General features: G+C 62.0%; 55 protein-coding genes and 3 pseudogenes (2 of these 58 running past the window's edge). 38 read left to right on the forward strand and 20 right to left on the reverse strand.

The window, feature by feature from the left end:
• The 7 genes from SA190iCDA_RS06110 to SA190iCDA_RS06140 form a co-directional block, all read left to right on the forward strand.
• Positions 1 to 42,144, forward strand: partial view of an Ig-like domain-containing protein gene (locus tag SA190iCDA_RS06110; RefSeq protein WP_070884421.1) — the 3' portion only. It extends 570 nt beyond the left edge of the window; only the last 42,144 of its 42,714 coding nucleotides appear in the window; the start codon falls outside the window, past its left edge; its stop codon occupies positions 42,142 to 42,144.
• Positions 42,145 to 42,236: 92 nt separating this feature from the next.
• The gene (locus tag SA190iCDA_RS06115) at positions 42,237 to 43,121 is read left to right on the forward strand and encodes a peptidylprolyl isomerase (RefSeq protein ID WP_070884420.1); all 885 of its coding nucleotides are present in this window, start codon (positions 42,237 to 42,239) and stop codon (positions 43,119 to 43,121) included.
• Positions 43,108 to 43,974 (forward strand): peptidylprolyl isomerase, encoded by an 867-nt coding sequence (locus tag SA190iCDA_RS06120; protein WP_139159443.1) that lies wholly within the window; start codon positions 43,108 to 43,110, stop codon positions 43,972 to 43,974. The genes SA190iCDA_RS06115 and SA190iCDA_RS06120 overlap by 14 nt, the downstream gene beginning before the upstream one ends.
• 83 nt (positions 43,975 to 44,057) lie before the next feature.
• Positions 44,058 to 51,494, forward strand: a complete 7,437-nt coding sequence (locus tag SA190iCDA_RS06125; protein ID WP_205881588.1) for a thrombospondin type 3 repeat-containing protein — start codon at positions 44,058 to 44,060, stop codon at positions 51,492 to 51,494.
• A 24-nt stretch (positions 51,495 to 51,518) separates the two neighbouring features.
• A complete protein-coding gene (locus tag SA190iCDA_RS06130; protein WP_070884417.1) occupies positions 51,519 to 57,809 on the forward strand; it encodes an Ig-like domain-containing protein in 6,291 nt (2,096 codons plus the stop codon).
• Between the two features lie 2 nt (positions 57,810 to 57,811).
• Positions 57,812 to 58,813: a hypothetical protein gene (locus SA190iCDA_RS06135; protein ID WP_070884416.1), complete on the forward strand. Its 1,002-nt coding sequence runs from the start codon at positions 57,812 to 57,814 to the stop codon at positions 58,811 to 58,813.
• Between the two features lie 15 nt (positions 58,814 to 58,828).
• Positions 58,829 to 59,263, forward strand: a complete 435-nt coding sequence (locus SA190iCDA_RS06140; protein WP_070884415.1) for a hypothetical protein — start codon at positions 58,829 to 58,831, stop codon at positions 59,261 to 59,263.
• Here SA190iCDA_RS06140 and lepB read toward each other — a convergent pair.
• On the reverse strand, positions 59,260 to 59,952 hold the full coding sequence (gene lepB, locus SA190iCDA_RS06145; RefSeq protein ID WP_083329715.1) for a signal peptidase I: 693 nt from the start codon (positions 59,950 to 59,952) through the stop codon (positions 59,260 to 59,262). The two genes, SA190iCDA_RS06140 and lepB, sit on opposite strands and share 4 nt — an antisense overlap.
• 433 nt (positions 59,953 to 60,385) lie before the next feature.
• Between lepB and SA190iCDA_RS06150 the strand changes: the two genes are divergently transcribed.
• On the forward strand, positions 60,386 to 61,096 hold the full coding sequence (locus SA190iCDA_RS06150) for a transposase (RefSeq protein WP_070884413.1): 711 nt from the start codon (positions 60,386 to 60,388) through the stop codon (positions 61,094 to 61,096).
• Between the two features lie 97 nt (positions 61,097 to 61,193).
• Positions 61,194 to 62,543 (forward strand): hypothetical protein, encoded by a 1,350-nt coding sequence (locus SA190iCDA_RS06155; RefSeq protein WP_139159441.1) that lies wholly within the window; start codon positions 61,194 to 61,196, stop codon positions 62,541 to 62,543.
• A gap of 22 nt (positions 62,544 to 62,565) precedes the next feature.
• On the opposite strand, the gene SA190iCDA_RS06160 is transcribed toward SA190iCDA_RS06155, so the two are convergent.
• A complete protein-coding gene (locus tag SA190iCDA_RS06160) occupies positions 62,566 to 63,258 on the reverse strand; it encodes a S26 family signal peptidase (RefSeq protein WP_083329714.1) in 693 nt (230 codons plus the stop codon).
• Positions 63,259 to 63,492: 234 nt separating this feature from the next.
• Here SA190iCDA_RS06160 and SA190iCDA_RS06165 point away from each other — a divergent pair.
• From SA190iCDA_RS06165 to SA190iCDA_RS06245, 18 genes and pseudogenes are all read left to right on the forward strand, one after another.
• Positions 63,493 to 63,927, forward strand: a pseudogene (locus tag SA190iCDA_RS06165) (ATPase, T2SS/T4P/T4SS family); the annotation flags it as partial.
• Positions 63,928 to 64,122: 195 nt separating this feature from the next.
• Entirely contained in the window at positions 64,123 to 65,613 is a 1,491-nt protein-coding gene (locus SA190iCDA_RS06170) for a DUF6531 domain-containing protein (protein WP_083329713.1), read from the forward strand.
• Positions 65,614 to 65,631: 18 nt separating this feature from the next.
• Complete coding sequence (locus tag SA190iCDA_RS06175; RefSeq protein ID WP_070884409.1) at positions 65,632 to 68,316, forward strand: RHS repeat domain-containing protein; 2,685 nt, start codon at positions 65,632 to 65,634, stop codon at positions 68,314 to 68,316.
• The gene (locus SA190iCDA_RS06180) at positions 68,307 to 68,633 is read left to right on the forward strand and encodes a hypothetical protein (RefSeq protein WP_205881587.1); all 327 of its coding nucleotides are present in this window, start codon (positions 68,307 to 68,309) and stop codon (positions 68,631 to 68,633) included. The genes SA190iCDA_RS06175 and SA190iCDA_RS06180 overlap by 10 nt, the downstream gene beginning before the upstream one ends.
• Positions 68,634 to 68,795: 162 nt before the next feature.
• Complete coding sequence (locus SA190iCDA_RS06185) at positions 68,796 to 69,455, forward strand: RHS repeat-associated core domain-containing protein (protein ID WP_083329712.1); 660 nt, start codon at positions 68,796 to 68,798, stop codon at positions 69,453 to 69,455.
• A gap of 165 nt (positions 69,456 to 69,620) precedes the next feature.
• Entirely contained in the window at positions 69,621 to 70,127 is a 507-nt protein-coding gene (locus tag SA190iCDA_RS06190) for a hypothetical protein (protein WP_139159439.1), read from the forward strand.
• Between the two features lie 184 nt (positions 70,128 to 70,311).
• Positions 70,312 to 70,548: an ankyrin repeat domain-containing protein gene (locus SA190iCDA_RS23345; protein WP_419203896.1), complete on the forward strand. Its 237-nt coding sequence runs from the start codon at positions 70,312 to 70,314 to the stop codon at positions 70,546 to 70,548.
• Between the two features lie 192 nt (positions 70,549 to 70,740).
• Positions 70,741 to 72,258: a type II secretion system ATPase GspE gene (gene gspE, locus SA190iCDA_RS06195; RefSeq protein WP_070884408.1), complete on the forward strand. Its 1,518-nt coding sequence runs from the start codon at positions 70,741 to 70,743 to the stop codon at positions 72,256 to 72,258.
• Positions 72,258 to 73,475, forward strand: a complete 1,218-nt coding sequence (gene gspF, locus SA190iCDA_RS06200; protein WP_070884407.1) for a type II secretion system inner membrane protein GspF — start codon at positions 72,258 to 72,260, stop codon at positions 73,473 to 73,475. Before gspE ends, gspF begins: the two co-directional genes overlap by 1 nt.
• Positions 73,476 to 73,523: 48 nt before the next feature.
• On the forward strand, positions 73,524 to 73,910 hold the full coding sequence (gspG, locus tag SA190iCDA_RS06205) for a type II secretion system major pseudopilin GspG (protein ID WP_070884678.1): 387 nt from the start codon (positions 73,524 to 73,526) through the stop codon (positions 73,908 to 73,910).
• A gap of 6 nt (positions 73,911 to 73,916) precedes the next feature.
• A complete protein-coding gene (gene gspH, locus SA190iCDA_RS06210; protein WP_070884406.1) occupies positions 73,917 to 74,468 on the forward strand; it encodes a type II secretion system minor pseudopilin GspH in 552 nt (183 codons plus the stop codon).
• Positions 74,465 to 74,854, forward strand: a complete 390-nt coding sequence (gene gspI / locus SA190iCDA_RS06215; protein WP_070884405.1) for a type II secretion system minor pseudopilin GspI — start codon at positions 74,465 to 74,467, stop codon at positions 74,852 to 74,854. The genes gspH and gspI overlap by 4 nt, the downstream gene beginning before the upstream one ends.
• Positions 74,854 to 75,612, forward strand: a complete 759-nt coding sequence (gspJ, locus tag SA190iCDA_RS06220; RefSeq protein ID WP_070884404.1) for a type II secretion system minor pseudopilin GspJ — start codon at positions 74,854 to 74,856, stop codon at positions 75,610 to 75,612. Before gspI ends, gspJ begins: the two co-directional genes overlap by 1 nt.
• The gene (gene gspK / locus SA190iCDA_RS06225) at positions 75,609 to 76,583 is read left to right on the forward strand and encodes a type II secretion system minor pseudopilin GspK (RefSeq protein ID WP_070884403.1); all 975 of its coding nucleotides are present in this window, start codon (positions 75,609 to 75,611) and stop codon (positions 76,581 to 76,583) included. Before gspJ ends, gspK begins: the two co-directional genes overlap by 4 nt.
• 2 nt (positions 76,584 to 76,585) lie before the next feature.
• Entirely contained in the window at positions 76,586 to 77,692 is a 1,107-nt protein-coding gene (gspL, locus tag SA190iCDA_RS06230) for a type II secretion system protein GspL (RefSeq protein ID WP_070884402.1), read from the forward strand.
• Entirely contained in the window at positions 77,689 to 78,207 is a 519-nt protein-coding gene (locus SA190iCDA_RS06235) for a type II secretion system protein M (RefSeq protein ID WP_070884401.1), read from the forward strand. Before gspL ends, SA190iCDA_RS06235 begins: the two co-directional genes overlap by 4 nt.
• A gap of 365 nt (positions 78,208 to 78,572) precedes the next feature.
• Positions 78,573 to 78,839, forward strand: a pseudogene (locus SA190iCDA_RS06240) (nuclease-related domain-containing protein); the annotation flags it as partial.
• Between the two features lie 125 nt (positions 78,840 to 78,964).
• Positions 78,965 to 80,158, forward strand: a complete 1,194-nt coding sequence (locus SA190iCDA_RS06245; protein WP_070884400.1) for an IS4 family transposase — start codon at positions 78,965 to 78,967, stop codon at positions 80,156 to 80,158.
• Positions 80,159 to 80,234: 76 nt separating this feature from the next.
• On the opposite strand, the pseudogene SA190iCDA_RS06250 reads toward SA190iCDA_RS06245, so the two are convergent.
• The 6 genes and pseudogenes from SA190iCDA_RS06250 to SA190iCDA_RS06275 all read right to left on the reverse strand — a co-directional run.
• Positions 80,235 to 80,357, reverse strand: a pseudogene (locus SA190iCDA_RS06250) (N-acetyltransferase family protein); the annotation flags it as partial.
• A 10-nt stretch (positions 80,358 to 80,367) separates the two neighbouring features.
• On the reverse strand, positions 80,368 to 81,069 hold the full coding sequence (arsH, locus tag SA190iCDA_RS06255) for an arsenical resistance protein ArsH (protein WP_070884399.1): 702 nt from the start codon (positions 81,067 to 81,069) through the stop codon (positions 80,368 to 80,370).
• 11 nt (positions 81,070 to 81,080) lie between these two features.
• Positions 81,081 to 81,551, reverse strand: coding sequence for an arsenate reductase ArsC (locus SA190iCDA_RS06260; protein ID WP_070884398.1), 471 nt, complete (start codon positions 81,549 to 81,551; stop codon positions 81,081 to 81,083).
• Between the two features lie 27 nt (positions 81,552 to 81,578).
• Entirely contained in the window at positions 81,579 to 82,862 is a 1,284-nt protein-coding gene (locus SA190iCDA_RS06265; RefSeq protein ID WP_070884397.1) for an arsenic transporter, read from the reverse strand.
• 21 nt (positions 82,863 to 82,883) lie between these two features.
• The gene (locus SA190iCDA_RS06270; RefSeq protein ID WP_070884396.1) at positions 82,884 to 83,228 is read right to left on the reverse strand and encodes a metalloregulator ArsR/SmtB family transcription factor; all 345 of its coding nucleotides are present in this window, start codon (positions 83,226 to 83,228) and stop codon (positions 82,884 to 82,886) included.
• Between the two features lie 419 nt (positions 83,229 to 83,647).
• Complete coding sequence (locus SA190iCDA_RS06275; RefSeq protein ID WP_070884395.1) at positions 83,648 to 83,908, reverse strand: helix-turn-helix domain-containing protein; 261 nt, start codon at positions 83,906 to 83,908, stop codon at positions 83,648 to 83,650.
• A 193-nt stretch (positions 83,909 to 84,101) separates the two neighbouring features.
• Here SA190iCDA_RS06275 and SA190iCDA_RS06280 point away from each other — a divergent pair, with 193 nt between their 5' ends.
• The 4 genes from SA190iCDA_RS06280 (at position 84,102) to SA190iCDA_RS06295 (ending at position 88,060) form a co-directional block, all read left to right on the forward strand.
• The gene (locus tag SA190iCDA_RS06280) at positions 84,102 to 84,629 is read left to right on the forward strand and encodes a Bro-N domain-containing protein (protein WP_236101066.1); all 528 of its coding nucleotides are present in this window, start codon (positions 84,102 to 84,104) and stop codon (positions 84,627 to 84,629) included.
• A 246-nt stretch (positions 84,630 to 84,875) separates the two neighbouring features.
• Positions 84,876 to 86,159, forward strand: a complete 1,284-nt coding sequence (gene egtB, locus SA190iCDA_RS06285; protein WP_070884393.1) for an ergothioneine biosynthesis protein EgtB — start codon at positions 84,876 to 84,878, stop codon at positions 86,157 to 86,159.
• A 2-nt stretch (positions 86,160 to 86,161) separates the two neighbouring features.
• On the forward strand, positions 86,162 to 87,124 hold the full coding sequence (egtD, locus tag SA190iCDA_RS06290) for an L-histidine N(alpha)-methyltransferase (protein WP_070884392.1): 963 nt from the start codon (positions 86,162 to 86,164) through the stop codon (positions 87,122 to 87,124).
• Between the two features lie 282 nt (positions 87,125 to 87,406).
• Complete coding sequence (locus tag SA190iCDA_RS06295) at positions 87,407 to 88,060, forward strand: LuxR C-terminal-related transcriptional regulator (RefSeq protein WP_070884391.1); 654 nt, start codon at positions 87,407 to 87,409, stop codon at positions 88,058 to 88,060.
• Here SA190iCDA_RS06295 and SA190iCDA_RS06300 read toward each other — a convergent pair.
• On the reverse strand, positions 88,057 to 89,688 hold the full coding sequence (locus SA190iCDA_RS06300) for a hybrid sensor histidine kinase/response regulator (RefSeq protein ID WP_070884390.1): 1,632 nt from the start codon (positions 89,686 to 89,688) through the stop codon (positions 88,057 to 88,059). The genes SA190iCDA_RS06295 and SA190iCDA_RS06300 overlap by 4 nt on opposite strands.
• 454 nt (positions 89,689 to 90,142) lie before the next feature.
• Between SA190iCDA_RS06300 and SA190iCDA_RS06305 the strand changes: the two genes are divergently transcribed.
• On the forward strand, positions 90,143 to 90,526 hold the full coding sequence (locus SA190iCDA_RS06305) for a hypothetical protein (protein ID WP_070884389.1): 384 nt from the start codon (positions 90,143 to 90,145) through the stop codon (positions 90,524 to 90,526).
• A gap of 167 nt (positions 90,527 to 90,693) precedes the next feature.
• Here the strand turns inward: SA190iCDA_RS06305 and glyA are convergent, their stop codons facing one another.
• The gene (gene glyA, locus SA190iCDA_RS06310) at positions 90,694 to 91,947 is read right to left on the reverse strand and encodes a serine hydroxymethyltransferase (protein WP_070884388.1); all 1,254 of its coding nucleotides are present in this window, start codon (positions 91,945 to 91,947) and stop codon (positions 90,694 to 90,696) included.
• A 125-nt stretch (positions 91,948 to 92,072) separates the two neighbouring features.
• Positions 92,073 to 96,239 (reverse strand): EAL domain-containing protein, encoded by a 4,167-nt coding sequence (locus SA190iCDA_RS06315; protein WP_170833908.1) that lies wholly within the window; start codon positions 96,237 to 96,239, stop codon positions 92,073 to 92,075.
• Positions 96,240 to 96,631: 392 nt separating this feature from the next.
• Between SA190iCDA_RS06315 and ettA the strand changes: the two genes are divergently transcribed.
• Positions 96,632 to 98,296 carry an energy-dependent translational throttle protein EttA gene (ettA, locus tag SA190iCDA_RS06320; protein ID WP_070884387.1) on the forward strand — a complete coding sequence of 555 codons (1,665 nt, stop codon included), beginning with the start codon at positions 96,632 to 96,634 and terminating at the stop codon, positions 98,294 to 98,296.
• A 275-nt stretch (positions 98,297 to 98,571) separates the two neighbouring features.
• Here the strand turns inward: ettA and rtcA are convergent, their stop codons facing one another.
• The 4 genes from rtcA to SA190iCDA_RS06340 form a co-directional block, all read right to left on the reverse strand.
• Positions 98,572 to 99,597: an RNA 3'-terminal phosphate cyclase gene (gene rtcA, locus SA190iCDA_RS06325; RefSeq protein WP_070884386.1), complete on the reverse strand. Its 1,026-nt coding sequence runs from the start codon at positions 99,595 to 99,597 to the stop codon at positions 98,572 to 98,574.
• A gap of 134 nt (positions 99,598 to 99,731) precedes the next feature.
• A complete protein-coding gene (locus SA190iCDA_RS06330) occupies positions 99,732 to 100,520 on the reverse strand; it encodes a nucleotidyltransferase domain-containing protein (protein WP_070884385.1) in 789 nt (262 codons plus the stop codon).
• 15 nt (positions 100,521 to 100,535) lie between these two features.
• On the reverse strand, positions 100,536 to 101,114 hold the full coding sequence (locus tag SA190iCDA_RS06335; protein ID WP_070884384.1) for a hypothetical protein: 579 nt from the start codon (positions 101,112 to 101,114) through the stop codon (positions 100,536 to 100,538).
• 9 nt (positions 101,115 to 101,123) lie between these two features.
• On the reverse strand, positions 101,124 to 102,350 hold the full coding sequence (locus SA190iCDA_RS06340; protein ID WP_070884676.1) for an RtcB family protein: 1,227 nt from the start codon (positions 102,348 to 102,350) through the stop codon (positions 101,124 to 101,126).
• Positions 102,351 to 102,849: 499 nt separating this feature from the next.
• On the opposite strand from SA190iCDA_RS06340, the gene SA190iCDA_RS06345 reads away from it, so the two are divergent.
• The 5 genes from SA190iCDA_RS06345 (at position 102,850) to SA190iCDA_RS06365 (ending at position 109,986) form a co-directional block, all read left to right on the forward strand.
• Positions 102,850 to 103,443, forward strand: a complete 594-nt coding sequence (locus SA190iCDA_RS06345) for a YiiX family permuted papain-like enzyme (protein ID WP_070884383.1) — start codon at positions 102,850 to 102,852, stop codon at positions 103,441 to 103,443.
• Between the two features lie 2 nt (positions 103,444 to 103,445).
• Positions 103,446 to 105,044: an RNA repair transcriptional activator RtcR gene (gene rtcR / locus SA190iCDA_RS06350; protein WP_070884382.1), complete on the forward strand. Its 1,599-nt coding sequence runs from the start codon at positions 103,446 to 103,448 to the stop codon at positions 105,042 to 105,044.
• A gap of 195 nt (positions 105,045 to 105,239) precedes the next feature.
• Positions 105,240 to 106,574 (forward strand): NADP-specific glutamate dehydrogenase, encoded by a 1,335-nt coding sequence (gene gdhA, locus SA190iCDA_RS06355; RefSeq protein WP_070884381.1) that lies wholly within the window; start codon positions 105,240 to 105,242, stop codon positions 106,572 to 106,574.
• A 186-nt stretch (positions 106,575 to 106,760) separates the two neighbouring features.
• Positions 106,761 to 107,225 carry a hypothetical protein gene (locus tag SA190iCDA_RS06360; RefSeq protein WP_139159438.1) on the forward strand — a complete coding sequence of 155 codons (465 nt, stop codon included), beginning with the start codon at positions 106,761 to 106,763 and terminating at the stop codon, positions 107,223 to 107,225.
• 241 nt (positions 107,226 to 107,466) lie between these two features.
• Positions 107,467 to 109,986 (forward strand): sulfite reductase flavoprotein subunit alpha, encoded by a 2,520-nt coding sequence (locus SA190iCDA_RS06365; RefSeq protein WP_070884379.1) that lies wholly within the window; start codon positions 107,467 to 107,469, stop codon positions 109,984 to 109,986.
• Positions 109,987 to 110,241: 255 nt separating this feature from the next.
• Here the strand turns inward: SA190iCDA_RS06365 and SA190iCDA_RS06370 are convergent, their stop codons facing one another.
• From SA190iCDA_RS06370 to SA190iCDA_RS06390, 5 genes are all read right to left on the reverse strand, one after another.
• The gene (locus SA190iCDA_RS06370) at positions 110,242 to 111,210 is read right to left on the reverse strand and encodes a peptide ABC transporter ATP-binding protein (protein ID WP_070884378.1); all 969 of its coding nucleotides are present in this window, start codon (positions 111,208 to 111,210) and stop codon (positions 110,242 to 110,244) included.
• Positions 111,210 to 112,184 carry an ABC transporter ATP-binding protein gene (locus SA190iCDA_RS06375; protein WP_070884377.1) on the reverse strand — a complete coding sequence of 325 codons (975 nt, stop codon included), beginning with the start codon at positions 112,182 to 112,184 and terminating at the stop codon, positions 111,210 to 111,212. The genes SA190iCDA_RS06370 and SA190iCDA_RS06375 overlap by 1 nt, the downstream gene beginning before the upstream one ends.
• Positions 112,185 to 112,247: 63 nt before the next feature.
• Positions 112,248 to 113,156 (reverse strand): ABC transporter permease subunit, encoded by a 909-nt coding sequence (locus SA190iCDA_RS06380; protein ID WP_070884376.1) that lies wholly within the window; start codon positions 113,154 to 113,156, stop codon positions 112,248 to 112,250.
• Between the two features lie 399 nt (positions 113,157 to 113,555).
• The gene (locus SA190iCDA_RS06385; protein WP_070884374.1) at positions 113,556 to 114,566 is read right to left on the reverse strand and encodes an ABC transporter permease subunit; all 1,011 of its coding nucleotides are present in this window, start codon (positions 114,564 to 114,566) and stop codon (positions 113,556 to 113,558) included.
• Positions 114,567 to 114,635: 69 nt separating this feature from the next.
• Positions 114,636 to 115,343, reverse strand: the end of a protein-coding gene (locus SA190iCDA_RS06390) for an ABC transporter substrate-binding protein (RefSeq protein WP_070884373.1). 888 nt of this gene lie beyond the right edge of the window; 708 of the gene's 1,596 nt are visible here — the last part of the coding sequence; the start codon falls outside the window, past its right edge; its stop codon occupies positions 114,636 to 114,638.

Genomic DNA, 115,343 nt, shown 5'->3' on the forward strand with positions numbered 1-115,343 from the left:
CTGGATCAGCCGCTGTCTGCCGACGAAGTGGCGCGCAACGCCCTGGTGATGGTGCAGGCTGTAGCGGTGGACGCTTCGGGTAACCAGAACAGCTACTCCGATATCCGCTTTATTGGCGACAACGTCGACGAAGCCGCCCGCTCCATCAGTGTGCATCCCGACCGCTTGCTGTTCAGCGATGCCTTGCAGTCAGCGCGGCTGGTGCCTGAAGTGGACTTCGAGTTCCGTGGTGTCACGCCCCTGGCAGGCCTGGGAACGGGTGTAAGTTATCGTTCCGGGGATACCAGCAAGGTCTGGGTCAGCGCCGAAGGCGTGGTTTACCCTCTCGCAGAGACCGCTGGTCAGGCGGTTCCCGTATATGTGAGCTACCCGGGGCTGGCGGAAATCAGCCTGCCGGTAAACGTGGACTTCACCCGCAAACTGGTCAGCCTGCGTTATGAAGGCCAAGCGGCCGGTCAGCCACTGGTGCTGCCACGCCTGAACGGCTTCCAGAGCCTGCCGAATCTGATCGCGGTGTTCGATGACGGCAGCGAAGCGCCGCTGGCCGACAGCCTGGCCGTCGAGCTGACCCTGCCCACCGGCAGCGATGGCGTGCTGGAGCGCAATGCCCAGGGCCAGTTGTTGGCCCGCGCGCAGATCCCCGCCAGCAGCCCGCTGACCCTGCAGGCCCGTCTGCAGCGTTACCCGGAAATTGGTGTCGAGCTGCCGGTGGCCGCTGAAGACGCCGCGCCCACCGTTGAACTGCAACCCGAAGCCACGATTGCCGTGGGGGCCGTGCTTGAACTGAACGCCACTGCCAGCGATGACGTGGCAGTGAAGAGCGTCGAATTCTGGCTGGACGACAACCTGGTCGGTCGCCGCCTGAGCCCGCCCTATGCCCTTAGTCTGCCCATCGAACAGGAGCTGGAAGGTCGCACCCTGCGACTGCGTGCGGTGGCCTTCGACGGTACCGGCAAAAGTCAAAGCACCGCCGAGCGCCCGGTAAAGGTGGTGGCCAAAGCCAGTCCGCAAGTACCGGCTTTTGTCTTCGAAACTCCGGTTGATGCCCAGCGCGTGATCGAGAACAGCCCGCTGCGTGCGGTGATCGCGGTCAACCTCGGTACCCTGCCGGACATCGAGTACCAGAGCGGCATCAGCCTGGTGGAATACTTCTTTGATGGTCGCAAAGTGGGTGAAACCTCGTTCCCGGCCTTCGAGCAGCGACCGCAGCAGGCCGATCCGAAAAAGATCGATATGGTCGAGATCTGGCAGGCGACCTTGCAGGTGCCGGAGATTTCCGTACGGGAAACCAGCATCGGTCTGTCCGCCCGCGTACATGCCGCCAATGGCGGCGTTACCGACGCCCCGGCCCGTCTGCTACGCATTCTGGAAAACCAGAAGCCGATTGCACGCATCACTCAGCCCGCCGCCGGCAGCATCGCCACGGTCGGCCAGACCATGGCCGTCACCGTCGAGGCGTCCGACGACACCCTGGACGCCGGCACCGATATCTTTCTGCAAGTGAACGGCACCGAAGTCGGCTCCTACCGCCACGTTGTGGATAACTTCGACGGCAACGCCTTTGGCCTGCGCAGCACCAGCCATACCTTCCAGTTGCCGATCAAGGCCGAGTGGCTGGGCCGAACCCTGGAGCTGCGTGCCCAGGCGGTCGATCTGCACCAGCAGAGCAACCTGTCCGAGCCGCTGCTGCTGCCGGTCAAGGGTGACCAGGCGCCAACGGTGTCGATGAGCTACCCGGTGGAGGGCGCCCATCTGGTGTCCGGCCAGCCCGTGGAATTCCGCGCCAACGCCACCGACGACCTGGGCTTGCGCCAGGTCGACTTCTATGTGAACGACAAGCTTATCGGCAGCGACCTGCGCGCGCCGTTCAGCGTGGTGTATCAGGCCCCGCCCGGCGTGGAGAGCGAAACCCCGCTGGTGCTGCACGCCATCGCCACCGACAGCGCCACCCAGACCGCGCGCAGCCCGTCGGTGAACGTCACCCTGGGCAAAGATGAAGACGATCCGGTGCTCAACCTGGCCTCGCCGGCCATCAGCGTCAGCGACGCCGGGCAGGACCTGGCGCCCGTCGTGGAAAACAGCACCTTTGTGCTCAAGTTCACCGGCTACGACAACGTGGGCGTCGAGCGCCTTGAGCTCTACGGTGTGGTCAAGGAGGCCGGCGTTGGCTATCGCCTGACCGGCAACCTTAATGACCGCCTGAGCAGCGTCGATGGCGACCTCACCGTGCAACAGATTCCTGGCGCGCTGAAAGCCTATTCAGCGATCAAGGTGGTCTCCGCGCCAACGTTCAAGCGCCTGGATGGCGTGCGCTACGACCGCTACCCGATCCGCGCCGTGGCCACCGATGGCACCGGCAACGACAGCGAACTGCAAGTGCTGATCGGCGTGGGTGCCGACAGCAAGCCGGAAGTGCGCGCCCTCAGCCCGACCCAGGGCAGCCTGTACAGTCAGGACACCCTGAATGTCGACGTGGTGGCCCGCGACGACCGCGCCGTGCATGCCCTGGAAGCCAGCCTGTGGGCCGAAGGCGGTAGCACCCCGCTGTGGCAGAAACGCGTCGACCAGGCCGCCGGCCTGACCCCCGGCCCGGAAACCGTCAACCGCCTGAGCATCGACCTCAAGCCGCTGAAACTGGCCAACCAGGAACGCCAGCTGCGCCTGAAAGTCGTGGCCGTGGATGACGTCGGCCAGCCCAGCGACAGCAAGGAGCTGGCGGTCAAGGTATTGGCCGATACCCTGGGGCCGCGCCTGGCGGTGACCTCGCCGATCCAGGGCGCGCCGTTGTACGCCGGCAACAAGGTGACGGTGAAACTGCGTGGCGTCGACGACACCAAGTTGGTCAGCCTGGCCGTTCTCAGCGCCGGCAAGACCCTGCACAGCCGCACCCTGACAACCGAGCAGCAAGCCGCCAGCTTTGACGACCAGTTCGAATTCACCGTGCCGAGCGAAGGCGAAGAAGTGGTGCTCGAGCTGCGCGGCGAAGACCAGTACGGCAACGCCGCCGCGCCTACCCTGTGGCGCTTCCCGCTGAGCAAAGACCTGCCACCGGTGGTCAGCGTGCGTGCTCCGGCGCCGGGTGCGCGGCTGTACGAAGGTGAAGCCTTTACCGCTCAGGTACTGGCCACCGACGACCGCAAGGTGACCAAGCTGGAGTTCTACCAGCGCACTGGCGGTCAGACCCAGGTGCTCAAGACCATTTCCGGGGCGGACCTGGACAAAGCTGCCGGCGGCTATATCGGCGCCGCCCTGCGTGTACCGAACAAAGCCGCCGCCGACACCGCCATGGGTGTGCGCGCCACCGACAGTGCCGGGCAGACCACTGAAGCACCGTTCGATCTGGAAATCATCGACGACACCGAAGCGCCCACCCTGCAACTTAACAAGCCAGCCGGTGATTTCAGCCTGGAGCCAGGGGCCAGTTTCGAACTGCAAGGCAGCGCGGGCGACAACCAGTGGGTGGACGCCATCGACGCGGTGTTTATCGACCCGCAGACCAAAGAAGAACACGCCGTGGCCTGGACTCTGTTCAGCCGCATGGATCGGGTGGAAACCGTCAAGGTGCCGAACCCCGGCACCCTGGGTGCGGTGCTGGTCGGCCAGCGTTTCTATGCCGACTTCGAAGCCCGTCTGCGCCTGGCCCCGGAACTCACCCGCCGCTATTCCGGCAAGGTGCTGCAACTGGTGCTGCGCGCCCGTGACCGTGGCGTCAACGAAACCCGCTCGCCGCTCATCAATGTCACCGTACTGGCAGACGACAAAGGCCCGCAGATCAATATTCAGCAACCGCTCGAGCGCCTGTTCGACCGGCAGAAAACCCAGCTGCAAGTCAACCTCAAGGACGACACCGCCGTCGCCTCCTATGAAGTACGCCTGCTCGATGACAATGGCCGCAACGAAGTGCTGGCCCAGGCCACCGGCCTGAGCGAGGCCGAAGTCAATGTGCCGGACAGCGGCGTGAAAGAAATCGATATCGAGCGCTACCGTCCGCAAGCCGAGCCGATTGCCCTGACCCTCACCGTCAAGGCCACCGACCTGCTGGGCAACGAGAGCCTGCAAACCCGGCGCATCCTGATCCAGAGCGACCAGCCGCCGAAGTTGGCCTGGCGCGACGCTTCGCCATCGGCCCAGCAGGAACGCGGCCAGCCGTTGCGCGGCAGCCTGCAAGTGACCGATGACTACAGCGATGGCAGCGTCAATGGTACGGTTGAACACCTGCTGGTGTTCAGCTCCCTGCGAGATTTGGACAGCGCTCGCCAGGCCAAAGGCCTGGCCCTGAAAAAAGACAACCGCAACATCCCGCAGTTGGCCTTCGACTACCCCGAAGCAAGCAACTGGCAAGGCGCGCTGCTGTATAACGAAAAACCCTTCCTCAGCGTCAGCAATGGCCGTATGACCCTGCAGGGTGGCGAAGAGTCCAAAGCACCGCGCAGCCTGAAAGTGGGCGAGCAGACAGGCAGCTGGGAAGTGGAAACCTATTCGCGCAACCTCTGCCAGGTGCGCCCGGCCACCCGTGAAGTGCAGGCCGTCAATGGTCTGCTCGACCTGCAGGCGCTGACCACCGACGATACCACCCGCCTGGTACTGCGCCCACGCAGCGGTGCGCCGGCCTTTATTCGTGAGCTGCAATTCACCCTGCAGGAATCGGCTGCCGCTGACGTCACCGCCGCCAGCGGTGCGCGCATGCCAGGCCGCTACGCCCTTAGCCTGCTGCTGCAAGACGGCACCGGCAGCGCGGCGCAAACCGCCTTCCTGCAACTGGCGCGCAGCGGCAGCCAGGGTCAGACCGAGCAGAGCTTCGCCACCCTGATGCCGCTACCGGTGGAAGCCCAGGGCACCAGCGTGACCCTGATTGGTTTTGCCACCGACCGTTTCTCCCACGAGCGCGGCGAACAGACCCTGAGCGTACTGCTGCAACAGCCGTTGAGCCTCGACGAACAGGCGCCTAGCGCGCGCCTGGTCAGCCCGGTTGCTGGCACCGTGGCCATTCCGATGCAGCAGCTGGACCTGAAACTCGGCTTCAGCGACGACAGCCTGGCGCTGAAAAGCCTGCGCCTGCTGGAAAACCGCAGCCGCACCGTCCATGACCTGGGCGTGAGCTATGGCCAGACAAGCTGGCAAGTGCCGTACAGCGTGCCGAAGGGCTTCACCAGCGGTGAGCTGGAGCTGACCCTGATCGCCGAAGACTTCAGTGGCCGCAGCAGCGAACACAGCCTGATCTATCCGCTGCAAGCCAACGAAAAACCGCAGCTGACCTTTGCCGGCTTCAACACCTACTGGGTCAACGGCCACTACGAAAAAGCCCTGACCGACCCGGCGCGCATCAACTACGGCGAGTTCTGGGTGCGCATCAACGAACGCTTCCGCCTCGACACCACCCTGCGGGACGACGCCGGCCTGGCCGCCTACCGCATCGTGCGGTTGAAACGCGATGGCAGCGTGGCGGCGGTGGTCTACGAGCGCAGCTTCCAGGTCAACTGCCCGACGGCGCCGCCGCTGTTGGCCGACGACAAGACCGAAGTCCTGTTCGACCAGACCGAACCGACCGAATACCGTCTGGAACTCACCGACACCTACGGCAACCTGGCCGAGCGCACCTTCCTGGTCCACCCGCTGACCAACGTGGTGCCCGAAGTACGCATTACCGCTCCGGCTGAAGACCAGGAAATCGTTGCCGGCACCTTCCGCATCCGCGTTGGCCTGGTGGCCGCCGATGACCGTCTGCTCACTGATTCGCGCCTGAAAGTATTCGCCAACGGCGTACCGCTGCCGGTGATGGGCTCGGCGGCAGGCGCAGCCGGTGGCGAGCTGGTGGTAGACGCCGCGTTTGCCAGCATTCACGACAGCCTGCACGCCAACTACGACGCCAGCATCGCCGATGACTTTGGCCGCCGTAACAGCCCGTACGCGCTGCAACGCACCTTTGTGCTGGAAGTGCCCCAGGGCCTTATCCGTCACAACGAAACCCTGAAACTCACCGCGCAGATCGAAGACTCCGATGGCGCCGTCGGCCTGTTCGACCGGCAGATCAAGGTGATGGCTGACCAGATCAAGCCCGAGCCGCTGATCAAGCGTCCGGTGGCTGGTTTTGGCGCGCCTGAGGACAGCGATTTCACCGTGGCCTTCCAGGCCTACGACAACGTCAAGGTCAATCGCCTGACCCTGTCGCGCGCCTATGGCGTGCTGAAAAACGACGGCACCTACGTCAAGCAGAACTTCACCCTGGTACGCAGCATCGACGGCATTCCGGCTGACGACTACGAGCCGGTCACCACGCTGAATATCGACACCCCCGAATACAACCAGCTGATGCACGTCGACCGCCTGTTCACCATCTTGCAGGGCTTTGGCCTGGCCAGCAGCGATGTGAAACGGGTGGATGTGCTGCTCAAGGTCGAAGCCTTCGATGCTGCCAACAGCCAGGCCTACGAAGTGGGCTACCCGGTGCATCCGGATCAGCGGCCAACCCTGGACGTGGCCGAGCCGGCGCCGGGTGCCAAGGTCGTGGAAGGCAACCCGCTGTACGTCAACGTTAAGGCGTTCGACGACGTGGGCATCGAGTACGTCAATATCATCGCCACCTACGGCAATGGTCAGACCCCGTATATCCAGCGCCTGCGCACCTCGCCGTACAACTTCATGGTGCCGGTGCCGGCCTTCGATACCGCCAATCCGGACGCCAACCGCATCCACCTGGCCATCGAGGCGGTGGACACCTATGGCGTAGCGCACAACGATCTCGACGCCCACCGCGCCGAAGAAAGCCTGGACGTGGAAATCATCCGCGACCAACTGCCGAGCGTGGTGATCGCCACGCCAAAAGACGGCGCCGAAAGCACCGAAGGCCAGTTGCTGCTGGTGGAGGTCAACGCTGTCGATGACGTCGGCGTGGACCGCGTGGTGCTGAATATCGCCGGCTATAAAGGTGGCGACCGCAGCCTTACCGATATGGTCTTCCCCTACGAATTCCTGGTGGAAGTGCCCTATGGCCAGGCCGGCACCGACCTCAGCCTGACTGCCAGCACCCTGGAACGCCGTGCCGACGGTAAAGGCCGCAGCGTCAGCACCGCGCAGCCAGTGAAAGTGCGCGTGATCAAAGACACCAAGGCGCCGCAGCTGACGGTGAAACTGCCGTTGGCCACTGGCGCCAGCGTGGCGGAAAAACGCAACCTGCCGTACCAGCTGGAAGCGACCGACAACGTTCGCGTCGGCTCGGTCAGCCTCGGCCTGTACGCCGACCGTAACGGCGACGGCACCTTTGCCGACAACGAGCGCGTGGCCGACCGCCTGCTGCTCAGCGGCCCCTACATCGGCAACCTGCCGGTGGGCAGTATCGCCGACTACCTGGGCCGCACCACCGACCTGCCCGAATCGCTGCCCTTGCAGCTGCGCGTTACCGCCCGCGACCCGAGCGGCAACGAAGCCAAGGAAAACATCGGCGTCAATCTGCTGCGCAACCAGCCGCCGGAAGTGAATGCCATCAAGCTCCTGGATGCGCGCGGTTTTGCCATGGGCGATGTCACCGAGCTCACCGAAGGCCGCGGCATCGTGGTGCAAGTGCAAGCCAGCGACGCCGAAGTGGGCGTGGACGCTGCTGCGCTCTATTACTCCATTGGCGCTGCCGGTGCCGAGCCGAAATTCCAGGCCCTGGGCGAAGATTCCGCCGCGCCGTACCAGTTCCACTTCAAGGTTCCGACTGGCCGCGTTGACCAGGTGCTGCGCCTGCGCGCCAAGGCCCGTGACCTAGACGGCTACGAGTCGGGCTTCGTCGATCTGCCGGGCAGCATCAAGATCAAGGCCGACAAGGCGCCGAACGCGCGCATCGTCAAGCCGGACAACGACAACGCGGTGGTGATCGACGGCGAAGACGTCGAAGTGTTTGTCGAAGCCTTCGACGACCTCGGTCCGGAAGGCATCGACCACGTGACCTTCTATGTCAACGGTGTGCCGGTCACCAGCACCGAACAGAGCTACGGTCAGCAGATCGGCAGCCATGCCCAGGACCACGTGTACCGCGCGCTGATCGCCGCCCCCGCCGGGGTCAACGGCTTCACCGTGCAGGCCATCGCCTATGACGTGCTTGGCCAGGCTGGCGAGTCGCAGATCGTGCGGGTCGGCAAGCTGGAAGACACCGTGGTACCGCGCCTGGGCGTGCTCTACCCGATTGATAAAGACGTGCTGACCATGGGCGAAAGCCTGCGCGCGGTGGCGTCCATCGAAGACATGGGCGGCGCCATCTCGGAAGTCAGCATGCTGTGGAGCCGCGAGTACCAGACCGAGGCCGGCGAATGGAAAGTCGCCGACCAGTACCCGCTGAAACTGTTCCGCGATGACACACGCGCCAACGGCGACACCACGCCGGTCAGCGACCCGGACAAGCATTACTTCATCTATTGGGCCGACTTCAGCCAAGGCGATGTGCTGCGCCGCACCGGCCTGCGCAACGAGCGCCTGCATGTGCTGACCAAAGTGGTTACGCCCAACCACACCGTCACCCGCGACACCTACCACGAAATGGGCTGGCCGATCAGCGAGCGGCGCTTTATCGCCCCGCAGAGCGGCGACCTGGTATCGGCGAAGAAGGTGAATTACACCGCCGTCGACCAATACCGCGCCCTGGACCGCGCCGGCGCGATGGTCGCGGCCTGGTCGACCATCGACCCGCTGCGCATCGAACAAGGCCTGGGCCTGCTGAGCAAAACCGAAGCCCTGGCCGGTAACGCCCCGGCGCGCACCGGTATCTTCATCATGGATGCCGTGGACGAAGCGCAGAGCAACGGCAGCGGTGATTTCTTCGCCTATTCGCCACTGCTCAACGGCGCGGCGGAAATCTTCAACGGCAGCATCGGTGAGTTGGTCACCGACGAGAACATCGTACTGGCCGGCAAGTCCGGCATGACCGGCGGCAACTGCCAGTCAGACCTGGGCAACTGCAATTTCGTCGACCAGCTGACCAGCGAAATCAAGAAAGACTGGCACGGCGGCGACACCCCGAGCGAAGGCACCGGCGCCCTGTACCTGGACAACAACGCCGGCGAGCTGCTGCTGTTCGGCCAGAAGAACGGTGACGGCCAGTTCGGCCTGCCGTACCTGCTGCTGGGCCGCGTCGATATGCCGTACCCGGATGTGTATGGCCTGACCCGCAGCGGCAACCTGGCCCTGGTGGCCAACGGTAACGGAGGCGTGCAGGTGATCGACGTCACCAACATGACCGCGCCGTACCACGTCGGCTATATCAAGCCCAACGGTTCCGCCCGCGACGTCAAGGTGCGCGGCCATTACGCCTATATCGCCGCCTCGGAAGAGGGCGTGGTGGTGGCCGACCTCAGCACCCCGGCCATGCCGATCGTGGCCAAGCTCGACACCCTTGGCGTGGCCAACCGCCTGAACCTGGTGGGCAACCAACTGTATGTCACCGACATGGCCGGCAGCGGCGAGAGCGCCCGCCTGAGCCGTATCGATATCAGCGAGCCGGACCAGCCGCGCGTGGTGCAGGTGGTGGAAATCGCCCCGCATCGCCCGGACCAGACCCCGGATGGCCTGTATGACGTGCATGTGTCGGGCAACCTGGCCTATGTCACCGAACTGCTCTCCGACCAGGAAGACAAACCCTCGCAAAGCCTGGTGCAGATCATCGACCTGGCCCGCGTTGGCCAGAGCGGTGTGGACGCCACCGTACCGGTGATGGTGCAGCGCAATGCCACTCTGGATAACTTCGGCGTGCGCGGCGTTACCCTGGCCCGTGGCGCCATCCAGGTGGCGGCTGGCAAAGGCGGTATCGGCCGTATCGACCTGCCGGCGCTGACCGTGCTGCAACACAGCCCGCAAGTGGGCGAGACCGATATCAGCACCCAGCTGCCGCAGGTGCTGATCGAGCTGTCCGCCGTGCTGCCAGGCGACACCAACCTCAGCGACTACGTGCAGGTGCTGGAAGGCGATGCGCAGATCGGCCGGGATGTCACCGCGCAGTTCGACCTGTCCTTCGCCCCGCGTGGCACCGACACCACCAAACGCCGTATCCAGCTGGTGCGCAAAGACGGCCAGAACCTGCTGCCGCGCCAGCGCTACTACGTGCGGATCAAGCAGGGCGTGAAACCGGTTACCGGCCAGCCGCTGGCCTCCGATTACGTGTTCACCTTCAGCACGGCCTCGGCTGATGCGCAGTACCCGGACATCATCAGCATCTGTACCCGTGAAAGCGCCGACCGCCATGGCTGCGTCAACGTCGGGGATGTGCGCGGCGGTACGCAGGTGGTGGTGCGCGGCAGCAACTTCGGCGAACAGCCACGCCTTTCCGTGGGCGGCGAGCCGCTGGTGGTGGAAAACCGTGTGGTGGATGCCGACACCGGCATCGTCACGATCTACGCCAAGACCGTACCTAACTACCCAGGCCCGGCCTCGGTCACCGTCACCACCGCTGCCGGCCTGAGCGACACCGTGCTTGGCGGCTTTGTATTCGTCGATGAACTGTCGATTTCCCACCTGACCCCAGCCGTGGTGCGCGTGGCGCAGACCGGCAAGAACGATCGCGTCGATCTGGTGGGCAAGGGTTTCCACGCCGGCATGACCCTCACCGCCTACAAGAGCGGCGAGCCGGGCACCGCCAAGACCTTCAAGGTCGGCTCCGATGACCTGCGCCTTTACAGCGCCGAGCGCATGAGCCTGTTGGTGCCGGACCTGCGTGACGACGAAGGCGGCGGTTATCGCGGCTTTATCGATATCGAGCTGGCTGACGACCTCGGTCGCCACTACGTGCAACGCAATGCCCTGTTCTATGGCCGCCTGCAACTGGACCGCAGTCTGGAAAGCGAGCCGCCGATGACCATGGAGGAAATCGACGCACGGCTGAAAACCCTCGCCGACGGCCAACTGACCAACTACGTGCCGGACCCACTGAAGCTGCCGCCGGGCAATATCGTCGATCTGGCCGCCGACAGCGAACTGCACATGCTCTATGTGCTTGGCCGTGGCGAACTGAAAGGCCCGGCGCCGGGCAACCTGCTCAACCTCGAGCAGTTGCAGCACTACTACGCGCCGGGCTGGATCAGCCTGGTCAAATACGACCCGGCGAAGATCGCCGAGGCCGCGCCGCGTCATGCCCTGGGGTATTACAACCTGCCGCAGGACCTGCAACCCAGCGCCATGGCCCTGGCCGACAAGCAGCTGTACGTTACCGCCCGTGGCTACGACTTCCCGTACCTGGACACCGAATACGAAGGCCGCAGCGTGCTGCTGGTGTACGACCGCGAAACCCGTGACCCGGACGTGCTCACCGAGCAGCCGCCCGGCAAGGACCGCGACATTCGCTACAGCCTGCCGCTGCCCAACGGCACCGTGGCCGAGAAAGTCGTCGCCCACCAGGGCCTGCTGTTGATCAACGCCGGCAAAGAAGGCGTGGTGGTGGTCAGCATCGCCGACCCGCTGCGCCCGAGCGTGGTGCGGCGCCTCACCTCCGCCACGGTTGATGGTCGTACCCTGGCGCTGACCAACGTTACCGATATCAGCGTGATCGGCGATGCTCTGCACGTGGTCAACAGCGGCAACCGGGTGATCTTCGACCTGAGCAAACCGTCGCTGCCGCAACTGGGCGATTCGCGCGTCACCGGCCTGACCGGCATCACCGCCGATGGCAGCCAGTTTGTTACCGGCAACGGCCTGAACCTGTACGACGCCAGCCGTCCGGCCTTTATCCGCGAGCAGGGCCGTTACCTCTCCGGTGGCTTCAGCGTGCCGGGCGAAAGCGTGGGCATCCGCGCCCAGGTCAGTACCGCTTTCAACCTGACCCAGACCGGCAGCGACAAGGCCGATTGCGAGAAAGGCTCTATCGGCTACCTGGGCTTCTACGACTTCAGCCGCGCCGACAACATCAGCCTGCTCGACGCCCTCGGCCTGCCGTACTGCATCCGCCTGCCTGCCGCCGGGCTGCTGATGAAACCGTACCGGGTCAATCCGTCGACGCTCACCGACCAGGGCATCGCCGCGTTCGCCACCTACACCGCGCCGGGCGGCGAGGTGATTTCCAACCTCGGCCTGGTCGATCTGCTGACCCAGGAACTGGTGCGCTCCATCCCGGCCGATGGCGCCGACGGTGTGCCGCTGGACAGCCCGCTGACCCTGCAATTCACCCGACCGCTGAACGCTATGGATGACGAGCAGCTGCGTCAGTTCCTGGTGTTGCAACACGACGCCCAGAACAACCAGCCGGCCAGCGAACTGCCGTACACCTTGCAGCGCAGCACCGACGGGCGCGTGCTCAGCGTGCAGCCGGCGCAAGGCCTGCAAGCCAACCACAGCTATCGCCTGATCCTCAAAGGCGACCTGGCCAGCCGCCGCAGCCGTGGCTTGCTGGAACACGCCATTCGCTTGCGTGCCGGTGTGGCCGGTGGCGCCCAGGTACAGATCGTCAGCACCGCGCCTGGCATGCTCGATGTCGGCGGCGGTGAGTTGGATGTGGTGCTGCGTGGCGCCAGTGGCCAGGTGCAGTTCAGCGTTTCCGGCCAGGCCGCCAACGGTTCGCTGGCCGAAACCCTGGCAGACGGCACCGCTCGCTACCGCGTGCAGGCGCCGTCCAGCCTGCCGGGCGCCGCCAGCCTGCAAGTGGTCAGCGGCAACGGCAGCAAGGCGTCGAAAGTGGGTGCGGTGCAGTTTGTTGAACCGCTGCTGCTGCGCTCGCTGACCCCCGCTCTGGGCTCGCTCAACGGCGGTACCAAGGTGCAGATCAAAGGCCAGGGCTTCCGCAGCGAAACCGGCGCCATGAGCGTTCATTTCGGCGATATGCCGGTCACCCAGTACAAGGTGCTGGACGCCGAAACCCTGGAAGTGGTGACGCCGGCCGGCCCAATTGGCACCGTCGATGTGCGCGTGCAGCTGACCAACGGCCAGCAGGGCACCCTGACCCAGGCCTTCACCTATCAACAGCCGCCGCAATCGCAGATCCGCGATGACGGCGGGCGCATCTACGACATGGCGCTCGACCCGTCCGGCAGCCTGCTGTTCTCGGCGCAAGGTACCAGCGGTGTGCTGGTGTACGACATCAACGCCGGCAACTACACCGCCGACCCGCAGAAGCCGCTGAACCCGGATGACCTGCTGCGCCTGATCGACCGCAATGGCGACAAGTCCGACGACCGCATCATTTCCCGTATTGCCCTGCCGTCGGACTTCATCGCCGTAGGCGTGGAGCCGTTCTTCGAGCGCGGCAGCGACCGTGTGTACATCACTGCGGTGCACCTGGACGGCGCCGGCAATCCGGATGCCGCGCGCCTGTACACCGTGGCCTTCGATGAGCTGGACCCGGCCAAGACCACCATTATCGGTAGCCTGGAATTGCCTGGCACCTCGGTGCGCGGCCTGCGTGTGCGCAACGCCCGTGTCTTGCTGGCCATGGGTGAAGAAGGTCTGGGCATCGTCGACTCCTTCCTGCCAAACAAGACCTACCTGGTGCAAAGTCTGGCCGCCGCGCCGAAGCTGCCCATGCTGGATATCGCCACCCAGACCGGTATCGGCACGCAGGCAGGGGACGGCACCGCCGCCGGCCTGATCGTCGCCGTGGGTGGCACCTTTGATTACCGCAGCAACCGTCTGCTGACCAAGGAAGCCATCGGTAGCGGCGGCTTGCAGGTGTACAGCCAGACCGCCAATGCCGGCCTGAAACGCCTTGGCCAGCTCGACCTGCCAGGTACCCGCGTGTCGCTGCAGGGCCGCTACGCCTACGTGGCGGCTGGCGCCAGCGGTGTGGCGGTGGTTGATTTGCTCGACCCGAGCGCACCGACCGTGGTCGCGCGGATCAACGACATCGGCTACGTCTACGACCTCGACTTCAACGGCAACACCCTCTATGTCGCCCGTGGCGAAAAGGGTGTGCTGATGGTCGATGTAACCAACCCGCTGAAACCGGTGGCTGGGCGCAGCATGACCTCCAGCGGCAGCGTGGAAAGCGTGGTAGCGGGCGATTACTCGGCGCATTCGGGCGGCGTGGATGCCAAGGGCAGCCTGTTGCAAGTGGTGCCGGACGTGGTGCTGAAGCTGCACGCGGTGGACCCGGCCAACGGCATCCTCGATCGTCAGGTGGATGGCAGCGTGCAAGTGATGGCGCGCTTTAACAAAGCCATCGACCTGTACCCGGCCAACAGCGCCATGTTCCAGTTGCTCAACAGCCAGGGCCAGGCTTTGCCGGCCACCGTGCAGATCGTCAACAACGACGCCAAGCTGGTGCTGCCGACCAGCAGCGTAGACCGCCTCACCGTGGGCGAGCGCCTGACGCTGGTGGCCAAGGCCGGCCTCGCCTCGGTGAAACCGATTACCGCCAGCGACACCGTGGTATTGCAGCGCCTGGCTCAGGATCAGCGCGTGCCGCTGACCTACCGTGGCGCGCGCAACGATGCGTTGTCCATTGAAGCCGTGACGCCGCGTCGCGTGGCGCAGAACACCGTCAGCCTGGTGACCGTCAGCGCCCTGGGTATTCCGGCCAACCTGGCGCAGGTGCGCCTGTATGCCGGTGACCGCGCGCTGTCCATCGAGGGCGTTACCCGCGATAACGACGCTTCCCCGGCAGTGCTGAAAGTCAGCGTGCCGGCCTTGCCAGCTGCGGGCCAATACAACCTCACCCTGCAAGTGCAGCGTGACGGCATCTGGCAGCAGACCGTGCTCGAAGGCGCCCTGCTGGTGGATGCACCGATCCGCTTCGACGCCCTGGTACCGCTGTGGGGCCCGGTGGCCGGCGATACCGTGGTGACCATTACCGGTGACGGCTTCGAGCCGGGCAACACCGTGATGGATGGCCTCAAGGTGCGCTTCGGCGGCCTGCCGGTCGGCCGTATCGAGGTGTTAGCCAGCAACCGCATGCGCGTGACCTCGCCCCGTGGCGCGCCGGGCAAAGTCGATGTGCTGGGTGAAGACCGTTACGGCAACCAAGCCAGCCTGACCGGCGACCGTGGTTTCGGCTACGGCCTGCGCAAACAGTCGGAACTGCATCCCTCGCTGCTGTACCCTAGCGATGTGTGGATTGACCAGCAGACCGGCGTGGCCATCACCAACGGCGGCCATATGGTCAACGGCTATGGCAAGCAGACCTTGGCCAGCGGCGGCTGGTTGCCGGAGCTGTACCGCGCTGCCTCGTTCTCGGTGCAGGACGCCAGCAAACCGGTACTGGTCGGCGGCGCCTCGTCGCTGCCAAGCGACAACCTGCGCCTGAGCCTGAAACAACAGGCCGCCGCGATTTCCAAGCGCATGGGTGGGCTCAACCCGGTTGAACCCACCGAGGAAGAACAGGAACTGCTCGACCGCCAGGCCGCGCAGGATTTCAAAGTAGGCTTCGACTCGCTGCGCATCAGTCCTACCATGGAGTGGGAACAGAACACCTGGCGTAAGCGCCTGTACGTGGCCAGCGGCGCTGGCGGCGTGGCGCGCCTGAACCTCGACGAACAGAACGGCCTGCAAACCATCCAGGAAGAAGACCTGTCCGCGCCGATCAGCCGGGTGGTCAAGCAGGGCCCCGGCCTGATAGCGGCCTCGGTGGAAGTCACCGTCGATCCGCCGAATAGTGACCAGTGCACCTTCCTGATCGGCGAGGCCGCCCCGGCGGAGCTGTTCGCCCTCAACTACCAGAACGGCGAAGACCCGGTACGTGTCACCCCGCCAAGCGGCCTGCAGGGCGGCGCGCTGCTGCAACTTAACGACGGCTGGCTGTTCAGCGGCGGCAAGGTGCGTGGCGCCAAGTGGGCCAACTGCCCGGGCTGGGACGAATCCCTGGGCGTGCCGGTGGATGGCAAGGCCGGTGAAATCCGCGCCCTCAACCTGTTCGACCCGGCGCAAACGCGCAGCTACAGCTTTGTTGCCAACCCGCAGGATATGGTCGCCTATGGCCGTTATCTGGTGGCAGCAGTCGGCAGCCGTGGTGTGGAAATCATCAACCGCGACGAACCCGAAGAGCGCACGCTGCTCAGCCTCGACCAGAAGCTGCAAGCCACGGCGGGCCGTGGTGTGCGCCTGCGGATGGCCGGCAACCTGCTGTTTGTGGCGGCCGACAGCGGCGTGGTGGTGGTCGATCTGCGCGAACCGCTGCAACCCCGGGTGATCTCGGCGGGTAACCAGGAGCGAATCGAAGCGCTGGACCTGTTCAATAACCGTCTGGTGGCCGGCTCCGGTACCAACGGCATGACCCTGCTGGAACTGCCCGGCGCGCTGGTGCTGGACGCCAGCGTCAAACAAGGCGGCGTACTGCCAGCCGGCGAGCAGGCACTGCAACTGACCTTCAATGAGCCGGTGACGCTGGAGTCCCTGCGCGCTGCCGGTGCCCTGAGCCTGGTGGATATCAGCAATGGCGAGCAGGCCCTGGCCGTGCCGACCATCGAACACTTGAACGGCGACGGCCAGTCGGCCAGCCGCGTGGTGCTGCGCTTCACCCCGACGCCCGGCGCGCAACTGCGTCTGCGTGTGCAGCAGGCGCGCAACCTGCGCGGTGCAGGGCTGTGGGCGCCTTACCAGGTGGACTTCAAGGTGGCGCCAAGCGGTGCCAGCCAACCGGCGATCCAGTACCTGGAAAACGCCAGCTTCCACCGTGGCGCGCAAGACCGCGTAGTGATTCACGGCAGCGGCTTCAGCAGCAGCGTGAAGGGCTACGTCAACCAATACCCGGTGGAGCTGCAATGGGTCAGCGCCACACGCCTGGAAATCGCCCCGAACGCCCTCGACCTGCTGCCGCTGAGCCCTGGCCAATGGCACCTACGCCTGGATGACGGCGGCCTGCGCAGTGATTACCTGGGTGCCTTTATGGTCGGCGCCGAGCAAGCGCTGAACCAAGTCAAGTTCACCGTCAGCCCGGATTCTGCCAGCAAGAAAGGCGGCGCCAAGGTCACCATCGATGCCAGCCACGATGTGCTGATGCCGGGCACCAAGGTAATGTTGCGCGCCCGCCATGGCGACACCGAGATCTACACCGGTCGCAGCCCGATTGTCGAAGATGCCGGCAATATCAGCATCGATCTGCACGACAACGTGGAAAATCAACGCCAGTTCAGTTTTGTGCTGCCGGGCGTGATCGAGCCGGATATCTACGACGTTTACCTGCGCGTGCCAAGCGGCGCCGCTACCCGTGAAGTCAAAGTGGGCGCGCTGTCCTACACCCTGCCGCAGGGCCTGGGCATCATCCTGCCGAACTATCCGCCGATGCAGATCGGTGCCGCGCAGGTTGTCGGTGACCGCCTGTTCGTCGGGGTGAAAGCCGGCGTGCAGCCGACGTCCAGCAACCGCTACCTGATGACGGCCGGCCTGGAAATCTACGATATCGGCCTGTGGGAACGGCCCATCCGCCTGTCGCAACTGCGCCTGACCGAACCGGTGCTGGGCCTGGAAGTACTCGACAGCCTGGTGTACCTGGCCAACGACCGCGACGGCGTGCGCGTGGTGGATGTCAATGACCTCGGCAAGCCGCTGCTGGTATCCAGCCTGAGCCTGCCAAACCACCGTGCCGTCGACCTGGCCGTGGAAACCGAGCGTGGCGCCCTGGCGGTAGCCGCCGCCAACGACCTGGGTACCGGCTATATCCGCTTCCTGCCGATTGGCCGCAACGAGCTGGGCGCCCAGGCGCCGCTGCCAAGCATCGCCTTCGACGGCAGCCTGAAGCCGGACCTGCTGGGTGCGCCGGTGGATGTGCAGTGGCTCAATGGCGAGCTGTATGTCCTGTTCCTGCGCGACAAGCAGCTGTACCTGGCCAGCTTCAAAGATTTCGGTACGCAACTGGACTACCGCGTACAGGCCATCGAGCGCGGCACCGTCAAGGCCTCGTCGGTCGCCGAGGCCCTCGGCAAGATCACCCTGCAAGTGCAGCAAGGCCTGATCAGCGTCGGTACCGGTGACACCTACCTACTGCTGGAAGCCGATGCCCAGGGCCAGTTCCAGACCATCTACTGGCAACAGAAAAATGCCAGCGGCGAACTGCTCAGCGTGGGCGGGCAGATCATGCAGGGCAACGGCAAAGGCGTGCAGATCAACACCTCGCCGTACCTCGCCGTGGCCTCCAGCACCCCAGGCAATGGCGCCGTGCTGGGCAGCAACGAAGGCGTGACCATTGCCTTCAACAACCTGATCAATACCGACCCGGCGCACCTGGCGCAGGCGATCCGCGTAGTGGGCGAGGGTGGCCAGGCATTGCCGGCGGCTGCGTTCGAAATGACCGGCATCAACACCCTGCGCGGCGGCCAGCTGGACCTGCGCTTCAAGGGCGACTACCAGGGCCCGCTGCGCATCGAAGTGACCACCGCGCTTACCGACCTGGCCGGCCATGCCCTGCGTCAGGCCTTTGTGCTGCAACTGGAACGCCGCACCGGCATTCGTCCGCTGGTCAGCCAGGTACAACGCGTGGTGGGTGATGTCGCCGGTCTGCATTACTTCCATGCCGCCGGTGGCGAAATCGCCGCCATCAAAGGCAGCGGATTCGGTGTGGCGCCTGAGCAACTGGCGGTCTGGCTGGGTGAAACCCGCCTGCAGGCCCAGCAGATCCAGAGCGTTACCGACAGCGAGCTGCGTGTGGCGGTGCCCGATCTGCAACTCGGCAATGTCAGCGCCAGCCTGGCGGTGAAAGTGCAGCGCCTGGATCAGAACCTCGCCTACCTGCGTCAGGGTGCCATGACCGTGCTGCCGCAGATCGAGATCGACGATCTGCAGCCGCAAACCGGCCCGCCACAAGGTGGCAACCTGGTAACCCTGTATGGCCGTGGCTTCAACCACTATATGCAGGTGCGTTTCGCCGGTGCCTTGGCCGGCGACCTGAAGATTCTCAGCAGTAACCGCGCCGAAGTGCGCGCCCCGTCCGGCACCTTTGGCAAAGCCCAGGTGGCCGTGACCAGCCAACTGTTCGACGGCGAGCAAAGCCCGTCGCCAGTGGACTACTTCTACACCGGCATCCCCACCGGCTCGGTCAACCTGCCGGGCGATATGGCCAGCCCGGTATCGGCGATTGCCCGCCTTGATGACGGCAGCAGTCAACTGCTCTACGCGGTAACCGGCGGCAGCTTCGACAAGGTCGACAGCCAAGGCCGCGTGGCCCGCGTTTCCAGCAGCGCCGCTCGCCTGCTGGTGGCCGATATCAGCGACCCGGTGCACCCGGTCATCGTTAACCGCGACTTCGCAGGCGTGACCAAGCCGTACCACTACGAAGCGCCAAACGGCCTGGGCAGCACCGGCTTTGTCGACCTGGCGATCAACGATCACCAACTGTTCGCCGTTGGCGGCAAGAAACTGCTGCACTTCGACCTAACCCTGCCGGCCGAACCGAACAAGCTCAACGAACTGGACCTGGCGGACGACGTTACCGCCCTGGCCACCCGCGATGACCTCCTGTATCTGGCCAGCAAAGAAGGCGTGCGCCAGTACCGCATCAGCAGCGAACTGAAACTGGTCGACCTCGGCCTGATCAGCGCCAGCCAACTGGGCGGCACGCCAGGACGCCTGCGCTTGTCCGGCTCCAGCCTGTGGCTGACCCTGCCAGCGCAGCGCCAGCTGGTGGAAGTGGAACTGGCCAGCGGCGAATTCCGCGTGCTGCGCCGCGTGGCTGCTCGCGACCAGGCCGGCAACCCGTTCACCCCTGAAGACCTCTTGGTATCGAGCGGCGGCCTGCTGGTGTCCAGCGGCGAAAACGCCACCGTGCAGCGCTTTGTGTTCGACACCGATAGCAACGCCACGCCGGTCGCCGACCTGAAACTGACCTACCTGGTCAGCCGCGGCAGCCTGTTCGCCGGTCAACTGCAACTGGCCGGCCAGACCCTGTACGTGGCCGGTGGCCAGGGCGATGTGCAGCTGTTCGATATTTCCCCATGGCTCAATGGCCGCATCCAGGAAAGCATCGGCCTGCGCGACTATTTCAGCGTGGTCGGCAACGTCAACAGCCTGTCCCTGGGCAGCCAGGCCCTGTATGCCGGCAGCGCCTTCGTCTATATCGACGGCACCCCGGCGGAGAACCCGCTGCCAAGCCTGGAGGCCGGCAGCTACCTGGGCGGCAGCCTCAATACCCTGGCCTACCAGAACCTGACCATCCTCAGCCAGCAGCCGCAACCGTCGGGCCGCTTGCCGAAAGATGCCGGTATCGAAGTGCAATTCAACCGCCTGCTGGACAACGCCCAACTGCGCGATTCCGGCAGCCAGCTGGTGCAGCTGCTGCTCGACGGCACGCCAGTGGCCAGCCAGGTGGCGCAGGTCGGCGTGGGCCGCCTGGTGCTGCGTCCGGTTGCTTCCTTGCAGAGCGGCAAGCTGTATCAGGTCAGCCTCAGCGGCGCCCTGCGCGACCAGCAAGGCAAGACCCTGGGCAACGACTACCGCTTCGGCTTTATCAGCGACGATGCCCTGCAGCCGGAGCTGGACAGCATTTCCCCGCGTCAGGCCAGCTGGCGTGGCGGCACCGAGATCACCCTGCGTGGCCATGACTTCGGCACCAATGCCGTGATCGAAGTGGGCGGCCAGCGTGTGGCGGCCGGCGATGTGCTGTACCGCGATGACAATCAGATCCGTTTCCGTCTGCCGGGCCTGCTGGCCAACCCGAGCAGCAACCGTCCGGTGGGTGTGCGGGTGCAACAGGGCAACCTGGAGCTGTTCCGCGCCGCCGCCATTACCTATGTGGCCGACCCGCGTATCGACCAGGCCGGCCTGTACGACCGCCTGAGCGGCACGCTGGCGGCGCAGAGCAAACGCTTTATCTTCAACGCCGGCGAAATCATTGGCCTGCAAGGCCGTGGCTTCGGCGAAGCCACCGTGGTGCGCGTCAATGGCCGGCAGATTGCCGATGTGCGCCTGGAACGCAGCGATCTGCTCAGCTTCAGCGTGCCGCAGGACCACCTCGGCCCGCTGCTGGTGGAAGTCAGCAACCTCGGTTTTGTCGGCGACCTGGCCAGCGACGCGAGCCTGCGCATCGAACTGCCGGTGCACAAACAACTGGATGGCGTCAGCCTGTACCGCCGTGCCGGCGACCTGCTGCTCACCGCTACGGGCCGTGATGTCCAGCTGTCCAGCCTGCGCGATGGCAGCACGCCGCAACTGTTGGCCAAGTGGCAAGCCAGCGGCAGCCTGCGCGATATCGCCCTGAGCGACAGCTATGCCGCGCTGCTCACCGACACGGCGCAGGTGCAGGTGCTCGACCTCGCCAACCTGTACGCCCCGCAAGCGTTGCCGGCGTTGAGCAATAGCCGTCAGATCGCCTTTGACAAGGTGCGTCTGGCCGGCGATGTGCTGCTGCTCAAGGCCGGTACCCGCGTGTTCCAGGGCCAGGTACAAGGGCCGGAACTGCGCGAACTGACTCTGGATAACCCGGCCGGCCTGGTGGATATCGCCCTGGATAGCCGTGGCGCCTACCTGCTGTTTGGCGACCGCCTGGAAGTACGCAATGCCCGCGACGGCAGCCAGGTGCTCGGTACGCACAACCATGGCCTGAGCGGCGCCAAGCGCCTGTGGCTGGACGGCACCCGCGTGTACCTGCAAGGCAGCGATACCCTGCAACTGGTGCAACGCGCCGCGCTGTTGCGTGGCCGTGGCGAGCCGGTGCTGGGCGAATTCGACCTGCCGAGCCGGATCAGCCAACTGACTGCCCAGGGTGAACTGCTGGCCTGGCTGGATGCTGGCCGCCTGCAAGTGTTCGATCTCGACCTGGATGCCCAGCGTCAACTCAGCGCCCGTGAAGTGGCCAGCCTGGCCGTGGGCACCAGCGAAGTGGGCAGCCTGGCGCAGCTGGAACTGCACGGCGACCTGCTGGAATGGCGCAATGGCAACAGCTACCTGAATGCCACGATCCCGCTGAACAACATCTGGGCGCTGAACCCCGACACCCTGGCGGCAGCGGATGAGCCAGTGGGCCTGCGCTTTATCGGTGCCGACTACGCCTGGCGCGAAGCGCAACTGGCAGTCAGCGGCCTGGCGGGTGACACCGTGGCCACCAGCACGCAGGTACTGGGCCACGAACTGCGCGCCATCAGCCAGCAACAAGCGGCCTACCAGCCGGCTGGCCTGTATCGCCTGCAAGTCAGCCAGGCGCCGCTGGATTGGCTCAAAGGCGCCGAAGTGCACCTGGACCTGCCATGGCTGGTGGATGCGGTGGACTTCTTCGGCGCCGACCTGGTCCGCCTGGACGCCCTGCAACCAAACCGCAGCGCGACCGGCGTGGCACGCACCTATGTATTGCGTGGCCGTCAGCTGAACCTGATCGACGAGCTGCAAGTGGGCGAGCGCGTACTGGGCCGCGAACAACTGCACGTGAACACTGCCGGCGATCAGTTGAGCTTCAGCCTGCAAATGGACCAGGCCGGCCTGTACAGCGTGCAAGTGCGCTACGGCCAGCAACGCGCCGTGCTGCCGACCGCGCTGGCGGTGGTCACGCCGCTGGCCATCGAGTCGGTGATCTCCGCCCATGCCCAGGGCCAGGTGGTCAGCGACGCCGGTGGTACGCCGGTCACTATCCAGGCCCAGGGCCTGTCCGAAGGCCTGAGCCTGCACTGGTTCCCGGCTGGCCAGGGCATCCTGCCGAGCGCCAGCAACAAGGTGGCGTTCAGTCTCAACGACAGCAGCATCAGTTTCGTCACCCCGCGCAGCCAGCCGGGCTGGCAGTACCAGGTGGCCCTGCTGCGCGAAGCCAGTGACGAGCGCGTGGACAGCGTGGCCAGCCAGTGGCTGACCGCCATCGACGACACGGCGCCGACCGTACGCCTGGTCTCGGCCCTGGGCGCCTCGCAGTCGCTGGTGCTGGAAGCCGACGAGTCGCTGAGCGCGCAAGGTTTCAGCGTGGTCAAGGTGTTCAAGGACTACGACACCCACGCCCAGCCAAGCGAAGACATCAGCAGCCGCTTCAACCCGATCATCAGCCAGGGCAACCGCCTGGAGCTGCGCCTGCGCAGCGACGCGGTGCTGGAAGCCAACGCCCTGTATCAAGTGACCCTTACCGGGGTGCGCGATGCCGCCAACAACCCGGCCCGCGACAACGGCGTGACCCTGGCCGGCACCTACAGCGGTAGCTACCAGGCCGAAGACCGCCTGGCGCCGCGTCAGGATTCGCTGCAAGTGCTGCTGCAAGGCCAGCCGCTGACCGCTGCTACCCAGCTGAAACTCGGCAGCCGTTACGCCCTGAGCGTCAGCGCTGTGGATAACGTGCAGGCCAGCGACAAACTGGGCTTCGCCTACCGCGTCTCCGCCGACGGCGGCCAGACCTGGAAAACCGATTGGGTCGCCATCCAGAAAGGCCAGTTCAACCTGGATATCCAGGGCGATTACCAAGGCTTTGCCCTGCTGCTGCGCGCCAGCGACGGCCGCAACACCAGCGAGCGCCGCTTCGACGCCCAGGTTAGCGCGCCTGACCTGACCCTCGGCCAGTTCAGCACCCTGCCGACCCCGGTGGAGGAGAGCACGCCGGCGGACCTGCGCTTCAATATCCTTGGCGACCTGGACCTGGTACGCAGTGCCGAAATCCGTGTACTGGATGGCCGCTACGCCGCCGCCAGCTTCGACCGCAGCAGCGGCCTGGCCAGCCTCAACTTCCTGCACCCACGGCTCAAAGACCTGCCGGGCGCCCCGCAAGACCGGGCACCGCTGACAGCCGAACTGCGCGTGGGCTTCGGCCTGACCGGCCAGGAAAGCTACCGCTACTTCCAGGTGGGCTACGACTTGCTGTCCGACCATACGCCGCCGCAGCTTTCGATCATCGCGCCGCTGGATGGCGAGTTTGTGCCGCGTGGCGAAGTCACCGACGTGATCCTGCGCAGCTACGACCGTTACGGCATTGACCATGTCGAGGCGTGCATCAACAGCCAGGCCGGCGATGTGTTCAGCGACGCCGCCAACTGCCAGCGCCTGCTCGACCCGAACCGCCTGCGCGTGCCGGTGGCTGCCGACGCCACCGGGCCGCTGCATATCGTGGCCCGCGCCATCGACCTCAATGGCCTGGCCAGCGCCCCGGCGGCGGTCACCCTGCAACCCTATGACAGCCAGGCCGGCGCGCCGGAGCTGAGCTTCCTGGCACCGGCGGATGGCCAGAGCGTGCAGGCCGGCGAAACCGTGCCGGTGCGGGTGCGCCTGCGCAAACTGGAACAGGCCAACCTGTACCTGGATATCGCCGGGGATCCGCAGCACGCCGGCAACCCGGCACCGCGCAGCATCACCCGTACCGCCGATGGCGAAGAAATCATCGAACTCAGCGTGCCGATGCCGCAGGTGGCCGCCGATGGCGTGCTGGTGCTGCGTCTGCAAGCCACCTGGCAGGGCCAGACCCTGCGCAGCCAGCGCACCCTCAACCTGCATGCCGACACCGGCATCAGCGAAGCCATCGGCCTCGACCTGCAACCGCCGACCACCCTGCTGGCCGGTTCGCAGCTGTGGCTGCAAGTGCCGCCGCCGGCAACCATGGGCGACTTCAACAACGCGTCGAACCTCAACCTGTTCGACCCGAGCGATGCCAGCAGCCCGGCCGTACTGCCATTCAGCAATGCCCGCCAGGTATGGAACAGCCGCGAACAAGGCACCGCCCTGCGCCTGGAGGCCGTGCTGCGCGACCGTTCCGGCCACGAGAAAAATGCCAGCCGCAGCCTGGAAAAACTCGCTTACCTGCAAGCCGCCAGCCGCCGCGACAGCCTTGAAACCGGCTACCGCGCCAGCTTCCTGACCGCACTGCCGGGCCATGCCGAGGCGGCTGTCTGGGCCGAGAACCAACAGCGCGATGGCTACCGCATCCGCACCCTGGACGGCGTGCTGGAAAGTCGTGACAGCGGCCAGGTACGCCAGCTCAGCTACAGCGGTTCGTTGCTGGCCGCGCAGGTCCATCGCGACGGCCAGGACTACCTGCGCGTCTGGCGCTGGAGCGACAACGCCTGGCAAACCGCCGTGGAACAAGCAATTGCCGGCGACCTGCTGGGCGCGAGTGGCGAGCTGCTGTTTGTCCGTCACGGCCAGCAGATCGGCGGCTACGCGCTGACTGTTGCCGGTTTCGCCGACCTGATCGGGGTCAGCCTGGCCGATCAGATCCGCCAGGTGCAGGTCGATGGCCAGCGTCTGCTGGTGCTCACCGACAAAGGCCTGAACTGGCTGCAACTGGATGACAGCACGCTGCCGCAACTGGTGCGCAGTGGCGGCGTCGAGCTGGCCGACCGTAGCGGCTTCGCCTTGCAAGGCAACCGCTTGTTGAGCTGGACCGCCACGGCGGTCAGCAGCCAGCCGGTCAGCGTGACCGAACAAGGCCTGAGCCTGGGCGCAGCCACCGTGCTGCCAGTGGGCGGCCAGGTCAGCCAGGTGGTATTCGATGGCGAACTGGCCTGGCTGAAAGTCAGTGAAGAACTGTATGGCGATAGCTGGCAGGCCTGGCGTGGCGGCGAGCGCGTCGGTGCCCTGGGCAGCGAGCGCGAGGCCCTGGCCTTTGTGGCGGGCAAGTTGGTCAGCCTGCAAAGCGCCGATGGTGCGCAACAATTGGTGGTCGAGCCGCTGGCTGTCGCCGCGCCAACCCGTATTGCCCTGACGGCACAAAGCGTGCGCCTGCCGTTCGGCGTGCTGGTGGGTGGCCTGCCGGCCAGCGCCGAAACCGCCTTGGGCACTGCCGATATCAGCCTGCGCGATGAGCAAGGCAACCTGCTGGCCGCGCAACCGTTGTTCTACCAGGGCGAGCTGAACAGCTACCTCGGCGCCCCGTTTGCTGCAGGCCGTGCCTGGCTGGTGGCCACCGACGCCACCCGCCTGAACCTGACCGTGAGAGACCACGCCGGCAGCCAGCAATTGGCTATCGATGTGGCCAGCAATGGCGCCCAAGCCGCCAGCCTGAGTCCGGACGACGGTGCGCTGCTGGCCGCCGGTGCGCGTCTGCCGCTGGCCGCACGTTTCGCTGCCGGTGCCGATGGCAGCGGTGTACGCCTGAGCGCTGCCGGGGAAACCCAGCGTGCTGTGCTTGGCCTGCGCAACAGCTTCCATTGGCTGAGCCTGCCGGCGGGGGACAGCGCCGCCCTGCGATGGCAGGACGCCGCCGGTAGCCGCGAGCTCGGCCTGCTGACCCAGGCCAACCAGCCGGGCGCCGCGCTGACCCTGAGTGGCGCCGGCAACAACCAGATCTTTGCCGAAGGCAGCAACCTGACCCTCAGCTACCAGGTGGGCGCGGTGCCGGCCTGGGTCGAGCTGCAACTCCTGAGCTTCAACGGTCAGCCGCTGCAACGCCTGCTGGTGGCCGGCCAGCAAGGCCAGTTCAGCCTGCGCCTGCCGCAGGTGAGCGTGCAGGAAAGCTACAGCCTGCGTGCCCGTGCCTATTTCCCTGGCGACTTCCACTACAGCGAGCAGCAACTGAACCTGCGCGTGGCCCCGTCTCAACAACTGCCACAACCGGTGCTCAGCGGCCTGCCGAGCGCGCTGTTTGCCGGCAGCCAGGTGGAACTGCGCCTGACCGGCGTCGACGCTGGCCGTTATCACCTGGCCCTGGAAGCCCTCAATGGCACCGACCAATTGCTGGCCAGCGGCAGCGACAGCCTGTCGCTGCGTCTGCCTGCGGGCCTGAAAGAACTGCGCGTACGTGCCCTGATCGACGACGAACTGGGCAACCGCCAGGAACAGCGCTGGAGCGCGCCGGTGGTGGACAGCTGGCACTTGCAGAGCGACGCCGTGCGGGTGCCGTTCGATGTGCTGCTGCCGCAAGTGGGCGGCCAGTGGCTGGCCCGTGGTGCCGAGCTGCATGACGCCGGTGGTCTGCGTGCCCGCCTGGGTGGCGATATCGCCGCGATGGATTACTTGCAGCACTACTTGCTGCTGAGCGTGAAGGGCTTCGGCCTGACCCTGCTCGACCCGAACAACAACCTGCAAAGCGCCGGCACCCTGGCGGTGGCGGCACCGCTGCAACACCTGGCGGTGCAGGGCGAGCGCATCCTCGGCGCCAGCGCCCGTGACCTGTACTGGTTCGATGCCCTGGGCAACCAACTGAAAGCCACCGGCACCCAGACCCTGGGCGCCGAAGTGCGCGGTCTGCTGGCCGACGGCGATGGCTTCCTGGCGCTGACCAGCGGGCAGCTGCTGCGCCTGTCTGCCAGTGGCCAGACCCTGGCCACCTTTACCGGTGAAGGCCTGCTCAGCGTGGTGCGTGCCGGTGACTACGTGCAGGTGCTGGATAACGCCGGTCGCCTGTGGCGCCTGGATGCCAGCCTGCAGGGCACCGCGACCCAACTGGGCGTGGGCGGCAAGCGGCTGTTCAGCTTGCCCGGCCAGGTACTGGTGGTGGCACCGCAACGCATTCAACTGATCGACACGGCTACCCAGCAGCGCGTGGGCAACTGGTCGCTGGTGGCGCAGTCGGTAGACGCCGCGCAGTGGGCCGGCGGCAAACTGTGGCTGGGCGGCAGCGAAGGCCAGGTGCTTGCGCCGGTACGTGGTGCCGACGGCTACGTCAGCCTGTACGACAGCCGCAGCGCCACCAGCCCAACCCGCGGCACCGTGGAAAGCGTGGCCCTGCGTGACGGCCAACTGATGCTGGCCGCCGACAACTTCGGTGCCCAGGTATTGCGTCAGGACAGCGCCGGCAGCTGGCAATCGAGCCTGTACCCGCAAACCGCCTTTACCCAGGCCGCCAGCCGTGTGGCCGCCAGCGGCGCCACCTGGTTCCTGCTGCAAGACCAGCAACAGCAAGTGCTGGCACTGAATCGCAGCACCCTGAGCGCCCGTAGCGTATTCAGCAACGTGGCGGGCAGCGACCTGGCCGTGAGCAGCGATTACCTGATCGTCGCCGCCGGCGGCAGCCTGCAACTGGCCGCCCTGAACGACCTGAACAGCAAACGCAGCCTGGTCATCACCGCCCAGGAAAGCCTCCGTCAACTGTCGACCCGTGGCCAGCAGGCGGCCGTACTCAGCGAAAGCGGCCGGGTGTTCCTGGTCGACCTGCGCAGCGACGTGCAAACCCCGGTTCGCGAACTCAGCGCCCAACTGGGCGGCGAAGTGCGCCAGCTGGCCTTCAGCGGCGACTACCTGTTCTACCTGCTTGGCGACAGCGCCTGGCGCTATGACCTGCGCAGCGGGCAACGCAAACAACTGCTGAGCGGCGCCAGCATCAGCCAGCTGTACCTGGCCGGTAACCTGCTGTGGCTGGAACAACCGCAGGCCCAGGGCGTGCGCCTGGATGCCCTGGAGCCGGGCACCGGCCTGGTGGTACCCGACAGCCAACTGCTGCTGGCCCAGCGCAGCACCGCCCTGAGCGTGGAAAACAACCGCCTGGCCGTCGGCCAGGGCACCCAGGGTGTGCAGGTATTCCAACTGCCCTACGGCCTGGGCGCCGCCGATGCCGCCGTGGTCACCCCGCTGGCCGACAGCCGCCTGCTGACCGCCCAGGCCCTGAACCTGGGCCTGAACACCGATGGCCTGCGCGGCGCCGCCTTCAGCCTCAACGGCCAGGTCGTCGGCAGCCTGAAACAGGCCCTGAATCAGACCAGCCTGCGCCTGCCGGCCAGCCTGCCGGGCGGACAGAACGTGGCCCTCAGCCTGCGCAGCGAAGACGTCTATGGTGTGGTGCGCGAGTCGGTGGCGCGGGACCTGTTCCTGATGCCGGGCGATGGCGTGGCCAACCCGTTCACCGTCAGCCTGACCGCCGACGAACACTCCTGGCTGCCGCTACCGCTGGTTGCCAGCGCGCAGATCAGCGGCAGCCAGCAGCCGCTGGCGCAAGTGGAATTCCTGCTCTCGGCCAGCACCAACGGCCCATGGCAGCGCGTGGCCGTACGCAAGGCCGAGCCGTTCCAGGCCAGCCTGGCGCTGGACACCAGCCTGACCGGCCAATACCTCAAAGCCCGCGCCGTGGACGTGTTCGGCAACCGCGCCGAGTCGACCGCCAAGCGCTTCTACCGCCATCAGGACACCAAGGCCCCGACCGTCAGCCTCAGCTATGAAGGCGCTGCCGTATTCCTCGACAGCAAGAAAGCGGTACGCGGCTACCCGATCACCATCAAAGCGCAGATGGCCGACACCGACGGCGCCCTCGACAAAGCCACCCTGACCCGCAATGGCCAGGTGGTTGCGGTGGCCTTTGGCAAGAATCTGCTGACCTACCAGGATGCCGCCACCACCCTGGGAGAGCAGGTGTACAACATCGAAGTCACCGACCAGGCCGGTAACAGCAGCACCGCCGAGTTGCGGGTAACCGTGATCAACGATGGCTTCCCGGAAGTCACCAAGTTGGTGCTGCCGGGCGAAATCATCGAACGCAGTACCTTTACCGTGCAGCTGTCGGCCCAGGATGATGTGGCCCTGAAAGCGGTGGATCTGCTGTGGAACGGCTTTACCGATCATTACGACGTGACGGGCCAGAGCATTAGCGGGCGCAGCTTCACCGTGCAGGACAAACGCACCGAGCGTGTGGCCAGCAGCGTCAGCCAGCCGTTCAAGGTGGTGCTCACCGACAGTCGCGGACAAGTCAGCGAGTCCGCGCCGCAGAACCTGCGCGTGGTGCGGGACCAGCAACCGAATGCTTCCGCTCTGCAAGTCACCCTGCCGGCGCGTGGCGTTTACGGTGGCCTGGCGCGCCTGACCCTGGGCAACCTCAATGCACTCGACGACACCGGCGGCCTCAGCCTGCGCGTGCTGCAGCGTATTGGCGATGTGCGTCAGGAACTGTTCAGTTGCCTGCGCGGCAGCAATGAATATTTCAGGTGCGCCAATAGCAATTACTGGGATAGCTACGCCCGCGATCTGCGCATGCCGGACAGCGCGCTGCCGAACGATGTGTTCCGCGTACAAGTGGAGCTGACCGACCGCATGGGCCAGCAGGTGCTGAGCCAGGACTACAACGTGGCCCTGACCCAGTCGCCGAACCTGGTGCGCTTCCAGAATCTGCAAGGCAGCGACAACCCCGCTTCCGTGGCGGTACAAGGCCGGCCGCTGTACCGCGTGCAGGTGCTGGACGCCGCCGCGCGCGCCGTGCCGGATCAGCCGGTGCAATGGCGCCTGCGTCGTCTCAGCGACGGAAACGTCGTCACCCTCGGCACCAGCCCGACCGACGCCAGTGGCTACGCCAGCTGGACCCTGGACACCGACCGTACCCTGGGCGACTACCAACTGTGGGCCGACCTGCCACAATTCAGCCAGATCGCCCGCGCCGAGAAGAGCCTCGCCGTAGCGGCCGGCCCGACTCGCCACCTGTTGCTGGGCTACCTGCCGGCCATGGCCGCCGGCAGCAGCGCCACCCTGACCATCCAGGCGCAGGATCTGGTGCTGAACAATGTGCTCAACGACCAGGCCAGCGTGCTGCAACTGACCTTGCCAAGCAGCGAATTCCATGTGGCGCCGGGCAGCGGCATCCAGATCGGCAGCATCACCGCCAACGGCCAGACCGTCGAGCAAGTGCGCGTCACCCTCAAGGACGGCCGCGCCCAACTGAACCTGCAAGCCGGCAACACGGTTGGCCAGTTCAGCCTGCCGGTGAGCAGCAGCAACAACCAGATTCGCTACACCTACAACAGTGCCGGCGCCATCACCAACGGCGTGACCGCCCTGACCCTGGACGTGCTGCCGGCTGCCGCCAGCCACCTGCGCCTGCTCAACGACCTGGGCCGCGTCCAGGCCGACGGCGACGTACTGGCCCGTGGCGTGAAACAGGATGTGCGCCTGCAAGTGATGTTGCAGGACCGCTTTGGCAACCGTATCAGCCAGCTCGACGGCCAACCGGCCAACCTCAGTGTTGAAGCCCGTGTCAGTGGCGCAGCGGCGATCGACGGCCAGGCTGGCAGCACCACCGTGCAGCTGGTGCAGGGCCAGGCGTGGCTGGCAATCAGCGACGAAACCTTCGAGCAAGTCACCGTCAGCCTGGCCGGTCCGGTAGCGGCCTTGCCGCAACTGAACCTGGCCAGCCAGTTCCGTATCAACTTCACCCTGCAACCGCCGGAAATCATCCGCAGCGTGATCGAAGCCCGCGACGGCACCACCTTGCGCGCCTACTTCGACTACGACGAGCCGGTGCGCCTGGACAGCGGCAACGCCATCAAACTGCTCGAAGGTACCGGTGTGCGTAACGGCACCGCGACCCTGAGCAATGACGGCCGCACTCTCAGCTTTACTGCTCAGCCGGTGCTGCAACTGGGCCGTTGCTACAGCTTTGATACCACCGGCTCCGGCCTACGTGGCGTGGCCCGCAATGACGACGTGCGCGAGCAGGGCGGCCAGCTATGCGCGCCGCACGCGCTGTTCAATACCGGTGGCCCGGTGAAGCTGCTGGCTGGCCAGGCTTATCAGGTGCCGATGCTGCTGGCTGACAACCTGAGCTGGTGGAACATCAGCAATGGCCGCGCTGAACTGAATGGTCAGAGCCAGGGCTTCAACTGGTACTCCGGCCCGACCCGCACCCTGACCGTGCCGGCGTTCTTCACCCAAGCCAACAACACAGTGGCCGACGGTGCCTTGCTGCCGCTGACCCTGAGCGGCACTCTGCCGGGTACACCAACCACGCCAGTCGTGGTGGGCAATGCCCTGAGCCTGCAAGTATTCGATCCGCTGGGCGACTTCGACGGCGACGGGCTGACCAACAAGCTGGAACTGGAAACCGTCGGCCTCGACCCGACCCTGCGCGACACCGATGGCAACGGCATCGAAGACGGCGCGGAAGACTTCGACGGCGACGGCCTGACCAACCTGGAAGAGCAGGCCGCTGGCACCAAGTTGCGTGTGCACGACACCGATGGCGATGGCCTCTCCGACGGCGCCGAAGTGCGCACCCACCACACCGACCCGCTGAACCCGGATACCGACGGCGACGGCCTGACCGATGGCCAGGAAGTCAGCAATATCCCGGCCTCTTCGCCGCTGAAGAAAGACACCGACGGCGACGGCATTCCAGACAAGCTGGAACTGGACATGGGCCTGAACCCAAGCGATGCCGGCGACGGTAATGGCGACAAGGACAACGACGGCCTGAGCAACGCCCATGAGGTCCTACTGGGTACCCTGATCAACAACCCGGACACCGACGGCGACACTCTCAAGGACGGTGTAGAAGTCGACCAGTTGCACACCGACCCGCTGAAAGCCGACACCGACGGCGACGGCCTGCGCGACGACGAAGACAAAGAGCCGCTGGTAAAGGACACCCAGGCGCCGAGCGTAACACTGGTTAACCCGGCCCCTGGCAAACAGCTGATCAAGGGCCTGAACCTGGTCATTACCCCGAACGCGCAGGACAATGGCCGCGTCACCAAAGTGTCCGTACGCCTGAATGGCGCCCAGGTCGCCCTGGTCACCAGCGCGCCATTCACCTATGCCATGGCCCTGCCGAGTGATGCCAACAGCCTGCGTCTGGAGCTGATCGCCACCGACACCAACAACAACCAGGGCAGCAGCGGCGAGCACACCTTTGCCCTCGTCACCGACCCGTTGACGACCGTGATTGGCCGTGTGGTCGACAGCGGCAACCAGCCAATCGTCAATGCCCAGGTGGAAACCCTCGGTATCACCGGCGTCAGCGCCCAGGACGGCAGCTTCGTGCTCACCGGCGTGCCTGTTGCGCCTGGAAATGTGCAGGTGATCGCCAACGGCCTCCTGGGTAGCCAGGGCGTGACCGCCACCTCGGCTGACGTTGAACCGGTCTGGGGCGGCACCACCGATGTAGGCAACATCACCCTTGTATCGCCGAAGGTGCGCGTGGGGTACCTGAACAATGCCACCTTGCAGCAGATCATCCTTAATGCAGGCTATGAGCCGGTACTGATCAGTAACCTCAGCACGTTCGATATGAGCCAGATCGACATGCTGTTCATTGACCAGACCTTCTCCAGCTACACGACCGCCATTGCCACCAACAAAGTGTTCCCATTCGTACAGAACGGCGGCACTTTGATTTACAACTCGCACAACGACGACACGTCGATCAGCAGCCTGCTGCCGGGCAAACCGCTGCTCGGCGCGGCGCTGTCGAGCAGTAATGGCCTACTCCATCCGGTGCAGCGCCTGGATGGCATTGCCGAAGGCAAGGCGGGCTCATGGTGGGCCAATCGGAACGTGTCTGCGCACATGCATGCCCGTGTCGAGCTGGTGTCCCTGGCGCCGGGCGTACTCCCGCTGACCTGGGCGGGGCCGCGTGCTGAACGTACCGTGACCTCGTTCCGCTATGTCGTTGGCCAAGGCCACGTCTACTACAGCTACTCCTCGCTGTATGACGGTGATACCCGTTTGATCAACACCTACCTGCCGAACGTGTTGGTGTACATGCATGAGCTGTCGCTCAAAGACAGCGATAACGATGGCCTGAAAGACATCTATGAATATGCCAATGGCACCAGCGCGTTTGTGGCCGACCGTGATGGCGACGGTCTGCTTGATGGCTTCGAGGTCAAGTACGGCTTTAACCCGCTAGTGGCTGGCGAACAGAACCTGGACAGCGACGGCGACGGTCTGAGCAACCTGCGTGAGCAGGAACTGGGCACCCATCCGGGGGCGGCCGACAGTGACGACGATGGCTTGCTCGATGGCGCCGAAGTGGATCAGCACAACAGTGATCCGCTTAATGATGACACCGATTTCGACCGTGTGCTGGATGCTGCCGAAATCAGCAATGGCGCCAACCCGCGCAAAGCTGACAGTGACGATGACGGCATTACTGACTACGACGAGATCAATAGCTACAGCACCCGCCCGGATCTGGCGGATACCGATGGTGACGGTTTGTCCGACTTTATCGAGTTGAAGGGGCCCTACGCCGACATCCTCAACCCGCGCCGCGCCCAGGATGCCGGCCAGGACTACGACGGCGATGGCTTGAGCAACAAACAGGAACTGCTGGAGACCCTCACCAATCCGAAGGTGGCGGATACCGATGGTGATGGCCTGTCCGATGGTGCCGAAGTGCAGGCTGGCCTGAACCCGCTCGACCCGGATATGGACAAGGACGGCCTGCTTGATGGCGAAGACAGCGCGCCCACCGAGCAGGACCTCCAGGCACCGAGCGTGATCTTGGTATCGCCTGCAGCCGGCGCCAGCCTGGCCCACGGCCAGCAACTGCGCCTGCGCGCCGATGCTCGCGACGATGGCCGTGTCACCAGCGTGACCTTCTATGTCAACGGCGTGGCCGTGGCGACCTATGATCGCGCGCTTTACCAGCATGTGATCCGTGTGCCGGTCGTAGGCGCACAGCTAGATATCGAAGCCAGCGCTCGCGATACCAATGGAAACGAGAGCCGCAGTGGCGTGCGCCGCCTGAGTTTGGTGGACGACGCCGGCACTCAGGTCATCGGCCGCGTGCTGGATGGCAATGGCCGCGCCGTGGAAGGCGCCCAGGTGACCCTGGTCGACGGCTACGAGGTCGCGCGCATCAAGCCGGTCTCCTACACCCTGGACCAGAGCACGAATTGCGGTACGTACTGCTACGGCGACGACACTGGGCGGCAGTTGATTGATGGGCAACTGGGGACGGCAGGTTTTGTGACCGACCTGGGTATGGGCGGGGCCTATGAATGGCTGGGCTGGACTGCTCGCACCATGAATATCGATTTTGACTTGGGGGAGGTCACCCATCTCACCACCGTCAACGTGGGGGCAACTCAGGATAAGCTCAGCGACGTGGTTCTGCCCTCGTTCGATGTCCTGCAGAAAGTGGGCAACGAATGGGTAGCTGTCGGATCCCTCAATACGCCACCGAGTGACACCAATAATCGTGAAGCGGAGTCCCATGAGCCGCATGTCCATCTGACTCTGGCTGATCTGAACATCAGCACTCGCTACGTGCGCCTCAGCTTCCGAGCCAATGGACCCTGGTCTTTCGTGGATGAGGTGAGCTTCAGCAACGGTAGCGGTCCGATGCCATCTTCTGCCACCGTCACCAGCGACACCCAGGGCCGCTTCACTCTTTCCGCTTCCACGCTGGCGCTGGAACCGCGGGTCAAGGCTGAGGCCCGCTTTGGCAACCAGTTGGTCTCGGCTACCAGCGAGGTCTTCGAGCTGGCCCGTGGTGGCAATTCGAATATCGGTGAACTGGTGCTGGCCGCCCACGGCCGTACCGCGCTCCAGCCGATCGAAGAGCGTCATGTGGCTGCTGTCGAAGAAAGCACCTCTTATAACCGCGTGGTGAACAACAACGTTCGCTGGGACTTCAACAGCTACGGCAGCATCAGCAACGGCAGCTCCGCTTCCGATTGGACCTTTAGTGGGGGCCTGTACCTCGTCGTTAACGACAACAAATACAACAGTACTACCTACCGCACTCGTCTGAACGGTCGCGAGCTGATCTACCCGGCCAAGCAGCTCGGCAACGTGCTGGTCAGCCGCAAGGCCTACGTGCCGGCTGACCAGAACTATGCTCGCTTCGTCAACGTGCTGGAAAACCCCAGCGACCAGCCTATGACCGTGCCCTTCTACGTTTACGGCAACTTCCGCGCGAGCCGTCCGGTGGTACAGACCTCGTCCGGCGATTCCGGCTTTGACCCGGAAGATAGCTACCTGCTGACCGACGATACGGCGTCGGAAAGTGGCTTGTACGCCGCCGGTGTGGTGTTCGGCAGTGCGGATGCGCCCCTACGCCCGGTTTCAACCCGGTTCAGCGGTAACGAGTATCGCGCCAACTACCTAGTCACTCTCGCGCCGCGCAGCCGGCAGGTGTTGGTGCAGTACCTGGTACAGGACGCCAGTCGCGAGCGTGCGCTCAGCACCCTGGAACAACTGGCCAGCCGCGATGTGCAGGAGCCTAATCTGACGCTCGAAGAGCAGCGGGGCATCGTCAACTGGATCACTCAGGTGGACAGCGACGGCGACGGCCTAGCCGATGCCCACGAATATCTGCTGGGCCTTGACCCGCTGAAGGCCGACAGCGACGGTGATGGGCTGCGCGATGGTTTCGAACAGCGCTATGGATTCGATGCCAAACAAGCCAACCGCGAAGCTGCAGAGGACACAGATACAGATGGCCTGAATAACCTGCAGGAGCAGGAGGCCGGTAGCGATCCGCGTAGTGCCGATACGGATGGTGACGGTCTCACCGATGGCGAGGAGGCGCTGACTTGGCACTCCAGCCCTCTGACGAAGGACACCGACTTGGATCGCGTGCTTGACCCGGATGAGATCAGCCGTGGTACAAATCCGAGCCTGGTTGATAGCGATGGTGACGGCGTGGAGGACTATGCCGAAATCTACAACTATGGCACCGACCCGCTAAAGACTGACAGCGACGATGATGGCATATCCGACAAGTTTGAGATCGACAACGACCTTCTTAACGTCTCAGCTAATGAAGACACCGACAACGACGGGCTGTCCAACTTGGGTGAGTTCCAAGCCGGTACCAATCCGCGCAATGCCGATACTGACGGTGACGAGCTGCTTGATGGTTGGGAAGTACTGGGTAAACCGACAAGCGATCCGAAACAAGCTGACGGGGACGCAGGTGGCCGCCGCGATATCAATGAACGCTTTGTCGATGCCACCAACCCGCAATTGGCAGACGATGATCGTGCGAATATCAACGGTTATCGCTCGGTCAAAGATGAAAATAATCGTACCTGGAATTTTTATTACGACGGCTATGTAGAGAGCACCACAGGCTCGGCAATTAACGGTAACAACGCCTTCCAGTTGTATGTGGATGGCAAGCGTTATGGTTACCGGCACAACCATTCCACCAGTTCGGCCAATGGCCGCGAGTACCACTATGAAGCAAGGCGCATCAATAACTTGGTGGTCAGCCGTCGTGTGCTTGTACCAAGTGCTGGCGGTGCCTATGTGCGTTATCTGGAAGTCATTGATAACCCGACCGACCAGGAACAGGTGACCACTGTTCGTCTGCAGTCCTACTACGGGGCCTCTGACAATAGCCAGGTGGCTGTTATTACAAGCAGTGGCGATGCGCAACTGACTATCGCGGATGACTTCTTGGCCCTGCGTGATACGACAGTTGCCACTCGCCCAGTGCTATTGCACGTACTGTCGGGCAACGATAACCGCCGTCAGGGCACCAGCTACGTCAACCAGGCTGGTCGTCTGTGGCAAGCCGATTACCAACTGCGCATTCCGGCTGGCGAGCGTCGCGTGGTCATGCACTTCGCTACTTTGGAAGGCTCCACCGATGCGGCCATGGCCACCGCCACTAAACTACGCAGCCTCAAAGGTCAGGGCCTGGACAACCTCGACGCCAGCCTGGCCGGCAAGGTTGTGAACTTCTTCGCCTTCTACGATCAGGACGAAGATGGCTTGAGCGATGCCGACGAAACCCGTCTTGGCACCGATGTGGCCAACCCGGATACCGACGGCGATGGCATCCCGGACGGCAAGGATAGTGAGCCGCTGGTAGCTGACGCCACGGCGCCGAATGTCAGCTTTGAAGCGCTGCCTGTGGCGCGGCGTTATGCCGGCGAGCTGCTAGACGTTACTGCCCTAATAAACGACAACGGTATCGTCACAAAGGTCGAGCTACTACAAGATGGTGAGTTGCGCGAAACCCGCAACCAGGCTGGCCGTCAGACCTTCACAGTGTTGCTGCCAAACGCCGCGAGTACGCTACTGCAAGTGCGCGCTACTGACAGTCAAAATAACGTGCGTACGGTTGATCTGGCAGTAGACGTCAATGTTGTGCCTGAGTTGACCTTTAGCGGACAAGTGCTGAACAAACTTAGCAATCCGGTAGCTGGCGCTATTGTGCAGGTGAACGCCCAGCAGACCACGACCGATGCTAACGGTCGCTATAGCCTGTCGGTAGTGAGCCGCGACGTTCGCATGACTATCAGCGCTACAGCGATGTTCGGCGCTCAGCGAATGGTCGCTACTGCTCAGGTGGATATACCGGTAGATAGCCAACTGCTAGATGTGCAAGCACTGGTGCTGGAGGCAAAAGGTCGGCTTGCAAAAAACGTGGTACCTGAAAGCCAGCTGAGCTACGAGGGCGATATCAGTTTTAACTACAACCTGTATGGCAATAGTTATCGCTGGGATATCACTAATAACGGCTCGATCCGCGATGGCTACAACAATGCTTATGATGGCGGTCAGAATCTGATCGTTAATGGTCAGGTCATGCCAAGTGTCGGGAGGGGTAAGCTTCGCCTTAACGGCCGCGAAGTAACGCTGCCCACGAATACCCTAAATGGCGGCCTGCGCGTCAGTCGTAAGATTTATGTGCCGGAAGATAAGATCTACGCGCGCTTCTTGGAACTGATTGAAAATCCGACTGATAGGGTGATAACCGTACCAGTGACCATCAGCGGAAACTTGGGCTCTGATGGGCGCACGAGGATTATCAACACCTCGTCGGGCGACAAGGTATTCAGTGCGGATGACTACTACTTACTCAGTGATGACCATATATTTATTGGTGGTACTCCAGCCGTAGGGCATTTGTTCGGCGATGCCAATTCCCTTATTAAGCCGGTGTCCGTAGCCCTGAACGGTGACCAGTACTCTTTCACATGGAGTCTCACCCTGCAGCCGCAGAGTCGTCAGGTTTTGATGCACTACGCTCTGCAAAGCCATTACCATGGCGAGGCGCAGCTAACTCTAGACCAACTGACGTCTGAGCAGTTTTTTGAAGAAGGACTGACTGCTGAGGAGCATGCGCAGTTGGTTAATTGGCAGCCTCTGTTTGACAGCGACAACGACGGGCTCCCCGATGCTGACGAAATCCCACTGAACCTTGACCCGCTAAACCCGGACAACGACAACGATGGTATTCCTGATGGCCAGGATAACGAGCCCACCGTTGCGGATATCCAACCACCTGTAATTGCGCCCAACCTACCTAGTGGCCCTTTCTACTTGGGCGACAATTTGCAGCTACAGCCACGCGTTACTGATAACGGAGTGATTCGTTCCGTCGAGTTGTGGCAGCGCGATCAGTTGCTCGAAAGTTCTCCAATTGGTGGCGACCTGAGCTTCACTGTTGCCATGACGGAGGCTGGTGATCTTGGTCTACGCCTTGTTGCCAGCGATATCAGTGGCAACCGCAGCGAGGTAGAGCTGGGCGTAGTCGTCGAGGAACCACCACCGACGGTGCTGACTGGTCGCGTAGTCAACGTCCTGGGGCGCCCGGTAGCCGGTGTGTCTGTGGCGCTGCTGAATAAGCGAGTGGACTGCTGGACTAACGAATGTTGGCAGGACTCTCCGTTCAACCAGACCACTGATGCCGATGGCCGTTTCCGCTTTGACGCTCTTGCACGCCGCGAGCGTGCGGAGTGGTTGGTCAACCTGCAACATCGAGTCCTGGACGTGGAGTTGAATCTGCGGCATGTCGTGGAACTCGATCGTGATGGCGAGAACGATATTGGAGAGCTGGAACTGGTCATGGACGACAGCGAAGTGCCTCAGCCGATTGAAAGTGACCTAGGAAAACAGGTTGATTCCGGTTACTTGCAAGTCATGCTTCCAATCGGTTTTGCCTTCCCAAGCGCCAGAGTTGAAGTTTGGCCTTGGGAGCAGCGTATGCGTATTGGTTCCTTGGGTATCGTGCCACTGGGCATCAATTTTCAAGATGGGCAGATGTTTCTTAAGGAGATGGCGGATAGTGTCACTCTGACCTGGATAGCTTGGCGCAGTCAGTACGCAGCGCAAGATGCAGGTACCATGACGTTGCAAGTAGTCCTGCACCGGGACGGGCATATCGAACAGCGCTTCTATGATGTTCTGGAGGGTGACTGGTACTCGCGTTACAGCCGTTTTACAAATGCCACTAATGACTCGAACTATGAAATGCCGAGTGGCAGGTTCGAAATGGATATAAGGCGCTTACACGGCTATCAGGTACGTCCCGGTACGGGGATCGAGCACTATGTGGGTACCTCCGACAACCATTTGCAGGGGAGGGTCATTAGTTACCTGCCGGACGCGCTGGATAGTTACAAAGTCGAGCTTGGTTATCTGCCACGCCGCTCCGACCGCGATCAGGACGGGCTTTCCGATGCTAACGAAATGCTGTTGGGTACGAACCCGGATGCTCGAGATACTGACGGTGACGGCTTGTGGGACGGCTTTGAGTTGTACAGTGGTTTTGATCCACTTGTTGCCGAACCAGGTATAGCAACGGCCGATCCGGATGGTGATGGCCTGAGCAATCTGGAAGAACAGCAGGCAGGCTCGGATCCGCATGTGGCTGACAGTGATGGGGATGGCCTGAGTGACTATGACGAACTCCATCGCTATGGCACTGACCCCATGGCTGCTGACAGTGATGGCGACGGTCTGAATGACGCCAATGAGATAGCGCGGGGTACTGATCCCAAGAAGGCGGACAGCGATGATGATGGCCTGCCTGATGGTGTCGAGGTGGAGTCCGGTAGTGATCCGCTGCAAAAGGACAGTGATGGCGATCAACTGCCTGACTTGTTCGAGTATCGCTATGGGGACCTCGCTCCAGACGATGACAGCGACAACGATGGCTTGAGTAATCTGGAGGAGTTTTACGAGGGTACCGATCCTAATAACCGCGACAGCGATCGTGATGGTCTACCCGATATATATGAGTTGCGGGTGAGCAAAACTTCGCCTAACAAAGCTGATACCGATGGGGCTGGGCGGGATGATGGCGACGAGATATTTGTAGATGGCAGCGACCCATTGAAGGCAGAAGATGACTTGCGTGACATTCGTGAGGGCGATCAATATCTGCTGACTGAATCTGGAGTCAGCTACCGCGTTAGTCCTGGTGGTCAGGTTGAAACTGTTGATCGCGACGGCTGGCAAATGATCAATCAGCGGCTGTTCCAGCTGGGCAGCCACTCTCTTGCTTCTGGAGGACTCGCTCGCACTCCTGAAGGAGCATTGCGCACGTCTTTATATGATTCGGGAGACGGCTTGGCCGTCAGCCGCGAAGTCTATGTGCCCGAAGATGGGCGGGGCTTCCTGCGGGTTCTAGACCGTTTCGTCAATCTCAGTGATAAGCCTATCGTCGTACGTCCAAGTTACGTCATTAGCCAATCCTATAATCACCAGCAGTCGACCCAACTGAGTACATCGTCGGGTGATGCGCATCTAAGTACTGAGGACAACTCTCTAGTCTGGACTCTGAAGAGTGGTGAGTTGGATGCACGCATGATTACGATATTTGCCGACTCAGCAGGACGTTCGATCCTCGATGCAGAAAGCATGCGTATTTATGATGGGATCCGTGAGGCCGCGATTGGTTACCGGCTGGTGATTCCGGCGGGTGAGGCGCGCAGTGTGATGCAGTTCGCCGCGCTGGAGCATGGACAAAGCCGCTTCAAGGATACCGAAGCGCTGTTGACCAGCCTGGGAGAAGAGGCCTTGCGCGGCATCAGCAAGGCTGAGCGCTCGCGTCTGGCCAACTTCAGTGCCTGCGAGGATACCGATCTCGACCTGCTATGCGACAGTCGTGAAGTGGCGCTGGGTACCAGTACGAGTAACCCCGACAGTGATAGTGACGGGTTCCCTGACGAGCTTGAAGTTCGCCTGGGCACCAATCCGCTGTCCAGCGACGATCTGCCAGACTTCGAACTGTATACCCTGCGTAATCTCGATGGACGCAGCACGTTGTATCGCCAGCAGGGGCTGACCGGCACGCCGGAGCGACTTTCTGCGTTGGCTAATCCAGTGACAGCGTTCGACTTTGACGCCCAGGGCCAGGTATGGACCAGTCATCAGCGTCTTAATCTTTCTAATGGCCTGCCACAGGCTCTGATTGAGCGAGTTGATATCCTCAGTGGTGACGTGCTCGAGTCTGCCGACAATCAGTCAGACTTCGAGAACGTGATGGATATGAGCATCCAAGGCAACAAAGTCTGGGTGAGCGCGCAAACCACCGATGGTGGTTATTACGAGATACCTTATACGGTAGTCGGCTCCAGCCGTCATACGGATCAACAGTATGGAACTGGCATGCTTGCGCGGGAAGCATGTGGCTCTGGCATCGCCACATTGGGTAGTCAGCCATTGTTCGTTCATGACTGCCAATTGCAGCGCATGGACTCCAGAGGCACAGTTTCCATAGTGGCACAGCTGTACTTCAGTGATGACTTTGGCAGCGCGCCAAAAATCATCTCGATGGAGCGTCAGCCTTGGGACTTAGGTTTGCTCGCAGTTGTTGAGGATGAGTTCCAGGGCTCACCTCGGGTTAGCTTGGCTTACGTAGATAGCACCTCTGGCTTCGTCAGCCGCCTCACCGAATTGCCGGCAGGTACGCGTGCTATCGCGACCAAATGGCCAGGGCAGCATGAGCACCCAATGATCGTCGACCCATCTGGTGGCCCGCAAACTTGAAGAACTGTGAGCCATTACCAATCTGCAATGGCTAAATGCTATATATAGCGCGCCATAGCCCCATTACTCACCCAAGGACAGGAACACTCAGGATGAATATGCTGCATAAATTGGGTGTGCTCGCCGTGATGATCGCCATCGCTGGCTGCGACTCGAATTCCGATTCCATCGCCGAAGTGAACGGCCAGCCCGTCACCCAGGCTCAGTTCGACGCCTACCTCAAATTCAAGCGCGTGCCCACTCAGAATACGCAGTTGGTGAATCGCGAGCTGGATGACTATCTGGAGCGCGAAGGCCTGGCCGGGCAGATTGAAGAGCAGAAGCTGCTTCCCGCTGAACAGGTAGAGGCCGAGGTAGCCGAGTTCCGCAAGCAGATGCTGATCGGTCGCTATTTCGAAGAGTTCCTCAAGGAGCGGGTAACCGACGAAGCGGTGCGTAACTACTATGCGACCAATCCTGACCAATTCCAGGCCAAGAAGATCCATGTCGCTCATATCCTCGTACGCACCAACCCAGGCCTGAGTGAAACCGAGCGTCAGGCGTTGCTGACCAAGGCCAGCGCTATCCATACCAAGGCCAATTCCCAGGAAGACTTCACGGCGCTGGCAAAGGAGTACTCGGAAGATCAGCTGTCCGCCCAGCATGGCGGCGACCTCGGTTGGCTGCAGGAAGGCGCGATCGATCCAGCCTTCAGCACCCGCATTTTCGCGATGAAGGCCGGGGAGTTGTCAGAGCCTATCGTCACGCCATTCGGCTTCCATATCGTCAAGGTGCTGGAAGGCCCGCAGGTGATCAAGCAGCCGTTCGAAAGCGTGGCGGGCGATATTCGTTACCGCTTGCGCCAGGAAGCCAAAGCGGCCGAACTGGAACGTCTCAAAGCGGCAGCGAAGATCGAGAAGAAGGATCAGCCCGAAGCAGCAGCCAAGGCCGACAGCAACAACGCTGAAACGCCGGGTGATAACCGTGCAGCCAGTTAAGTACGCTTTTGCTGCATTGGCGCTTGCGGTGCTGCTGGCAGGTTGCAAGGACGACAGCAGGCAGGCTTTGAGCGACGTGCCGGTGGAGCCTTCGGCCACGCTGGTGACCGTCGACAAGACGCCGATTACTCGAGCACAGCTGGAGTTGACCATCGAGCGAACTCTCGGCGAATCGGCGCCGCTGTTCGCCAACGAAGAGGTAGAGCGCAAGATTCTCGAAAGCCTGGTGAGCAGCCGGGCTATGGCGCTACTTGCTGAACGTGAACTCGACGCCAGTGAGCGTGAGCAACTTGATCTCAAGGCTCAGGCATACCGTGAAGAGCTGCTGGTGCGCCACTACCTGGAAGCGCACGCCAACCCCGAGCCGGTAACCGCTGAGCAGGTGACTGATTACTACAACCGCCATCAGGATGAGTTTGGCGGTGGTGTAGAAAAAAGCTTCGAGATCATTGCCAGCGACCAGGAGCTGGAGCCGGCGCAACGCACTGAGCTGATCACCCTGCTCAGTAGTGCGCAGGTTCAGGGTAAGGATTGGCAGAAACTGGTGGCCGACTGGCGCCAAGCGGGCAAGCCGCTGCAGTACCGGCAGAGCCGCCTGAAGCTGGAGCTGTTGGAGCAGCCGCTGCGCAGCTTGGTGGAGCCCACCGCCGCGGGCAGCATCGCGCCGCTTTATGTGGACGGCCAGCTGATGCTGGTACGTGTCACCGCCGAGCAACAGCTACCAGCCAAACCGCTGGCGGAAGTGAGCGGGACCATTCGTGAAAAGCTGGCACCCCAGGCGCTCAAACAGGTGGTTAAAAACCTGAGCGGCGAAGCGTTGAAGGCAGTGGATGTGCAATACAGCTCGCGCTAGACGAGTGCAAGACCAGGGCCGCGCATAAGCCGGCAACAATCAGGGACGACGGCAGGGCTGGGGCGAACATTATGGGGATGCGGGTGGGCAAGCACGCGGGCGAGCGGCTGCTTATAGGGCTGCTGTGCCTGATTGCGGGTGTTGCACAGGCGGCCGAGTCCTGCCAGGCAGTGTTCAGCTCTGGCCTGCAAACCCACGGCAATGGTGGCATTACCTTTCAGTGGGCAAGCCAACTGACGGACAGCCCAAGTCCGGCACTCGCCACCCTGCGGGTACAGAATGCATTCGGTTCGCCAAGCTGTGGCGGCCAGAATTGCAGCGCCAGCGGCGTTGCCGCGGCGGATCTAGGCAGCCTGAAATTCCCCGCTATCAATGGCCAGCATGACCTGCGTGTGGGCTATCTGGGTAATGGCGAAGTCGGTGGCAATGAGGTCAACCGATACCGCGCCGTTGAACTGGAAAGCGCCGCCACCCTGAGTTTCAACCCGCGTCATCAAGCCTATTACATCGAACGCCTGACCCTCGGCTATGGCGCCAAGGTTACCCTCGCACCCGGCCGTTACTGGATCGGTCGGCTGGATATGGCCAGCAACAGCCAGTTGCGGGTCGCCAGCGGTACCGCCAAGGTCATGGTCGGCAGTGCCTTGAGCCTACCGTATCAGGCGAGCATCAATGCTCTGGATAACGGCAGTGGCCGCCCTGAAGGGCTACAGCTGTTCGTACGCGGCAACCTTTCCCAGGAGTCGGCTAGCGTCATCAACGGCTTGGTGTATGTCGAGGGCACCTACAGTTCGGCTTTCGCCGCACGCCTGACTGGCGCCGTCAATGCCCGTAGCGCGGATATCGGCAGCGCAGCCCGGGTAGAAACCCGTATGGCCGCGATCAATAGCGCCAGCTGGAACAACCAGTGCCGGGAACGTGGTGATCTGGACGGTGACGGCATCCTCGACCTGTTCGATGACGACACCGATGGTGACGGCTACGACGACGAACGCGAGCGCGTTGCCGGCAGCAATCCACTGGATGCCAAGAGCATCCCTGTGGTGGCACCGCCAGCCCAGCAGCCAAACCTGTGCGTTGCGGCTTTTGCCGGGGGCCTGCAAACCCATGGGAGTTCCGGGCGCATCAGCTTTGCCCTGAACGCGCAACTGCGTGATGCCCCCTCGGCCTACCTGGCAACCCGTCGCGTGGATAACAGTTTCGCTTCCAGCATGCGCAGTTGCGGTAGCCAGGATTGCCAGGCCAGTTTCACCCCAGCCTCTGTTCCCGCTTTGCCGGCGTTTCGTACCACCAACAATTCGTTCAGGCAGGACGTTGGCTTTGCCAGCAGCCTCACCCTGGACGCTAGTCGCAAGGAGTGGCAGCGCCTGAGCGTTGGTGGTCTGGCCAAAGCACGCTTCAACGTCGCTGGCGAATACCTGCTCAAAGATGTGGAACTGGGATATCGCGCCACCCTCGAGCTGGCACCAGGTGATTACTGGATCGACCGTCTGACCCTCGGCAGCGAAGCGAAGATCGTTCCGATCGGAACCGGTACCGTGCGTTTGCACGTACGCAGCAACCTTGAGTTGCCATGGCAGGCGATGATGAACGCCACAGCCTACGAGAAACCGGGTGATGCCTCGCGGCTTCTGGTATTGGCTGAAGGCAATGTAGTCCTCGGCCCCAACTCCACCCTGGCTGGTTTTATCTACGCCAAAGGCAGCGTCACTCAGCAATATGCTTCACGTCTCTATGGTAGTGCCGTGGGCAGCAACGTGACGCTCGATACGTTGGCACGTGCGACCCACAGTGCGGTGCAACTGGGCAAGGTCGACTTCGGTCTGCTCTGCGATCTGGATGGCGATGGTATTGGTGACAACACCGACCCTGATCGCGACGGCGATGGCATTTCCAACGACTATGAGGAGCAGGTTGGCACCAATCCCGACGACCCAAGCAGCGTACCGCCGGATATGGACAAGGACGGCATACCCGATGCGCTGGACAGCGATCGCGATGGTGATGGCGTAGCCAACGATCAGGACGCTTTCCCGGATGATCCAAACGAGTGGAAAGACCTCGACGGTGACGGTATCGGTGATAACGCGGACCCGGATCGCGATGGCGATGGCATTTCCAATGACATCGAAGTTCAACTGGGCACTAACCCGGACGACAAGAACAGTGTGCCTGCCGACCTGGACAAAGACGGTGTTCCCGATGCCTTGGACGATGACATCGACGGTGATGGTGTACCCAATGAACAGGATGCCTTCCCCCGCGACCCAAGCGAAAGCCGCGATATGGACGGCGACGGCATCGGCGATAACGCCGACCTGGATCGCGACGGTGACGGCATCTCCAATGCCTACGAAGAACAGTTAGGTACTGACCCCAACGACAAGAACAGCGTGCCCGCCGACATGGATCGCGACGGCATTCCGGATGCCCTGGACTTCGATCGCGATGGCGACGGGGTGGACAACGACAAGGATGCGTTTCCTGACGATCGTGCCGAGTGGCGCGACCTGGATGGCGACGGCATCGGCGATAACGCCGACCTGGATCGCGATGGCGATGGCATTTCCAACGAGTACGAAGTCCAGGTTGGTACCAATCCGGACGACAAGAACAGCGTACCCGCCGATCTGGACAAGGACGGTATTCCTGACGCCCTGGATGATGATCGCGATGGTGATGGCGTGCCCAATGATCAGGATGCCTTCCCCGATGACCCAAGCGAAAGCCGTGACCTCGATGGCGATGGCATTGGTGACAACAAGGATGCCGACCGCGATGGCGACGGTATCTCCAACGACTACGAGATTCAGGTTGGCACCGATCCTGATGACAAGAGCAGCGTGCCTGCGGATCTGGACAAGGACGGCATCCCCGACAGTGTGGACGATGATCGCGATGGCGACGGTGTATCGAATGATCAGGATGTATTTCCGGATGATCCGTCAGAGAGCAAGGATCTGGACGCTGACGGCATAGGCGACAACGCCGATACCGACCGCGATGGCGACGGCATCTCCAACGACTATGAAATCCAGGTCGGCACCGACCCGGACGACAAGAGCAGTGTGCCCACCGATCTGGACGAGGATGGTATTCCAGACACCTTGGACGATGACCGCGACGGTGATGGCGTGGCCAATGACCTCGACGCTTTCCCGGATGATCCTGCCGAGAGCAAGGACCTAGACGGTGATGGTATTGGCGACAACGCCGATACCGACCGCGATGGCGACGGAATCTCCAACGATTACGAAGTGCAGGTTGGTACTGATCCTGATGACAAGGCCAGCGTGCCGGCAGACCTCGATAAGGACGGTATTCCCGACAGCCTCGATAGTGATCTCGATGGCGATGGCGTGCCCAACGAGCTTGATGCCTTCCCCAATGACCCGAACGAATCGAAGGATCTCGATGGCGACGGCATTGGTGATAACGCCGATACCGACCGTGATGGCGATGGTATCTCCAACGATTACGAAGTGCAGGTCGGTACCGACCCGAATGACAAGGCAAGCGTGCCGCCGGATATGGACCGCGATGGTATTCCAGATACCCTGGATAACGATCGTGATGGCGACGGCGTGCTCAATGTCGATGACGCGTTCCCGGATGACCCGAGCGAATGGCGCGACCTCGATGGCGATGGTATTGGTGACAACAAGGACACCGATCGCGATGGCGACGGCATTTCCAACGACTACGAAATCCAGCTGGGTACCAACCCGGACGACAAGAACAGCGTGCCCGCGGACCTGGACAAAGACGGCATTCCCGATGCGCTGGACGATGACCGCGATGGCGACGGCGTGCCTAACGCTCAGGACGCGCTGCCAGACGACCCGACCGAGTGGAAAGACCTCGACGGCGATGGCATTGGTGACAACAAGGACACTGATCGTGACGGCGATGGCATTTCCAACGACTACGAGATCCAACTGGGTACCAACCCGGACGACAAGAACAGCGTACCGGCGGACCTCGACAAAGATGGCATCCCCGATAGCCTGGACAGCGACCGCGATGGGGACGGCGTAGCCAATGACGTCGATGCGTTCCCGGATGACCCGACCGAATGGAAAGACCTCGACGGCGACGGTATCGGTGACAACAAGGACACAGACCGAGACGGCGATGGCATCTCCAACGATTACGAGATTCAGGTCGGCACCGATCCATACGATAAAAACAGCGTGCCGGCAGACCTCGACAAGGACGGCATCCCTGACAGCCTGGACAGCGACCGCGATGGCGATGGCGTAGCCAACGACGCCGATGCGTTCCCGGATGATCCGACCGAGTGGAAGGACCTGGACGGCGACGGCATCGGTGACAACAAGGACACTGATCGTGATGGCGACGGCATTTCCAACGACTACGAACTGCAGGCTGGTACAAACCCGGACGACAAGAACAGCGTGCCGCCGGATCTGGACAAGGACGGCATCCCCGACAGCCTGGACAGCGATATCGACGGTGACGGCGTAGCCAACGAACAGGACGCTTTTCCGCGTGACCCGGCCGAGTGGAAAGACCTCGATGGTGACGGCATTGGCGATAACGCCGATCCGGACCGCGACGGTGACGGTATTTCCAACGAGTACGAAACCCAGCTCGGTACAAATCCGGACGACAAGAGCAGCGTGCCGCCGGACCTGGACAAGGACGGTATCCCGGACAGCCTGGATAACGATCTCGACGGTGATGGTATTGCCAACGAGCAGGACGCCTTCCCGAGTGACCCGACCGAGTGGAAGGATCTCGACGGCGATGGCATCGGCGACAACAAGGACACCGACCGCGATGGCGATGGCGTCAGCAACGATGATGAAGTCGCTGCTGGTACCAACCCTGATGACGCGACTAGCTTCCCGGACCGCATACCGCCGGAGCTGACCATCGAAGGCGTCGACAACGTCAGCGTCAGTGAAGACAGCATCAGCCTGCGTGGCAGCGTCAGCGATGCCGGCGCGGGTGTGGCTCGTCTGGAGTTTGTCTCCGACCGCTTCGCTACCAGTCGCTTTGCCGTCACCTTGCAAGGTGATCACTGGACGGCCAGCGTGCCGTTGCTTGAGGGCGCCAACCAACTGACCCTGACCGCCTATGACAAGGCCGGCAACCAGGCCAGCCTGGTACGCAATGTCGAGCGCATCGCCGCAGCCAGCGATATCGGCCTGACCATCGCCTACCCGGTGGCCGGCGCTACCGTCAAAGACGCTGCCGTGGTCGTACGCGGCGTGCTGCGCAGCGACAAGCCCGCCCAGCGTCTGGAGGTGCTGGTCAATGGTCAGGCGACTACCCTGAACGCCACCAGCCAGGTCACCGAGTTTGCCTTCCAGTCGGCACCGGTAAACCTGCAGGTCGGCCCCAACACCCTCACCATCCAGGGCTGGGTCGACCAGCGCAGCACCCAGCGTACCGTGCAGGTTACCTATCAGCCCGCACAAACCACCTTCAAGCCGCCGCGTTTCGACAGACTCACACCGGCCAACGGCAGCCTGCTGCCTGGCAATGGCTTCGTCCTGCGCGGCCAGGTGTACGCCGAGGCCGGGCTGGACAGCGTCAGCCTCAATGGCCGCAACCTGGTACTGCGTGAATCCGGCAGCCAACTGCTGGATCTCAAGGAGACGCTCGGCGTTCCAGTTGGCCAATCCGCTTACAGCGTTGAACTGCTGGCCCGCGACCGCAGCGGCCAGGAAACCCGCCAGAGTTTGAGTTGGAGCCTTGACCAGACCGCTCCAGTGATTCAGCTGGACACGCCGCTGGTGGAAATGCCTGCCGAAAACCGGGTGAGCGAGCAGCCCTATCCGGTCAGAGGCACGCTCCGTGAAGCCAACCCAGGCAGCTTCCAGATCAACGGCAGTGATGTAACTCTGCAACCGGGCGCTGCGGCTGGCGAGTTCCGCTTCGCCACCAGCCTCAGCCTACCACTGGGCAAAAGCGTCGAGTTGAGCCTCGAAGCCCGCGACCAAGCCGGCAACCAGACTCGCCAGGCCTATAGCCTGGAATTGAGCAGCCAGGCCGCCATCAACTGGGTAATTCCCACTGAGGGCACCGAGCTGCTCAACCTTGGCGAGCCCATCAGCCTGCAAGTGGCCGCACGCATCGAAGACCTGAGCGCTCAGTTGCTTCCGCGTGCCGTGCTGTTGTCCGCCAACGGCGACACCCTGGCCGATGCCGCACTGACCGGCGATACCACGTTGAAGAGCACCAACCTGCTGGTGCCCGCGCAAGCCGGCCAATACCGCCTGCTGGCCGTGCTGCAAAACAGCAGCGGGCAAGTGGTGGCGCAGAGCAGCCGCAGCATCAACGTGGTCACCCCGCAACAAGTGCCGGTGGCCCTGGAACGCATCGAACCGGCCAGCGGCGAGAAGGCCGCCAACCCCAACGACTTCATCAGCCTGTACTTCAACCAGGCCATCGATATCAGCAAGCTGAAGCTCGAAGTCCACCAGAGCGCCCATGGCAAAACCTACGAGGACCGCGACGGTCTCGGCACCAGCGAGCTGCAGGCGCAGGGTTACCAGCTGGTTGATGTCAACTTCGATCATCAGCCAGTAGTTGGCAATCTGGCTGAGTTGCCTGGTAGTCAGGTGGTGGCCTTTTACCCGGAGAAAGACCTCGCCTACAACGCCGAAGTCTCGGTAGACGTGAGCTACGACGGCCAGGATCTGGCACGCATCCGCTACCACGTTCGGCCGCTGCCAACGTTCATCAGCGGTGTGGTGATGGATCAGTTGCAGCAGCCGGTAGCGGGCGTCCAGGTGCGTATCGATGAGCTCGGTCGCAGCACGCAGACCAATCAGGACGGTGCTTTCAACTTCGGCTTTGGTGACAGCGCAGAGCAGAACATTCCTACCGGCCGTTATCGCCTGTCGCTGAATCCGGGGCAGGGGACACGGGGTTACGGTAGCGACAGCCGGACTATCACCGTTCAAGGCGGCGTGCTTAACGAGATTGGCCAATTGCCGCTGGCTCAACTCAACACCACCTTGCCCTACGTTCCCGTCAAGGGCGGGAGCCAACTGAGCCTGCTCGGTGGTGAGCTGAAGCTCGACCTTGGCAACGCCACTCTGGAGTTCGCCGACGGCCGACAGGACGGCGACCTTCATGCACAGATGCTGCAGTTCAGCGAGCTGCCATACCCGGTCGACCCAATGGCAATGCCGTTCTGGATGTACGCCCTGCAACCGGCAGGCGTCAATGTGCGAGGCCCGATCAACGTCGACATCGCCGCCCTGAAGCTGGCCGACAGCCACGACTACCTGCCGGAGAACGGCGCCTACGTTGTCATGGTCGGTCTAGACCGGACTGCAGGCCGCGTAGTGCCGGTGGGCGCCGGGCAGATCGACAACCTGCGCATCCGCAGCAAAGGCCTGCTGGAACCCGGCAACCTCGACCTGTTCGGCTTTGCGCTGGCGGGTGTCGAGGCCCAGCCCGTACTCCAGGCTTACGCCGAAGGAAAGATGAACCTGCGTCAGCTGCAAGCTGAGCTCTACCGTTTGAGTAAGAGCCGCTGAGGCGGCTCAAGGAATCACTGACAGATGGATATGTTGCGTATGTCGACTTCCCCGCGTTCGCGTTGCGCAGTGCGCCGCAAGGTATCGTTGCTGGGCCTGCTATTCGGCTTGGTGCTCGGCGGGTGGACAGTTACGGCGCAGGCGTTTTTCAGCCTGGGCATGATTCCTGGGCTATATGTGCCGCAGACGTACTACAAGCACGGAGCGGTTTACACGCGAACCCTCGTGCCTGGGCCGTCGGGACGCCCGGTGTATGTGGAGTACGACAGTAGCGGCAAAGAGGCGCGCGAAATTGGCGAAGCCGTGGGGGCGTTCGAGCGTGCCCAAGTCATGTCTGGCGACACCTATCGCGCGTTACTCAAGCGCAAGAGCGACACTCTCGAGCGTTATCCCAGCGGTGAGATCCTGACTGCCGCAGCCTACCGAGGTAAAACCTTCAAGACCGTCACTGGTGAAACGATCAGCAAGCCCAACCTCGATGAAGGCATGCTCACCGTAATCGTGCGTGCGGAAAAGGAGCTGTTTACTATCGACGGCAAGGACCTCGTCCTGCTGCAGTTACCGGTGAAAGACGGCGTTACCCCCGATTCCGCGAGCAAGTCCCTGCTGCTTTCGAAGGAAGGCGACATCCTCGCGCAGACCGCCAACGCCATCGGCTTTCGTGTCGGCTTCTTTGGCAAGGATGGTCAGGTTTCCGACACCCTGTCCCGCGACCGAGATGCCCAGATATATGGGCCAATGGCAGGAGTGGGTGTCACGCTGGGTGGTTACATCCCCGGAGGCTACGGGGTTACCGACAGCAACGGCAAGTACAGCATGAATTACTTCCTGCCATCGTGCCCAGGCTTTGTCTTCGAATACACCACGCCGGCTTTTCTGGAGCTGCAATACAAGCGTTTCAATCCGCGTGGCGGCTCGTACATGCCGTATTACATGACCCGCCAGGACTACGACGTCTGTAACGGCCTTGGCGTCTACAGCCTGAGTGCGGCGATGGTCATCGCAACTGCAGCCACGCCGATCAAACGGCCTATGGATTTTCCGGTTGACCTGATGGTGATCGACGGCGCAGCGACCGTAAAAGGTGCCAAGGTTGGCGACTCAACCGCCTACAGCGCCGAGACATCCGACAGGGCCCGCACCCTGCAAGAGAAGTATGACTTCGACGGGGATGAGAAGCCGGAATTCGTGGTGCCGGGCAAGAAAGTTACCAAGCAGGTAGAAGGCAAGCCCAAAGAGGTTTTCGTCACCACTAGCGTGGAAGAAGCAGAGTTTCAAGGCATTTACCTGTCCAGCCGGTATGACAGCGCACCCACCAATACCGAAGAAACGGCCCCGGACTTCACGCGGTTGATCGATACTGCCGCGGACTTCAAGGATCGCGGCCTGCTGGAAAGCATTACCACTGAAGATCTTACTGACACCGATATCTATGTATTCCGCGAATCCAACGGCCAACTGGTAGCAGAGCGCCGAGGGCTGCACGAGAACGAACTGTACAAGACCTATTCGGGCGTCGATGACGGGCAGGGCGCGTTTCGCTTCACCATTCAGCTACGCGGCTCCGCGGAAAACTTCTATTCCGTTGCAGGCCGAACTGGCGAAGCCAACTTCACCAAATGGCAGAGCGCCGGCGGCTTCAAAGAAGAATTCCAGAAGCGTACCGCCAACCACCTCAAAGCCGGCGAGCAAGTTCGCATCATCGCCATCAACCGACCGACCGGTTACATCGGCAGCAAAAGCTTTCAGTTGCAATCCAGCCTCAGCGGCAACCTGATCAACCTCAATAGTCAGCAGATTCAGATGGGGCCACCGAATCTGAAAATCTGGGCAGAGCGCAAAAGCAAGATTGAGTCCGGCATGACCAAGGGCGATGAGAAGAAACAGCTCATCGGTAACGAAGGGGCAGGGCTTGGCAGCGATATCAGCATTGCCATCTACAGCGATTGGCGAGACGCGGACGGCAGTCCATTGCCCGAAGAGCTAGCGGACTATGGCTATACCGGCCGCCTGGCAAAGATCGTTGCAGCCAATCAACTGGCCCCCGTAGGTGCCAACAGCCTGTCCCAGTTCAAGATCAAGCCGGGCCAGCAGGTGCAGGTTATTCAGTTACCGGAAAAAGTATTGGCCAAGCAGCATTTGTACCTGCAAGTCGCGGGGCAGCCGGAAAACCGAAACCCCAATTTTTCCTCCGAAGGAGCGGGCAAAGGAATCCTTAAGCACCGTCCTACACACTATGTGCCAGTGCTGGTGCCTTTGCATGATGAAGAGACCAGTGAGATCTCCCGCCAGGCCTACCGCAAGGCAGACAAGGAACACCCCGAACTGAACCTGAAGAAACCGGAACCAAGGTATAGCTGGCAGTACCGGCCGGAGATGCAGTTCAGCCTCTACGACCTCAACGTCAAGGAAATCCGCCGCGAGGATGCCGAGGGCGTTAATACGGATATCTACAGCAACAAAACTCCGACGATCGTTAGTAGTGATCGCTATGTCAGTTTCATCTACGACTTTATCAAGTCGTCCTTCGAAACTCTGGAAACCTGGAGCGATAGGGGTGAGCGTGAGATAGTGCTGGCGTTTGGGCAGGAGGAGGTAAAGGCTACGATTGGTAAAGGCCAAACCATTAAGTTCGAAGACATTGGTCAACTGGGCAAGCTTGACGCCGATGATTTCCTATCGCTGCGGCTGTATACCAACAACGATGTGGGCAATGTGTTGTGGGAGTTCGCTTTTGAAACCTTGGCGCTGGAGTCGACCAATATCGGTTTCAAGGAAGAGACCGCCAGCTCATATCTGCTCAGCGCCGACGATCCCCAACTGAACTTAAAGGCCACCTTGCTGGGGTATTCAAGTCGCGATCCGGACAGGAAAAAACCGGTAACCATCAGGTGGTCACTGCAAGGGGCGGGGACACTTGCCAACGCGTCGCAAACCAGCACAGATTTCGGGGTGTTTGATAACACCCTGAGCATGCCGACCCAGAAGGGCGCCTCAACCAAGATATTCGTCGAGATGCTCGACAATCCCGGTAGCAAAACCAGTTGGAAAACCGTCCAGGTCACTGCGGGCGAACCCAATCGTATTGTCGCTTCGCTGACTGGGCAGGTTGAAGCGCTGGAACAGGGGCAAGCGCGCATTGATGTCAAGGTTTACGACAAGTACAACAACTTGGTGGAGGACGGCACTCCTGTTGCTTTCGAAATGGCCGATAGCACGCGAATCGTCGAGCGCCAGTTGGAAACCGTGGATGGTAAAGCCTTTATTGTGGTGACCGGCGGCGAACTGGATACCTCAAGCACCAAGGCCGTGATTACATCCGGGGTCGCTAGCACCGAAATGGATATGTCGATCAAAGGCGCCACCATTGAGCTGATCGCCAGCAAGTCTCAGCCGGAGAAAGGTGAGAGCGTTACGCTGACTGCCAAGGTCAAGCGTGCCAACGGTCAGCCGGCGGTGGGTGTCCCGGTGGTGTTCGATGCCGGTCACGGGGTAATGCAGACGCCTTATCAACTTACCGACTCGGCCGGGGTAGCCAAATCCACTTTCGTAGCGGGTCTGAACGCCAGTGATGATATTTGGCGCGCCCAAGTTGGCTACATCGCCAGTGCGGAGCTCAATTTCAAGGTGGTTTCCGGCAGTAATCGCTCCATCGAGGCGCAGGACGCCATGCTGGTAGCGGATGTCGCGGAGCCTGGCGTGGTGACCTATGACAATTACGGCGTGTCGGTGCAGGCGGCCTATGAGGTCAGTGGCAGCCTGCAGGTTGCTTCGCAAGATGGCGGCCGCGTGCAGATCGGCGATATGTCCGACCCTAACCTGGAACCGCTGCTGTCATTGCAGATGAGCAGCCTTGATATGGGCACTGATGGCAAAAATATCTTTACCGACGAAGTCGGAGGCGCTAGCGCGGTAGTCAGTAGTGCCGAAATCGTGCGGGACCATCCGCTAGGCGGGGGCCGCAGTTCAGCGTTCACCGCCGGCGGTCGAGCCACCGTGGCCAATTCGGCACTGCTGGAGCTGGGCGATGGTTTAGGCGTGCGTTTGGACATCAAACCCAGTGCTTCCGGCGATGTCCTTGACGTGAATGGTACACACCATTTGGCCTATCAAGGCGACCGGATGGTGTACACAGCTCGAACCACCGAGGGCGAGTTCTCGGTGGCGCTCGATGGTGTCGCGGTTGATGCCTGGCACCGTGTGGCGGTGCGTATGTGGCAGGGGCAGATCGAGCTATATGTAGACGGCCGTACGGCCCGAACGGCTTATACCGGCGCTCCTGACAGCGTAGGCTCCGGTCTTGTCGTCGGCGGCCTGGCTGCCCATATTCGTAGCGTAAAGATGTTCGACTGGAACAGTGCACCGCTGATCAGCTTCGCCAATGGCAGTAGCACCGCCAGCTTGCAGGCAGGTGCTAACAAGCTGGTGGTCAGCAGCCTGGGTAGTCTGGGCAAACGAGTGGTGGGTAGTCAGCTCAAGCAACTGCGTGTTGCTGTAGTCAGTGGCCAGGAGCGCAACTTCATCAGCCTGCTAACCCGCAACGGTTTTGCTGAACTGGCGGGGCAGATGATGGATGCTTCGCCACCAGCTGATATGCCAATCAGTCAGTATCAACTGAGTAACCCCGTTTCCCGTCTAATTCCCAGTGCCTATGCCTGGACATGGGACACGGTGTGGGAGACGGCCAAGGAAGGCGTCGGGCTGCTTATTCCGTATGAGGACTTCATCACTATTGGTGAGCAACTGATCTATTGGAGCAATGACGATCCCCGTTTTGACGCTGGAACCCTGGCCTTTGCCGCAATCGGTGCAGCTACTGTCATTCCCGTAGCAAAACCGATCAAACCATTCCTTGCTCCAGCGAAAAAAATGGTTGCAGCGCTGAAGAAATTTCCCGGTATCAAGCATTTCGCCGGCGCTATCGGCAGTTCGGTAAAGGGCGGGCTGTCCGGCAATACCAAGCGCCTAGAACAGCTATTGCCATTTATCCTGTTAGGGGTCGAGCTGTATCAGGACGAAGAGTCATTCAGTTTCATGATGAACGCCATCCAGAGTGAGGACGACCTCTGGGTGTGGGTGGATTACCTCTCTCAGCTGGCGCAGGATGCCGGTGGTTTTGGCGAAGAGACCGCCTCGATCATGGTGCCGAAGAATGCTTCCTGGCTGGTCAATAACAGCGGTCTGGTGCCTTATGCCTATGCGCTGACGCCTCGGCAGAAAGTGGCGGCTGACCTGACTAAGGCGCTGCGGCGCCTGAGCAAGTCGATCAAAAATCCAAAAGAGTTCACCCCCGCTCTCAAGGAAGTGCTGAAGGAAATGAAGAATGAAGGCGCCGCGGTCAAAAAACTGATGACCGATGGCACCTTCCTCAATGGTGCGATGGCATTGGGCGCGGCGAAGATTCGCCACTTCTTTACCAGCAGCAAGAACTGGCGGGTTCGCCGGGAGGTGGTGTTGTTTGCCGTGCTCTATCTGTCCGAGGAGCAAGCGGCAGGCAGACTAAATATCGATAAATCCAAGTTCGCGAGCTTGCTGGCCGATCTTATTTCTGGGTTCGCGTATAAGCAGCACGGTGCGATATTCCAGCTGGTGCAGATGATGGGCTACCAGATTAAGGCTAACTATGGGCCAGCTCCAAAAATGCAGATCGTGGGTATTGATGAGGTGCGTCAGGCATACCGATTGGCAGATCTTCCGGGGGTGGGTCCGGCAAGGGATTCGGACCAACCCTATAAGCGTCGGATTGATATTGTGCTGGCCCCCGATGGGGATAAAACCAAGGAGCAGTGGGTGGAGCTTAAGTCTCTGGCAGGGCCGTTCAGCGCGAGCTGGTTCGATAGTGACGTCAACAAGTCCGGTAATGCTGACGATACCAATGATGAGGCGCGTGGCTATTACCGGCAGTTTTTCCATGACCTGCGCTTGAACCAGAAATTGGTTAATACTAATAATCTCGGCCTCATCGTCGGCCAGGATGGTCAGGTTCTGAAACACCAGGGTAATAGTGTGTTTTTCTGGTATTTCCAGGACTTTAAGCAGACGCCTACGTCTTCTAAATCCCCGACCAAAGCCGATGAGGCTATTGCGCAGAAGGCGTTCTGTGCCTTGCCCAGAGGCTTGGGAGATGCAACAGGCTTTTACAAACAGAACTTCGCGCAGTCGGCCAAGGTTACGGCGAGGGAATGTCAGGCAATAGTGAAACTCTCGGTATCTTTGCGTGATACCAAAAGTTATTTTGAAGAGTACCTGGTTACCTACGCAGACCAGTTGGACATCAAAGACTTCATCAATATTGTTAAAAACATCGGGGAGTAACGATGAGCGGGAATTCGTTCGCTGGATTTGACTTGAGCTACTGGAAAACCAAGGACAAAACCTGGGTGGCAGAGCGCGAGCAGGCCTGGCAACAGGTTGAAATATTGCTGCAGGGCCTGTCTCAACCGAAAAAGTGCAAAGCGATCAGCAAGCGCTATTTCATGAAAGGCATGCTGCCGGATTGGCAAAAGCACCTGGACGATGAGGACAGTCCGCTCAATCTGCTGTTGTTTCTCTATTTGCACCCAAGCCGTGATGAGCAGGTTTTGCGTGCGCAGCGTGAGTTGTATCTGAATGCGCCCTGTATCCGAGCCCGCGACGTACTTCAAGGTATGGGTGATTTGTTGACGATTGGCTCCTTGATCAGTTCGACGGGTGGCTTTGTGGTCGCTCGAGAGGAAGTCATCGCCAAAGAGCTACCGCACCTTGTTGATAAGTTGGAGTCGTTGCCACCGGTGGGCAATAAGCCTCCTTTCATCATATATAAAAAGTTGGTGCTACAAACCGAAGGCAATAACGAAAAGTTTTTTTCGCTACTTTGGCCTGAGGCTTCTCAGCGCACGCTTAAGCTGCCTGGCGAGCGCAAGGAAATGATGTTGCCCGTGCTTGACCATGATCTACTGTGGACACTGAGTCGTTGGCTCACCTTACCGCTTCCTCTAAATGCTGGTTCTATGGATATGCTGTTTCAGTACCCGCAGCCGCGCGAAAGCTGGTACGCTCAAGCCGCTACTGCGTCGATTCCATCCGAGCGGTTTACCAGTCTATTTCTGGTGGCGCTCTACCGGATATACCATTTCGATCAGGCCGCTGAAGGTGAAACACCACGTACTCATTTTGTACATGAAATGATCGATATGTTTGACTCCCGAGATTTCACTCCGGCCTTTAAAGAGGCATGGGCTCATATCAAAGCGGGAGGCCTGGATATCCAGAATCCGTGGTCAAATGATTATGTACTGAACGGCTCGTCATTTCTGAGCAAGGTTCGTTTATCTGAGTGAATAGAGGGCTGCCTGATGGGCGATGACGTGCGTAACGGTAATTCGATGATCACCATCGACTGTTCCCAAATTTCAGCCCTACTAGTTGCCCTCGATTATTCAGGCGATGATGATCTTGGGCCTGCAGAGAATCTGATCGAATGCATGCTGTTGAACAATTGGGGGTGCGTTGGGCAATCAGCCGATTTTTTGGCTTTTACGCACGATCCCGACGAGCCAATGAATTGGGATAGTTTCGTGCAACTGGTGCCTTTCGTTCAAGAAGGTAGTTATTTCGAGCAACGTCCTGGTGATTATGTGCTGGACCTTCAAGGCAATAGCAGGCCCGGGGTAATGCGCGCCAGTGTCGAGGGTGGGGTTTTACATTGCCGTCTTTACGCCTTGGTCAAAGGTGCCGACGGTTTCAGCATCCGGCAGTTGATCGAAGAAATAGATCCTCAGCTAATTTAGTTAACCGTCTTCAGGCGCCAATGCCAGCTTTCATCGCTAGCTGACCAACTCACTAGCTTCAAACAGACCCGCCCATTGACTTTGTTGAGGTCGATACCTCCCAGCTTGCGACTGTCCGTGCTGAGAGCTGGATTGTCCCCCAGCACGTATAGCTGCCCGTCTTTCACCGCATTTTCGCTACCCGGCCAATCGGCGCTGCGTTTGACCACGGCGAAGTCTTCTCCATACTGAAACACCACTATGTCGCCGGTCAGAGGCGGCTTGGTGTGGTAGGCCCAAGTGTCTACCAGAATGAAATCGCCAGGCTCCAGGGTGGGAGTCATGGAGGGTGAGGGCACAAAGTACACCTGGATGCCCAGTAAAGTTACTTTGTAGAAAAAAGTTAAGGTTAGGCCAGCGGCACTGAGTAGGACAAAAGTGAACAATGTCAGCAGACGCTTTTTCAGCGATCCCAGGGTTGTTAGATATCCAAGGCTGCAAGCGGCACCGATAGTGACCAGCACTGCAACCAAGCCTGCGAGCAGGTGCCAGCCGATGGGGCACAGTAGCAGGCGGCTCAGCACGAGCCCAGTCAGTCCAAGGTAAAACGCCAGTTGAAACATCAGCGCCAGCGCAGGACGGCCGCAGTAGGCAAAACCTGCACCGGGAAGAAATACGTTGAGCACAAAGGTGAGTGATCGCTGCAGCATGGTTGTGACAGAACATCTGAGTCTTGGGGGCTGGAGCAATCTACTGGATTTCTATCCCGCTGCGTGTGCGATCCATCTTAGCACTGGTACTCCCGCCAAACTGCGTTCCTCTCTGCGCACCCCCGCACGAATTCTCCCCCCCCAACCTGCTATTTAATTGCTATCCAATAGCCAGCACCCGTCTGGCGCTGCCTGCTGGGCTCTTGGCCCTCGATCCCGTCGCTGTTTACACATGGATTGTGCGATGTCGGTTTCCCCTTCTTTCGATGCGCCTGATGCCTCCGTTGAGCCGGTTGCGTGCTGTTCGCCTTTGCCAAGCGCCGCGGGGTCTTGTTGCACCTAGGGGCAGATGCACAATCAATGGGGTCAGAGTCATTGATTTGGGTGTCACATAGTAGTTATTCTTTCCCAGTCCCGAGGAGAGGAGCACACCATGGCCCGTTTACCCCGCCTTTATTTTCCGGGATGCGTCCAGCATGTGATTCAGCGAGGCAACAATCGTGAGGCCTGCTTTTACGATGAGGCGGATTACAAGGTCTACCTTTCCTTTCTGAACGACGCGGCCAAAAAATACCAAGTCGCCATTCATGCTTTTGTGCTTATGACGAATCATGTGCATCTGCTCGCTACGCCCAGCAATGAACAGGGCATTAGCCGGCTGATGCAGGCTCTGGGGCGTCGATACGTTCAATACTTCAATTTCACTTACGGTCGTACCGGTACCCTATGGGAGGGGCGATATAAATCGACGCTAGTCGATAGTGACAGTTACCTGCTAACGGTTTACCGCTATCTAGAACTGAACCCGGTACGAGCAGGCATGGTTGCTCATGCATCGGAATATCCATGGTCAAGTTATCAAGCCAATGCCTTGGGCAAGCCTATCCAGCTGCTCACGCCACACGCACTCTATCTTCGGCTCGGTAAAACAGAGGAGGAGCGCCAGAGCGCCTACCGTTCATTGTTCCGGGGTCGATTGCCTGATCGACAGTTGGCGGAGATTCGTGAGGCGACGAACAAGGGGTGGGCTCTTGGCGATGATCGGTTCAAGGCTCAAATTGAGCTCAAGACGGGTAGGAGAACTGTTCCCCTGAGGCGAGGCGGGGACAGGAAATCTGCGGGGTATCGAGAGGTAAGCCGCTAAATCAATGACTCTGACCCTATTGATTCGGGAGTTTTGATGATGTTAGTGATGCTGTAAATGAAGCTGTTAAATTAATTTTGTCTGGAGTTCCGGGTTGATGGTTATTTTTAGTTTCCCGCACGGCTATTACGGGGCGGAGGTTGGTGCGCTAGATTTTGCGTCAGACATTGGCTCGCTTATTGTTGCCAGTGATAATGTTAAGCTTGCAGCTCCATTAGATGCTATTAATCTGGTGGGCGGTAGGGTTTCTGGTCCGTTTTGGATATTGAGATTAGCAAATAAGCTGTATCTAGCTTGTTATGGTGATAGAGAATTCAAGTTTAAATCGAGGTCTTCGCCCAGTGCGTGTGAAAATTACTTGGTCGCTACAGAGGGGGGTGAATTATCTAGTGAGGAAATTGTAGTAATAGATTCTAGTGGCGAAGAGCTCTATCGGGTTCCTTTCCAGTATCAGAAACACTTGGGTGATCACCATCTGGCACTGGGTAGCGATACTGAGTGGCGTATATTCAACATGACTGGAAAGGTGGTGTTTTCAATTATACGGCCGGCAAGTAGTAACAATCGTGGTGTGGCACGTTTTAGCAAACCGTTGTTCTTTTTCCCACTGAGCCCTGGGGAAGAATACGAGGTATACGATGTAGAGGGGGAGCGAGCAACTGGCGTGCGGCGCTTCAATGGAGTCATTCTGGCGGTACAGGATCTCCCTGACGGCAGTGTGTTGGTGGTGGACTTTGCCGGTATACAGCGTTTTCGAATTGGCGATGGTGGCATTGAGGTTTCGCCCGTGCTTACCTTCGAGTCGGCGGTGGGCGAGGAAACCCGCGTGCTGGCTTGGGTAGATGATCGTAATGCCTATCTGGCGTTCGATATCTATGAAGCGCAAAGCCTCTTATTTTTACCTCTGAACGGTGATCCGTCGCAATGGCTATCGTTTCCCACTGAGTGGCGAATCGATGGCGGAACTTATGGTTTCAAGGAGGGATTTAACATCCTGCCACTGGCCCGGCGCTACCATACATTTGATCGCGCGCAGTTGATTTGGGCACCGGAAGAGACTCTTAGCCAGGACTCGTTTCATCTGGATATTTCCGACAATATTGAAATTGAGCAGACCGCCTCGACCGTTAAGGGCAAGCATGGTTACTGCATTTGTGTGAGGGATGAGTCGGTCAATAAAGCCATCCGCTCAGCCGCCAGCGAACTGAGCCGGCTTATTCATGAAACCTGCGATCATCCGTTGGGATGGGACGGTAATATTCTGGATAAAAAGTTCGACGGACAGTTTCGCGTGGAGATCTATTCATTGGACAGACCCAGTGAGTTCGAACAGGGCTATTTAACCGATTTTGTGGCGAAGTTCCGTGAGGCTCTCTATTTCAAACCAGCCAAGAGCAAAGCGAGCTTGGCGGTTGAAATTGCATGGAGAAACTTTGAGGGGGTGTAGGTCGCGCTCTGTTTATCAGTTTTTAATGCACGCCAACCATTTGCCATTGCCAGTGTTGGCTCTCAGGCTGCCATGTGACCAGCTTCAGGCGAACCCTGCCGTTGATTTTGCTCAGGTCTACTCCGCCAATCTTCCGACTATCCATGCTTAATCGCGGATTGTCCCCTAAGACATACAGTTGATTACCTTGAATCCCGGAGTTTGTACCTGGCCAGTTGGCGCTGCGTTTAACGACCGCGAAATCGTCGGCCTGCTGGAACACCACGATATCGCCGATGGCCGGCGGGCGGATAGAGTAGGCCCAGGTATCAACCAGAATGAAATCGCCGGGATTGAGCGTTGGAGCCATTGATAGTGAGGGTACAAAGTAGACTTGAACACCCAATAGGCTTTGTTTGTTCGCGAGGCTTAGCCCAAGGCTAAGTATGCTTAGCAAGCTGAAGACGAGTAGGCGAAAAAGCCGCACCCGTATTTTCAGGAATGAGGGTGGCATTGTCAGTCCGTAAATAGCACTTCCCAAACTGAGCAGGACCAAGACAGATACCAGTACAATCCAGCCGGTTGGGTGCAAAGTCAGGCGCGTTAGTGTGAGGAAGGCTAGCAGCAAATAGAGTAGGGCTTGGAACGCCAAGGCTCCTTTGATAGACCCTAAATAGGCCAGCCCGGCACCAGGGAGCAGTAGGTTGAGCGGTAGGCTAATTAATTTTTGCGGCATTTGTTGGGCTTGAGTAATAAGCTATTCGGACAGTGCAAGTTTAGTCGTTGAGTAACGAATCACGAAGCAGATAGCTCATGTTTTTATGAAATTGAATAGATTTAGAATTCTCTTTAAGGAGTTAATAGGTCAGAGGCATTGGTTTTAGCGTGTCATGAACTGCCCCGAGTTTAGTGGGCTGGAGTGCAAGTGCCGACAGCTCGGCGCAGAGGGCGCGTGTGGTCTATCGCCCGGGCATCATTGCCAGCTGTGCGGGCGTTGCGTTTTTGCAGGGCGCAGGATGTAGCGGGATCGGGCATCCCTACGTTCGATCAGGCGTTAAGCGAGGCCTACCAGCAGAGCTCATCCGCTGCTGTGCAGATGGTGGAGGGCCTGGGTGATGATATGGATCTCGCAAGCCTTGCGGAGCGTTTACCGGAAACAGAAGCCCTGATGGAGCAAGAGGACAATGCGCCGCTCATTCGCCTGATCAACGCCATCCTCTCCGAAGCGGTGAAGGAAAACGCCTCTGAAGTCCATGTGGGGATCTTCGAGAAACGTCTGGTGGTGCGCTTCCGCATCGACGGCATTCTGCGCGAGATGGTCCAGCCGCGTCGCGAGTTGGCCGGCTTGCTGGTGTCGTGGATTAAGGTCCTTGCCAAGCAAAGAATCTGCCGAGAAGCGTTGCCAGGCTGTCGTTACAGCTATGTGGCAGGGGTTGTCGGCGGCATCAGAAAATGTGAGCTATTTCAAAATTCTTCAGAAGAGTAGATCGTTTCTTTTCTTATTGTTTCGGGTGAGTAGGGATTCTATTCCAGCTCTGCTATTGAGTGCCTTGCCGTCTCTCATAGGAGTGAGAGACCTCTACGCAAGGAGAATGGATGCATGCGTTATCTACCACTGGCACTGGCCATTGGCTTCACCCCCATAGCCGCTGAGGCTTGCACACTAAGTTTCACCTCGCCTGGAGATGGGGCGACTGTCCGTAGCCCGAGTATTACTGTCTATGGTCAGGGGGGCGCAAGCGCAACCGAGGGCGACTTTGGTACTGTAACAGCGACCCTTAATGGCTCCAGTTTTTTCAATTACTCAGGTTCATTTACCGCGGCTGTTTCGTTCTTAGAGGGCCGAGGTGTTGGGGTTACTCTGCGTCCGGGGCTTAACTTCCTATTTGTTAGAGGAAGCGTTGGTGGCTGCTCGGCAAGCGATACGATGACTATCTCCTATGAGCCAGAGCTAATTCAGTCAAAAAATAATGGAGCACCTCCCCCGGAGTCCTGCCAAGGTAATCCGATCAATGTGGCTGTTGGCAACAAGTACCAGACTGAAGTTGATTACGTCAGCGCTGCATCTCCTAATCTAAGCTTTGCCCGTTTCTATAATAGCTTTAATGGCTACTGGCGGCACACGTATTCATATCGATTGATTCTGACAGCTAATTCCATACGTCTAATACAGGCAGATGGTCGCGAACGACTTTTCGCTTTGTCGGGTTCCACTGCGACGCCAGAGGCAGACGAGCGTGGTAGGCTTGAGCTGATTGGCGATCATTGGGTCTACTCGAATGATCTACAAGAAGTTTACCAGTTCGACTCGCAAGGCAAATTGGTAGCAATACGATCTCCTAACGCACGTTCAGTCTCGCTCGTTTATTCAGCCAATCATGTGACGGTGACGAGTGATACTGGGGAACAGCTAACATTTACACAAGATATAAAATACCAGCCGCTTACTCTAAGCGCTCAAGGTCTGGAGGTTGATTATTCTTACGACGGTGATTGGCGGCTTCTAGGTGTTCAAAAGAATCGGGCTGGATTAATTACTAATCGGAGTTTTTTGTACGAAAACGAAATGTATCCTAGGTTTTTAACAGGCATTATTGACGAGAATGGTGAGCGGTATGCAACCTGGACTTATGACGGTTCAGGGCGGGCAATTTCCAGTAGTCATGCGGATGGAGCTGATCACACAAGTGTTGCGTATAACGCTGATGGTTCCACCAGCGTTACTAATTCCTTAGGTAAAGTCACAAATTATCAGTATCAGGTAGTTAATGGGATCAAGAAAGTGGTTGCCATCGACGGTGAACCATCTCCCAATTGCCCAGGAAGTAACTCTACCTTCACTTACGACGATCGCGGTCTCCTAAAAACCAAGACTGATAACAAGGGCATCGTAACCACCTACGACTACAACGATCGCGGCCTAGAAGTGTCTCGAACCGAGGCTAGTGGCACGGCGCAAGCCCGGACGGTAACCACCGAGTGGCACCCTTCACTGTATTTGCCTTTGGCTGTTACAGAATCTGACCGCATCACGCGTTACCAATATGACGACCAGGGAAGACAGCTCAGCCAAACCGTCGAAAACCGTTAATTCAGAAGGATCTGATCAATGAAAACCTTGCATCGCGCAAGCTTGCTGGCTATTGCGCTGGCTTCCTGCTTGGCTACAGCCGGGCATGCTGCTGAGCGCAGCTGGAGTTACACCTATAACGACCTTGGCCTGATCGAAATTGCCAATGGGCCGCGGACCGATGTCAATGACATCACCACCTACAGCTACGACAGTCAAGGTCGACTGACCCGGGTCAGTAACGCGCTTGGCCACACCACCCAGCTGTCGAACTTCGATAATTACGGCAATCCTCAAACACTGGTGGATGCCAATGGCGTGACCACCACCCTGACGTACGCCCCTCGGGGCTGGCTGACGTCGACCAGTGTTTCCGGCACCACTACCGGTTTCGAGCACGATGCGATTGGGCAGATCACCAAAGTAACCCGAGGTGACGGCAGTTGGCTGGCCTACACCTGGAGCGCCGCCCGCCGGTTGACCCAGATAAGCAACAACCTGGGCGAGGTTGTCGAGTACACCTATGACGCCATGGGGAATCGCACCTCGCAGCGTATGAAGGATGCCTCCGGCACCTTGGCACAGCAACAGACTTGGGCCTATGACGAACTGGGGCGTTTGCTGCGGGCGGTCGGTGCGGAAGGGCAGACGCATAAGTACGGCTACGACCTCAACGACAATCCGACGCTGAGCCGTACGCCCAAACAGCACGACACCAACAGCGCCTACGATGCCTTGAATCGCCTGGTATCGAGCACCGATCCGCTCAAGGGCGTCACCGGCCTGACCTACGACGCGCAGGACAACCTGACCCAGGTTGTCGATCCGCGAGGTGTCACCACCCGTTATGAATATGACGGCCTCGGCAACCTGACCAAGCTGATCAGCCCGGACAGTGGGACCACCACCTACACCCATGATGCGGCTGGGAACGTCATCAGCAAGACCGATGCCCGGGGTATAAAGACCACCTACACCTACGATGCACTCAATCGACCGACCGGCCGCCAGTATCCGGCAACTCCTGCACTTAACATTCAGTACCACTACGACATCACCGCCGAAGGCAATTACGGCATTGGCAGGCTGACAGCCATCCAGGACGCCAGCGGCATTACCGGTTACGTCTACGACGCCCGCGGCAACCTGATCGAGCAGGTTCGCTCCGTCGACGTAGCCGGCAGTGACGTTTACGACAACCTTACCTATGCCTACGACACGGCCAATCAGTTGGTGCGTATTGATTACCCTGGCGGTATCAGTGTTGCGTATTCACGCAACAGCGCAGGGCAGGTAACGGGTGTCACCACGGCTCAGAACCCACAGTCACCCAGCCCATTCGCCAGCGATATCAGCTACCTGCCGTTCGGCCCGCTCAAAAGCCTGAGCTGGGCCAATGGGCTGACACTCCTGCGCAGCCATGACCAAGACTACCGTCTCACTCAACAAAGTGTCGGCCCCTGGCAAGCCAGCTATGGCTACGATGCCAACAGCAATATCGAAAGCCTGCAGGGCGGCATCTTTGGTGACCTGCTCTATGGTTACGATGAACTTGATCGCCTGACCCAGGAAGAGCAGGCCGCGCGTCGTCAGGCATACGCTTATGACGCCGTGGGCAATCGCACCACCAAAACGGTGACAACTCTGAGTAATGGGCAGGCTCAGAACAGCACATCCACCGCCTTGAGCTACGCCACTGACAGCAACCGCCTGACCCAGATCGATGGCCAGGCTGTCAGCAGCGATGCCGCTGGCAACCTGACCAAGGATCGCAGCAACCGCGAGTTGGAATACGACCCTCAAGGCCGTCTGGCCAAGGTCAAGATCAGTGGCAGCTTGGTGGCAGAGTACCGCTACAACGCCCTCGGCCAACGAACGCACAAGCTCACCAGTGGCGGCGTGACCACCTTTTTGTATGGCCCGGATGGCCAATTGCTGGGTGAGACCCGCTACGACGCGGCCGGCGTCAAGCTCAGCAGCCAATACTACCTGTGGCTTGACAGCCTGCCGATAGGCGGCCTAGCCCTGACGTATAACGCCAGTGGGGCCGTGGCGAGCAGCACACGTTTCTACCTGCACGCCGACCATCTCAACACCCCGCGGTTGGCCACCAACCAGGCCGGTGAGGAAATCTGGCGCTGGGTTTCGGATGCCTTTGGTGAGGGCGATGCGATCAGCGCACCGAACAGCGGCCTGCAGGCCATCAACCTGCGTTTCCCCGGACAGTATTACGACAGTGAAAGCGGGCTGCACTACAACTACTTCAGGGATTACGACCCGGAGACCGGGCGCTACGTCGAAAGCGATCCGATTGGGCTGGCAGGTGGCCTCAATACCTATGGGTATGTGGAAGGAAACCCATTAAGTTATGTTGACCCAACAGGTGAGAACCCCTTAGCGGCACCGTTCCTTAGCTGGGCTTCCAGAGGGTTAGGTATTGCTGGAAGGGCTGGCGCTTTTTCCGGCCCGTCTAGTCCTACGTTCCTGCCGCCTAGAGGAGTGGCTTGGAATCCGGGCCAGGGACTGGCTCTTCCTCCACTTGCGCCGCCGATGCCTGCAACCGGTAGCGACAATATGTGCGAGCCTGAAGAAGGGGATAGAAAAAACTGTCAGGCTCTCAAAGATAGCATTCTGAATACGTGCTATGGCTTGGAGCCTAGGAAAAGAATGAGGTGTTATGAGGCTGCTAATACAGCATATCGCCAGTGCATGGGATGGGAGTAATTTATATGGGGATAATGAGCGTAATTGCTAAAAGAGAGCTTCTTTACTCCATGAAGGGAGAGTCTGCTCAGAGAGAATTTACCGTCAATATTGGTGCGCCATGTCTTTTAGAAAAGAAGTCGGTAAGTTTTAACTTTGATCCTGGTGCGGCCAGCTGTACCATTGAATTCGACGGTTTGCGTGAAAGGAGTATAGAAGTGTATGGAATTGACTTAATTCATGCTCTTCAAGTGGCAGTGGATATAGATCCTTACTTGAGGGGGATGCAGAATAAGTACAACTTCTACTGGAATACCGGTGAGCCATACTTCGAGTAACGTGTTGTAAGATGGGTCATTTCTTTTACATGGAAAAGAGCGCTACGACTTACATCTAGGTCGTAGCGCTCCGTCAATAATCCTGCGCTTAAACGTCTCGACTATATATACACCCGTCGAGTCGCTGCCGAGCGAAAATCCTACCAGTAAGAGTGATGATTTTTGTATGGCCCGGATGGCCAGTTACTGAGCGAAACTCGCTACGATGCCAACGGCGTCAAGCTCAGCAGCCAGTACTACCTGTGGCTCGACAGCCTACCGATCGGCGGCCTGGCGCTGACGTATACCGCCAGCGGGGCAGTGGCAAGCAGCACACGTTTCTACCTGCACGCGGATCATCTCAACACTCCGCCTCTGGCCACCAACCCGGCGGGTGAGGAAATCTGGCGCTGGGTTTCGGATGCCTTTGGTGAGGGCGATGCGATCAGCGCACCGAACAGTGGCCTGCAGGCCATCAACCTGCGCTTCCCCGGGCAGTACTACGGCAGTGAAAGCGGACTGCACTACAACTACTTCAGGGATTACGACCCGGAGACCGGGCGCTACGTCGAAAGCGATCCGATTGGGCTGGCAGGTGGCCTTAATACCTATGGGTATGTGGAAGGAAACCCATTAAGTTATGTTGACCCAACAGGTGAGAACCTCTTAGCGGTACCGTTACTTAGCTGGGCTTCCAGAGGGTTAGGTATTGCTGGAAGGGCTGGCGCTTTTTCCGGCCCGTCCAGTCCTAAGTTCCTGCCGCCTAGAGGAGTTGCTTGGAATCCAGGAAGGATTAGCTCTAACCCCAATTGCAACGCCGATGTCTGCGACTGGCGACGATAATGTGTGTGACCCTGGTGAAGAGCCCTGCGAGAATGAAGTCAAACACTGCGAGCAGATTTGTGAGGAGTCTATGTCTGATCCTGGCCGGCAAAATTTCTGGGGTGGCAGCTGGAATACCTGCATGATGGGCTGTGTTTCTCAGCGTTGCGGAGGCAATAGGGAAAAATGAACCAACTAACGGATATAAAAAAGCTAGACGGTCTTGTGAGAAATCGAAATCACGATGAGGCCCTCAAACTTTGTAATCTCATGCTAGGAGAGGCAAGTGTGGGCCAGTATCGAGATATTCTGCGCAAGAGATCACATATACACAGTTTGCTGGGAGATTATCAACAGGCTATTAATGACCGGCTTGAGCTAATTGAACATGGCAAAGATGAGGTGGATGTTTTTTTTGCTACTTTGTATTTGATCAGGGCTGAACGATTCAGGGAGGCATATCGAACAGTGAATATTGGGGTTGCGGAACTTCCTGGCATGCATACACCCTACGCTGACGAGCTTATATTTCTCAGAGCCTATGCTCTTGTAAAGCTAGAGCTTTATCATGAAGCAATTGAAGCGTGCAGTTATGTAAAAGATGACATGAAGATGTGGGTGTCTGACTTTAGTAGGCCTACCTCAAAAGATGAGCTTATAAATGCCGCGGAGAGCAAATCCAGTGCGATTTAGCCTTCCAAAATTAGTTCCGGTTTTTGCTAAGCTCCACCAGGTTCTATCCTTAGGCTAGCCAGTTTACTTGATCGATTGATACCTGCATGTAAACGTTGATGTATACCACTAATATCAGCTGTCTGACGCAGATCAACGGCCACGGTGATTCTGACCGATCCACATTGCCGCAAGCCGGGGCGACATTAACGGAATCCGCCTGATATTGGGTACTGGAGCTGACATCAATTGCAAAGGGGAGCATGGATATACCGCCCTACATAATGCTGTCGAGCAGGGGCATAGAGCGGCTGTCGAATACCGTTTAACTCAGGGGGCGGATCCTGATTCAGTAAACGATGATGGAGTCTCGGCTGCTCAACTTGCCAAGCTGCTCGACGAAGGTGAAATCCTTCATTTGCTTGGACAAGCTGCTAGCTAACGGCCGTGCGAGCCGCCACGAGCTGTCTCTAGATCGTAGTGGCTCGTTAGCGACGATGGGCAATGTGCATTGATCGACCTATTCTCCCCCCAACCTGTGATTTAATTGCCATCCAATAGCCAGCACCCGTCTGGCGCTGCCTGCCGGCTTTTTGGCCTGCGATTCCGTCGCTGTTTACACATGGATTGTGCGATGTCGGTTTCTCCTTCCTTCGATGCGCCTGATGCCTCCGCTGAACCGGTCGCGCTGCGTCGCCTGCCGTTCGCCTTTGCCAAGCGCCACGGGGTCTTGTTGCACCTCGGGGCAGATGGGGCGCGTGTGGTTTATCGCCCAGGGGCGTCATTGGCGGCCGTGGGGGAGGCGTTACGTTTTGCAGGGTTGCCGCTGGATGTGGCGGAAGTGGATATCGCTACGTTCGACCAGGCGTTGAGCGAGGCCTATCAGCAGGACTCGTCCGCTGCCATGCAGATGGTCGAGGGCCTGGGTGATGATATGGACCTGGCCAGCCTCGCGGAACGTTTGCCGGAAACCGAAGACCTGATGGAGCAAGAGGACGATGCGCCGATCATCCGCCTGATCAACGCCATCCTCTCCGAAGCGGTGAAGGAAAACGCCTCTGATATCCATGTGGAGACCTTCGAGAAACGTCTGGTGGTTCGCTTCCGTATCGACGGCATTCTGCGCGAGATGGTCCAGCCGCGTCGCGAGTTGGCCGGCTTGCTGGTCTCGCGGATCAAAGTGATGGCCAAGCTGGATATCGCCGAGAAGCGCGTACCGCAGGATGGGCGCATCTCACTGCGTGTCGGTGGGCGTGAGGTGGATGTGCGGGTGTCGACACTGCCGTCGGCCAATGGCGAACGAGTGGTGTTGCGCCTGCTGGATAAACAGGCGGGGCGCCTGACTCTTACTCATTTGGGTATGAGCCCGCGCGATCAGCGCTTGATGGAAGAGGTGGTGCGCAAGCCTCACGGCATCATTCTGGTGACCGGCCCCACCGGCTCGGGTAAGACCACCACCCTGTATGCCAGCCTGGTGAGCCTGAACAACGGCACACGCAACATCCTCACCGTGGAAGACCCTATCGAATACCACCTGGAGGGTATCGGCCAGACCCAGGTGAATTCCAAGGTGGACATGACCTTCGCCCGTGGTCTGCGGGCGATCCTGCGTCAGGACCCGGACGTGGTGATGGTCGGCGAGATCCGCGACCGGGAAACTGCCGAGATCGCGGTACAGGCTTCGCTCACCGGCCACCTGGTGCTCTCTACCCTGCACACCAACTCGGCCATCGGCGCCATCACCCGCCTGGTGGACATGGGGATCGAGCCGTTCCTGCTGTCATCCTCGCTGCTCGGCGTGCTGGCCCAGCGCCTGGTGCGCACGCTGTGCCCCGTATGCAAGGTGCCGTACCAGGCCGACGCCGCGGAATGCGCGCTGCTGGGTATCGACCCGGACACTACGCCCACCCTCTACCACGCCAAGGGATGCAGCCACTGCAATCAGATCGGCTACCGCGGTCGTACCGGTATCTATGAGCTGGTGGTCTTCGATGACCATATGCGCACCCTGGTACATAACGCCGCTTCCGAGCAGGAAATGACCCGCCACGCTCGCACCAGCGGCCCCAGCATCCGCGATGACGGCCGGCGCAACGTATTGGCCGGGGTGACCACGGTTGAAGAAGTACTGCGTGTGAGCCGCGACGAATAATGGCCGCCTTCGAGTACATCGCCCTCGACAGCCGGGGCCAGCAGCGCAAGGGCGTAATGGAGGGTGACAGCGCCCGCCAGGTGCGCCAGCTGCTGCGCGACAAGCAACTGGCGCCGCTGGATGTAAAACCTACCCGCAGCCACAAGGAGCGCAACAGCGGCGCCGGCTGGAGTTTTCAGCGCGGTTTGTCGGCGTCCGATCTGGCCTTGCTGACACGGCAACTGGCGACCTTGGTGCAAGCGGCCATGCCCATCGAGGAAGCGCTGCTGGCTGTTGCCGAGCAGAGCGAAACGCCACGGGTGAAGGCGATGATGCTGGCGGTACGCTCCCGGGTGCTGGAGGGCAACAGCCTGGCCAACAGCCTCAAGGAATACCCATCCGCATTTCCCGAGCTGTACCGGGCGACGGTGGCGGCGGGTGAGCATGCCGGGCATCTATCACTGGTTTTGGAACAGTTGGCCGATTACACCGAGCAGCGTCAGCAGTCGCGGCAACGGGTGCAGCTGGCGTTGTTGTATCCACTGATCTTGATGGCCACCTCGCTGATCATCGTGGGCTTTCTGCTTGGTTATGTGGTGCCGGACGTGGTCAAGGTGTTCCTTGACTCCGGCCAGCGGCTGCCGGCATTGACCCGTGGCCTGATCGGCGCCAGCGACCTGGTGAAGAACTGGGGCTGGTTGTTTCTGGTCGGCTCCGTGGCCGGTATCGTCATGGCCCGCGCTGCGTTGCGCCGTGATGCTACGCGCCTGCGCTGGCACATCGTGTTGCTGCGCCTGCCGGTGATTGGTCGCCTGGCTCGTGCCACCGATACCGCGCGGTTCGCCTCGACCCTGGCGATTCTCACCCGTAGCGGTGTGCCGCTGGTGGATGCGCTGGGCATTTCGTCCCAGGTGATCAGCAACCGCTCCATTCGCGCCAAGGTGCAGGTGGCGGCACAGAAGGTGCGCGAGGGCGGCAGCCTGACCCGCAGCCTGGAGCAGACCAACGAATTCCCGCCGATGATGCGGCATATGATCGCCAGCGGCGAGAAGTCCGGCGAGCTCGACCAGATGCTCTCACGCACCGCGCGCAACCAGGAAAATGACCTGGCCGCGCGCATCGCCATGCTGGTCGGGCTGTTCGAGCCGTTGATGCTGGTATTCATGGGGGCGGTGGTGCTGGTGATCGTGCTGGCCATCCTGCTGCCGATTCTTTCTCTTAACCAACTCGTGGGGTGACACGTGAACAAAGGATTCAAGCAAGCGGGCTTTACGCTGATCGAGATCATGGTGGTGGTGGTCATCCTCGGCATCCTTGCCGCGCTGATCGTCCCGCAGGTGATGAGCCGCCCGGATCAGGCCAAGATCACCGTCGCCAGCGGTGACGTCAAAGCGATTTCAGCCGCGTTGAACATGTACAAGCTCGACAACTTCGCCTACCCGAGCACCCAGCAGGGGCTCGAAGCCCTGGTGAAAAAGCCCAGCGGCAATCCGGCACCGAAGAACTGGAACAAGGACGGCTACCTCGCACGCCTGCCGGTCGATCCGTGGGGCAACCCCTATCAGTACCTGGCCCCAGGTACCAAAGGCCCGTTCGACCTGTACTCGCTGGGCGCTGACGGTAAAGAGGGTGGCACCGACAGCGACGCCGATATCGGTAACTGGGAAAACTGAGCATAAATGCGCCAGGCCCGCGGCTTTACCCTGATCGAATTGCTGGTGGTGTTGGTCATCATCGGCACCATGGTCAGCATGGCGGTGCTGTCCATCGGCAGCAGCAGTGGTAGTCGCGAGTTGCGTAACGAAGCCGAACGCCTGGCCGCCCTGATCGGTGTGTTGGCCGACGAGGCCGTGCTCGATGGCCAGGAATACGGCCTGCGGGTCACGCCCGAGAGTTATCAGGTGCTGATCTATGACAGCCTCTCCGGTACCTGGAGCGAGGCCGACAGCCAGAAGGAACACCGTGCCCCGGCTAGCCTGCGCCTTACTCTGGAGCTGGACGGCGAGGCACTCAAGTTGCCCGAGCCAGACGTGCAGGATGATCAGCCCGGCCTGGCCAGCAACCGTGAGGAAAAGAAAGAACCCTTGGTGCCGCAACTGCTGATTCTTTCCAGTGGCGAGTTGTCGCCGTTTCGCCTGCGCCTCGAAGAGCGCCGCGCTGGCGGCAATGCCTATGCCTTGGTGAGTGACGGCTACCAGTTGCCCAGTGCCGATATGGATGATCGGCCATGAGCCGTCAGCGCGGTTTTACCCTGCTTGAAGTGCTGGTTGCCCTGGCGATTTTCGCTACGGTCGCCGCCTCGGTACTGACCGCCAGCAGCCGCAGCCTGATAGTGGCCCAGCAACTGGAGGCCAAGACCCTGGCTGGCTGGATTGCCGAAAACCGCGTGAGCGAACTGCAATTGAAATTCCCCACGCCCGGCGAGGGCCGTGAAGACAAGAGCCTGGAGTACGGCGGCCGCGAGTGGGAAACCCACAGTGAAGTGGAGAGCACCAGTGACAAGGGCATGCGTCGCGTCACCGTATGGGTGGCTCCGAAGGCCGAGCGTGGCAGCAGCGGCCCGGTGAAAGAACGCTCGGTGCACAGCCTGGTCGGTTTTCTCGTGGTGCGTAGCTGATGTGCCGTCAGCGCGGCTTCACTCTGCTGGAGGTGATGATCGCCGTGGCGATCTTTTCCCTGCTGGCCATGGGCACCTACCGCATGCTTTCCACCGTGCTGAAGACCGATGAGGTGACCCGTCAGCACGAGCGCGACCTGCGCGAACTGAGCCGAGCCTTCGCTTCGCTGGACCGTGACATCAACCAGACCCTCAATCGCAGCGTGCGCGATGCCTATGGTGACGAGCGCGCCACCTTGCTGGGCGAACTGGGCGCCAGCGATGGCAACGCGGCGCTGGAGTTCAGCCGCAATGGCTGGCGCAACCCGCTGGGTGGTGCGCGAGCCCAAGTGCAGCGAGTGCGCTGGCGCCTGGCTGGGCAAACCCTGGAGCGCCTGTATTGGAATGTGCTCGACCAGGCCGTCGATAGCCAGCCACGGGTGCAGAAGGTGCTTACCGGTGTGCAGTCGATGAACCTGCGGTTTCTCGATGATCAGGGCCAGTGGCAGGAGCAGTGGCCGCCGAGCCAGAGCAATCTCAACGCGCAAGATGCAAAAAAGCGCATGCCCCTGGCGCTCGAGGTGAAGATCGAACACCGCCACTACGATGAACTCAGCCGCCTGTATCGCCTGCCGGAACCGGCCATGGCGGAAGAAGAGAGTGATGCGCAGCCGCCCGCTGGCGAACAGCCGGGCGAGAAGGAGCAGGGCGGTACGGCGCCGGCCGAGAAGCCGACTGATGGCGAAAGTGCCATCGGCGACAACGGAGCCCCACTGTGAAGCGGCAGCGAGGCGTAGCCCTGATCACCGTATTGCTGGTGGTGACCATCGTCACCCTGGTGTGCGCCGGTTTGATTGCCCGGCAGCAATTGTCGATTCGCAATGCCGGCAATCAGTTGGCGATCAGCCAGGCCTGGCAATACGCCCTGGGCGGCGAGGCGCTTGGGCAGGCGGTGCTGCTGCGCGATCTGAAAGCCCCGGGCGTCGATCCTCGCGCCACTATCGACCACCCTCTGGAAAGTTGGGCCAAGCCGCTCCCGGTATTTCCCATCGATGGTGGCGAAATAGGCGTCGCCATCGAAGATCTTGCCGGGCGCTTCAACCTCAACAGCCTGGTGCAGGACGAGCGCCGCAATGACCTGGCGGTAAAACGCTTCCAGCGTCTGTTGTTACGCCTGAAAATCGACGAACCCTATGCCGAGCGGCTGGTCGACTGGCTCGACAAGGATCAGGAGCCCACAGGTGAATATGGTGCAGAAGACAATCAGTACCTGCTGATGCAGCCACCCTATCGCACAGCCGGCCAGGAGATGCAGGACATCTCGGAGCTTCGCCTGCTGCAGGGCATGAGCGAGCAGCATTACCGCCGTTTGCTGCCCTACGTCGCGGTGCTGCCAGGCAAGGTGCCGCTCAACGTCAACACCGCCAGTGCCATGGTGCTATCCAGCCTGGGCGACAGCCTGGACCCTGCATCGGCCCAAAGCCTGCTCGCCGGGCGTGGCCGTGAAGGTTACAAGGAGTTGCGCAGCTTCCTCGATCAACCGGCCCTGGCCGGCACCGGGGTGACGGCCGCCGGCCTGGGAGTGGGCAGCGCCTATTATCAGGTGCGCAGCGAGGTACGTTTGGGCGACCGCCGCCTGGTATTGCTCAGCACCCTGCAACGCGACCCCAAGGGCGTGGTGCGCGTGCTGCGCCGAGACACGGGCCAGCCGGGCTACTTGAGCCCGGTAGCCGAGCCATCTGGAGAATGACCATGGACTGCCTTTTCTTGCCCGCTGCCGTTGGCCGCGAATTGGGCGAGCAGAGCCTGCTGTATTGGCAGCGCGAAAATGGCGACGGCCAATGGCTGTCGGCAGTGGAGTGCGCGCGGAGTCTGGAAGGGCGGCCGGTAGCGCTGGTATTGCCGATGGAAGTGGCCAGTGCGTTTCTGATCGGCCTGCCTACGCAAAAGGCACGCTGGATGCGCCAGGCACTGCCATACGCGGTGGAGGAGTTGCTGGCCGAAGAGGTCGAACTCTTCCACCTGGCCCTTGGTGAAATGACCAGCGACGGGCGCTACCGGGTATTTGCGATACGCCGTGCCCTGCTCGGTGGCTGGCTGGACGACCTGCAGGCGCTGCAATTGAACATCGCCGCCATCTATCTGGACGCGGATCTGCTGCCCCGGGACGGTGAACAGGCCCTGCAACTGGGCGAGCGTGTATTGCTCGGTGGTGAGCTGGAGGCGCGTCTGGCCATAGCAGCCGAGCGCTGGCCGCAGTTTCGCAATTTCTGCGGCACCCTGGTGCAGCCGAGCATTAGCGATGCGCCTTATCAGTTGCTTGCTCAGGGGCGCGCCCATGCAGTCGACCTTGCGCAGGGGGAGTTCGCACCGCGCAGCGGCAACAAGGCCTGGGCTGTCTGGCGACCGTTCGTTGCCGTGCTGGGGCTGTGGGCGGTGTGTTACGTCGGCTTCTGCGTGGTTCAGGCCTGGCAGCTGGAGCACCAGGGCGATGCCTACAATGCCGCCAGCGTGGCGCTGTACAAGGAGCTGTTTCCCGAGGATCAGCGAATCGTCAACCTCCGGGCGCAGTTCGCCGAGCACCTGAATCAGGGCCAGCGCAGCGAAGGTGGGTTCATCAACATGCTGGAGCAGGCTTCCGGTGCCATTGCCGAGGCCAGGTCGCCGTTGTCGGTGGTGCAGGTGGATTACAGCCAGGTGCGTGGCGATCTGGCCTTGCAGGTGCGCGCCAAGGATTTCGCCGCATTGGAGCAATTGCGCCAGCGCCTGGTGGAAGGGGGGCTGAAGGTGCAATTGGGTTCAGCCAGCCGTGAAGAGCAGGGCATTACCGCCCGTGTCGTGCTGGGAGGTGGCGCATGAAGGCCCTGACCTTGTGGAAAGAACAATCGCTGGCCCAGCTGCGACAATCGCCCCTCGTCCAGCGCTGGCAGCACCTGCCCAGCCGTGAGCGCCTGGCGCTGTCGGTACTGGCCGGGTTTCTCGCCCTGGTGCTGCTCTACGTGATGGTCTGGCAACCGGTCATCAAGCGCCTGGACCGCGCCCGCGAGTACTACCAGAGCCAGCAGGTGCTCTACACCTACATCCAGGAGAACGCTCCCAAGGTGCGCGGAGCGGGCGCCACCAAGGTGACGCTCGAGCCCGAGCAGTTGCAAGGCGTGGTGACAGCCACCGCCCAGCAGCGCGGCATGCCCCTGGAGCGCCTCGATAATGATGGCGGCGGGCTGTTGATCTCCATGGCCAAGGTGCCGTTCGAGCCGCTGCTGCTGTGGCTCAGCGATTTGCAGAGCAAAGGGGTACGTCTGAGTGACGTCAACCTTGATCGTGCGGACACTGGCAAGGTCGACGCCCGGATAACCTTGCAGGCAGGGCAGTGATATTACTTTAGTTACACCCGATTTTTTGAGAGCGTGATAACCACGGCTTGAGTCCGTGTGGGCCCACCATCTCTAAAGCCGCGCATTGCGCGGCTTTCTTGTTTCTACGTCGGCAACGTCTGACGCGTTACAATCTGGCGCCTCTCTGCGCTGCGTTATTCGGCTCACCGAATGAGCCGAATAAAGCGGCTAATCGGCTCACGCAGTGATAAAGCCAGACCGCCGATGATAGATCTTGGTCGCAGCCCCTTGAGTGATTGAAGGCAATTGGCCATTATCCCAGCCAGTGCCAGGCTGTTGGATTTCGGCACAGCTGCACGCCCCTGCACCGGGCGCTCTGCAAGTAGCTCGGCTCAAGGAAGAAAATGGATTACAGCCCGATAATCGACCAGGTCTGGGGCATGCTGGCCTGGTTCATCCCTGCGGCCCTGCTGATCGGCCTGCCCAAATCGCCGTAGGCCAAGGGCCATGTCGGCGAACTGCTGGTGCGCTTCTTCGCGCACAGGCAACTGGATGAGCGCACCTACCGCCGCCTGCATAACGTCACCCTGAATACGCCCGACGGCACCACGCAGGTCGACCACGTCTTTCTCTCGCCCTACGGTATCTTCGTGCTGGAAACGAAGAACATAGGCGAAATAAATCTGTCCCTGAGGAATCCCCACAAAATACCCATGCAGATCAATCGGATAGCTTGAAGATGCCTGCATGAGTCGGGCAGTTTGGTAGTCGCCAAACAACCCAACCCCCGAGACTCATGCAGGCAGTACGATTCTTACACAAGGCATTTTCCCAAGCACTCCCCACTGTTCACGCCAAGCGACTGACCGCGCTGATGAGTTGCGTCAGCGCCTTGTTGCATGGGCATCGCCTGACCCTGACCGATCTAGGCAGGGCCATGCCCGGGGAGGCTTACACCAAGCATTCGATCAAGCGCGTGGATCGCTTGTTGGGTAACGCCCAGCTTCAGTCGGAGCGTCCGCTGTTCTACTGGAAAATGCTGACTGCGCTGCTTGGCTCCCTGCATCATCCCTTGATCCTGGTGGATTGGTCACCGATCAATGCGGCTTCTGATCTTTACTTGCTGCGCGCTTCGATACCGCTGGCCGGAAGGACGTTGCCCGTTTATGAGAGCGTGCATGATCGTGAAGGCTGCCCCCAACGTCAGAAACAACTACTCGATGCGCTTGAGCTTATGCTCCCCGATAAATGCGTGCCGATCCTAGTGACAGATGCCGGGTTTCGTCGCCCCTGGTTCCAGGCTGTTGAAGCCAAGGGTTGGTATTACGTGGGACGTGTACGCAATCGTGATCTGTATCGCGACGAGCAAAATCAATGGCAGCCGATCAAACAGCTCTACCAGCGGATAACTTCGATAGCACGCTCGCTTGGCGAAATCGAGATGACGCGCAGTGCACCTCACAGCGTGGCCTTGTACGGCATTCACCAGCCACCCAAGGGCAGAAAACATCGACGCATTACAGGCAGCATCGCGCGCAGCAAGCTCAGCCGACAGAACGCCCGCCGTGAACAAGAGCCCTGGTTGCTCGCCAGCAACCTGCCACAAGCCAACTGGACGGCATGTCAGATCGTAGGTATCTACCGCAAGCGGATGCAGATCGAGGAAGGGTTTCGGGATGTGAAAAGCCTGCACTTCGGCTTTGCCTTCGACCTGCACCGAACCCGCTGCCCACGCCGCATCGAGATCCTGCTGCTGATCGCCGCACTGGCTTGTTATGCGCTGTACTTGGTTGGCCTCCAGGCTAAAACGACAGGCAGTTCGTACCGCTTTCAGAGCAACAGCATCAAGTATAGAACCGTACTGTCACTCTGGCGTATCGGCCTTGAATACCTCAGGCGCTCGGCCAGCGATTTATCTTGTTCGACACTCGCCAAGATGGAGCTATTGCTGCGTGACGAGGTACACCAACAAGCTCAGGTGCTGGAGTAGATTTGTGGGGATTCCTCAGAATCTGTCCCCTTTTCGTCCCGTCCCCTTTTCGTCCCAAGGGTCGCAAGTATCCGCCCCGCATTTCCCCTACCGAAGGGGGTACCTCTTCGAACGAGATAGCGGTGCCGAGCACTACAGGGGCATAGATTGCCTGGATTGCTTCGGCATCCGAATCAGATGCCACTCTCACATTGATCATGATCCGCACCTCAGATGGCGCGTTGGTTAACGCGGGCAGATAGCTGTTCAGCCGATTCCTTGCGCTCGGAATAACGATCCACGAGGAAGTCTTTCTGATCACGCAGCAGTAGGGTGAACCTCATCAACTCTTCCATCACGTCGACTACCCGGTCGTAGTAGGCAGATGGCTTCATTCGATCATCCTCGCCGAACTCCATGTAGGCCTTGGGCACCGAAGACTGATTAGGGATGGTGAACATCCTCATCCATCGACCCAGCACGCGCAGCTGGTTGACCACGTTGAACGACTGCGAACCACCGCATACCTGCATAACGGCGAGCGTCTTGCCCTGGCTGGGCCTGACCGCACCCAGCGCTAGGGGAATCCAGTCGATCTGAGCCTTGAATACGGCGGACATGGCGCCGTGTCGTTCTGGTGAGCACCAGACCTGCCCCTCCGACCACAGCACAAGATCACGCAGCTCCTGCACCTTGGGATGCTCAACCGGCGCGTCGTCAGGCAGCGGAAGGCCCGATGGATCGAAGATGCGGGTCTCTGCGCCAAAGTGCTGAAGCAGCCGCGCAGCTTCTTCGACCAACAGCCGGCTGAAACTGCGTTCACGGGTGGAGCCATGAAGCAATAGGATTCGCGGCTTGTGCTGGCTGGGTTCGATGCGTTTGGAGAATTGGCCGATCAGGTCGTGTTCGACGTTGGGGAGTTCAACGGTCATAGATGGATTTCTCAGAGTTGGCCAATACGATCCAGCTCGCGCTTCAGCTCGTCACGGCTCAAGCCTTCAAAAGGCAGTTCCAGGAACGCGCGACAACGCCGTTCAATCTGCGCAAGCGTCGCATCGAAGGCAGCTGAAATCTGGGTTTCGTCGCCCTGCACATCGGAAGGATCTTCCAGTCCCCAATGCGATTTAAGCGCCGGGCCGAAGTACACCGGGCATGCTTCACCAGCGGCCTTGTCGCAGACAGTGATGACGATATCGGGCGGGCTCGCCTCGAACGCCTCGTTACCCTTGCTGCTCAAGCCCACTGTAGAGATGCCTGCCTCTTCCAGCGTTTGCAGGCTTCGTGGCAGCACTCGCCCCTTGGGAAAACTACCGGCACTCACGGCCTCGAACCCCTGAGGCGCGATATGGTTGAACAGCGCTTCAGAGAGGACGCTCCGGCAGCTGTTGGCCGTGCACATGAATAGAATTCGCATGCTAACTCCTACCGCCAATGGCGGGCTTCAAAGGCTCAAGCGCAAGGCAAGCGCAGAGAGGGTGATGAGTAGAACCGGAAAGGTCAGCAAGGCCCCAACCTTGAAGTAGTAACCCCAGGTGATGCGGATGCCTTTACGCTGAAGGACATGCAGCCACAGCAAGGTGGCCAAGCTACCAATGGGCGTGATCTTCGGGCCGAGATCGCAACCAATCACGTTGGCGTAGATCATTGCCTCTCGTACCAGGCCGGAGCTGGTGCTCGCATCAATGGACAGTGCACCGATCAATACGCTGGGCATGTTGTTCATGGCCGATGACAGCAGGGCTGACAGCAGTCCGGTGCCTAGGGCTGCGGCCCAAACCCCATGCTCGCCAAGTCGGTTGAGTAAGGCGGTGAGGTGGCTGGTGAGACCTGCATTACTCAGCCCGTAAACGACCAGGTACATGCCCAGCGAGAAGACCACGATTTGCCAAGGCGCCTCGCGCAGTACTCGGCGAGTCGAGATCACATGCCCTCTGGATGCAACCGCAAACAGGATCGCTGCGCATACGGCGGCGACGGCGCTGATTGGGACGCCCATCGGCTCCAACGCGAAAAGGCCAACCAGTAGTAGCCCGAGCACCCACCAGCCACAGATGAAGGTGCTGCGGTCTCGCACCGCGGATCGAGGATCTTTTAGATCGGCCGACGAATAGGTGGCTGGCACCTCGCGGCGGAAGTACAGGAACAGTACTAGCAGCGTCGACGCCACACTGGCCACGGTGACCGGTACCATGACGGAGGCATATTCGGCAAAGCCCAGCTTGAAGAAGTCGGCAGAAACGATATTGACCAGGTTGGAGACCACCAGCGGCAAACTCGCGGTGTCTGCAATGAAACCCGCCGCCATGACGAATGCCAATGTGGCACCCGCCGAGAAACGCAGTGCCACCAAAAGCGAAATGACAATGGGGGTGAGGATCAGTGCGGCGCCGTCATTCGCGAACAGCGCCGAAACGGCGGCTCCCAGCAGCACGGTGAATGCGAAGAGCCGCCGTCCGTTGCCATTTGCCCAGCGGGCTACGTGCAAGGCCGCCCACTCGAAAAAACCGGCCTCATCCAGCAACAGGCTAATAATTATGATCGCGATGAATGTTGCGGTGGCGTTCCACACCACTGCCCAGACAGTCGGGATGTCCTGAAAAGACACCGCACCGGCCATCAGGGCCAGGGCGGCGCCGATCGTCGCGCTCCAGCCTACCCCCAGGCCTCGGGGCTGCCAGATGACCAGGATGAGGGTGAAGACGAATACGGCTGCTGCGACGACCATTTCAAAGGCTCCCGGCAAGAGTTAGCAGCAACTGGTGGAGCGCTCGGGGCGTCCATCCATCCTGCTCAGACGGGCCGAGCTATCGCTCAGCCAGGCAGCGTTGCCTTCTAACGTAATGCGGAGCACGTCTTTGAACCACTCTGGAAGATTGGGATTAAGCCGGTAATAGACCCACTGTCCCTGCCGGCGATCAAGCAAGAGCCCGGCTGCCCGGAGCTGCGCCAAGTGGCGGCTGATCTTGGACTGATTGTCCTCAAGGGCACACATCAACTCACAGACACAGAGTTCACCGTGTTCGGCGATTAGGAGGGTGGCACGAGCGCGGGTCTCGTCTGCCAAGCACTTGAAGGCTTCAGGCGGGGTCATCGTGGCTTATCCGTGTACATGTAAAAGCGTATATGCGGATATTCACATGTACAGGCGTTATTTTCCAGCGACCTCTGGCAGCGGTTCAGGCGTTTGTGTGTAGCTTCGCCCCGCGAAAAATCATTGTCGAAATAAAAAACAGCCCCCCGCCGACGGGCTTTGCATCAGAAATTTGTGCAATCCGCGGTGGTGGTGAAAGAGATGCTGCAGACCAGCAGAGGCGCGGGGTCTGGCAGGGGAGGGCGCTTTTCACGTTGTGAGGGAATTGAAGAGGTGTGCAAGTGGTACACGTTTTGGTGTCCACATTGCGTGCACGTTGCTACGAGATATTGACGAACCTTGCGCGGCAATATCTTAAAACCCCGGTTTCACTGGGTTTTGCGTGATGGGGGCTGATCTTTTCTCGGGCTCATAATCCTTTAGCCGGCGATCAAGGTCTTACAGGGCGGACTGACCTGCCCGCAATTAGGTGCCGTGTCACCAGTCATCAGCCACAAGGTGTACTTCTTGAACCTCGGGTGATTGGTGACTTTAAGAAGGACGGTGGCGCTGATATCCGAGCGCAGCGAAAGCTCTTGCTTCTTGTAGGTGCTCAGGCTGATCTGCAACTGCTCACAGAAATCACTTTGCGTGAGCCCCTCGTGCATTCGTAGTGCCTTCAGTTTTGCCGGCAGATCCATCGCACCCTCTGTTGACAAGGTTCCCATGTGGGACTTATGGTTGGTACCCACTTGGTGCCCACTTGGGACCCTTAGGCGTATATGCATGGAAGTCTATCAAATACCCTTCAATACGAACTCGCTATGCGTGCGCTTTTCCCTGCGCTCATGATCGAGCCAACCCTGCATTAGCGGCTAACAATCAGGAGGCCTTATGGACGATGCCTATACCCCCACCGTACTGATGCGCCATCGCCGCCCCTTGCGCGGCGTGATGATCGATCGCCAGCCGTGGGTCTGTGCCCGTGAGTTTGCGCGGTTTCTGGGGCATCGCCACCCGGAACGGATCTGTCGGTTGATGGATGCCGACCAAGTGCGGGTGGTGCACTTTCAGTTGGCCAGTGGGCAACTGGAGGCAGTGGAGGTGCTTAGCGAGTCGGGTATGTACCGGGCGTTATGGCGCTTCTCGCACCCGGAGAATCGGCACCTACGCCGTTGGCTTAGCCAGGTGGCATTGCCGGCGCTGCGTGATAGCGAGGCGGCTACCGATCAGGAGCCATCCCGATGCCTGATGGTCTGGGATAACCAACAGGTCAATCTGCTGGAGTGGCAGGGGCAGTTGTGGATCGCGCTGCACGAGTTACCTCGTTTTCATCGGCAGGCACACCTAGCGCCACACGAGCCGCCATCATGGTTGGCGCGCTGGTGGCGCGGACGTTTCCGAGACAGGGCGGCGGGCTGACGGCCAGCTACCAGTTCACGGGCCTCGATTACGACACGCGACAATGCAGCCCAACGCACCGAGTGCGTTATCTGATCGCCCACAGTTCTTCAGCCTCACGCCTTATCGCCGCCAACAGATCGACAAGCATCTGCCGATCGTTTTCGTGCTCGCCATCGAGCACGTCAGTTTCCCTGAACCTTCCCGCCTCCATCCAGTCGGCTCTAGAACCGTCGCGTTTCGCGGCGCCGGCACAGGATGCGTGTTATGCGAGACCGCACCAGCAGGATCGCCGTTTCACCGCTGCACGTCGAACAGCTCTGGCAGCGTTACCAGCGTGTACGCGCCGCCAGCGAGCGGCTTTGCGAGCCGCTGGAGGCCGAGGATTATGTGATCCAGAGCATGCCGGACGTCAGCCCGCCGAAGTGGCATCTGGCCCATGTCACCTGGTTCTTCGAGGCCTTCGTGCTGCAGCCCTTCCTGCCGGGCTACCGCCCGCTGGACGAGCGCTACGACCATCTCTTCAACTCCTACTACAAGACCCACGGCACGCCCTTCGAGCGGGCGCGGCGCGGGCTGTTGTCGCGGCCGACGGTGAGCGAGGTGTACGCCTATCGCAGCCATGTCGATCTGGCCATGGAGCAGCTGTTCGCCCAGCGCGGCGGTGAGCTGCCCGACGAGGTGCTGCAGCGGGTCGCGCTGGGGCTGGAGCACGAGCAGCAGCACCAGGAGCTGCTGCTGATGGATATCAAGCACATCCTGGCGCAGAACCCGCTGCGGCCGGTTTATCGGCACGACCTGAAGCCGGGCGGCGCTCAGGCGAGCGAGCTGCGCTGGATCGAGTTTCCCGCCGGGCTGCGCCATGTCGGCCATAGCGGCGAGGGCTTTGCCTTCGACTGCGAGCGGCCGCGCCACCGGGTGTTCTTAGAAGCGTTTCAACTGGCGAACCGGCCGGTCAGCAATGGCGAATACCTTGAGTTCATCCGCGATGGTGGTTATCGCAGCACGGCGCTGTGGCTGGCGGACGGTTGGGATCATATCCAGCGCGCCGGCTGGCAGGCGCCGCTGTACTGGCAGCGCGAGGGCGACGCCTGGCTGGAGCTGACCCTGGGCGGGCCCCGCGAGCTGGATCTGGCTGCGCCGGTCTGCCACCTGAGCTACTTCGAGGCCGAGGCCTTCGCCACCTGGGCCCAGGCGCGTTTGCCCCGCGAGGAGGAGTGGGAGGTGGCCGCCGAGGACGAGCCGCTGTGGGGCAACTTCGTCGAGAACGATCACCTGCAGCCGGTGGCGGCGGGGGCGGGCGATGGCCTGCAGCAGCTGTATGGCGATGTGTGGGAGTGGACGGCCAGCGCCTACCGACCGTACCCCGGTTTTCGCCCATTGGGCGGCAGCCTGGGCGAGTACAACGGCAAGTTCATGTCCGGGCAGATGGTGTTGCGCGGCGGCTGCTGCGCCACGCCGGAAGACCATGTGCGGCCCACCTATCGCAACTTCTTCTACCCCACCATGCGCTGGCAGTTCTCCGGTCTGCGCCTGGCCAAGGAGCTCTGAGCATGGCCCTGGCAATCCGTACCCAAGCACAATCCCTGAGCCCGGAAACGCAGGCGCTGCGCGAGGAGGTGCTGCGCGGCTTCGCGGCCAGCCCGAAGGCGATGTCGCCGAAGTTCTTCTACGATCACCGCGGCTCCCAGCTGTTCGAGCTGATCTGCCAGCAGCCGGAGTACTACCCGACGCGCACCGAGGAAACCATCCTGCGCCTGTCGGCAGGCGCCATCGCCGAACTGGCCGGGCGCAACGCCAGCCTGGTGGAACTGGGCAGCGGCGCCAGCCGCAAGATCCGCCTGCTGCTGGAAGCCCTGCGCCCGGCGCGCTACCTGGGCATCGATATTTCCCGCGAGTTTCTGGATATCTGCACGCGCCGCCTGGCCGCCGACTACCGCTGGCTGGATGTGCATGCGCTGTGCGCCGACTTCAGCAAGCCGCTGAAGTTGCCCGCCGACGCGCTGGGGCAGCGGCCGCTGGCGTTCTTCCCCGGCTCCAGCATCGGCAATTTCGACCCGGATGAGGCGCGCGGCTTTCTGCGCAACCTGCACCAGGCGTTGCCGGCCGGCAGTGGCTTGCTGATCGGCGTGGATCTGGTGAAGAGCCGCGAGGTGCTGGAGCGTGCCTATAACGATGCGGCCGGGGTGACCGCGCTGTTCAACCTCAACCTGCTCGAGCGCATCCGCACCGAGCTGGACAGCGACATCGACCCCCGACGCTTCCAGCACCGGGCGTTCTACAACGAGCAGGCGTCGCGTATCGAGATGCATCTGGTCAGCCGAGAGGCGCAGCAGGTGCGTATCGAGGATCGCGTGTTCGACTTTGCCGCCGGCGAAACCCTGCATACCGAGAATTCCTACAAGTACACGCCGAGCGGCTTCTGTGCCTTGGCGGGCGAATGCGGCTTTGCTTCGGTGGCCATGTGGCGCGATCCGGCGCAGCTGTTCAGCGTGCACTTTCTGCGTCGGGAATGAGGGGCGGGGCTGCCACTTCACATAGGAGGGGCGAGCCCTTGCATGCCTGTCGGCAAGACCGCCGATCAGCTTCAGCCCTGGCCTGCATTTCAACATGGGCGGGTAATGCGGCGGCCTGGTCATCGCTGCCGTGGTCGCCTGGCGTTGGCTGTGGGCGTGGGCGCCAAGGGCATTTATCCGTGCCGCCGGCGCTGCGCTCTCGAGGGACAGTCCACCACGTTTATCGCTTCAGCCTGTGAGGCAGTGCTGGCGCGCTTGGCTAGATGACCTTAGTCTGAGTCCATGACCCACACGCCTCCCATCCTCGACCGCCCGCCACAGGACCGCATCATCGTGGCCGATGATCATCCGGTTTTCCGTGAGGGTCTTAGCCGCATCGCGCAGCGGGTGTTCCCCCATGCCTGCATTCTCGAGGCCTGCGACATGGACGAGGTGCTGACCCTCTCCGCTGCCGGGGCGCCACCGAGCCTGTTCATGCTCGACCTGCTGTTTCCCGGGCAATCGCCGGAGGCCATCGGTGCCTTGCGTCAGCGCTTCACGCGCAGCTCCATCGTGATCGTGTCGATGGTCGACAACCGCGGGTTGATCGACGAGGTGATGGCGGCGGGGGCCGATGGCTTTATCGGCAAGGCGACGCCGCCTGACGAAATCGCCGATGCGTTGCGGGCGGTGAGCGAGGGGGATTTCGTGCTGACCCTGGGGCCGCCCGGGGTGCCAGCCTTCGCCGAGGCGCAGCATCTGCTCGAGCAGCTCACGCCCCGCCAGCAGGACGTGCTGCGCCTGCTGGTGCGCGGCCTGGCCAACAAGGAGATCGCCCGCGAACTGGATATCTCGCCCTTTACCGTGCGCATCCACATGTCGGCGCTGATGCGCACGCTGGATGTGAGCAGCCGCGCGGCGGCGGCGGCCATGGCGGCCAAGGCGGGGTTGCGCTAGGCCGCCTGGGCCTTGAGTCTCAGCGCCACCAGCAGGGAGCGCAGTTCGGCCGGTTGCACGGGCTTGGAGAGGATCGGGATCTGGTCGTCGCCCACCGCTTCCTGCACGCGGCGCACGTCGTGGCCGGTCATGATGATGGCCGGTACCTGGCGGGCGGCGAGGGCGCGCACATGGGCGATGCAGTCGGCGCCGGAGGCTTCCAGGCCGAGGTCGAAGTCGGTCACCACCAGGTCGATATCCGCCGCCACCTCGGGCAGCGAGGTATGGGTGTCGACCACGCAGCCCCATTTCTTCAGCAGGGTGGCGGTGGCCAGCAGCACATTGTGGTCATCCTCGATCAGGCACACGCGCAGGCCGTTGAGCATGCTCGGCGCCTGGGGCCTGGTAGGTGGTGCTGCTGTCTGCCGGGCGGGCGCGCTGACCAGCTGCAGGCCGTCGATGGCGGCCAGGGTGCCTTTGCCCTCCACCGAGCGGATGCGCACCTGCAGGTTCATCAGCCTGCCCAGGCGGCGCACGATGGTCAGCCCCAGGCCCATGCCTTCCACGTCACTGTCGCGGGTCTGCCGCACCCGGTAGAACTCCTCGAAGATGTTGTCCAGGTGCGCCTCGGCGATGCCCCGGCCCTTGTCGTAGAGCTCGATGGAGAGATGCGCGCCGCGCCGCCGGCAGCCGATCAGCACAGGCTTTCCCGGGGCGTACTTGAGGGCGTTGGTGAGCAGGTTCTGCAGCATGGTGGTCAGCAGGCCCTGGTCGGCGTGCACGTGGACGTCCGGGCAGTGCAGGCGCATCTCCACGCCGGCCCAGCGCGCGGCCTCGAGGTTCTGCTGGATCAGCTGGCGCAGCAGGCCCTGCAGCGGCAGGGGCTCCATATGGGCGACCACCTTGCCGCTGTCCAGCGAGTACATGTCGAGGATGGTGCGGAACAGCCGGGCGACGCTGTTCAGGGACTTGTCGATGTTCTCCACCAGGCGGTGCTGCTCGCCGTCCAGGCTGCTGTCGCGCAGGCAGGCGGTGAACAGGCTGATGGAGTGGATGGGCTGGCGCAGGTCATGGCTGGCCTGGGCGAGGAACTGCGACTTGGCGCGGTTGGCCGCCTGCTCGGCCTCGGCGGCCAGGCGCGAGCGCTTGAGCAGGGCGTGCATGTAGGCCGGCACCATCAGGGTGGTGAGCAACAGGGTGACGATCAGGTAGGGCTGCGACTGCCAGTAGGTCGACACGCTGGCGATGATCAGCAGCGACAGGGTGGCGAGCACGGTCGCCAGTAGCAGGTAGTTGGAGCCGTAGCGCAGGCCGTAGCCCACGGTCACCCAGATCAGGATGGCATACACCGGCAGCATCGGCTCGCCGCCGAAGGCGATGGTCACGGTGATGCAGGTGTAGTCGCTGAGCATGGTCAGCACGCGGCGCACCGGATGGTTGCCGGGGCGCCGGCGGATGTCGATCCACAGGGCCAGAGAGGCGGCCAGGAAAAGGGATTCGAGCAACAGGATCCAGCCGGCCAGGGTAGGGTCGATGGCCGAGCGCAGGTGCATCAGCAGGGTGTAGCCGATGGCAATCGGCGCGATGACCAGGCGCACGACGGCCTGCGCGCGTTCGACGTCGTAGGTAGGCGAGGCGGTGGCCAGCATGACGGTTCCCTGTGCGCTGATGCGGATATCCGCTCACCATAGGCCGCCGCCGCTTGGCGGTGCAAGGCGCCTGTGGGACGCAAAGGGCTCTAGGGTCTGTTGCCGTTTCACGCACGGCCGCGCCGGAGCCCGTTTTGTCGCGAGGCAAGGCACGAGCCGCGAAGTTTAGCTAGCTAAATGAGCCGGCGAGAAACGCCGCATCGCGACAAAACGGGCCCGGCCCTACGGGTTGTGCGGGAAATCTCGCCATGCGTCGTTGGAGGACTTGGCAAGGGAACAACCATTCCCTGCGTCCTCCGCCTAGCCTGGCGAGATTTCTCGCGGCAACGCGGCTCGCGTTGAAACGGCAACAGACCCTAGCACATCCGTACTATTTCGCCGGGCAGGCACGCTTTCTAGAATCCCCGACATCGCTTCGGCACCGGGCCGGAGCCCAGTGATCGAGGGAACTGACATGGGTATCAAAGGAACGCTTGGGGCTCTGCTGATGGCGCCGATGCTGGCCAGCATTGCCGGGTGCCTGCCGCAGAACACCCAAAGCCAGGGGCTGCACAGCTCCCAGGTGGCCAATGGCGCTGCACCCTGTACGCCGAGCACCTCCGACAGCCTGATTTCCACGGGCCGCAGCCTGCTGAGCATCGCCAACTCGGTGCTGGAAACCCAGCAGAGCATGCAAGGCAACTCCACCACCTATGCCCAGCGCATGCAGGCAGCGGAGAAGGCCCAGAAGGTCAACCAGGGCAACGAGGTACTCAACAATGTCGAGAGCATGACCGCCGGGCTGGGCGCCGGTGCACCGTGCACCGCGGCTGCCGCGCCGGCCGCCGCATCGCGTTGAGCAGGACGGTATAGCCGCGCGATCCCCGCCTGAACGACCCGCCGAAAAAGCCGCGCCCTTGCGCGGTTTTTCCGTTTGCGCCTGCCGTTATGCTTGATCCCGCTGCAGAAAACACAGGCATAAAAAAGCCCGGCATCAGCCGGGCCCTCTAGTTGCAGCGCGGGCGCTTACTTGCCGTACACCGGCAGCTTGGCGCAGATGGCCTTGACCTTCTCGCGAACGGCGCCGATCACCGCTTCGTTGTTCAGGTCGGCGAGGATGTCGCAGATCCAGCCAGCCAGCTCGCGGCACTCGGCTTCCTTGAAACCGCGGGTGGTAACGGCCGGGGTGCCGAAGCGCAGGCCCGAGGTCACGAACGGCGAACGCGGGTCGTTGGGCACCGAGTTCTTGTTGACGGTGATGTAGGCCTTGCCCAGGGCGGCGTCAGCGTCCTTGCCGGAGATTTCCTGCTTGATCAGCGAGAGCAGGAACAGATGGTTCTGGGTGCCGCCGGAGACCACGTCGAAGCCGCGCTCGATGAACACTTCGGCCATGGCCTGGGCGTTCTTCACGACCTGCTGCTGGTAGGCCTTGAACTCGGGCTGCAGGGCTTCCTTGAAGCAGATCGCCTTGGCGGCGATGACGTGCTCCAGCGGGCCGCCCTGGGCGCCCGGGAAGACCGCGGAATTGAGCTTCTTCTCGATCTCGGCGTTGGCCTTGGCGAGGATCAGGCCGCCGCGCGGGCCGCGCAGGGTCTTGTGGGTGGTGGTGGTGACCACGTCGGCGAACGGCACCGGGTTCGGGTACACGCCAGCGGCGACCAGACCCGCCACGTGGGCCATGTCGACGAACAGGTAGGCACCGACCTTGTCGGCGATGGCGCGGAAGCGCGGGAAGTCCAGCACCTGGGAGTAGGCGGAGAAGCCGGCGACGATCATCTTCGGCTTGTGCTCCACAGCCAGGCGCTCGACTTCGTCGTAGTCGATCAGGCCGTTGGCGTCGATGCCGTACTGCACGGCGTTGTACAGCTTGCCGGAGGAGGACACGCTGGCACCGTGGGTCAGGTGGCCGCCGTGGGCCAGGCTCATGCCCAGGATGGTGTCACCGGCGCTCAGCAGGGCCAGGTAGACCGCGGCGTTGGCTTGCGAGCCGGCGTGGGGCTGGACGTTGGCGTAATCGGCGCCGAACAGCTCCTTGGCGCGATCGATGGCCAGTTGCTCGACCACGTCGACGTGCTCGCAACCACCGTAGTAACGCTTGCCCGGGTAGCCTTCGGCGTACTTGTTGGTCAGTACGCTGCCCTGGGCTTCCATCACCGCTGGGCTGGTGTAGTTTTCCGAGGCGATCAGCTCGATGTGCTCTTCCTGGCGCAGAGCTTCTTGCTGCATGGCTTCGAAGAGCTCGGCGTCGTACTTGGCAATGGTCAAATCACGGCTGAACATGGCAATCCCCTGAAAGTCAGCTGGGCGGAAGAAATAGGGTGCGGATTCTACCGCATCCGAGCTGACCAGGCATATGAAGCGTGATCATGAGCGGGACAAGTGGCGCTCACGACGTGCGCGCCTCGCTAAACCATGAACAGGCTGCGCCCGCAGAATTGCGCCTCGAAGCGGTGGGCGGCCATCGGCCGGCCCAGCAGGTAGCCCTGCACCTCGTCGCAGTCATGGGTACGCAGGAAGTCGAGCTGCTCCTGGGTCTCCACGCCCTCGGCGATCACCGACATGTTCAGGCTGTGGGCCATGGCGATGATGGCCCGGGCGATCTGTCCGTCCTGCTCGCCCTGGGGCAGGCCGTCGACGAAGCTGCGGTCGATCTTCAGCACGTCGATGGGAAACTGCTTGAGGTAGTTGAGCGACGAGTAGCCGGTGCCGAAGTCGTCGATGGCGATGCACACCCCGAGGTTCTTCAGGTCGGTGAGGGTCTGCAGCGCGGCGCCGACGTCCTGCATGAGGATGCTTTCGGTCAGCTCCAGCTCCAGGCACGCCGCCGGGATGCGGCTGTCAGTGAGGATGCGTTCGATGCGCTGGCGCAGGTCGCCGTCGCTGAACTGGCGGGCCGAGAGGTTCACCGACACTTTCGGCACGCGGATCTTGTTGTGGTGCCAGATGCTCAGCTGGCGGCAGGCTTCGGCCAGCACCCAGTCGCCGACCTGCACCACCAGGCCGAGTTCTTCGAGCACCGGGATGAACGCATCGGGTGCCACCAGACCGCGGGTGGGATGCTGCCAGCGCAGCAGCGCCTCGACGCCGGTCAGACGCTTGCCGTTGCCGGAGAACTGCGGCTGGTAGTGGAGCAGGAATTCGCCCTGCTCCAGCGCATGGCGCAGGTCGCCCTCGAGCTCCAGGCGCTCCAGGGCGCTGGCGTTCATGTCCGCCTGGTAGAACTGGAAGTTGTTCTTGCCGCGCTCCTTGGCGTGGTACATGGCGGTGTCGGCGTTCTTCATCAGTTGGCTCGGCTCGTTGCCGTCCTGGGGGCCGAGGGCGATACCGATGCTGGCGGTGACGAAGAATTCGCGGCCTTCGAGCACGAAGGCCTGGGCCAGGCTGGCGAGGATCTGTTCGGCGACGTGGATGGCGCGGTGCAGGGCGGCATCGCGGCTGGCGCTGGAGCGCAGCAGCAGGGTGAATTCGTCGCCGCCCATGCGCGCCACGGTGTCGTCCTCGCCCACGCAGGCGGCCAGGCGCACGGCCACGTCCTTGAGCATGCGGTCGCCGGCGGCATGGCCCAGAGAGTCGTTGATCGGCTTGAAACGGTCGAGGTCGAGGAACATCAGCACCACCCATTCGCGGTGCCGTTCGGCATGCTGCAGGGCGGTGTGCAGGCGGTCCTGGAACAGCGTGCGGTTGGGCAGCTGGGTCAGGGCATCGTAGTAGGCCAGGCGGTGGATGCGCTGTTCGCTGGCCTTGCGCTCGCTGATGTCGCTGAAGAAGCACACGTAACTGACCAGGTCGCCTTCCTCGTCGTGCACGGCGGTGATGCCGACCCACGCCGGGAAGTTCTCGCCGTCGCGGCGCTTGAGCCAGATCTCACCTTCCCAGGTGCCGCGCTGGTGCAGCTGGTTGAGCACGTAATGCAGGTGGGTGCTCTGCTGGCTGTCGGCGGTGAGCATGCCGGGCAACTGGTCGAGCACCTGCTCGGCGCTGTAGCCGCTGACCCGGCTGAAGGCATTGTTGACCTGTACGATGTAGCCCGCCGGGTCGGTAACCAGGATCGCCGCCGTGGAGTGCTCGAATACCGTGGCCGCCATGCGCAGGTCCTTCTCGGCGCGGCGCTGCTGGGCCACGTCGCGGCCGACGCCGAGCAGGCCTTCGAACTTGCCGTTGTCGTCCCACATCGGCAGCAGGCGCAGTTCCACGGGAATCTTGCGGCCGTCGGCGCGCAGGAAGTCGAGGATGAACACCTGGGGGGTGAGGGTTTTGCGCAGCTCGTGCATCTGCTCCTGTACCCCGAGGGCACCGCGGATGCGCTCGAGCAGGGCGTATACCACGGCCAGTTGCTGCGGGTTGGTGGCCAGGCCGCCGAAGCCGTTGGCCTGCACCCACGCGGCGGAATAGCCCAGCACGGTCTGCACCGAGGGGCTGACGTAGTTGAGGTTGAGCTGGCTGTCGGTGGAGAAGATCACGTCGCTGATGCTCTCGGCGAGCATGCGGTAGCGGTGCTCGTTCTCGCGCAGCGATTCGTTGCGGGCGATCTGCCCGGTGATGTCCTTGGCCACGCTGATCAGGCGGCTGACCCAGCCATTGGCGTCGCGCGCCAGGGCCTGCTCGGTGATGCTGAACCAGCGCCAGGAGCCGTCACTGTGGCGCACGCGCAGCTGCGATTCGAGCAGCACCCCATTGCCCAGCACGCGCTGCTGGTTGCGCACGCGTTCGTGCAGGTCCTGGTCATCGGGGTGGACGAGCAGCCGCCACCAGTCGTCGCCCTTGCTTCGTACGCTGCTCTCGTCATAACCCAGGCGGCTGGCAAAGTCGTGGTTGCTGAACAGCAGCGTGCGGGTGGGCAGGTCGGTGACGTACAGGGTGTCCGGCACTGCCCGCACCACCTCGGACCAGAAGCGTTCGCGCTCGACCAGCGACAGCTCCATGCGCTTGCGGCTGGTGATGTCACTGATGCTCAGGGCGACCGCGTGCAGATCCTCGGGGCTTTCCGGCAGGCGCATCACCAGCCACAGGTGGCGGATGATGCCGTTGGCGCCTTCGATGTGGCTTTCCAGCTCCAGGTGGCCGCCGCCGTCGAGCAGCGCGGCGCTGAGCTGGGCGCGGAAACCCTCGGCACGCACCGCGCCGCGGTTGATCAGCTGTTCCCAGGCCTGCTCGGTGGTGCTCACGCCGAGCAGGCGCAGGGCGATCTGGTTGGTTTCGGTGAAGCGCATGTGCTGCAGCAATTCGCCATGGCGCTGGGAGTTGGCGTCCAGCCAGGGTTTCAGTTCGGCGCCACTGTTCAGGCCCTGCTCGCGCAGGAAGTGGTAGAGGCCGGCGAGGTCGAGCACGCACAGCGCCGTGCCGGTGCCGTCGAAGATATCCTGATAGCGGCGGCGGGTTTCCTGCAGCACGCGGGTCGCCTGCTGCTGTTCAGTGACGTCGCGCAGCACCCAGACGAAACCCTGCTGGCGCTCGGCATCACCGAGGTCGCTGCGGCTGATGGTGAACAGCCGGCTCTGGCCGTGCTGGCGGATTTCCACCAGGTCCGGGCCCTGGTCGCTGTGAAAGGCCGGAGTGTGCAGCAACAGTGGGTTGAGACTCGGCAGCAGTTCGAGCAGGTGCCACTGGCTCGCGTGCTGGGTGGCCAGGCCGAACATCGCCTCGGCCTGGGGGTTGAGGTAGGTCAGGCGGCCGGTGGCGTCGGTGACCAGCACCCGTTCCTCGATCGCGCCCAGGGCGCCGGCGGCCTGGTGCAGCGAGCGCCGCGAGGCAAGGTTGAGCGCGTGCAGCTGGCCCTGTTCGCGCACCAGGCGATACAGGGCGAACAGGGTGAGCAGGCTGCACAGGGTGAACAGCAGGATCTTGCCGAGCATTTCCGGCAGCACCTGGGCCTGCACCTTGCTTTCATCCAGCATTGCGCGCAGCTGCCAGTCGGAGCCGGGCAGGCTCTGCAGCACGATGGTCTGCGCCTGGTTGGCGGCCGTGACCGACGGGTAGTTGCGCGCCTCGGCGTCGAGGCCCCGGGAGTCGGCGATCACCCGCAGGTCGGTGGCATCCTCCAGCTGCCAGGACACGTCTTCCTGGGGCGCCTTGAGCAGCCAGCGACCGAGGGCGCTGACATGCAGCTGCAATGCCCAGTAGCCGTCATCGACGCGCAGCAGCAGGTCGAGGTGGCCGCCCTCGATCGGATCGAACACGTAGTAGTAGCTGTGCGTGCCGCTGCGCGCGATCAAGCCGGCGAGCAGTGCCTGTTCGGCCGGCGCCAGGGTGCTGCCCGGCCGCGGCTGCCCGTTGGCATCCAGGTGGGCGAGGCGCTGCAGGGAGGGGAAGACCAGGCGCAGGTTGTCCAGGTAGCGCTGGTGCTGGTCGACCGAGTCGGACGGCTCCCGGGTGGCGTGCAGCACCGCGGAGCCGGCGTTGGCCATCGACGCCATGCTCAGGCTCAGCTGCTTGGCGAGTTGCTCGCTGACCGCCAGGTTGAGGGCGCGCTGGTTGTCCTTGAGCTGGCGGAACTCGAATTGCAGTTGCCAGAGCAGCAGCACCAGCAACCCGAGCACCAGCACGACCAGCGCGCCCTTGAGGGAGCGACGCATGGGAATGATCGTGGTATCGCGCTGAGGGCGATTGGTTTCGGCGGCTGACACGTGATGACGTCCTGCAACGGCGGGGTCGAGTAGGCAGGTGGTGCTGCGAAAAAGGGTGTTCAGGGCGTCCGCTTCCCGGGGCGGCTAGCATGCCACAAATGTGGCGAAGTGCCAGCCCAGGCGACGAATGTCGCACACTTGCTACTCTTCCTAGTCTGGCGCAGATCGCCGAAAATGCCCGGTCAGCGCTGTACCCTCACCCGGGCAGCTCATCTCTGTTAAGTACGGGTGTGCGGAATGGCTTGGCGCGCCTGCGGGCGCGGCATTTATCCGTTTGCGTGAGGCGGCGTCTTGGCATAGGGTGCGCGCCATCGTCGCCATTTATTAGTGAGGTCTGAATTTTGGCTCAATACGTCTACACCATGCATCGGCTGAGCAAGGTCGTGCCGCCGAAGCGCGAGATCCTCAAGAACATCTCCCTGTCGTTCTTCCCGGGCGCCAAGATCGGTGTGCTGGGCCTCAACGGTGCCGGTAAATCGACCCTGCTGCGCATCATGGCGGGCGTGGACAAGGAGTTCGATGGCGAAGCCCGGCCGATGCCGGACATCAACGTCGGCTACCTGCCCCAGGAGCCGCAGCTGGATCCGGCCAAGACCGTGCGCGAAGTGGTCGAGGAAGCGGTCAGCGTGGTCAAGGACGCCCAGGCGCGCCTGGACGAGGTCTACGCCGCCTACGCCGAGCCCGATGCCGACTTCGACAAGCTGGCCGCCGAGCAGGCCAAGCTCGAAGCCATCCTGCAGGCCAGCGACGGTCACAACCTGGAGCGCCAGCTGGAAGTCGCCGCCGACGCCCTGCGCCTGCCGGCCTGGGACGCCAGGATCGAGCACCTGTCCGGTGGCGAGAAGCGCCGCGTGGCGCTGTGCCGCCTGCTGCTGTCGGCCCCCGACATGCTGCTGCTCGACGAGCCGACCAACCACCTGGACGCCGACTCGGTGGCCTGGCTGGAGCGCTTCCTGCACGACTTCCCCGGGACCGTGGTGGCCATCACCCACGACCGTTACTTCCTCGACAACGTCGCCGGCTGGATTCTCGAACTCGACCGCGGCGCGGGCATCCCGTACGAAGGCAACTACTCGGGTTGGCTGGAGGCCAAGTCGGCGCGCCTGGCCCAGGAGTCCAAGCAGCAGTCGGCCCACGAGAAGGCCATGAAGGAAGAGCTGGAGTGGGTGCGCAAGGGCGCCAAGGCCCGCCAGTCCAAGTCCAAGGCGCGTCTGCAGCGCTTCGAGGAAATGCAGTCCCAGGAATTCCAGAAACGCGCCGAGACCAACGAGATCTACATCCCGGCCGGCGCGCGCCTGGGCGACAAGGTCATCGAGTTCAAGAACGTCACCAAAGGCTACGGCGACCGCGTACTGGTCGAGGACCTGTCGTTCAGCGTACCGAAGGGCGCCATCGTCGGCGTGATCGGCGGCAACGGTGCCGGTAAGTCGACCCTGTTCCGCATGCTGATGGGCAAGGAAACCCCGGACTCGGGCAGCATCGAGATCGGTGAAACCGTGCAGCTGGCCTGCGTCGACCAGAGCCGCGAGGACCTGGACGGCAGCAAGACCGTCTGGGAAGCGGTGTCCGACGGCCTGGACATGATCAAGATCGGCAACTACGAAGTCCCGTCCCGCGGTTACGTGGGCCGCTTCAACTTCAAGGGCGCCGACCAGCAGAAGTTCGTCAAGGACCTCTCCGGTGGTGAGCGTGGCCGTCTGCACCTGGCCCTGACCCTGAAGGAGGGCGCCAACGTCCTGCTGCTCGACGAACCGTCCAACGACCTCGACGTGGAAACCCTGCGCTCGCTGGAAGACGCGTTGCTGGACTTCCCCGGCGCCGCCATCGTGATCTCTCACGATCGCTGGTTCCTGGACCGCGTGGCGACCCACATCCTCTCCTACGAGGACGACGGCGTGATCTTCTTCGAAGGCAACTACACCGAGTACGAAGCCGACCGCAAGAAACGCCTCGGCGACGCCGCCGCCCAGCCGCACCGGGTACGGCACAAGAAGCTGGCGCAGTAAGCGCTGTGGTAGAAAAAACGGAGCCTCAGGGCTCCGTTTTTTTATGGCTGCCTTTCCTTGGCGCGTTTTCGACTTGCTTCCATTTCGATGACCGCAATGTGGCGGAAGCGGCCTTTCGTAGGGTGGACGACGCTTCATCCGTCCACCGCTCTGCGAGCGCAATGGTGGACAAAAAGAGCGTTGTCCACCCTACGCTGGGAACGTCCGCTCTTGCCTTATTGCCGTCGACTCAAGGGACTGCGCGTTCGCCGGTAGACAGCGATCGTGAACAGGTTCTAGTCGCGGCCACCGACCTCGACCCGCAACCCCTTGCCGGTCGGCGTGCAGCGCACGGTCACCGGGCAGAAGGCTTCGATCACCTGGATATTGCTCTGCAGGTGCTCGCTCAGGTGCGTGGTGGTGAAGCTGCCGCTGCCCGCCAGGGCCATCGGTAGCAGCAACTGGTCGGCCAGGTGCTCGGCCACTGCCGCGCCGCTGGCCAGCCACTGCCGCAGCGGTTCGATGGCTTGGTCGGCGACCGCTTCGGCCCGCACGCTGGTCTGCCCAAAGGCACAGAACTGTTCCGTCAGTTGCTCGCAGGCCACCGTCAGCATCAGGATATTGCCCGGGCCGTGTTCCTGATTCAGCCAGGTGCAGTGCAACTGGTCGTCCGGCCACTGCAGGCGTTTGCCGACCCGCGCCAGCTCGCGTTCGCCCACGTGGCCGGGAATACCGGCCAGCAACACGTCCGCGCGCTGTTCGATCACGGCGCCGCGCTCGCACAGGTGCAGGGGCGTCAACCGCGAGGGCTGGATAAATGCCTCCAGCGCGCCGCCACCGGCAGGCACGAAGCCGTGGCGGTGCAGTTGCAGCTCGACCCGGCCACCCATGCGCCGCAGCAACGGTAGCCAGGCCCGGTCGAGAAAGTCGAAGGGCGGCGCGGCCGGGTTGTGGGTGCCGCCGCTGATCTGTACGCGACTCGGCTCGGCGGCCTGCAGCAGGGCCGGCAGAATGGTCTGCAACACCAGGGTGCAGCTACCCGCCGAACCGATGGCGAAGCGGTACTCGCCGCCGCGGATCGCTCCGGGACGAAACACCAGGCTGGTCCCATGCATCTCGGCACCCTCGGTTTCGGCCCCGCTGATTTCGGCGGCGGCCAGTACCGCGGTCAGGTGCTGGCGCAACAGGCCCGGCCGGCTGCGCCTGGCGCGAATGTTGGTAATGCGAAACGGCGTGCCGGTGATCATCGACAGACTCAGCGCCGTGCGCAGCACTTGGCCGCCGCCGAAGACGCCGTCGAGTTCGAGAATATCCTTGTTCATGGTGAATCCTTTGATCGTTATCGTTCCCACGCTCTGCGTGGGAATGTCCATCAGGACGCTCCGCGTCCCTCTCGACTGTGGCCCGCGTTCTTAGCCCAGGTGTCGCTTCGTTCGACCCAGGCTACGAAGGCGGCTCAGGCGTAACGGCCGACCATCTCACGCAGGTAGGCGTCGAGCAGGCCGCTGTCCGCCTGGGTGCGCGGCAGCATCGGCACCGGCCGTTCCAGCTGCGCCTCGATAAAGGCGTGCAGGGCAGGGCGGCGCGGGCCATAGGCCGACTCGTCGGCGCTGCGCTTGAGGGCCAGCAGTTGGTCAACTTCGGCCAGCAGTGCCGTGTCGTCCACCGTCTGCAGCAGGTCGGCGAAGGTCATCGGCGGCCGGCCACGGCCCTGGTCGATCCACAGCACGGCCAGCAGCGGGCGCAGCACGTAGAAGTACTTCTTCAAGCGCACCGTCTCGCCCTGCAGGTAGCCGCGAAAGTTCTTCCTGGCCATCGACAGGTAGTGATTGCGCGCCGCCGGCGGGCTGTAGAAATGCTCGGCCAGCTCGCGCAGGCGCGCCGTGGCCTGATCTTCCTGGCGGTACACCAGGGGCGAGTCGAGCCACTCCAGCAGCGTCGGGTTGGATTTGCGCAGCAGGCCCAGGGTCTTGCGCAGCTCCCAGCCGCTGACGTCCAACTCGTCATCCAGCGGCCGCTCGATCACATCGCGCGGGGTATCGACCTGGACGAACCAGTCCGGCTTTTCCACGTAGACGAAGCGCACGTCGTAGTCGCTATCCGTCGAGGCGAAGCCCCAGGCGCGGCTGCCCGACTCGCAGGCATACAGCACCTTGACGTTGCGCTCGCGTTCGACCCGTTCGAGTTCAGCCAGCACCCGGGCGCGCATGGCGTCGCTGAGGGGGTGGCGTTGTTGCATGTCCATGTCTTCCATCCTTGTCTAGTCTGTCGCGCTGGCGGCCAGCGCCGACAATGTCCGGCGTCGCGGGTTGTACAGGGTGAGGCACCAGATGCCCCACCACTCCTTGCCGTCGTCGAAGTAGCTGCTCCAGGCGCTGCGTTGCGGATCTTCGTGCGCATCGCCGACCCAATCGAGCACCTGCAGCTGTTCATCGGGATACAGTCGCAGCATGTGCTGCCATTCGCGAAAGTCCGCCACTTGCAACGCGGTGCCGTAGGGCGGGTTACGGAAGTTGCGGCACAGCAGGCCATTCTCGCTGGCCAGCTCGCGGATTGCGTCGTTAGTGAGCGGCTGTGAGCGGGCCTGACCTAGATCCGCAGTGCACGCGGGCCAGCGATGGTTCGCGCAACTGGCATCCTGGGCTATCAGTTTCCGTTGCCAGATCCGCGCGCGCTCCTCGATGCCTTCGAACAGCAACCCCAGCGCCTGCCGATGCTCCAGCTCGCCGGGCGTGGCGGTCGAGTCGAGCGTGGCCACCACGAAGTCGAACACGTAGCCCGCTTCTTCCAGGCGGGTGCGCAGTTCATCGAGTCGCTGGCTTTGCATCGGTTGCAGCATGGCCTCTCCTTATCCTTTCACGCACACCACCTGACGCAGGGTGTGCACCACTTCCACCAGCTCGCGCTGGGCGTCCATGACCTGGTCGATGTCCTTGTAGGCCATCGGGATCTCATCGATCACGTCGGCGTCCTTGCGGCATTCGACGTGGGCCGTGGCCTTGATCTGGTCTTCCACTGTGAACAGCTTCTTGGCGCGGGTTCGGCTCATGGTGCGCCCGGCGCCGTGGCTGCAGGAGCAGAACGCTTCCTCGTTACCCAGACCGCGCACGATAAAGCTCTTGGCACCCATGGAGCCTGGGATGATGCCCAGTTCGCCTTTCTTTGCCGACACTGCGCCTTTGCGCGTTACCAGCACTTCTTCACCGAAGTGACGTTCCTTCTGCACGTAGTTGTGGTGGCAGTTCACCGCTTCCAGGGCGACCTCGAACGGCTTGGCGATCACCCCGCGGGCCGCCGCGATCACCGCGTGCATCATCAGGGCGCGGTTCTGCTTGGCGAAGTCCTGGGCCCAGCCCACCGCTTCCACGTAGTCGGCGAAGTGCTGGCTGCCTTCCTCGAAGTAGGCCAGGTCACGGTCCGGCAGGTTGGCGATGTGCTGGCGCATATCGGCCTGGGCCAGTTCGATGAACAGGTTGCCGATGGCGTTACCCACGCCGCGCGACCCACTGTGCAACATGAACCAGACCCGGTTCGCCTCGTCCAGGCACACCTCGACGAAGTGGTTGCCGGTTCCCAGGGTTCCCAGGTGCTTGCGGTTGTTGGTCTTCTCCAGCCGCGGGTACTTGTCGGTGATTGCCTTGAAGCGTCCGCTCAGCGCCGACCAGGCGTGGTCGGCCATCTCCGGCACGTTTTCCCAGGCGCCCCGGTCGCGACCTCCACGGGTATTGCTACGCCCGTGGGGCACGGCCTCCTCGATAGCGGCGCGCAGGCCGGCCAGGTTGTCCGGCAGGTCGTGAGCCATCAGCGAGGTGCGTGCGGCAATCATGCCGCAACCGATGTCCACCCCGACCGCTGCCGGGATGATCGCGCCGACCGTGGGAATCACGCTGCCGATTGTCGACCCCTTACCCAGGTGCACGTCCGGCAACACCGCCAGGTGCTTGAAGATAAAGGGCATCTTCGCGGTGTTCATCAACTGCTGCTTGGCGTCTTCCTCGACCGGAACGCCTTGCGTCCACAGCTTGATCGGCTTGCCGCCTGCGACTTCCAGCAGGTTGTAGCTCTTGGTTTGCATCATCATTCACTCGTATTCGGGCTGGCCGTGCCAGCGTGTTTGCAGTGCGGCGACAATCGTTGATGAAACATGCGCGTTGCTCTATCCAGTTGAGCTACCCGTCGCCGGGGCGGGAGTCGAACCCGCAACCTTCACGTCCTGTAGTTCCACCGGCGCTCGCCGGGTCGATCAAAAAGGCGGGGCAGGCCCCCGTGCAGCGATGAGTGGATGGGCACATTGGCTCTACCAATTGCGCTACAGCCGTAATGGTGAACAGGTTGAAGTTGGCCATCGTGGCGTCTCGCTGTGTTGTGCGTTGTTGCCAGAGCAAGTGCAGCGGTTATGCCAGTTTTTTATTCGAGGTTTCAAAATATTTATAAGTTATTGAATTTAAACGATTTTAAATTTTATCCGGGGATCTTCCGGGCAGCCTAAGGTGAACAACTTCAAGAAAATATATATTTTTTGATATCGTTATTTATCTTTTTGGATAAATCAGCCAGCGCTTCAAGGAGGAGCCATGCGTGTTCTGTCGGTTCTGCTCGCCATGCTGTGGGCCGCTTTTGCCCATGCCGAGCCGTCGCTGCGTGAAGGCGACCTGATCTTCCATCAATCGCGCTCCTCGCAGAGCCTGGCCGTGCAACTGGCCACCGGCTCGCGCTACAGCCATATGGGCATGCTGCTGCGCAAGGACGGCCAGCTACAGGTGTTCGAAGCCAGCGCCACGGTGCGCTACACGCCTTTGCCGCAATGGGTGGCGCGGGGCGAGGGTGGTCATTACGTGGTCAAACGCCTGCATGCGGGTATCGATGATGCAGGGCTGATCAAGCTGCGGCATGAGGCCGAACGGTTCAGCGGGGCCCGTTATGATCTGACCTTCGAGTGGTCGGACAGCCGCCTGTATTGCTCCGAACTGGTCTGGAAGGCCTACCAGCGCGCCCTGGGCGTGGAGATCGGCGCCTTGCAGCGGGTGCGTGACTTCAACCTGGCGGCGCCGGCGGTGCGCGCCAAGATGCGTGAGCGTTACGGCGACAAGGTGCCGCTGGATGAACCGGTGATCTCGCCGCTGGCGATGTTCGAATCACCGCTGCTGTTTACCGTAGGGGAGCGCTGAACATGACCCGCAAGCGTACCGTCGCCATCGGCTTTATCGGCGCCACCCTGGATCGGGTCGGCAAGGGCGCCAATCGCTGGAACAAGTGGCGGCCGAGCATCGGTCTCTGTCAGCAGCCGGACTTGCTGATCGATCGCCTGGAGCTGATCCATGGCGTCGATGCACGGGATATCAGCCTGGCCGAGCGCATCCGTGCCGATATCGAGCAGATCTCCCCGGAGACCGAAGTGCGCCTGCAGCCGTTGCACCTGCGCAACCCCTGGGATTTCGAGGAGGTATACGGCGCGCTGCATGACTTCACCAGCGGCTATGCCTTCGATACCGAGCGCGAGGACTACCTGGTGCACATCACCACCGGGACCCATGTGGCGCAGATCTGCTGGTTCCTGCTCACCGAGGCGCGCTACCTGCCGGCGCGGCTGGTGCAGACCTCGCCGGCGCGCAAACGAGATGAGCAGGCGCCGGTGACTGGCACCCACGCGCTGATCGACCTCGACCTCTCGCGCTACGACCGTATTGCCACGCGCTTCCAGCATGAGCGGCTGGAGGGGCTGGCGTTTCTCAAGTCCGGCATCGCCACGCGCAACGCGGCGTTCAACCGTTCCATCGAGCAGATCGAGCGGGTCGCCGTACGCTCCTCGGCGCCGATGCTGCTGATCGGCCCGACCGGTGCCGGCAAGTCGTTCCTGGCCCGCCGCGTTTACGAGCTCAAGCGCAGCCGCCATCTGGTCGACGGCCGCTTCGTCGAGGTCAACTGCGCGACGCTGCGTGGTGACGGCGCCATGTCGGCGTTGTTCGGGCATATCAAGGGCGCCTTCACCGGCGCGCAGAATGCCCGCGACGGTCTGCTGCGCGCTGCCGATGGGGGTATGCTGTTTCTCGACGAGATCGGCGAGTTGGGCCTGGACGAGCAGGCCATGCTGCTCAAGGCCATCGAGGAGAAGCGCTTCTTTCCCATGGGCGCGGACAAGGAGGTGAGCAGCGACTTCCTGCTGATTGCCGGCACCCATCGCGACCTGCGTGCGCGGGTCGCCGACGGGCTGTTTCGTGAAGACCTCCATGCGCGCATCAACCTGTGGACCTTCGAATTGCCGGGGTTGGCCGGGCGCCGCGAGGACATCGAGCCGAACATCGATTTCGAACTGGAGCGCCACGCCCGCGAGCAGGGGCGGATGGTGCGCTTCAACCTGGAGGCGCGGCGCCGCTACCTGGCCTTCGCCAGTTCCAGCGAGGCCGCCTGGCAGGGCAACTTCCGTGAGCTGTCGGCCTCGATCACCCGCATGGCGACCCTGGCCGACAGCGGGCGTATCGACGAGGCGCAGGTGCAGGAGGAGATCGAGCGGCTGCGGCGCGCCTGGGGTTTGGTGCCGGATGGGCTATCGAGCCTGCTGGGCGAGGCGGCCGGTGATATCGACCTGTTCGACCGTCTGCAGCTGCAGGCGGTGATCGACATCTGTCGGCAGGCGGACAGCCTGTCCGAGGCGGGCCGGCGTCTGTTCGATATCAGCCGCCAGGCCAAGGCGCAGCCCAATGATGCCGACCGCCTGCGCAAGTACCTGGCGCGCTTCGGCTTGAGCTGGCAGTCCCTGCGCGGCGAGTGATCTTTTGGTGCGAAATGATGCCGACTTGGTGCGTTGTCTAGGCTGATGAAGGCCCTGTTTTCAGCGGCCTATTTACAGTAAAGCACCAAAAAGTTTCATAAAGGCGTCATTTTGCCCTTTTTAAGGGCGCTCTGTTCTTGCTAGAGTCCCGCCACTTTTCATTGCGCGGCGCAGCAAGACGCCAGGGAGCCTGCCATGAGCATGTCCGTCGACCATTTCCTCGAACGCCTGAAACAACGCGATCCCCACCAGCCTGAATTCCACCAGGCGGTGGAGGAAGTGCTGCGCAGCTTGTGGCCGTTCCTGCAGGCCAACCCTCGCTACCTGGAGGCGGGCATCGTCGAGCGTCTGGTCGAGCCGGAACGTGCCGTGCTGTTCCGCGTGCCATGGGTCGACGATGCCGGGCGCGTGCAGGTCAACCGTGGCTTCCGCATCCAGATGAACAGCGCCATCGGCCCGTACAAGGGCGGCCTGCGCTTTCACCCCTCGGTGAACCTCAGCGTGCTCAAGTTCCTGGCCTTCGAGCAGACCTTGAAGAACTCCCTGACCTCGCTGCCCATGGGCGGCGGCAAGGGCGGTGCGGACTTCGACCCCAAGGGCAAGAGCGACGCCGAGGTGATGCGCTTCTGCCAGTCGTTCATGACCGAGCTGTACCGCCACATCGGCGCCAACCTGGACGTGCCGGCCGGCGACATCGGTGTCGGTGGCCGCGAGATCGGCTATCTGTTCGGCCAGTACAAGCGCCTGGCCAACGAGTTCACCTCGGTGCTGACCGGCAAGGGCCTGACCTACGGCGGCAGCCTGATCCGCCCGGAAGCCACCGGCTACGGCTGCGTGTACTTCGCCGAGGAAATGCTCAAGACCCGCGGGCGCACCTTCGACGGCCAGCGCGTCGCCATCTCCGGCTCCGGCAACGTGGCGCAATACGCCGCGCGCAAGGTCATGGATCTGGGCGGCAAGGTGATTTCCTTCTCCGATTCCGCAGGCACGCTGTATGTGGAAGAGGGCTTCAGCGAGCAGCACTGGCAGGACGTGATGGCGCTGAAGAATCAGCAGCGTGGCCGCCTGAGCGAACTGGACGGCGGCGCGTTGCGCTTCCAGGCCGGTCAACGGCCCTGGGGCCTGGCCTGTGATATCGCGCTGCCCTGTGCCACCCAGAACGAGCTGAACCTGGAGGACGCCCAGGCGCTGCTCGGCAATGGCTGCGTATGCGTGGCCGAGGGCGCCAACATGCCGACCACCCTGGACGCGGTGGACCTGTTCGTCGAGCACGGCACCCTGTTCGCCCCGGGCAAGGCCTCCAACGCCGGCGGCGTGGCGGTCAGCGGCCTGGAAATGTCGCAGAACGCCATGCGCCTGCACTGGAGCGAAGGCGAGGTGGACGAGAAGCTGCACGGCATCATGCAGTCCATCCACAACGCCTGTGTACGCCATGGCGAGGAAAATGGCGGCATCAACTACGTCAAGGGCGCCAACATCGCCGGCTTCGTCAAGGTGGCCGACGCCATGCTCGCCCAGGGCGTGGTCTGACGGCCGCCCGCGCGGCCGGGCAATCCGGCTGCGCCGCCAGCACCAGCCGTCTTGCCGACGGCTGGTCGACAACACCCTCTCACTGTCACGACGCTTACACACAAGGCGCCGACAATGCCCTCCCGTCGTGGCGCAGGATGGCGCCGCGCGTGTTGGCAATACCACCGCAGCAATGAGAGTCGTGTCATGAAACAGATCCCAGGAATGCTCGAAGGCGCCATGGCCGTCCGCTTCTACCAGAGCGTGCAGGGGCCTTTCCCCATCGAAATCGGTGCCGCGGTGCCAGGCACGAGCATGTCCGCCATCGTCAAACCGGCTGCCAGCCCCGTCGCGCTGGACGCCACCTGCGAGGAACACCTCGGCCTGTCGCTGCTCGAAGCCGAAGCGACCGGCCTGGCCGCCGGGAAGGTCTGCGACCAGCTCAATGCCTTCCTGGTCGGGCGCCGGGTCAATTGCAGTGGCGCGGCGGAAGTCGAGGCGGTGAGCCAGCTGTTCCAGGCTGCCGGCGTGGAGCTGGAGTTCTCGCTGTCGACCCTCGACGCCGCCGCGCTGTACCTGCCCGATGCGCCGCCGGTCGACCAGTACCCGGAAAGCGTCGCCCGCGACCTGTTCGTGCTGGCCAGGCCGTTCGAGGTCTGGCGCTTGCGTTGAGCGCAGCGCCGCCGCGGCTGGTTCGCTTTCGCATCGTTATGTGGATAAAGATGCGAACTTCTGGTACATGACAATCGTTATCGAATAGACTCCCGCGCCACCGGCTCGCTCTGCCATGCCCGTCTCATCCTGCAAGGCCACCCGCATTACGAGCGGCGCATGCCTGGCGGCAGGGTCGAAGCACGCGCCACTGCGCAGTTGGTTCTCCCGTTCGCAGCAGGTAGTCCGAGAGTCGATTGCGGTGTTCAAGAAAGTTCTCTTCCAACTGCACTGGTTGTTCGGCATCAGCGCCGGGCTGGTGCTGGCCCTGATGGGTGTGACCGGCGCGCTGTACAGCTTCCAGGACGAGATCCTGCAGGCGATCAATCCGCATCAGGTGCTCAGCCAGCCGGGGCCGGTGCTCGAGCCGGGCGAGCTGGTCGAGCGCTTGCAGGCGCAGGGGCTCAGTGTTTCCGGGCTCTACGTGGATACCGAGGGCGGCCAGCTGACGCGGGTGTTCCTGACTCCGCCGCCCGGTGAACGGCGTGGCGGGATACGCTTCGTCGACCCCTATACGGGCGAGTCCCTGGGCGAGCCACGGGGCCTGCAGTTCTTCGCCCTGATGCTGCAGCTGCACCGCTTCCTCGCCATGGGCCAGAGCGGCCGGCAGATCACCGGTGCCTGCACCATGGCCCTGGTGTTCTTCTGTCTGTCCGGACTGTACCTGCGCTGGCCGCGCCAGGTGTGGAGCTGGCGCGCCTGGCTGACCTTCGACTGGGCCAAGAGGGGCCGCGCCTTCAATTGGGATTTGCACGCGGTGGTCGGCACCTGGTGCCTGCCGCTGTACCTGTGCGCCGCGCTGACCGGCCTGTACTGGTCCTATGACTGGTACCGCAACGGGTTGGAAGGCCTGCTCAGCGATGCGCCGCGCGCGGCCGGTGAAGGTCGCGGTCGGCGCGGCCCGCCGGTAGCAGGCCAGCCCATGCCGCCGGTGGACTACACCAACCTCTGGCAGGGCATCCAGCGCACGGCGGGCGACACGCTCTCCGCCTACAGCCTGCAACTGCCCAATGCTGCCGGCGAGCCGGCGCGGGTGTTCTTCATATTGCGCGATGCCGAACACGCGCGCGCCTTCAACCAGATGCAGCTCGACCCGCTCACTGGCGAGGCCAGGCAGGTTGAGCACTACGCCGATAAGTCGTTCAAGGCGCAGCTGCTGGCCAGCGTCTATGCCCTGCATACCGGCGAGTACTTCGGCATGACCGGGCGCATCCTGATGATGGTCGCCAGTTTGCTGATGCCGTTGTTCTTCTTGACCGGCCTGCTGCTGTACCTGGACCGACGCCGCAAGAAGCGCACGGCGCTGGCCGCCCGTCAGGCGCTCGATGGGGGCGAAGGCGGTGAGTCCTGGCTGGTGGGGTTCGCCAGCCAGAGCGGCTTTGCCGAACAGCTGGCCTGGCAAACCGCCGGACAGTTGCAGGCCGCCGGCATGGCGGTGGAAGTGCAGCCCCTGGCGCGTATCGACACCACCAGGCTCAGCGCCACGCCCCGGGCGCTGCTGGTGCTCAGCACCTTTGGCGATGGTGAGGCGCCGGACAGCGCGCGCGGGGCCGAGCGCCAATGGCTGGCGGCGACCCTGGATCTGCCCGGCCTGCGTTACGCGGTGCTGGCCCTGGGCGATCGCCAGTACACGCAGTTCTGCGGCTTCGCCCGGCGCCTCGACGACTGGCTGACCAGCCGCGGCGCCCAGCGCCTGGGTGAGCGTATCGAGGTGGATGGCGATGATCCACAGGCCTTGCAGCATTGGCAGCGCCAGCTGGCCGAGCTGACCGGCGTGCAGCCACTGGCCATGCAGCCGGTGGCGTTCGACGGCTGGGTGCTGCGTTCGCGCACCTGCCTCAACCCGGGCAGCCAGGGCGCGGGCACCTGGCTGGTCGGCCTGCAGCCGCCGGCCGGTGCGCCGTGGCAGGCGGGCGATATCCTGGAGATCCTCCCGCGCAACGGTAGAGCACAGGTGCAGCGCTGGTTGCAGGCCCATGGCCTGCGGGCGCTGGAATCCGTCGTCATCGAGTCGCTGGGCCATACACTCGGCGAGGCGCTGGCCGCCCGCCAACTGCCGTACAGCGCCAGTCACCTGGTCGGCCTGCATGCCCAGGCGCTGCTCGAGGCGCTGGTGCCATTGCCCAGCCGCGAATACTCGATCGCCTCGCTCCCCGAAGACGGCGTGCTGGAGCTGATCGTGCGTCAGCAGCGCCTAAGCAATGGCGAGCTGGGCGCCGGTTCCGGCTGGCTGACCGAGCACCTGCCGCTTGGCGAGCAACTGCTGGCGCGGGTACGCCGTAACAGTGGTTTCCATGCCCCGGAGGATGATCGCCCGCTGATCCTGATCGGTAACGGCACCGGGCTCGCCGGCCTGCGCAGCCTGCTCAAGGCGCGCATCGCCGCCGGGCATGCGCGCAACTGGCTGCTGTTCGGCGAGCGTAATGCCGAGCACGATTTCTACTGCCGGGACGAGCTGCAGGCCTGGCTCACCGGCGGCCGGTTGCAGCGGCTGGATCTGGCCTTTTCCCGCGACCAGGCGCAGCGCCTCTATGTGCAGGATCGCTTGCGCGAGGCGGCGGATGAGCTGCGGGGGTGGATTGCCGTGGGGGCCGCGGTCTATGTGTGCGGCAGTCTGCAAGGGATGGCGGCGGGGGTGGATCAGGTGTTGCGCGAGCTGCTGGGGGACGCCGTTGTCGAGGGGCTGGTGGAGCAGGGGCGTTATCGGCGGGATGTGTACTGAGAACCTTGCCCAGGATCTCTCTGGGCATGGGTACGGGCAACTTCGAGGCAGAAACGGACATTGAGCTTCAAGCCGCAAGCCTCAAGCTGCAAGAAGAAGCTAGAGCACTGCGGACTGCTTCTAACCTGTAGCTTGGGGCTTGTAGCTTGCGGCTGCTTCCGCCACGTCGCAGTCAAAATAGATAAAGCCCGGCAGGACGATGGTGAACAGGCTCTTGGCTCGCCGGGCGCAGCGTGAGCTGCGCCCGGCGGGCGGTCAGAGAAACTGCTCGGCGTGGTGGCAGGCCACTTCACGGCCATCGAGCGGGCGCAGCAGCGGCAGTTCGGTCTGGCAGCGCTCGGTGGCGTAGGGGCAGCGTTTGTGGAAGGGGCAGCCCGATGGCGGGTCGAGCGGGTTGGGCAGCTCGCCGACGATCTTGATCTTCGGCTTGCTCGGGTCCGGGTGGATGGTCGGCGTGGCCGACAGCAGTGCCTTGGTGTAGGGGTGCAGCGGGCGCTCGTACAGCCGCTCGCTGGGGCCGATCTCCGCCGGGCGGCCGAGGTACATCACCAGCACGTCGTCGGCGACATGGCGCACCACCGACAGGTTGTGGGAGATGAACACGTAGCCGGTACTGAACTCTTCCTGCAGGTCCATGAACAGGTTGAGCACCTGGGCCTGGATCGACACGTCCAGCGCCGAGGTCGGCTCGTCGGCCACCAGCACCTTGGGGGTGAGCATCATGGCGCGGGCCAGGGCGATGCGCTGGCGCTGGCCGCCGGAGAACATGTGCGGGTAGCGCTGGTAATGCTCGGCGCGCAGGCCGACCTGGTTCATCATCGCCTGTACCTTTTCGCGGCGTTCGGCGCGCGACAGGCCGGTGTTGATCAGCAGTGGCTCGGCCAACTGGTCGCCGATCTTCTGCCGCGGGTTGAGCGAGGCGTAGGGGTTCTGGAACACCATCTGCACGTCGCGGCGCAATTGCTTGCGGGTCTGCGCGCTGGCGCCGTTCACTTCCTGGCCGGCGATCTGCAGCGAGCCCGAAGAGGGCTCCTCGATCAGGGTCAGGGCGCGGGCCAGGGTGGACTTGCCGCAGCCGGATTCACCGACCACGGCCAGGGTCTTGCCGGCCTGCAATTCGAAGGACACACCATTGAGCGCCTGCACCGTGGCGCTGGGCTTGAACAGGCCCTGGGACACGGAATAGTGGCGCGTCAGTTGGCGTGCGGTCAGGACGGTCGTCATCACGCCACCTCGGCATTCAGATTGAGCGGGAAATAGCAGCGCACCGCGCCGCGTTCATGGGGTTCCAGGGCCGGGCGCTGCTCGCGGCACTTGGCCTGCACGTAGGGGCAGCGTGGCGACAGCAGGCAGCCGTGGGGCCGGTCGTAGCGGCCGGGCACGATGCCGGGCAGGGTCGACAGGCGCGTGGCGCCCAGGCTGTGCTCGGGAATCGCCTTGATCAGCGCTTCGGTGTAGGGGTGGGTCGGTGCGTCGAACAGCGCCGGTACCTGGCCCAGCTCCACCGCCTGGCCTGCGTACATCACGCAGACCCGGTTGGCGGTTTCGGCGACCACGGCCAGGTCGTGGGTGATCAGCACCAGGCCCATGTTCTGCTCGCGTTGCAGGTCGAGCAGCAGCTCCATGATCTGCGCCTGGATGGTCACGTCCAGGGCGGTGGTCGGCTCGTCGGCGATCAGCAGCTTGGGTTCGGCGGCAATCGCCATGGCGATGGCCACGCGCTGGCTCATGCCACCGGACAGCTGGTGCGGAAAGGCCTCGAGGCGGCTCGCCGCGCCGGGGATCTCGACGCGCTCGAGCAGTTGCAGGGCGCGCTGGCGCGCGGCCTTGCCCTTCAGACCCAGGTGCTGGCGCAGCACTTCCTCGATCTGGAAGCCCACGGTGAAACTGGGGTTCAGGGCGGTCATCGGGTCCTGGAAGATCATCGACAGGTCCTTGCCGACGATGTGGCGCCGCTGGCGGCCCTTGAGCTTGAGCATGTCGGTGCCGTCGAAGGTCAGGCGGTCGGCACGCACGATGCCGGGGGCGTCGATCAGGCCCATCAGCGCCATCATGGTCACCGACTTGCCGGAGCCGGACTCGCCGACGATGGCCAGCACTTCGCCCTTGTCGACCTTCAGGTCGAGGCCATCGACCACCGGTACGGCGTTGGCGTCGCCGAAGCGCACGCTCAGGTTGTCTATTTCCAGCAGGCTCATCGGGCGGCCTCCATCGAATGGCAGGGCGCGGCCGGGGTGAGGAACAGGTTCATGGCGGCCTCCTCAGATCGCGTTCTTGAGTTTCGGGTCCAGCGCATCGCGCAGGCCGTCGCCCATCAGGTTGATTGCCAGCACGCTGAGCAGGATGGCGAGACCGGGCAGGGTCACCACCCACCAGGCGCGTTCGATGTAGTCGCGTGCCGAGGCCAGCATGGTGCCCCACTCGGGGGTTGGCGGTTGTACGCCCAGGCCGAGGAAGCCCAGGGCGGCGGCGTCGAGGATCGCCGAGGAAAAGCTCAGGGTCGCCTGCACGATCAGCGGCGCCATGCAGTTGGGCAGCACGGTGATGAACATCAGGCGCGGCAGGCTGGCGCCGGCCAGGCGGGCGGCGGTCACGTAGTCGCGGTTCAGCTCGCCCATCACCGCGGCGCGGGTCAGGCGCACGTAGGAGGGCAGCGACACGATGGCGATGGCGATCACGGTGTTGATCAGGCCCGGGCCGAGGATGGCGACGATGGCCACCGCCAGCAGCAGCGAGGGCAGGGCCAGCATGATGTCCATCAGGCGCATGATCGACGGGCCCATCAGGCGCGGGAAGAACCCGGCCACCAGGCCCAGCAACAGGCCGGGAATCAGCGAGATGACCACCGAGGCCAGGCCGATCAGCAGCGACAGGCGCGCACCGTGGATCAGGCGCGACAGCAGGTCGCGGCCGACTTCGTCGGTGCCGAGAATGAAGCGCCACTGGCCGCCATCCAGCCACACCGGCGGGGTCAGCAGGGCATCACGGAACTGCTCGCTGGGCGAGTAGGGCGCGATCCATGGCGCGAACAGTGCGCAGAACACCATCAGCAGCATGAAGCCGAGGCCGGCAACGGCGCCCTTGTTGTGGCTGAAGGCGCGCCAGAATTCCTTTAGCGGCGAGGGGTAGACCAGGCTCTGGTCGAGCGGTGTGGTAGTGGTCGAGGTCATGCTCGCACCTCATTGATATCGGGTTGGGCTACGAAATGCGCCTTGATCGTCGGTAGGGTGGACGACGCTTCATCCGTCCACCGCAGTGTGTTCATGGTGGATGAGAGGAGCGTCATCCACCCTACGGGGGCCAGCAGGGCTGGTTCAGTTTGTAGGGTGGACGACGCTCTATCCGTCCACCGCGGCGCGGTCATGGTGGATGAGAAGAGCGTCATCCACCCTACGGCGGTGTTGATATCAGTTACCATTCATGACTCCGGAGAATCGGTTCATGGCCTCGCGAGCTAGCGCGAGGCAAGGAAAAATTCGTCGAGAGCGCGGAGTTGGCTGTAGCCAATGAGCATCTCGAGATGGATTTTGACGCGGCATCGCCGACGCGCAGCAGGTCATGGCCGGTTCTCAGCGCTGGTGGCGAATGCGTGGGTTGACCAGTCCATAAAGGATGTCCACCACGAAGTTGACCAGGATCACCAGGCAGGCGATCAGCAGGATGCCGTTCTGCACCACCGGGTAGTCGCGGGCGCCGATCGACTCGATCAGCCACTTGCCGATGCCCGGCCAGGAGAAGATGGTCTCGGTCAGCACCGCGCCGGCGAGCAGCGTGCCGACCTGCAGGCCGAACACGGTGAGCACCGGAATCAGCGCGTTGCGCAGGCCATGCACGAATACCACGCGGGTCGGCGACAGGCCCTTGGCGCGGGCGGTGCGCACGTAGTCTTCACGCAGCACTTCGAGCATCGCCGAACGGGTCATGCGGGCGATCACCGCCAGCGGAATGGTGCCCAGCACGATGGCCGGCAGGATCAGGTGGCGCAGCGCGTTGACGAAGGCGCCTTCCTCGTCGGACAGCAGGGTGTCGATCAGCATGAAGCCGGTCACCGGCTGGATGTCGTAGAGCAGGTCGATGCGCCCGGATACCGGCGTCCAGCCCAGCCATACCGAGAAGAACATGATCAGCAGCAGGCCCCACCAGAAGATCGGCATCGAATAGCCGGTCAGGGAGATGCCCATCACCCCGTGATCGAACAGCGAACCGCGCTTGAGGGCGGCGATCACCCCGGCGATCAGCCCCAGAGTGCCGGCGAACAGCAGCGCCGCAAGGGTCAGCTCCAGCGTAGCGGGGAACAGGGTGGTGAATTCGTCCCACACCGGCGTACGGGTGCGCAGCGACTCACCCAGGTCACCCTGGGCCAACTGGCCGATATAGTCGAAGTACTGGGCGTAAAGCGGCTTGTTCAGGCCCAGGCGCTCCATGGCTTCGGCGTGCATCTGCGGGTCGACGCGCCGCTCGCCCATCATCACTTCCACGGGGTCGCCGGGAATCATGCGAATGAGCGCGAAGGTCAGCAGCGTAACCCCGAAGAACGTGGGTATCAGCAGGCCCAGGCGCCGGGCAATAAAACTCAACATTGTGGTAGGTACCTCATTGGCCGGTCAGGCAGCCCACCGGCGTCTGTAGCGCCGGTGGTGTGTTTTTATCTACTTCACCTGGGTGGTGGCGAAGTTGTTATTGGTCAGCGGGTTGATGTGGTAGCCCTCGACGTTCTTGCGCATGGCGGTGAACAGTTTCGGATGGGCCACGTTGATCCAGGGTTGATCCTCGGCGTAGAGCGCCAGGGCCTGGCGATACAGGGCGGCACGTTCATCGTTGTCGGTCACGCCGCGGGCCTGGGTGATCAGGTTCTGGAACCTAGGATTGCACCAGCGTGCATAGTTTTCGCCGTTTTTCGCCGCATCGCAGCTCAGCAGCGGGGTCAGGAAGTTGTCCGGGTCGCCGTTGTCGCCAGCCCAGCCCGCGGAAACCAGATCGGCTTCGCCATTCTTGGCGCGGCGCAGCATCTCGCCCCACTCCATCACCCGAATATCGACCTTGAGGCCAACCTCGGCAAGGTCGGCCTGCAGCATTTCCGCCGACAGGCGCGGGTTGGGGTTGGTCTGGCCACCGCCGCTGCGGGTGAACAGGGTGATCACGGTGCCCTCTGGCACGCCGGCCTCCCTGAGCAGGGCGCGGGCCTTGGCGAGGTCGCGGGGCGGGTTGCGATTGGCCTCGTTGTAGCCGATCAGGGTCGGCGGGTATGGGTTGACCGCGACCAGGGCGTTGCCCTTGCCGAACAGCTGCTCGACATGGCGCTGACGGTCGAAGGCGAGGTTGATCGCCTGGCGCACGCGCACGTCGCTCAGGTACCT

The sequence above is a fragment of the Pseudomonas argentinensis genome (assembly GCF_001839655.2).
GTDB lineage: Bacteria > Pseudomonadota > Gammaproteobacteria > Pseudomonadales > Pseudomonadaceae > Aquipseudomonas > Aquipseudomonas argentinensis_B.

Excerpts from the sequence above, each read along its gene's own strand:
- SA190iCDA_RS06190 (WP_139159439.1), top strand. The coding sequence starts at position 69,621 with ATGAACCAACTAACGGATATAAAAAAGCTAGACGGTCTTGTGAGAAAT.
- SA190iCDA_RS06150 (WP_070884413.1), top strand. The coding sequence starts at position 60,386 with ATGGCCCGTTTACCCCGCCTTTATTTTCCGGGATGCGTCCAGCATGTG.
- SA190iCDA_RS06330 (WP_070884385.1), bottom strand. The coding sequence starts at position 100,520 with ATGGACATGCAACAACGCCACCCCCTCAGCGACGCCATGCGCGCCCGG.
- gspE (WP_070884408.1), top strand. The coding sequence starts at position 70,741 with ATGTCGGTTTCTCCTTCCTTCGATGCGCCTGATGCCTCCGCTGAACCG.
- SA190iCDA_RS06315 (WP_170833908.1), bottom strand. The coding sequence starts at position 96,239 with ATGCGTCGCTCCCTCAAGGGCGCGCTGGTCGTGCTGGTGCTCGGGTTG.
- SA190iCDA_RS06140 (WP_070884415.1), top strand. The coding sequence starts at position 58,829 with ATGGGCGATGACGTGCGTAACGGTAATTCGATGATCACCATCGACTGT.
- SA190iCDA_RS06280 (WP_236101066.1), top strand. The coding sequence starts at position 84,102 with ATGGACGATGCCTATACCCCCACCGTACTGATGCGCCATCGCCGCCCC.
- SA190iCDA_RS06370 (WP_070884378.1), bottom strand. The coding sequence starts at position 111,210 with ATGACGACCGTCCTGACCGCACGCCAACTGACGCGCCACTATTCCGTG.
- SA190iCDA_RS06260 (WP_070884398.1), bottom strand. The coding sequence starts at position 81,551 with ATGCGAATTCTATTCATGTGCACGGCCAACAGCTGCCGGAGCGTCCTC.
- SA190iCDA_RS06175 (WP_070884409.1), top strand. The coding sequence starts at position 65,632 with ATGAAAACCTTGCATCGCGCAAGCTTGCTGGCTATTGCGCTGGCTTCC.
- rtcA (WP_070884386.1), bottom strand. The coding sequence starts at position 99,597 with ATGAACAAGGATATTCTCGAACTCGACGGCGTCTTCGGCGGCGGCCAA.
- SA190iCDA_RS06295 (WP_070884391.1), top strand. The coding sequence starts at position 87,407 with ATGACCCACACGCCTCCCATCCTCGACCGCCCGCCACAGGACCGCATC.
- gspF (WP_070884407.1), top strand. The coding sequence starts at position 72,258 with ATGGCCGCCTTCGAGTACATCGCCCTCGACAGCCGGGGCCAGCAGCGC.
- gspL (WP_070884402.1), top strand. The coding sequence starts at position 76,586 with ATGGACTGCCTTTTCTTGCCCGCTGCCGTTGGCCGCGAATTGGGCGAG.
- SA190iCDA_RS06380 (WP_070884376.1), bottom strand. The coding sequence starts at position 113,156 with ATGACCTCGACCACTACCACACCGCTCGACCAGAGCCTGGTCTACCCC.
- SA190iCDA_RS06340 (WP_070884676.1), bottom strand. The coding sequence starts at position 102,350 with ATGCAAACCAAGAGCTACAACCTGCTGGAAGTCGCAGGCGGCAAGCCG.
- SA190iCDA_RS06275 (WP_070884395.1), bottom strand. The coding sequence starts at position 83,908 with ATGGATCTGCCGGCAAAACTGAAGGCACTACGAATGCACGAGGGGCTC.
- SA190iCDA_RS06155 (WP_139159441.1), top strand. The coding sequence starts at position 61,194 with ATGGTTATTTTTAGTTTCCCGCACGGCTATTACGGGGCGGAGGTTGGT.
- SA190iCDA_RS06160 (WP_083329714.1), bottom strand. The coding sequence starts at position 63,258 with ATGCCGCAAAAATTAATTAGCCTACCGCTCAACCTACTGCTCCCTGGT.
- egtB (WP_070884393.1), top strand. The coding sequence starts at position 84,876 with ATGCGAGACCGCACCAGCAGGATCGCCGTTTCACCGCTGCACGTCGAA.
- SA190iCDA_RS06170 (WP_083329713.1), top strand. The coding sequence starts at position 64,123 with ATGCGTTATCTACCACTGGCACTGGCCATTGGCTTCACCCCCATAGCC.
- SA190iCDA_RS06375 (WP_070884377.1), bottom strand. The coding sequence starts at position 112,184 with ATGAGCCTGCTGGAAATAGACAACCTGAGCGTGCGCTTCGGCGACGCC.
- SA190iCDA_RS06360 (WP_139159438.1), top strand. The coding sequence starts at position 106,761 with ATGAAACAGATCCCAGGAATGCTCGAAGGCGCCATGGCCGTCCGCTTC.
- SA190iCDA_RS06245 (WP_070884400.1), top strand. The coding sequence starts at position 78,965 with ATGCAGGCAGTACGATTCTTACACAAGGCATTTTCCCAAGCACTCCCC.
- SA190iCDA_RS06265 (WP_070884397.1), bottom strand. The coding sequence starts at position 82,862 with ATGGTCGTCGCAGCAGCCGTATTCGTCTTCACCCTCATCCTGGTCATC.
- gspH (WP_070884406.1), top strand. The coding sequence starts at position 73,917 with ATGCGCCAGGCCCGCGGCTTTACCCTGATCGAATTGCTGGTGGTGTTG.
- gspG (WP_070884678.1), top strand. The coding sequence starts at position 73,524 with ATGGTGGTGGTGGTCATCCTCGGCATCCTTGCCGCGCTGATCGTCCCG.
- glyA (WP_070884388.1), bottom strand. The coding sequence starts at position 91,947 with ATGTTCAGCCGTGATTTGACCATTGCCAAGTACGACGCCGAGCTCTTC.
- SA190iCDA_RS06135 (WP_070884416.1), top strand. The coding sequence starts at position 57,812 with ATGAGCGGGAATTCGTTCGCTGGATTTGACTTGAGCTACTGGAAAACC.
- SA190iCDA_RS06130 (WP_070884417.1), top strand. The coding sequence starts at position 51,519 with ATGGATATGTTGCGTATGTCGACTTCCCCGCGTTCGCGTTGCGCAGTG.
- egtD (WP_070884392.1), top strand. The coding sequence starts at position 86,162 with ATGGCCCTGGCAATCCGTACCCAAGCACAATCCCTGAGCCCGGAAACG.
- SA190iCDA_RS06385 (WP_070884374.1), bottom strand. The coding sequence starts at position 114,566 with ATGTTGAGTTTTATTGCCCGGCGCCTGGGCCTGCTGATACCCACGTTC.
- SA190iCDA_RS06235 (WP_070884401.1), top strand. The coding sequence starts at position 77,689 with ATGAAGGCCCTGACCTTGTGGAAAGAACAATCGCTGGCCCAGCTGCGA.
- SA190iCDA_RS06115 (WP_070884420.1), top strand. The coding sequence starts at position 42,237 with ATGAATATGCTGCATAAATTGGGTGTGCTCGCCGTGATGATCGCCATC.
- gdhA (WP_070884381.1), top strand. The coding sequence starts at position 105,240 with ATGAGCATGTCCGTCGACCATTTCCTCGAACGCCTGAAACAACGCGAT.
- SA190iCDA_RS06335 (WP_070884384.1), bottom strand. The coding sequence starts at position 101,114 with ATGCTGCAACCGATGCAAAGCCAGCGACTCGATGAACTGCGCACCCGC.
- SA190iCDA_RS06305 (WP_070884389.1), top strand. The coding sequence starts at position 90,143 with ATGGGTATCAAAGGAACGCTTGGGGCTCTGCTGATGGCGCCGATGCTG.
- SA190iCDA_RS06270 (WP_070884396.1), bottom strand. The coding sequence starts at position 83,228 with ATGACCCCGCCTGAAGCCTTCAAGTGCTTGGCAGACGAGACCCGCGCT.
- rtcR (WP_070884382.1), top strand. The coding sequence starts at position 103,446 with ATGACCCGCAAGCGTACCGTCGCCATCGGCTTTATCGGCGCCACCCTG.
- gspJ (WP_070884404.1), top strand. The coding sequence starts at position 74,854 with ATGTGCCGTCAGCGCGGCTTCACTCTGCTGGAGGTGATGATCGCCGTG.
- SA190iCDA_RS06300 (WP_070884390.1), bottom strand. The coding sequence starts at position 89,688 with ATGCTGGCCACCGCCTCGCCTACCTACGACGTCGAACGCGCGCAGGCC.
- lepB (WP_083329715.1), bottom strand. The coding sequence starts at position 59,952 with ATGCTGCAGCGATCACTCACCTTTGTGCTCAACGTATTTCTTCCCGGT.
- SA190iCDA_RS06345 (WP_070884383.1), top strand. The coding sequence starts at position 102,850 with ATGCGTGTTCTGTCGGTTCTGCTCGCCATGCTGTGGGCCGCTTTTGCC.
- gspI (WP_070884405.1), top strand. The coding sequence starts at position 74,465 with ATGAGCCGTCAGCGCGGTTTTACCCTGCTTGAAGTGCTGGTTGCCCTG.
- arsH (WP_070884399.1), bottom strand. The coding sequence starts at position 81,069 with ATGACCGTTGAACTCCCCAACGTCGAACACGACCTGATCGGCCAATTC.
- SA190iCDA_RS06180 (WP_205881587.1), top strand. The coding sequence starts at position 68,307 with ATGGGAGTAATTTATATGGGGATAATGAGCGTAATTGCTAAAAGAGAG.